This is a genomic window from Pseudoponticoccus marisrubri (genome assembly GCF_001482405.1).
Taxonomy (GTDB): Bacteria; Pseudomonadota; Alphaproteobacteria; order Rhodobacterales; family Rhodobacteraceae; genus Pseudoponticoccus; species Pseudoponticoccus marisrubri.
On the sequence record NZ_LPXO01000002.1, the window covers coordinates 332,327 to 441,978 of the forward strand.

The window sequence follows — 109,652 nt, forward strand, 5'->3', positions numbered from 1 at the left end:
ATCGTGGAATCCGGAGCCGAGGAACGCGTGGCGCGCGAGTTCGATGCCGAAGACATCTCCGACCGGCCCTTTGGCTGGAACTTGCCCAACTGGCTGATGAAGCGCGAACTGGCCGCGCGGCTGGACGGGCTGGCCGATGTCACCTTCCTGCAGGGTGTCGGCGTCGCACGTGTGCTGACCCGCGAGACCGAGGCCCGGGTGGGTCTCAGCGACGGTCGCTCCGTGCGCTGCCGCCTGGTGGTGGCCGCCGACGGGCGCGACTCGCCCGTGCGGCAGGCCGCCGGGATCGAGGTCAGCACCACGCGGTTCGGGCAGAAGGCGCTGGCCTTCGCGGTCACCCACCCGATCCCGCACGAGAATGTCTCGACCGAGATCCACCGCTCGGGCGGGCCCTTCACACTGGTGCCGCTGCCCGATCGCGACGGGCGTCCCTGCTCTGCGATCGTCTGGATGGAGCATGGCCCGGAGGCCGAGCGGCTGGCCGCGCTGCCGGTCGAGGCCTTCGAGGCCGAGATGACCGAGCGGTCGGGCGCGCTGTTCGGGCCGCTCAAGCTGGTCTCGCGCCGCAGCGTCTGGCCGATCATTGCCCAGCAAGCGCGCCGCCTGTCGGGCACGCGCGTGGCGCTGGTGGCCGAGGCCGCGCATGTGGTGCCGCCGATCGGTGCACAGGGCCTGAACATGAGCCTGCGCGACATCGCCACCCTGCGGGATCTGGCCATCGCCCGTCCCGAGGGGCTGGGCGACCGCGCCATGCTGGACGCCTATCACCGGGCGCGCATCACCGACATCCGGGTGCGCGTGGCGGGCATCACCGCGCTCAACCGCATCTCTCAGGTCTCGGCCGCGCCGCTGCGCGAGATCCGGGCCCGCGGGCTCGATTCGCTCTACAGCCTAAAGCCCGTGCGCACCGGGCTGATGAAGCTGGGCCTCGGCGCCGGCGGGTAAGGCGTCGCGCCGCCCGTCCCCCGGGGCGGCGCGTGTTTTCTCAGAGTGCGGCGTCCAGCGCGCGGCCCAGCCGCGCCAGCGTGCCGTCCACGTCATAGAGCTTGTCCAGCCCGAACAGCCCCAGACGGAAGGTCGAGAACCCCTCGGGCTCGTCACATTGCAGCGGCACGCCAGCGGCGATCTGCGTGCCCCCGGCGGCAAAGGCGCGGCCCGACTGGATCTCGGGATCGTCGGTATAGCTGACCACCACGCCGGGCGCGCCGAACCCCTCGGCCGCGACCGAGCGCACGCCCTTCTCGGCCAGCATCGCGCGCACGCCATTGCCCAGCTGCCACTGGGCCTCCTTCAGCCGGTCGAACCCGTAATCGCGCGTCTCGGCCATGGTGTCGCGGAAGGCGCGCAGCCCGTCCGTGGGCATGGTCGCGTGATAGGCATGCCCGCCCCCTTCATAGGCCGCCATGATCTGGCGCCATTTCTTCAGATCCACGGCAAAACTGTCCGAGCTGGTCTGCTCCAGCCGCTGCTCGGCACGTTCCGACAGCATGACCAGCCCGGCGCAGGGCGTCGAGGACCAGCCCTTCTGCGGGGCCGAGATCAGCACGTCGACCCCGGTGGCTTCCATATCGACCCAGGCACAGCCCGAGGCGATGCAGTCCAGCACCATCAGGGCGCCCACCTCATGCGCCGCGGCGGCCAGCCGCGTGACATAATCATCGGGCAGGATCACCCCGGCCGATGTCTCCACATGCGGGGCAAAGACCACGTCGGGTCGGGTCTCGGCGATCTTCGCCTCGACCTCCTCGATCGGGGCCGGGGCGAAGGGCGCCTGCGCCGCATTGCCCTGCCGGCGCGCCTTCATCACCGTCGCGCTCTCGGCAAAGCCGCCCGCCTCGATGATCTGGCTCCAGCGATACGAGAACCAGCCGTTGCGCACCACCAGCACATCGGCGCCGCGCGCGAACTGGCGTGCCACCGCCTCCATGGCGAAGGTGCCGCCGCCGGGCACCACCGCCACGGCATGGGCCTTGTAGACCTCGCGCAGCATGCCCGAGATGTCGCGCATCACCTCCTGGAACGCGGCGGACATGTGGTTGAGCGAGCGGTCGGTGAAGACCACCGAGAATTCGTCGAGCCCGTTCGGGTCGACCGTGTCGAGCAGCGCCATGTGAAACCCTCCAATCTGATGCGCCGTCGATAGCGCGCGCCGCCCGGCTTGGCAAAACCCCATTTTGCCGCCGCGCATTGCGTAAATCCGAAGTCTTGCGATTCCGTTGACGGCCGAAAGCGTGTATACAGGGGAAAACGGCTTACGCGGGCGCCAGATCCGCGGGCGAGGCAGGCATGGCAGACACTAGTTTCCTGATCAACGGGTTCAGCGTGCTCGGTGGCGCGAAGATCCGCGTGCGGCCCAAGGGCGGCAACGAGAACGAGGGCGGCCTTCAGGTGCGTGGCGGCGACCTGCAATGGGATGCCGACGACATCGTGCGGTTCGAGGTCAGCGGCGCCACGCCCGATGGCGGCGTCACGCAGGGCGCGACCATCACCGGGATCACCGTCTACGACACCAGTGTCGATTACCTGAACGACGTCCCGAAATTCACCTATTCGGGCGCCGGCTCGATCCGCAGCGGCAATGCCGGGGTGGGCGACAATTACCTGCGCCTGAACCTCGGCAACATGTCCTCCTCCGATCCCGGGGCGCCGTCGCTGAACCAGCTTTTCCTTGCCGCCGGCAGCGACCTGACCGACGTGGCCGGGGGCGAGACGGTCTTCTTCGACCAGTTCAAGGACAATGACTACAACCAGAACGACACGATCGACGGGATCGACAACGAGCCCGCCGACGGCGTCTTTCACGGCGGCACGCTGGGCAATGACATCTACCTCGTGCTGTGCTTCGCGCGCGGCACGCTGATCGAATGCCCCGACGGGCCGCGCTATATCGAGACGTTGCGCGCGGGCGACGCGGTGACCACGCTGGATCACGGGCCACAGCCCATCCGCTGGATCGGCGGCACGCGGCTGGAGGCCACGGGGCCCAACGCCCCGGTCGAGATCGGGGCGGGCGAGCTGGGCAACCTGCGCGCCCTGAGGGTCTCGCAGAACCATCGCCTGCTGGTGCGCGGCGCCCGGGCCGAGCTGCTCTTCGGCGAGCCCGAGGTGCTGGTCGCCGCCAAGCACCTGGTCGATGGCAAGGGCATCCGGCTGGTCGAGGGCGGCACGGTGGATTACTACCACTTCCTCTTCGACCGGCACGAGATCGTCTTCGCCGAATGCTGCCCGGCGGAATCGCTCTTCCTCGGCGCGCAGACGCTGGACAGCGTCGAACAGGGCGCGCGCGACGAGATCATCGCCCTCTTCCCCGAGCTGCAGGGCCACGGCGATACCCTCCAAACCGCGCGGCCCGCGCTGCGCGCCTTCGAGGCGCAGGCCCTGCGGCAGAGCGCCTGAGCGGCGCTCAGATCGGGCCCGGGCGGCGCTCCTCGCTCAAGAGCACATTGGCATCGAGGTTGCCCACCCCCGGCAGCGTCATCAGGCGCCGGCGCAGCACGCGCTCGAAATCGCTGATGTCGCGGGCCACCACGCGCAGCCGGTAATCATAGGCGCCCAGCACGTGCTCCACCGTCTGCACCTCGGGGATGGCGGCCACCGCGCGCTCGAAATCCTCGAGGCTGACGCGCCCCTTGGTGGCCAGCTTGACGCCCAGGAAGACCGTCACCCCGAACCCCAGCGCCTGCGCGTCGAGATCCAGCCGCGCCCCGCGGAACAGCCCGGCGTCGCGCAGCCGCCGGATCCGCCGCCAGCAGGCCGGCTGCGACAGCCCCGTTTCGCGCCCCAGCGCCCCGGCCGAGGCATGGATATCCTCGGCCAGCGCGCGGATCAGCGCGCGATCGGTCTCGTCCAGCGCGATCACAGCGGCAGGGTCTCCTGTCCCTTGACCTCGGCCACATGCATCAGCGCCTCGATATCGGCGATATGCGGCAGGGTCAGCAGCGCGCCGCGGTAAAGCTCCTGGTAATGCGCCATGTCGCGCGCGATCACCTTCAGCCGCACATCCACCTGGCCCAGGAAGGTCTGGATCTCCAGCACCTCCGGCACCTCGCGCGCCGCGGCCAGGAACTCGTCGAAGGCGCGCGGCTGCGTCTTGTCCAGCGTCACCCGCAGCGACACTGCCACCTCGTAGCCCAGGCTCGGCCAGTGGATCACGCCGCGCACCCCGCGCAGGATGCCCGCCGCGCGCAGCCGCGCCAGCCGCCGCGCCAGCGTCGAGCCCGTCACCCCGGCACGCCCGGCCAGGTCGGACGCCGCCATCTCGGGATCGGTCTGGTACTGGCGCAGGATGCGCCGATCCGTGTCATCAAGCATGATTTTCCCGCATTATCGCAAACGAGCGAATGATTGTCTTTCATCTTTCCTCAAATACTCAAAAAACGCAAACACTCGGCGCGCCGCCGGGCCTAGTGTGCGGCCACAGAACACATAAGACGGAAGGAGCCGGACATGCGTGTCTATTATGATCGCGACTGCGACGTGAACCTGATCAAGGACAAGAAGGTCGCCATCCTGGGCTATGGCAGCCAGGGCCATGCCCATGCGCTGAACCTGCGCGATTCGGGCGCCAAGAACATCGCCGTGGCACTGCGCGAGGGCTCGGCCAGCCGCGCCAAGGCCGAGGGCGAAGGCCTGCAGGTCATGGGGCTGGAAGAAGCCGCCGCATGGTGCGACGTGCTGATGTTCACCATGCCCGACGAGCTGCAGGCCGACACCTGGAACCGCCATATCAAGGACCATATCCGCGAGGGCGCGGCGATCGCCTTTGCCCATGGCCTGAACATCCATTTCGGCCTGATCGAGGCGCCCAAGGGTGTCGACGTCATCATGATGGCGCCCAAGGGCCCGGGCCACACGGTGCGCGGCGAATATGTCAAGGGCGGCGGCGTGCCCTGCCTCGTGGCGGTGCACAATGACGCCACCGGCAAGGCGCTGGAAATCGGCCTGTCCTACTGCTCGGCCATCGGCGGCGGCCGCTCGGGCATCATCGAGACCGATTTCAAGGAAGAATGCGAAACCGACCTGTTCGGCGAGCAGGCCGTGCTCTGCGGCGGCCTGGTCGAGCTGATCCGCATGGGCTTCGAGACGCTGGTCGAGGCCGGCTACGAGCCCGAGATGGCCTATTTCGAGTGCCTGCACGAGGTGAAGCTGATCGTGGACCTGATCTACGAGGGCGGCATCGCCAACATGAATTACTCGATCTCGAACACGGCCGAGTTCGGGGAATATGTCTCGGGCCCGCGCATCCTGCCCTATGACGAGACCAAGAAGCGCATGAAGGAAGTGCTCGACGACATCCAGCAGGGCCGTTTCGTGCGCGACTGGATGGCAGAATGCGCCGTGGGCCAGCCCTCGTTCAAGGCGATCCGCCGTAACAACGACGCCCACCAGATCGAGGAAGTGGGCGCCAAGCTGCGGGCCATGATGCCCTGGATCTCGGCCGGCAAGATGGTCGACAAGGAAAAGAACTGAGGACCAAATTCCTTGAGAAGGAATTTGCAAATCTTTTCCTGAAAAGATTTGGCGGCGCGGGATGGAGGTCTCGCGCCGTCATGCGTCACGGGCGCCCGGCCGCGGTGCGGGCGCGGACCAAGCCTGTGCGCTTCTCGCGGATTGTTATGATGTAACAATTTGCCATCTGCAGGCCATGACCACGAACATCATCCAACGGCAGGGCCTGCCGACCGAGATGCAGGCCCTGCTGCGGGCGCACCCACGCGATGGCTGGGCGCGGCACCCGCATTTCGCCCGCGCAATCCAACACTGGATGGGCGCCCATGACATGTTTCGCCGGCTGGCCTTCCAGATGCGCGAGGATGGCGAAGCGTTCCTGGACGGCCGGATGGTCGACCCGACCTATGCCGACCGCCTGGGGCATCTCGGCCACCGGCTGGTGACCAGCCTGCACGGCCATCACAGATGGGAGGACCGACGCTTCTTCCCCGAGCTCGAAGCGGCCGATCCGCGCTTTGCCCGCGGGCTCGAGATGCTGGAGCAGGACCACGCCGTTCTCGATGCCACGCTGGAGCGCGTGACCCGGCACGGCAATCGCGCCGTGCAACTGGCCGTGCTCGACCCGGCCGCCATGGGAGCGGAAGTGCGCCCGCTGCGCGACGCGGTGGAGGCGCTGCAAGGCTTTCTCGACCGGCACCTGAGGGATGAGGAAGACCTCGCCGTGCCGATCCTGCTGCATCACGGGCTGCGCGCCTAGCCACGGGCCCGGACACAAAAGCGCCCCGTCCGGCGGGACGGGGCGCGATGCGGGCTCAGGTATCGACCGGTGTGCCCTTGCTGTCCTTGTCGGCGGCCAGGGTCGATTTCGGGACCGAGCCGTCCTGCTTGCGCTGTTCGATGCGGCGCTTGCCGATGATGGCAAAGACCAGCACGGCCCCGATAGTGACGAAGGCCAGAATGGCGACGATGGTTTCGGCAGTCATTGCGGAACTCCTCTTGTGAGCGTTGGGGGCACAACTTGCCCCCGCGGCAGGGGTTCCGCCGGGGCGGACCGGATCGGGTCACGATCCGGTCACGCCCGCTTGATCACCAGCAGCTGACCAGCACGGTCGTGTCGGCCGCCAGCGCGGTCAGGTCCTCGGGCGCCATGGGCCCGGCCCCGCCGCGCGCCACGGCCTGGATGCCGTTGCGGCGCAGGAAGGAGAGGATCATCTCGGCCTTGGCGGCAAAGCTGACCTGGTCGGGCAGCCGCCGGCCGCCCTCCTGCTCGCGCGGCAGCAGCATGCCGACCACGGTGCCGCCCGCGTCGAAGACCGGACCGCCCACATCGCCCGGCAGGGCCGCCACGGCCAGCCGCTTCATCCGGTCCTCGCCCGCCAGACCGGTCAGGTCCTCCAGCGTGCCGAAGGTCAGCGTCGGCGCGCTCAGCACGCCGCCGAACGGGTAGCCGGCCACGGCGATCTCGCTCTGCAGGCGCGGATCGTCCGAGCGGAACTGCGCCACGCGGCGCGGCGCCAGCCGCTCCTCGGGGCGCAGCACGGCCACGCCCAGCTCGGCATCGCGGGCCACGACCTGGGCATTGTGCACCCCGTCCAGCGTCACCCGCTCGCAGGCGGCGACCGACTCGGCGCTGGTCAGCACGATGCCCGATCCGTTGATGAAGAAGCCCGAGGCGTTGAGCTTGGGCGTGCGCACCTTCAGCCCCGAGACGAGGTCGACCGCCTGGCCGTCATCGCTCACGGCAGCGGGATCCAGCGTGCCCTCGATCCGCTCGAAGCTGGCCTGCATCAGGCCCAGCACGCGGCTGCGGCGCTCCTCGTCGCCCGCCGGCCAGATCAGGGTGAAGCCCTTGATCTGCCCGCCACGCAGCGTCACCTCGGTATGGCTGACGATCTCGTCATTGGCGCCGGTCAGCAGGAAGCCGTTGCTGTCGCGCTCGCGCTCGCCCTCCAGCGGCACGATCTCGAGCGTCTGCATGATCTCGTAGAGCCCGTTCATGGTCTGCCGCGAACCGGCTTGGCTGATCAGCAGCACGCGCACGCCCAGGTCACCCGTCGGGCGGAACAGCGCGAAGGGCGCCTCGTAGCGGTCGAAGGCCACCACGTCCAGCGGCAGCTCCATGCGGATGCCGGCATTGGGATCGGTATAGACCGCCATGCCCAGCCCTTCGAGCACGGCATAATACTGGCCCAGCAGCTGCGCGCGCTGGCGGGTGGTCAGCACGCCGGTGGGCTCGTGGCCGTATTCGCGCTGCCATTGGGTCATGGCACGGCGCGTGCCGCGGCCGAAGGCGGCGTCGATGCCGGCATTGTAGAAGCCCGCCCATTTCAGCGCGATCTGCAGCTCTTCACGCTCGGCACGGTTCAGCTGACGTTCCGAGGCGCGCGCCTCGCGCAGCGTCTCTTCAGGCTCGGGCTCGGGGTCGGGCTGGGCCACGCGGGCGGGGTTCTCAACCACCGGCTCCTGCAGGGGCTGCGGCTCGGGATCGGCCTGCGTGGTCTGGCGCGGCTCCAGCGTGCCCGCGTCGCGCGCAGCCTGCGCGCCCACCGGCCAGAACTGCTGCCCGTAGGAGGTCTCGCGCTCGAGATAGCTGTCCACCGGGATCAGCCCCTGGCGGCGCAGCTCTTCCATCCGGATCTCGGCATCGGCGCGGGTATAGGGCCCCAGCGCCACACCGTACCAGCCGCCGCCCAGCGCAAAGCCGTTCACGTCATTGACGCTCTCGGCAAAGCGGCGGACGCTGGCCTGCGCGCCGTTCAGGCTGGTCCGGGCCTCGACCTGGATATAGACGATCTCGTCGGGCGACTGGGCGGCGACCGGCGCCACCCAGAGCGCCACCGCCAGAAGAAGCGCCATACATTTGTCAAACATACCTGTTCTCGGCCTCTGGACTGCGATTTACCGTGTTTTCATCGGATCAGTCTTAGCAGACGCAGCCGGTCTTGCACGCGCAAATTGGCGTGACACCGCCCCGGCGCGCGGCACACGTTGCATCCCTGCCCGCCCCGCGTCGCGACCCCGGCGACAGTGTCGCGTGCCGCGGCGTGATTGTCTGCCAGCGGCAGTCCGGCGATGATGGGCCGGCCCGCGCCCGCCCGTGATGCGCCCCTTGCGCTTCGGTGCCGAAATCCCGATACAAGCCGCGACCGGCCGCAGGCATGACAGAAGGACCCCGCCCATGCTGGACAGCACCACCGCCAAGCCGCGCAGCTTCCAGGAGATCATCCTGAGGCTGCAGACCTACTGGGCGGCCAAGGGATGCGCCATCCTGCAGCCCTATGACATGGAGGTCGGCGCGGGCACCTTCCACCCGGCCACCACGCTGCGGGCCCTGGGCAGCAATGCCTGGGCGGCGGCCTATGTCCAGCCGTCGCGCCGCCCCACCGACGGGCGCTACGGCGAGAACCCCAACCGGCTGCAGCACTACTACCAGTACCAGGTGATCATCAAACCCTCGCCGCCGGACCTGCAGGATCTCTATCTGGGCTCGCTCCAGGCAATCGGGATCGACATGGATCTGCATGACATCCGCTTTGTCGAGGATGACTGGGAAAGCCCGACGCTGGGCGCCTGGGGCCTGGGCTGGGAGGTCTGGTGCGACGGCATGGAGGTCAGCCAGTTCACCTATTTCCAGCAGGTCGGCGGGCATGACTGCGCGCCGGTCTCGGGCGAGCTGACCTACGGTCTCGAGCGGCTGGCCATGTATGTTCTGGGCATCGACCACGTGATGGACATGCCCTTCAACGCGCCCGACGCGCCGATCCCGCTCAGCTATGGCGACGTGTTCCGCCAGACCGAGGAGGAATATTCGCGCTGGAATTTCGACGTGGCCGATACCGAGGTGCTCTTGCGGCATTTCGAGGAGGCCGAGGCCGAATGCGCCGCAATCCTCGCCCGCCCCGAAGAGGATCCCAAGACCGGCCGGCGCATCGTCATGGCGCATCCCGCCTATGACCAGTGCATCAAGGCCAGCCACATCTTCAACCTGCTCGACGCGCGGGGCGTGATCTCGGTCACCGAGCGGCAGGCCTATATCGGGCGCGTGCGCGCGCTGGCCAAGATGTGCGCCGATGCCTTCGTGACCACGCGCGCCGGGGGCCACGCGGCGTGAAGCCGGCGCCCTGCCCCTGCGTCACGGGGCCGCGACGCCCCTTGCCCAGGGGACGGGCGCAGCGCATCTGGTGCGACGCAACGCTGACAAGGGATCGGGCAAAGGATCGGGCATGACGGGAAAACTGATGGCGGGGGCGATCGTGCTGTGCGGGCTGCTGGCCGGGATCGGCGTCTATTACTTCCAGGTCTACCATTTCTACGAAGAGGTGGAGGCGCAGGGCACGAATGACGTGGAGCTGACCGTGATGGCCAGCGGCACGCCCGAGCCGATCCTCTATGACAGTTTCGAAGCGATCGACGCGGACAGCTCGCCCATCCGCTACCGGGCCTGTTTCACCACGACCATGTCCTTCCCGATGCTGACCGAGACCTACGAGCCCTACGAGGGCGCCGAGCCGCGCACCGCGCCGGGCTGGTTCGACTGTTTCGATGCCGAGGCGATCGGCGCCGAGATCGACGCCGGCACCGCGCTGGTTTTCACCGGCGAGCGCAACATCGAGTTCGGCATCGACCGCGTGGTGGCGATCACCGATGACGGGCGCGGCTATGTCTGGCACGAGATCAACGAATGCGGCGACAAGGCCTATGACGGCACGCCGCTGGGCGAGGATTGCCCGGAACGGCCGCAGCCCGACTGACGCCTGACGGCCCCGGCCCGCTCACGCGTTCGGGAACCACATCGCGGCCCGCGCGCTTCCCCCTGCAACAGCAGGAGGAACACCACATGTCCGACACAGCCCCCGCCTGGGTCACCCCCGTCATGCGCACCGGCTATGCCGCCCGCGCCGCCGTCTACACCATCGTGGGCGGGCTCGCCCTTGTCGCCGCCTGGCGTGGCGGCTCTGCCGAAGGCACGCAGGACGCGCTGGCCCAGCTGCGCGGCGCGCCCTGGGGCCAGGTGGCGCTCTGGATCATCGCGCTGGGTCTTGTCGCCTACATGGTCTGGCGCCTGATCGACGCGATGTACGACCTCGACAATTACGGCGAGGACATGAAGGGCTGGGCCGCCCGGATCGGCCTTGTCGTCACCGGCATCATCCACGGCGCGATCGGCGTCTCGGTGGCCAGCCTCGCGCTTGGCGGCGGCTCGGGCGGCCAGGGCGGCACGCAGAGCGCCACGGCCGAGCTCATGTCCCTGCCCTACGGGCCCTACCTTGTCGGCGCGGTCGGCGTCGCCACGATCGGCGCGGGGATCTACTACATGCGCAAGGGCATCGCCGAGAAATACAAGAAATTCATCCGCGTGACCGCCACCACCCAGCGGCTGGACCCGCTGATGAAACTGGGCTGCGTGGCCGAGGGCGTGGTGGTCGCCATCATCGGCGGCTCGATCCTTTATGCCGCGATCACCACCGACCCGGCGCAGGCCGGCGGCATCGGCCAGGCGCTCGACCAGGTCCGCTCGGCCGCCTATGGCCGCGTGCTGCTGGGCATCGTCGCGCTGGGTCTGATCGGCTTCGCGGTCGAGAACGCGGTCGAGGCGATCTACCGCATCGTGCCGCGCCGTGCCGGCTCGGACGTGATGACGCTGGCCCGCCGCGCCAAGCTGAAGGCCGAGGGCAAGCTGCGCGCCGCCACCGCCTGACACCCCAAGCGGCCCCGCCGGTCACGGCCGGGGCCGCTTATGCGCTTGCCGCGCCCTGCCTTGGCCGGTAAGCAGCCCCCCGAATGTCATCCCCCGCGCCCCGGGCGCGGGCGCGCCACTCTGGGGGACCGATGCCCGACCTCTTGATCGAACTCTTTTCCGAAGAAATCCCCGCGCGGATGCAGGCCAAGGCCGCCGAGGACCTGAAGAAAAAGGTCACCGACGGGCTGGTCGAGGCTGGCCTGACCTATGCCGGCGCCGCCGGCTTTGCCACGCCGCGCCGGCTGGCCCTGGCGGTCGAGGGCCTCACCGCCCAGTCGCCAACTCTGCGCGAAGAGCGCCGCGGCCCCAAGGTGGGCGCGCCCGACAAGGCGGTCGAGGGCTTTCTGCGCGGCGCCGGCGTCACCCGCGACCAGCTGGAAGAGCGCGACGACAAGAAGGGCCGCTTCTACTATGCCAGCGTCGTCACGCCCGGCCGCCCGGCGGCCGAGATCGTGACCGAGGTGCTCGAGGCGACAGTGCGCGGCTTTCCCTGGCCAAAATCCATGCGCTGGGGGTCGGGCAGCCTGCGCTGGGTGCGCCCGCTGCACCGCATCCTCTGCGTGCTGAGCGACGAGAGTGGCGACCACGTGGTGGATCTGGAGATCGACGGCATCCGTGCCGGGCAGACCACCGAGGGGCATCGCTTCATGGGCGACGGCGCCTTCGACGTGACCTCGTTCCACGACTACGAGACCCGGCTGAAACGCGCCAAGGTGATCCTGTCGGCCGAGGAACGCGCCGACACGATCTGGCACGACGCCACCAACATGGCTTTTGCCCAAGGGCTGGAAGTGGTCGAGGACAAGGGGTTGCTGCGCGAAGTCGCCGGGCTGGTGGAATGGCCCGTCGTGCTGATGGGCGAGATCGGGGCCGATTTCCTCGATCTGCCGCCCGAGGTGCTGCAGACCTCGATGAAGGAGCACCAGAAATTCTTCTCGGTCCGCAACCCCGCCACGGGCCGGATCGAGAAATTCGTGACCGTCGCCAATATCGAGACCGCCGATCACGGCGCCACGATCCTCGCCGGCAACCAGAAGGTGCTGGCTGCGCGGCTGTCCGACGCCAAGTTCTTCTGGGAAAACGACCTGCGCGTGGCGCAGGACGACGGCCTGACCGCCTGGACGGCGCGGCTGGACAACGTGACCTTCCACAACAAGCTGGGCAGCCAGAAGGACCGGATCGAGCGCATCGCACGGCTGGCACGCGAGATCGCCCCAAAGGTCGGCGCCGAGCCCGACCAGGCCTATCTGGCCGCGCTGGTGGCCAAGGCGGATCTGAGCTCCGAGATGGTCTACGAGTTCCCCGAGCTGCAGGGTCTGATGGGCCGCTACTATGCCGAGGCCGCCGGCCTGCCCGCCGACGTGGCCGCCGCCTGCCAGGAGCATTACGCCCCGCTCGGCCCCTCGGACGCGGTGCCCACCGCGCCGGTCTCGGTCGCCGTGGCGATGGCCGACAAGATCGACACGCTGACCGGCTTCTGGGCCATCGACGAGAAGCCCACCGGCTCCAAGGACCCGTTCGCGCTGCGCCGCGCCGCGCTTGGCGTGATCCGGCTGGTGCTGGTCAACGGGCTGCGGATGCATCTCGACCGCTTCATCGACGCGCAGCTGGTGCGGCACGAGAAACATGCCCATCGCGATGCCGATGATGCCGAGCTGCAGGTGCTGGACGCGCTGCTGGACGAGATCGCCGAACATGGCGTCTTTGGCGGGGCGCTGCGCAGCGTGCGCGACCGGCTGTCGGGTCAGGACACGGCTGAGGCCGCTCAGGGCACGTTGCTGCGCAGCGTGGGCGACCAGGTGCCCGACCTGTCCACCGACCTGCTGGCCTTCTTCCATGACCGGCTCAAGGTGCATCTGCGCGAGGAAGGCATCCGTCACGACGTGATCGACGCCTGCCTGGAGATGGAGGGCGGCGACGACATCGCGCTGCTGGTCAGCCGCTCGCAGGCGCTGCAGGCCTTCATGTCCACCGATGACGGCGAGAACCTCGTGCAGGGTTTCAAGCGCGCCAACAACATCCTGGCCCAGGCCGAGGAGAAGGACGGCGTCGAGTACAGCTTCGGCCCCGACCCGAAATTCGCCGAGCAGGAGGCCGAAAAGGCGCTCTTTGCCGCGCTGGACGCCGCCGAGGCCCGCATCGCCCCTGCCATGAAGGCCGAGGATTACGCCGCCGCCATGGCCGCTATGGCCGGGCTGCGCGCGCCGATCGACGCCTTCTTCGAGGCGGTGCAGGTCAATGCCGAGAACCAGGTGGTGCGCCGCAACCGGCTGAACCTGCTGGCCCGGATCCGGCAGACCTGCCTGCAGGTGGCCGATCTGACCCAACTCGAGGGCTGAGCCCCGCCCGCGCCGCACGCCCTCTCTTGCCAGCGGGGGCGAGCGGCGTATTCTGCATCCCGACCCGTAAGGTGCCGCAGTGCAGAAACCCGATCCTCAGAACCCGGACGTGACGCTGATCACGCCGACCTCGCCGGTGACCACCCCCACCCATGGCGGCCGTGCCAAGTGCCTGCAGCGGCTGGTGCGGCTGGAGTTGCCGGTGCCGCGCACCGTGGCGCTGTCCTTCGACGCGGTGCACCGCATCGCCGCCGGCGAAATGCCCGACATCGCCGCGCTGCTGGACGGGTTCGGCGAGACCGCGATCCTCTGCGTCCGGCCCTCCTCGGGCGATCCCGACTGGGGCGGGCCCAGCGCGATCCTGAATATCGGCATGAACGATGCGCGCCGCGACGCGCTGGCCGCGCGGATCGGCGCCGAGGCGGCGACCGCGCTCTACCTGCGCTTCGTGCAGGCCTACGCGGTGCACGTGGCGCGGCTCGACCCCGACAGTTTCGACGAGATCGACGATGCCGGCCCCGCCGGTCTGGCCGAGGCGTTGCGCGCCTACGAGGACGAGGCCGAGGAACCCTTTCCGCAGGATCCGGTGGTGCAGCTCTCCGAGGTGCTGCGCTCGATGGCGCGCGCCTGGGAGGGCACGACCGCGCGGCTCCTGCGGCAGGCGCGCGGCGCGCCGGCCGATGCCGGGCTGGGCCTTGTCGTGCAGGAAATGGCGCTGGGGGTGGGCCCGGGCGAATGCGGCTCGGGCGTGCTGCAGCTGGTCAATTCCGAGACCGGCCAGCGCCAGATCACCGGCCGCTATCTCAGCCAGAGCCAGGGCCGCGAGGCACTGCAGCCCGGCACCGGCGCGCTCTACCTGACGCGCGACCCGCGCGGGCCGTCGCTGGAAGAGGCCGAGCCCGAGGCCTTTGCCCAGATCAGGACCTATGCCGAGCTGATGCGCCGCAAGCTGCGCGCCGAGATGCAGATCGAGTTCACACTGGAAGACGGGCGGGTCTACATCCTCGACGGGATGCGGGTGGCGCGCTCGTCCCGCGCGGCGCTGCGCATCGCGGTGCGGCTGGCCGAAGAGGGCATCATCACCCGGCAAGAGGCCGTGATGCGGATCGAGCCGCGCGCCATCACCGAGCTGCTGCACCGGCAGATCGCGCCCGGGGCGGCGCGCGACGTGATCGGCCGGGGCATCGCCGCCTCGCCCGGGGCGGCCACCGGGCGCATCGTCTTCACCGCTGCCGAGGCGCAGGCCAGCGCCGCGCGGGGCGAACCCTGCATCCTTGTCCGGCGCGAGACCTCGCCCGAGGACATCCGCGGCATGCATGCGGCCGTGGGCGTGCTGACCGAGCGTGGCGGGATGACCAGCCACGCCGCGGTGATCGGGCGTGGCCTGGGCCTGCCCTGCGTGGTGGGCGCCGCGCGGATGCGCTTCCACCACAAGCGCCAGCAGATCACCACGCCCGACCGCCGCACCTTCCGCGCCGGCGACACGATCACCATCGACGGCACCAGCGGCGAGGTGCTGCTCGGCGCGCCCGAGACGATCGAGGCGGCGCTGGACGAGTCCTTCCAGACCATGATGGCCTGGGCCGACGAGATCCGCGACATCGGCATCCGCGCCAATGCCGACACCCCCGCCGACGCCGCCACCGCGCGCAATTTCGCGGCGCAGGGGATCGGGCTGTGCCGGACCGAGCACATGTTCTTCGAAGCCGACCGCATCACGCCCATGCGCGAGATGATCTTTGCCGATACGGCCGAGGACCGGCAGGCCGCGCTGGCGCTGCTGCTGCCCATGCAGCGCGCCGATTTCACCGAGCTGTTCCGCATCATGGAGGGGCTGCCGGTCTGCATCCGCCTGTTCGATCCGCCGCTGCACGAATTCCTGCCCACCGACCGCGCCGGGCTGCGCGACCTGGCCGAGGCGCTGGACCTGCCGGTCTCGGACGTGACCCGCCGGGTCGAGGCGATGGGCGAGTACAACCCCATGCTGGGGCTGCGCGGGGTGCGGCTGGGCATTACCCTGCCCGAGATCTACGACATGCAGGCCCGCGCCATCTTCGAGGCGACGCTGGATGCCTCGCGCGAAGGCGCGCCCGTGGTGCCCGAGATCATGCTGCCGCTGGTCTCGGCCCGGCGCGAGGTCGAGATGGTGCGCAACCGCATCGACGCGGTGGCCGCCGCCGTGCGCAACGAGCGCAAGCAGGGCTTCACCTACCGGCTGGGCGTCATGGTCGAGACGCCGCGTGCCTGCCTGCGCGCCGACGAGATCGCCCCCTACACCCAGTTCCTCAGCTTCGGCACCAACGACCTGACCCAGATGACCTACGGTCTTTCGCGCGACGATGCGGGGCGTTTCATGTCCGATTACGTGCAGCAGGGCGTCTTCTCCGAGGATCCGTTCCACGTGCTGGACACTGACGGCGTGGGCGAGCTGGTGGCGCTGGGGGTGGAGCGCGGACGCCACAGCCATCCCGGCGTGACCCTGTCGATCTGCGGGGAACATGGCGGCAATCCCGAATCGATTGCCTTCTGTCGCGCGGTCGGCATGGATTACGTCAGCTGCTCGCCCTTCCGGGTGCCGGTTGCACGGCTGGCGGCCGCACAACTGGCGCTAGAGCGCCCCCGCCCCGTGCGCGACAATCCGCCGGTGGCCGAGTCCTAAGGATTCCAAGGGCTTTCGCGGCGTCACCCCGTGATCGGGGGCGCGGCCGACGCGAAAGCGGCGCGGCGCAGACGGGGGCGGCTGCGTCAAGCGGGCGCAGTCGGGTTTACCGGAATTGCAATTTTTCGTAACACGCTGCTCGTCCAACGCGGGCCAAGCGCCGCGGGACGCTGCTTTCCGGCGATGCCGAAACGAGACGAGGGATAGCGATGATCCGTGCCATCAGCCTTGCACTGGCCTTAGTATGTCTGGGCCACGGTGCCAATGCCGAAACGAACGTGACCGCCAAAAGCCTGCTCGGATTCGAGAAACGCGTGCTCAGCCGCGCCGGCACCGGCCATCTCAAGCGCCTCGTGACACCCCAGCCAGTCGCGGCCACGGCCGAGGAAGTGGCCAGCTTCTCGCGCAACACGGGCGCCGCCCAGGTCGGCGGGGCCGAGTGGCGCTGCCTTGCCGAGGCGCTTTACTTCGAGGCGCGCGGCGAGTCGCTCAAGGGCCAGATGGCGGTTGCCGAGGTCATCATGAATCGCGTCGACAGCCCGCGCTACCCGAACTCGGTCTGCGGCGTGATCAACCAGGGCACCGGCCGGAAATACGCCTGCCAGTTCACCTATACCTGCGATGGCCACCCCGAGCATATCGCCGAGCCCGGCGCGTGGGAGCGTGTCGGCCAGGTCGCGCGCAAGATGCTCTCGGGCGCGCCGCGCACCCTGACCAAGGGCGCCACCCATTACCACACCACCGCGGTGAACCCGAAATGGGCCCGCGTCTTCCCGCGCACCGCCGCGATCGGCGTGCATCGCTTCTACCGCGAGAACTGAGGCCGGGCCCGGCGTCGCAGCTGCGGCAATCGCCATGGCCATCGCCGCCCGCACTGTGTAGAGGCGGGACACGACGCCGACGGGAGCCCTGCCATGGCCGACGAAATCCGACTTGCCTTTGCCCACCCGGCCGAGCGCGCACTGGCCACGGCCGGCGAGGATCCACGCGACCGCATCAGCCTGCGCGACCATATCGTCGAGGTCGAGATCGGCGCCTTCCAGGCCGAGCGCGGCACCAAGCAGCGCATCCGCTTCAACGTGGTGGTCGAGGTCGTGCCCTTCACCGGGCCGCGCGACGACGACGTGGACCGCATCCTGTCCTATGACCGCGTGACCGAGGCCATCGCGCATGAGCTGGGCGCCGAGCGGCTCAACCTTCTGGAAACACTGGCCGAGCGTGTCGCCGAACGCATCCTGCTGGAGCCGCAGGCGCTGCGCGCCTTCGTCCGGATCGAGAAGCTGGACCGCGGGCCCGGCGCGCTGGGGGTCGAGATCGTGCGCACGCGGCGCGATTTCGGCGACCACCTGAACGCGCTGGCCGGCGAGGTCGCGCAGGAGCGCCCGCATCCGCGTGTCGTCTACCTGTCGAACGCCGCCATCGCCGATCCCGCCCTGACCGGCTGGATCGACGCGCTGGTGGGTGCCGGCGCGCCGGTCATCCTCTGCGTCGGCGCGCCCGACCTGCCCGCGCCGCAGACCGGGCACCGCATGACCCAGCGCCGCATCGACCTGCTGGCCATCGAGCAGAACGGCTGGATGCTGGCCGCGCGCGACCTGCGCTGCAAGGTCGTGGCCACCCGGACCGAGCTGGACTGGGCGATGAAGAACGGCCAGATCTGCGTCTGGGCGCCCTCCAAGATCGTGCTGGACGCCACGCAGGGCCCCAGCGCGCAGCCGCGCGATTCCGTTGCGCTGGCCGCGTGGTTCGCCGGCGAGATGGAGGCCTGCGAGTTGCTGGTCATCGGCGAGAACTTGCCGGACACCCCGCAAGGCACCGCCGAGGTGTCGCAGCGGCGCGTCACCCCGGGCGACGCGCTGTTCTAGCCCGCTTGTCACGGCGCCGCGGCGCGGTATGACGGGCCCATGCGAGAATATTTCCGTCCCCTGGTCCGTCATGGCCTGCCCCGCCCCCCCGAGGCGCTGCCGGTGGCCGGCGGTCCCGGCTGGTTCACCGAGGCGCTGCGCCACCGCCGCGACGCCGCCCCCGAACCGGTGCCCGCCGCCGCGATCCCGCAGGAGGCGCTGGACCGCCTCACCGCCCCGCGCCCCGCGCTGGCCGGGCTGGTCTTCGACCGGCCGCGGCTGATGGGCATCCTGAACGTCACGCCCGACAGTTTCTCGGATGGCGGCCAGCATGTCACCGCCGCCCGCGCGCTGGCCCATGCGCGCCAGATGGTGCAGGAGGGGGCCGACCTCGTGGATGTGGGCGGCGAGAGCACCCGCCCCGGCGCCGAGACCGTGCCCGCCGAGGCCGAGATCGCCCGGGTGGAGCCGGTGATCCGCGCGCTGGCCCACGAGCTGCCGGTGCCGATCTCGATCGACACGCGCAAGAGCTGTGTCGCAGACCGTGCCGTGGCGGCGGGCGCCGGTCTGATCAACGATGTCTCGGGCTTCACGTATGACCGGATGCTGGCCCCCTTCTGCGCCCGCTCCGAGCTGCCGATCTGCATCATGCATGCCCAGGGCGACCCCGAGACCATGCAGGAGGATCCGCGCTATGACGATCCCTTGCTGGATGTCTACGACTTCCTCGAGGGGCAGGTCGTCATGCTCGAGGGGCTGGGCATCCCGCGCGCGCGGATGATCGTGGATCCGGGCATCGGCTTCGGCAAGCGGGTGCCGCACAATCTTGCGCTGCTGAACGGGCTGTCGATCTTCCACGGGCTGGGCTGTGCGATCCTTCTGGGCGCCTCGCGCAAGGGCTTCATCCGGTCGCTGACCGGGGCCGAGCCCGCCTCGGCGCGCATGCCCGGCTCGGTCGCGGCGGCGCTGGCCGGCGTGGCGCAGGGGGTGCAGATCCTGCGGGTGCATGACGTGGGCGAGACGGCGCAGGCCCTGACCGTCTGGCGCGCGATACAACAAGGAGAGCAGGTCCAATGAACCGCAAGCTGTTTGGCACGGACGGGGTGCGCGGCACCGCCAACACCTTCCCGATGAGCGCCGAGATGGCGCTGATGCTGGGCGCGGCCGTAGGCCGCTATTTCCGCAACGAACATCACGGCGTGCACCGCGTGGTGATCGGCAAGGACACGCGCCTGTCGGGCTACATGTTCGAGAACGCGCTGACCGCCGGCCTGACCTCGACGGGCATGAACGTGCTTCTGCTGGGCCCGGTGCCGACACCGGCCGTCGGGCTGCTGACGCCCTCCATGCGCGCCGATCTGGGCATCATGATCTCGGCGAGCCACAACCCCGCCCATGACAACGGTATCAAGTTTTTCGGCCCCGACGGGTTCAAGCTGTCCGATGCGGTCGAGGCCGAGATCGAGAAGCTGGTCGAGGACGGTGTCCGCCCGGCCCTGCCCGAGAATATCGGCCGCGCGCGGCGTGTCGATGACGGCCGCTTCCGCTACCAGGAACGGGTCAAGTCCACCCTGCCGCAGGGTCTGCGGCTGGACGGGATCCGCGTCGTGGTGGATTGCGCCAACGGCGCCGCCTATCGCACCGCGCCGGAAGTGCTGTGGGAGCTGGGCGCCGACGTGATCGAGGTGGGCACCGAGCCGAACGGGCTGAACATCAATGCCGATTGCGGCTCCACCCGGCCTGAACGCGCCGCGGCCACCGTCGTCGAACAGGGCGCGCATGTGGGGCTGTGTCTTGACGGCGATGCCGACCGGATCGTGCTGATCGACGAGACCGGGCGCGTGGCCGATGGCGACCAGATCATGGCGCTGATGGCGGCCCGCTGGGCGGCCGAGGAGCGGCTGCGCGGCGGTGCGCTGGTGGCCACGGTGATGTCCAATCTCGGGCTGGAGCGGTTCATGCAGTCGCACGGGCTGCGGCTGGAACGGACAAAGGTGGGCGACCGCTACGTGGTCGAGGCGATGCGCCGCGGCGGCTGGAACCTTGGCGGCGAGCAGTCGGGCCATATCGTGATGACCGATTACGCCACCACCGGTGACGGCCTGATGGCCGGGCTGCAATTCCTGTGCGAGATGGTGCGCACCGGCCAGCCCGCCTCGGAGCTGACGCGCAGCTTCGAGCCGGTGCCGCAGATGCTCAAGAACGTGCGCTACGCGCGCGGCGAGGCGCCGCTGGAGGCGGCCTCGGTCAAATCCGCCATCGCCGCGGCCGAGGCCGAGCTGACCGGGCGCGGCCGGCTGCTGATCCGCAAATCGGGCACCGAGCCGCTGATCCGGGTGATGGCGGAATGCGAGGATGAGGGCCTGCTGAGCAGCGTCGTCGACGGGATCGTGGCCGAGGTCAACGCCGTCTCGCGCAGCGTCTCGGCCTGAGCCCGGCGCCGGTGCTCAGCCCGGAACGCGGCGGTTCTTGACGCCGCGCTTGCGGGTGACGGTCTGCTTGGCCATTTGCAACCCGCCACGCAGGAAGGCAAAGACCCCCGCCAGCACCGCCCAGCCGGCGAAAAAGCCGGTGCCGGCAAAGACCGCCCCTTCGAAGGTCAGGGGCAGCGCGGGCTTGTAGGCCTCCAGCGCGCGTTCGGCAATGTCGCGGTCGCCCATATGAGTGGCCAGCCGCGCGCGCATGAAGGGCCCCGCCCCCTCCAGCGCCGCCAGCGCCGCCTGCAGCCGCTCATGTCGGCGGATGTCGGACCACATGTTGGCCGATTGCTGCCGCGCCAGCGGGCCCTCCTCGGCCAGCGCGTCCAGCATCGCGGGCATCTCCATGCCCAGTTCTTCCGCCTGGCGCTCATAGCGCGTGACCTGGCGCGACAGTTCATCCACCGCGCCGCCCAGCCGCTGCATGTATTGCTGCGAGAATTCGGGAAATTGTGACAACCCCGCCGCGCCGGTCACCGCGCCTGCCAGGGTCAGGGCCCGCAAGATCATCGCGCCTCCCTATTGCGACAGCAGCGCGCCGGCCAGCGTCCGGTCCAGCGCGTTCATGGCATCGCCCGGGATGCAGGCCCGGTAGACGGCAAAGACATTGTAGCGCCAGCCCCAGCTGACCGTGAAGCTGCCGCCCTCGTCCACGCCATCCGAAAAGCACAGCGAGCCGAAATGCCAGTGATTGGCCGAGCCATCCGCGTTGCGCCGCCCCAGCATGCCCAGCCCGTAGACCGCGCCGCCGCCCAGCTGCGCCTGCGGCCCGGAGGCCGGATCGAAGCCGACGAAATAGGCGTCGTGGAAGCGGGCGTAGTCGCGCGCCGACATCTGCCAGCCGCCCCAAGGCCCGTAGGCGCCGGTGCGCGGCGACAGGCGCGCGGTGGTCAGCCCGGCCTGTCCCAGCACCCGGTCGGCGCAGGCCACGTCATAAGGCAAGCCCGTGGCCTGTTCGATCACCACACCCAGCAAAGCGTAATTCTCGTTGTTGTAGAAATAGCTGCCGCGCGTGCCGGTCTGCTGCGCACGGTTGAGCGCGCGGCTGCTGACCTCGTACCAGCGCGGGGTCGGATCACCGCGCCAGGCCGCCATGGCGCCCTGCGTCTCGTCCGGTTTCAGGCCGCTGGTATGGGTCAGCAGCTCGGCCACCGTCAGCGGCATCGCACCGGGGATGTAGCGGTCGATCGTGGTGTCATAGGTCAGCCAGCCCTCGTCCACCAGCGCCTTGACGCACATGCCGGTGATCGCCTTCGAGGTGCTTTGCAGGTCGACCGGCGCGTCGACCGAGAGGCCGCGCTCGATGGCGGCGACCTCGCGGCCGCCCGACATCACGACGACGGCGGCCGGGGGCGTGTTCAGCCCGGCCAGCCATTGGTCAAGCGCCGCGCCCACGCGGGCGGGCGCGTCCTGGGCAAGCGCGGGAATGGCCTGCCCCGTCAGGGCCAGGATCAGCGAACAGGCGGCGAGGGCGTGGCGGATCGGCATGGCGGGGCTCCGGGCAGGGGTGACCCCTCTACCCTGCCCCGCCGGACCCGCCGCGGCAAGCCTGCAGCGCGGGCGCGCGATCAGGCGACGCCGTAGATCGCGGCGACCCGGGCCACCGCGGCCTCGGGCGACATCTCCTCGCTCTCGCCGGTGCGGCGCGAGGTCAGCTCGACCACCCCGTTCTTGAGCCCGCGCGGCCCCACGGTGATCCGCCACGGCAGGCCGATCAGGTCCATCGTGGCGAACTTGGCGCCGGCGCGGTCGTCGGTATCGTCATAGAGCGGGTCGAGCCCGTGCTTCCGCAGCGCGGCATAAAGCTGCTCGCAGGCCGCGTCGGCCTGCGCATCGCCGGTCTTGAGGTTGACGATGCCGCAATGGAAGGGCGTGACGCCCTCGGGCCAGATGATGCCGCGCTCGTCATGGCTGGCCTCGATGATCGCGCCCAGCAGGCGCGACACGCCGATGCCATGGCTGCCCATGTGCACCGGGACCGAGGCGCCATCGGCATCCTGCACCACCGCACCCATGGGCTCGGAATACTTGGTGCCGAAATAGAAGATCTGGCCCACCTCGATGCCGCGCGCGGTGCGGCGGCGCGCCTCGGGGACCTCGTTGAACAGCGCCTCGTCATGGGTCTCGTCGGTGCGGGCATAGCGCGAGGTGAATTCCTCGAGCACGGCGCGGCACTGCGCGTGGCTGTCATAGTCGATCTCGCGGTCACCGAATTTCAGGTCGGTGATCTCGCTGTCATAGAAGACCTCGGACTCGCCCGTCTCGGCCAGCACGAGGAATTCATGCGTGTCGTCGCCGCCGATCGGCCCGCTGTCGGCGCGCATCGGGATCGCCTGCAGGCCCATGCGCTCGTAGGTGCGCAGGTAGCTGACCAGGTGACGGTTATAGGCGTGCAGCGCATCCTCTTTCGTCAGGTCGAAATTGTAGCCGTCCTTCATCAGGAACTCGCGCCCGCGCATGACGCCGAAGCGCGGCCGCACCTCGTCGCGGAACTTCCACTGGATGTGATACAGCGTCAGCGGCAGATCCTTGTAGGAACTCACATGGCTGCGGAAGATGTCGGTGATCATCTCCTCGTTCGTGGGACCGTAGAGCATGTCGCGGTCATGCCGGTCGCGGATGCGCAGCATCTCGGGGCCATAGGCGTCGTAGCGCCCCGATTCCTGCCACAGGTCGGCCGGCTGCAGCGTCGGCATCAGCAGCGGGATATGCCCGGCGCGGGCCTGCTCCTCGTGCACGATGGTCTCGATCTTGCGCAGCACCCTGTAGCCCAGCGGCAGCCAGGAATAGATCCCGGCCGAGGCCTGCTTGATCATGCCGGCGCGCAGCATGAGGCGGTGACTGACGATCTGCGCCTCCGAGGGGGTTTCCTTGAGGACGGGCAGGAAGTAGCGGCTGAGGCGCATGTAAGCTCTCTCCAGGTCGGATCCGGGCCTCGTTTTGCGTCAAGCGCCGAATGGTGACAACCCCCCTGCGGGTCCGCGCGCGCCACGGCGCCCCCGCCCGGGCGCGCGCCTCACCGGAACGCGGGCTTGAATTTGCACGGGGCGCAGGTGATTAAGGGCCAGGGCAGCGCGAGGACGGCATGGCACTTCCGGTCAGGGAACAGCTGAAATACTGGGGTATCGCGCTGGCGGTCTTCTCGGTCATCCTGTGGTTCCTGGGCGACGTGCTGCTGCCCTTCGTGCTGGGCGGCGCCATCGCCTACTGCCTCGACCCGGTGGCCGACCGGCTGGAACGCTGGGGGCTGAGCCGCGCCGCCGCCACGGGCGTCATCGCGGTCGGCTGCGTCCTGATCTTCCTCGTCATCCTGCTGCCCGTCAGCCGGCTGCTGATCGACCAGCTGACCCAGCTGATCGAGACCGCGCCGCGGCTGTTCAACGATCTGCAGGCCTTCCTGAACGAACGCTTCCCGGCGCTCCTGGCCGATGGCGGGCCGCTGCAGGGCGCGCTGAGCTCGCTCGGGGACACGATCCGCCAGAAGGGCGGCGCGCTGGTCGAGACGGCGCTGACCTCGGTCGGCTCGCTGCTGAACGTGCTGATGCTGTTCCTGATCGTGCCCGTGGTGGCCGTCTACATGCTGCTCGACTGGGACCGGATGGTGGCGCGGGTCGACGAGCTGGTGCCGCTGGACCACAAGACCGTGGTGCGCAAGCTGGCCTCGGATATCGACGACGTGCTGGCGGGGTTCATCCGCGGCATGGGCTCGGTCATGCTGATCCTCGGCACCTATTACGCGGTGCTGCTGTGGCTGGTGGGGCTGCAATTCGGCCTTGTCGTCGGCGTGATCGCGGGGCTTCTGACCTTCATCCCTTATGTCGGCGCCATCGTGGGCGGCGGGCTGGCGATCGGCCTGGCGATCTTCCAGTTCTGGGGCGAATGGTGGTGGATCGTGGCGGTCTGGGCGATCTTCCAGTCCGGCCAGTTCATCGAGGGCAACATCATCACGCCGCGGCTGGTGGGCGATTCGGTCGGGCTGCACCCGGTCTGGCTGCTGCTGGCGCTGTCGGTCTTCGGCTCGCTCTTCGGCTTCGTGGGGCTGCTGGTCGCGGTGCCGCTGGCCGCGGCGCTTGGCGTGCTGGCGCGCTTTGCCACCGAGCAGTACAAGACCAGCCTGCTCTATCGCGGGCTTGTCGGACGCGACCAGCCATGAGCGACGCGCGCCAGCTGCCCCTGCCCCTGCCGACGCGCCCCGCGCTGGGGCGCGAGGATTTCTACGTCACGCCGGCGAACCGGCTGGCCGTGGCGCAGATCGAGGGCTGGCAGACCTGGCCCGCCCGCAAGATGGTGCTGACCGGGCCCGAGGGGGCCGGCAAGACCCATCTCGCCCATGTCTGGGCGCGGCTGGCACAGGCGCGCATCGTCGCGGCCGAGCACCTGACCGCGGCCGACATCCCCGCGCTGGCCGGCCGGCCGGTCTGCGTCGAGGATGCCGACCGCATCGCCGGCGCGCGCGCCGCCGAAGAGGCGCTGTTCCACCTGCACAACCTCGTGCTGGCCGAGGGGCACGCGCTGCTGGTGACCGCGCGGCTGGTGCCCGAGGCCTGGCCGCTCCTGGTGCCCGACCTGCGCAGCCGGATCCTGGGCGCGCAGGCCGCGCAGCTGGACGATCCCGATGACGACCTGCTGGCGGCGCTGCTGGTCAAGCTCTTTGCCGACCGCCAGATCGTGCCGGCGCCGGATGTGATCCCCTACCTCGCGCGGCGGATGCCGCGCCGCTACCGTTTCGCGCAGGACCTGGTGGCCGCGCTGGACCGCGCCGCGCTGGGGCGGCCCAAGGGCGTCAGCCGGCCGCTCGCCGCCGAGGTGCTGGCCCGGCTCGACCCGCCCGAGGCGCCACCCGTGGACAACACCGGCTGATCCGTCATCAAAGTTTTGCAAGACAGACCGCATAAGGCCGCCATGACCCAAGCTGATTTCCTCAAATCCCCGCTTCCCGCCGCGACCGAGCTGCCCGACCTGGATCTCGACGGGCCCGGCCGTTTCTTCAATCGCGAGCTCAGCTGGCTGGGCTTCAACTGGCGCGTGCTGGAAGAGGCCGAGAACCCGCGCGTGCCGCTGCTGGAGCGGCTGCGCTTCCTGTCGATCTCGGCCGGCAATCTCGACGAGTTCTACACCGTGCGCGTCGCGGGCCTGCGAGAGCTGGCCCATGCCGGCAACACCACGCCCGCGGCCGACGGGCTGACCCCGGCCGAGCAGCTGGTGCTGATCGACGAGGATGCGCGCCGGCTGATGGCCGAGCAGCAGAACGTGCTGGGCGAGCTGCGCGGCCAGATGGAGCGCGAGGGGATCTGGATCGTCGCCCGCCCCGAGCTGACCGAGGCCGACAAGACCTACCTTGCGCGCGCCTTTCTCGAACAGGTCTTCCCGGTGCTCTCGCCGCTGGCCATCGACCCCGCGCACCCCTTCCCCTTCATCGCCAACATGGGCTTCTGCCTGGCGCTGCAGCTGGAGCGGACCCGCGACAAGAAGCCGTTGCAGGCGGTGCTGCCGATCCCGGCGCAGGTCGACCGGTTCGTGCGCCTGCCCTCGGGCGATGGCGAGCACCGTTTCATCCTGCTCGAAGAGCTGCTGCTGCTGCATATCGACAGCCTGTTCCCGGGCTACCGCGCCAAGGACCATTTCGGCTTCCGCGTGCTGCGCGACAGCGACCTGGAAGTCGAGGAAGAGGCCGAGGACCTGGTGCGCGAGTTCGAGGTCGCGCTCAAGCGCCGCCGGCGTGGCGAGGTGGTCCGCCTGACCGTCACCGCCGGTGCGCCCCGCGCGCTGCGCGAGATCGTCATGCGCGAGCTGCACGTGCGCCCCGGCGAGGTGATCGAGCTGGACGGCATGATCGGCGTGGCCGACACCAAGGAGCTGGTGCTGGACGCACGGCCCGACCTGCTCTGGCCCTCCTTCACGCCGCGCGTGCCCGAACGGGTGCAGGACCATGACGGCAACATGTTCCGTGCCATCGCGCAGAAGGACATGCTGCTGCACCACCCCTACGAGACTTTCGACATGGTGGTGCGCTTCCTCAACCAGGCGGCGCAGGATCCCGACGTGGTGGCGATCAAGCAGACGCTCTACCGCACCTCCAAGAACTCGCCCATCGTCGAGGCGCTCTGCGAGGCGGCCGAGGACGGCAAGTCGGTCACCGCGCTGGTCGAGCTCAAGGCGCGGTTCGACGAGGCCGCCAATATCCGCCAGTCGCGGCGGCTGGAACGCTCGGGCGCGCATGTGGTCTACGGCTTTCTCGACTGGAAGACCCATGCCAAGATCAGCAGCGTGGTGCGCCGCGAGGGCGACAAGCTGGTCACCTATACGCATTGGGGCACCGGCAACTACCACCCGATCACGGCAAAGATCTATACCGATCTCAGCTTCTTCACCTGCAACCAGGCGCTGGGGCGCGATGCGGCGCGGATCTTCAACTACCTGTCGGGCTATGCCCAGCCCGAGGGGCTGGAGAACCTGATCATCTCGCCGCACACGCTGAAACCCGGCATGCTGCAGATGATCGAGGACGAGATGGAGCATGCCCGGCAGGGCCGGCCGGCGCAGATCTGGCTCAAGATGAACTCGCTGATCGAACCCGACATGATCGACGCGCTCTACCGCGCCAGCCAGGCCGGGGTGCAGATCGACTGCGTGATCCGCGGCATCTGCGGGCTGAGGCCGGGGGTGAAGGGGCTGTCGGACAATATCCGGGTAAAATCCATCGTCGGCCGCTTCCTCGAACATTCGCGCATCGTCTGTTTCGGCAACGGGCACGGGCTGCCGCATGGCAAGGCGCGGGTCTTCATCTCGTCGGCCGACTGGATGGGGCGCAATCTGAACCGGCGGATCGAGACCGGGATCGAGATCCACAACCCCACGGTCAAGGCGCAGATCGTCAGCCAGGTGATGGCCGCCAACCTCGCCGACACGGCGCAGAGCTGGGTGATGGAGCCCTCGGGCCAGTTCACCCGCCATGCGGTGCCCGAAGGCGCGTTCTCCTTCAACTGCCACCGCTTCTTCATGGAGAACCCGTCGCTGTCGGGGCGCGGCTCGGCCGGGGCGGCGGACGTCCCCCACCTGACGCACAGCGATTGAACGGTGCGCGGGGAAGGCCCTTCGAAGGGCCTTCCTGACGCGATTTCGAAATCGCGTGGCCAAGCGGCTTGCAAGCCGCTTGAAGAAAGCCGCTTCGAAGCGGCTTCCCGGCGCGCCCCCGTTGCAGGGGCCGCCACAATATCGCCTGGAAATGACCCGGGCGGCGCCGCAAAGCCTTAAACTCCGGTTGAGCAATCAAGCCCATCCTGACAGCTGCACCGCACCCGGTGGCGCGGGCGGCCGGGACCGGTCACCGCAGCGACAAAAGACGCGCCTCACCGCCGACACCCATCGGCCCACCGGCGCAGAAGCGCCTTGTACCCGTAAAGGCGAGACCCATGTCGAGTATCCTTACCAATCCCGGGGCCGAAGCGGCCCTGGCCACGCTCCGCACCATCAATGCCGGGCTGGCCGAAACCCGGAACCAGATCTCCACCGGCAAACGCGTCGCCAGCGCCGAGGACAATGCCGCGGTCTGGGCGATCTCCAAGACGATGGAGGCCGATGTGCGCGGCTTCCAGCGCGTCTCGGACAGCCTCAGGCTGGGGCATGCGACCATCGCCGTGGCCCGCGAGGGCGCCGAGACGATTGCCGAGCTTCTGACCGAGGTGAAGGGCAAGATCGTCGCCGCGCAGGAGGAAAATGTCGATCGCGCCAAGATCCAGGGCGATATCGACGCGCTGCGCGACCAGGTCGCCTCGGTCGTGGGCACGGCGCAGTTCAACGGCCAGTACATGCTGACCAATACCGAGCAGACCGCCGGGTCGGGCGCGATCAACATCCTCGCCTCGATCGACCGCAAGGGCGACACGGCCACGCCCTCGGACATCACCGTGGCCAAGCGCGACTTGGGCACCGGGGCGGCCTCGATCGGCACCGGGCTGGCCGCGCTGGCCGCGGGGGCCAATGACGTGGCGGGCTTCGGCGATGCGGCGGCCGCGGCGCTGACCGGCGCGGCCTCCGCCCCCTCGGGCACCACGACCTTCGGCACCGCCGCCAGCGAGTCCGTGGCCGCCGGCACCGGCTTCTCGATCGAGATCTCGGCCACCGCGGGCAACGGCCCCGCGAACACCACGGGGCGCAACGACATTGCCTACGTGGCCCGCGACGGTGACACCATGGCCGAGGTGACCGCGGGGCTGGCGCGGGCCTTCAACAGCTACGTCAAGGCCGATCTCGGCGCCGACAATGTGGGCACGATCCACGCCACGGCCAGCGGCAACCAACTGAGCTTCACCGGCATCGACAATGTGGGGGACAATTTCAGCGTCACGGTGCAGCAATACGCGGCAGATGCCTCGACCACGATCGGCGGCGGGCTGGAGGCGCTGGCCGGGATCGACGTGACCAGCCAGGCCGGCGCAGACAGCGCGCTGGACGAGATCGAGGGGCTGATCCAGACCGCCATCGACGCGTCGGCCGCCTTCGGCTCGAACCAGATGCGGCTCGACACCCAGCGCGACTTCATCTCGGGGCTGAGCGATGCGCTGAAATCCGGGATCGGCAGCTTGGTGGATGCCGACATGGAGGAAGCCTCGGCCCGCCTGCAGGCGCTTCAGGTGCAGCAACAGCTGGCCGTGCAGGCCATGGGGATCGCGAACCGCGCGCCGCAGGTGCTGCTGGGGCTGTTCCGCTAGGGCTTTGCGCCCTGACCCCCGGGCGCCGTGCCACGGCCGTTGGCGCCGGCCATGGCGCCCGGGGGCGGAAAAATCGACAGTCTGTCGCAGGTCGCAGGAAACCTTTTGCCGGGCATCGGGGTTGACAGGGCAGAACGCACCCCACGCGCAACGCACCCAAGGAGGTTTCCATGCTTGGCTGGGCTCTTGCCTTTCTCGTGATCGCCCTGATCGCCGGTGTCCTCGGTTTCGGCGGCGTCGCCGCCGCCTCGGCCGGGATCGCGAAGATCCTGTTCTTCGTCTTCCTCATCCTCTTCGTCGTCGCCATGGTGGCCCGCGCCGTTCGCGGCCGTTCGCCCATGTGACGACAGCGCCATGATGTCCGCCGGTGTCCCTGACCGGCGCGACGTCCCGGCCCGCGGCATCTCCTCCCTCGACGCGGGCCAGACAAGAGGCCGGACATATCGTCCGGCCTCTTTGCCGTTCAACCTGTTGAAGCGATTGACCCCGCACCGCTCGGCGGGCCATAACGGCCCAAACCGAGGGGGCGCGCATGGACGGCGACGACGACAGCCACGGAACCTGGGACCCGTTCGGTCGCCCGCTTTTCGACGACCCCGAGGCCCGCGCCCTGTCCCGGGTGGGCGTGGTGGATATCGGCTCCAACTCGGTCAGGATGGTGGTGTTCGACGGCGCCGCCCGCAGCCCGGCCTATTTCTTAAACGAAAAGATCCTTTGCGGGCTGGGCGCCGGCATGAACGAGACCGGCCGTCTGAACCCCGAGGGCAAGCATCGTGCGCTGGCCGCGCTGCAGCGCTTCAAGCTGCTGGCCGAGGGCATGGACATGCCCGACCTGACCGTCGTGGCCACCGCCGCCATGCGCGACGCCGCCGACGGGCCCATGTTCCGCGCCCAGATCGAGGCCGCCACCGGGCTCAAGGTCTGGGTGATCGACGGCGCCGAAGAGGCGCGGCTGTCGGCGCAGGGCGTGCTGCTGGGCTGGCCCGGCGCCTATGGGCTGGTCTGCGATATCGGCGGCTCGTCGATGGAACTGGCCGAGATCAAGGGCGGCGCGGTCGGGCGCTGCATCACCTCGCCGCTGGGGCCGCTCAAGCTGCAGGATCTCGAGGGCGGGCGCAAGGCGCGCGACAAGCAGATCCGCAAGGAAATGAAGGCCTTGGCCGAGTACATGGGCACCCAGCGTGACCGGCTGTTCCTCGTCGGCGGCAGCTGGCGCGCCATCGCCAAGATCGACATGGAGCGGCGCGGCTACCCGCTGCACGTGCTGCATGAATACCGCATGGATGCCGGTTCGGTCGCCGAGACCATCGCCTATCTGGAGGGCAACGACCCCGAGAAGCTGCGCAAGACCTGCGGCATCTCGGCCACCCGCATGGCGCTGGTGCCCTTCGCCGCCGAGGTACTATCACGGCTGGTCGAGACCTTCGGCCCCAAGGACATCGCCGTGTCGAGCTATGGCATCCGCGAGGGGCTGCTGTATGAGCAGATGCCGCAGAAACTGCGCGACCGCGATCCGCTGATCGAGGCCTGCCGCGTGGCCGAGGCCAAGGATGCCCGCCTGCCCGGCTTCGGCCGCTCGCTCGCCGCCTTCGTGCGGCCGCTCTTCCCCGAGGCCGCACCGGCAAGGCTGCGCCTGATCGAGGCCGCCTGCCTGCTGCATGATGTCAGCTGGCGCGCGCATCCCGATTACCGCGCCGAGGTCTGTTTCGACAACGCGACCCGCGCCAATCTTGGCGGGCTCAAGCACTGGGAACGGATCTACCTAGGCCTCGCCCTGCTGCACCGCTACCGCAACAAGCGCGAGGGCACGCGGTTCGACTATCTCTACGGTCTGCTGGACGATGCCCACCAGCGCGAGGCCGAGATCCTCGGCAAGGCGATGCGGTTCGGCGCCATGCTCTGGACGCTGGACCAAGGCAGCGAACGCGCGCGGCTCGACTGGTCGCCCGAAGACAAGCGCCTGCTGCTGCATCTCACGCCGCGCAATGCCCCGCTGTTCGGCGAGGTGGGCGAGGCGCGCTTCCGCTCGCTGGCCGAATCGCTCGGGGCCGAGGACGCGCGCGCCGTGATCGAGGACTGACCCCGCTCAGAGATCCGTGGTGCCGTCGGGATTGGCCTCGGGCGTGTCCTCGCCGCCCTCCTCCACCTTGCGCCGCAGGATGATGTCGCCATTGGGCAGCATCTCGGGCGGGTGATAGGCCGACCAGTCCTCGACCTTGTCGGCAAGGTCGCGCAGGGCCGGACCCATCTCTTGCGCGAACTCGTTCAGGAACGGCTCGATCTCGCGGGCCATGTCCTGCAGACCGCCGATCGCCTCGTCGGTCTCGTCCATCAATCCCCGCAGGAAAAGGCGCGCGCCTTCCTCCATCAGGGTCAGCCCGTTGCCCTCTTCCTGCGCCTGGACGGGCGCGGCCAGAAGGGACAGGGCCAGAAAAGGTGCTGCAATCTGTCTCATGCGCTCGATATGGGCGGTCCCCCGCCGCTTTCAATGGCGCGCGACCGGCTTTGCGCGGCGCTAGAGGTCGATATCCAGCGTCACCGGAAAATGGTCCGACGCGGTCAGCAGCGCCGCGCGCAGCTCCGGCACCTGCCAGCAGCGCGGGTTGTCGAACGGGTGCCAGATCCGCCAGCGCGGCGACAGCGCCCGCAGATCGGCCGAGACCATGATGTAATCCAGCAGCGCCTGCAGGTAGCGATCCTCGTCACCCAGGTAGAAGCGCGCGGTGCTGGGTTGCGGCCCGATCCGCCGCTCCAGCGCCTCGGCCGCATGCGGGTCATAAAGCGGCGGGCCGCCATCGCCCAGCACGATCTCGACCGAGCTGCGCCCGAACAGGTTCTCGTATTCGTCCAGCCCGGGACCGTCATTGAGGTCGCCCATCACGATCACGCTCTCGCCTTCGGCCAGATGCGCCTCGACCCGGCGGCGCAGCCAGACCGCCTGCGCCAGCTGCTTGCGCCGGTTGGCGATGGCCAGGCGCATGATCTCGTCGCGCGACCGCGCCCCGTGCGGTGCCTTGGATTTCAGATGCGCCCCGATCAGGCGCAGCGCCTGCCCGCCCGCGGTGACCGCCGCCAGCTCCAGCGGCGGCTTGGAAAAGACGACGCTGTCCTCGGTCGCGTCGATATCCAGGTCGATCCGGAAGATGCCGTCGAAACGCGGCGCCCGTCCCTCGTCATCGCCGCGCGGATCATGGCGCACGCGCAGCACCGCCGGGTCATAGACCAGCGCGATCTCCTGCTGCGTGTCATTGGCAAAGCCGGTGATGACCTCGCGTGTGCGCAGGTCGAACGCCTCGGCAAAGCGCGTCAGCGCGCGGGTCGTGCTGCGCCGCGAATTCGTGTCGGGCGCCTCGATCACCATCACCGCATCTGCATCCATGGCGGTGAAGACGATCCCCAGCGCCTCGGCCTGCGCGGCGCGGGTCACGTCATGGCGCGCCGACCAGCCGTCATCGGCCAGTAACCGGCCCTTGTCGTCGAAGAGCGCATCGAACCATTCGACGTTATAGGTGGCCAGGCGCATGCGCCCCGCGCCCCCGATCAGGCGGTTTCACGCGCCGAGATCTCCTTCCAGGCGCGGTTGATGTCCTGCAGCCGCTTCTCGGACATCTTGATCGCCTCCTGCGGCACGCCGCGCGCGATCATCACGTCGGGATGGCTCTCGCGCACCAGCCGCCGCCAGACGCTCTTGATCTCGGGCAAGGGCGTGTCGGGCGACACGCCCAGCACCGCGTAGGGGTCGCGCGGCGCATCCTGCACGAAGCGGGCGCGCAGGCTGCGAAACGCCGCCTCGTCCAGACCGAAGATCGCCGAGACCCGCGACAGGAAGGCATCCTCGGCCGGGTGGTAGGATCCGTCGGCCAGCGCGATGTGGAACAGCCCCTCCATCAGGTCGCTGAGCGTGCCCGAACCCGCGCCGAACATCGCCGCGATGCGCCGCGCATAATCCTCGAACCCCGCCACGTCCTGCCGGGCGAGGTTGAAGACCCGCGCCGCCCCGGGCTCATCCTCGGGCGCGATATGGAACACCTCGCGAAAGGCCGTCACCTCGTCCCGCGTCACCAGCCCGTCGGCCTTGGCCATCTTGGCCGACAGGGCGATCACCGCGATAGTAAAGGCCACGGTCCGCTCGGGCGGCGTGCGCAGCTTCTCGAAGACGGCACCCAGCCCCTCGCCCTTGGCAAGGCTCTGCAGCGCGGTCGTGATGCGGGACCAGATCGACATGGCTTCACTCTACCCCCGCCGCGCGCCCGTGTCAGGCCGCGGAATGGCCCGGCACGCCGCGCGCGCGCGAAATTGCGCGCACGTGACGCAGGCGTGAGCAGCTCAGCCCAGCCGCACCACGCCCTGCCCCGTCGCGATCTCGGCGACAAGCCCCGCCGGCCCCGTCTCGAACGCCACCAGGGGCGCCGACAGGTGGGGGCAAAGCCGCGCGGCAAGCGCCTCCGCCCGCGGGTGCGAGACGACCAGCCGGCGCAACGCACGCCCCTCCGCCGCCAGCCGCCGGCCCGGCGGCACGGGGCTCTTCCAGCAGATCAGCGCCGGGAACAGCCCGTCAAAGGGCAGCTGCCCGTCTTCGGGCACCGCCATCTCCCAGTGCAGGTCACCGCGCGACAGCGCCACCTTGCGCCCGGCCTCGGGGAAGGCGTCGAGCGCGGCGTCCATGTCCGGCACGCGCGCGATCCACTTGTCAAGCCGCGGCGCCCCGCGGAACCGGTCCAGCCCGAACCAGCGCGCATCGCCGGGCGGCGAGGCCGCGGGATCCACCGCGATGGCTTCCAGGTACAGCTCCGGCGCCAACCCGATCAGCCGGTTATGCGTGCCGAACCGCGCATGCGCCCCGCCCGGCCCCATGGCGCAGCCCAGCACGCCTTCCACGTGCCCCACGGCGGCCTGCAGCGTCTCGCCCAGCACCGCCACGTGATCCAGCTCCAGCATCGCCCCCTCCAGACCCGGCCGCACCGGCCCTTTCATCTTTCCACAAATACTCGAAAACGCGCGCCCGCAGGGCGCGCGCCGGTCGGATCGCGCAAGCGATCCGAAACCTCAGGCCGCCGCGTCGCGGGTGTCGCGGATCAGCCGCAGAATGTCCTGCGCGGCCTCGGGGATGTTGGTGCCCGGCCCGAAGATCGCCTTGACCCCGGCCTTGCGCAGGAACTCGTAATCCTGCTGCGGGATCACCCCGCCGCAGATCACCAGGATATCGCCCGCGCCCGCCGCCTTCAGCGCCTCGATCAGCTGCGGCGCCAGCGTCTTGTGGCCCGCCGCCTGGCTCGAGATGCCGATCACGTGCACGTCGTTGTCGATCGCGTCCTGCGCCGCCTCTTCCGGGGTCTGGAAGAGCGGGCCCACATCGACATCGAAGCCGATATCGGCAAAGGCGGTGGCGATCACCTTGGCGCCGCGGTCATGGCCGTCCTGCCCCATCTTGACCACCAGCATGCGCGGGCGGCGCCCCTCGTCCTCGGCGAACTGCTCGACCGCCTTCTGGATGGCGGCAAAGCCCTCGTCGCCCTCATAGGCCGCGCCGTAGACCCCGGCCAGCGTCTTCACCTCGGCGCGGTGGCGCCCGAACACCTTTTCCATGGCCATGCTGATCTCTCCAACGCTTGCCCTTGCCCGTGCGGCCTCGACTGCCGCCTCGAGCAGATTGCCGCCCTCGCGCGCGCGGCGCTCAAGCTCTGCCAGCGCCGCGTCGCAGGCGCCCTGGTCGCGGTTGGCGCGGATCCGCTCCAGCGCCGCCACCTGCCCCTCGCGCACCTTGGCATTGTCGATATCGAGGATGTCGAGATCGTCCTCCTTCTCGCGCCGGTACTTGTTCACGCCCACGATCACGTCGTCGCCGCGGTCGATATCGGCCTGGCGGCGGGCGGCGGTCTCCTCGATGCGCAGCTTGGGCATGCCGGATTCCACCGCCCGGGTCATGCCGCCCATCTCGTCGACCTCCTCGATCAGCTGCCAGGCCGCCTCGGCCAGGTCATGGGTCAGCTTCTCCACGTAGTAGGAGCCGGCCAGCGGATCGACGACCTTGGTCACGCCGGTCTCTTCCTGTAGCACCAGCTGGGTGTTGCGTGCGATCCTTGCGCTGAACTCGGTCGGCAGGGCGATGGCCTCGTCCAGCGCGTTGGTGTGCAGGCTTTGCGTGCCGCCCAGCACCGCCGACATGGCCTCGTAGGCGGTGCGGATCACGTTGTTGTAGGGATCCTGCTCGGCCAGGCTGACACCCGAAGTCTGGCAATGGGTGCGCAGCATCTTGGAGCGCGGGTTCTTCGCACCCAGCTCGGTCATGATCCGGTGCCAGAGCATGCGTGCCGCACGCAGCTTGGCCACCTCCATGAAGAAGTTCTTGCCGATGGCGAAGAAGAAGCTCAGCCGGCCGGCGAACTTGTCCACGTCCATCCCCGCCTCCATGGCGGTCTTCACGTATTCCTTGCCGTCGGCCAGGGTGAAGGCCAGCTCCTGCACGAGGTTCGCGCCGGCCTCCTGCATGTGGTAGCCCGAGATCGAGATCGAGTTGAAGCGCGGCATCTCGTTCGAGGTGTACTCGATGATGTCCGAGATGATCCGCATCGAGGGCGCCGGCGGGTAGATATAGGTGTTGCGGACCATGAACTCCTTGAGGATGTCGTTCTGGATGGTCCCCGACAGGATGGCGCGGTCATGGCCCTGTTCCTCGCCCGTGACGATGAAGCTGGCCAGCACGGGGATCACCGCGCCGTTCATGGTCATCGAGACGCTGACCTGGTCCAGCGGGATGCCGTCGAAGAGGATCTTCATGTCCTCGACCGAATCGATCGCGACGCCCGCCTTGCCGACGTCGCCCACCACGCGCGGGTGGTCGCTGTCATAGCCGCGATGGGTGGCCAGATCGAAGGCGACCGACACGCCCTGCTGCCCCGCCGCCAGCGCCTTGCGATAGAAGGCGTTCGATTCCTCCGCCGTGGAGAAGCCGGCATATTGCCGGATGGTCCAGGGCCGGCCGGCATACATGGTGGCCTTGACCCCGCGGGTGAAGGGTTCGGACCCCGGCAGGCTGCCCAGATGCGGCAGCCCCTCGAGATCGGCCTCGGTATAGAGCGGCTTGACCTCGATGCCCTCGAGGGTCTTCCAGGTCAAATCCTCCAGCGGGCGGCCGCGCAGTTCCTTCTCAGCCGTTTGGCGCCAGTCGTCGGGCAGATCGCTCATATGCGTGTCCTCTCTCTTGCAGAGCCGCCGCCAGCCTGAAGGCCGGTCTCTCGGGCTCGGGATCCTCGGTCAGTATGGCAAGACCATCCGCCCCGGCGCGCAGCCAGAACAAGTCGTCGGCATAGGCCTCGCGCAGGCGGGCAGACTGGCCCGCATCGAAGGGCTGCCAGCGGCCCGCCCCGTCAGGCAGCGCCTCGGTCGGGCTGCCCCGCTCGGCCAGGCAGGCGCGCAGCGCGGCCAAGTCGGGACGGCGATTTGCCCAGAAGGCGCCCGGCGCGCAATCGGGGGCCTGCAGCGTCTCGCCCATGGCGCGCAGCAGCCGGTGCGGATGGTCGGCAAAGCGTTCGAACGGGGTGATGCGCAGCTCGGCCCCCGGGCAGGCGCAGGCCAGATCCGCGATCACGTGGCGCCAGCTGCGCGGGCTTCCGGCGATCCGGTCCAGCACCTGCGCCGGGGGCACCGCCTCGCCGCGGGCCACGAGGAAGGACAGCGCCGAGGCCCACCATGTCTCGGGCGAGCGGATCTGCAAGACGATGCGGGTGACCGGGGCAAAGGCCGCGTGCAGCCGGGCCATGCGTTCGCCGATATCGGGATAGAGCGTGCGGGCCCGCAGGTTGCCCCGGGTCGAGCCGATCAGGTTCTCGTCGCTGACGATCAGCGTGCCCACCCCCTGCCGGCGCGCGGCGGCCAGGTTCAGCTGCACCCGGCCGCGCGCGCGGCGCGCCTGTGCCGCTGTCGCGGGCGGCCCGGACAGCCCGTGCAGCAGCCCGGTCCTTGTGCGCCGCGGGCCCCAGAACCCCGCGCCCTGCCCGTCGATCACCGCGCGATGCGCGCGCAGATAGGCCTGGAAACTGGTGGAGCCCGTGCGATGCGCCCCGAGGTGAAGAATGATGTCCATATGCGGCCCCGCCCGTCCGGGCCCGGGTGCGCGCGGCGCCCGGGAAGTGTCAGATGGGCCGCAGCATGCGCGAGACGGGGTGAGCGTGACGTTAAGGGCGAAATATTTCCCGCCCGCGACCGGCTGACACTGTGCAGGCCTGCGCGCGGGACTTATATCTTGTCCCATGAGCATGATTTTTCGACTACTGGGCGCCGCAGGACTGGTCGCGATGGCCAGCGTGGGCGCCGCGCAGGGCGCCGAGACGGCGGACCCGACCGAGCTGATCCGCCCCGCCGAAGAGGTCGATCTGGACGAGTTCCTCTGGCTGAAGCGGCCCGTCGTGGTCTTCGCCGACAGCCCGGCCGATCCGAGATATGTCGAGCAGATCAACCTGATCACTGACCGGCCCGATGCGCTGACCGATCGCGACGTGGTGGTGATCACCGACACCGATCCCTCGGCACGCAGCTCGGTCCGGCGCGCGCTTCGGCCGCGCGGCTTCATGCTGGCCGTGCTCGCCAAGGACGGCACGGTCGTGATCCGCAAGCCCGCACCCTGGGACGTGCGCGAGATCTCGCGCTCGATCGACAAGCTGCCGCTGCGCCAGCAGGAGATCCGCGACCGGCGCGAGGCGCTGCGCCAGTGACCTAGACGTTGCCGCGCAGGAACAGCGCCAGACGGCGCGTCGGGTCGACGAGGATCAGCGCATTGTTGGGCGGATCGTAGATCGTCACCGCCTGCGGCGAGGTCAGCACCGCGTGAAACCCGGCCCGTATCGCATCCTGCTCCATGCAGGCCAGCGACGGGCCCACCCCGCTGGACAGAAGGCCCAGCCCGGCGGCCAGGTCGCGCGCCATCAACCCCGAGCTGATCTCGCTGGGGCTGCGCCCCGGCATGTCGAAGAGCACCGCCCGCCCCTGCCCGATCAGCAGCCGCGCCTCGGTGAAGTTGCGCACCCGCCGCGGCCCGCCCGCCATCTTCACGCTGGCCGAGACCAGCGCGAACACCGCCGCCGTACAGCTGGGTTTCGAGGTGAAATGCCGCGTCTCGGCCAAGAGCAGCCAGCGGCGCAGCTCCTCGCGCACCGCATCCTCGCGATCCAGCGCGCAGCCCGCCAGCAGCAGGATCAATCCGACTATCGCGCTGCGCCGTGCCATGCCCTGCCTCTGCCGCGGTACCGGCACTCAAGCTAGGCGCAAATCCTGAACAGGAGGTTTCAGGGAGTCGCTGCATCACCCCGCCTCCTTCGCGTGCCGGCTCCAGGCCAGGCCGCCGAGGACAAAGAGCAGCGCCAGTGCGGCCAGCGCGCCGGGTCCGGGCGCGATCAGCCCCGCCACGGCGGCCCAGAACCACAGGACCACGACCAGCACCGACAGGCCGAGGCAGACCAACCAGCCGCGCAGCCCCGGGCGCAGGCCGAGGGCGCGCGAGATCACGGCAAAATAGCCCAAGAACCCCGCCACGCCGGCGAGAAAGACGGCCGCCACCGCCCAGCCGACCCCCTCGGGCCAGGCCAGGTCATCGGGGATCAGCACGCGCATCAGCAGCACCGCCGCCCCGGCGACACCCAGCCCGGCAAGCGTCGCCAGGCTGTGCATCCCCCATATGCGGGCGGCGGTGGCCATCATTCGAATTCCATGATCACGTCATCCACGGCCAGGCTGTCGCCCGCCCCGGCATTGATCCGCGCCACGGTGCCCTTGCGCTCGGCGCGCAGGATGTTCTCCATCTTCATCGCCTCGACGGTGCAGAGCGCTTGGCCCTCCTGCACCTCGTCGCCCTCGGCCACGTCGATCTTCACAATCAGCCCGGGCATCGGGCAGAGCAGCATCTTGGACGTGTCGGGCGGCTGTTTCTCGGGCATGCGCCGCGCCAGCTCGGCCTGCCGGGGGGTGCGCACATGCACGCGCAAATCGGCGCCGCGGCTGCGGATGCGGAAACCGTGGGTGATCTTGTCGACCTTCAGCACCAGCGGCGCGCCATCCACCGTCATCCGCGCGAGGCTGTCGCCGGGCGTCCAGTCGCCCTCGACCCTATGCGTGGCGCCATCGGCGAAGCGGATGGTCGACCCGTCGTGATCGGCCGCGATGCCCATCTCGAAATCCTGCCCCTGCAGCGACACGCACCACTCATCGCCGACGTGACGCTCGTGGTTGTTGAGCGTGCCCGAGATACGCGCCCGCCGGATCTCGGCCACCCGGTTCATCGCGGCGGCGGCGGCGGCGATGCGCTTCAGCTCGGGCTCGGCCAGGGTCACGCCCTCGAACCCCTCGGGATATTCCTCGGCGATGAAGGCGGTGGTCATGTCGCCCGAGACGAATTTCGGATGATCCATCACCGCGGCGACGAAGGGCAGGTTATGCCCGATCCCCTCGACCTCGAAACTGTCCAGCGCATTGCGCATGGTCTCGATCGCGGCCGCGCGCGTCTCGCCCCAGGTGCAGAGCTTGGCGATCATCGGGTCGTAATACATGCTGATCTCGCCGCCCTCGTAGACGCCGGTATCATTGCGCACCGTGCCCGCGCCCAGCGTGCCCTCGGCCGGCGGGCGATAGCGGGTCAGCCGCCCGATCGAGGGCAGGAAGCCGCGATAGGGATCCTCGGCGTAAAGCCGGTTCTCGATCGCCCAGCCATTGATCGTCAGATCCTCCTGCCGCAGCGTCAGCGCCTCGCCATTGGCGACGCGGATCATCTGCTCGACAAGATCCACGCCGGTGATCAGCTCGGTCACCGGGTGCTCCACCTGCAGGCGGGTGTTCATCTCGAGAAAGTAGAAGTTCTTGTCGCCATCGACGATGAACTCCACCGTGCCGGCGCTGGCATAGCCGACCGCCTTGGCCAGCGCGACGGCCTGCTCGCCCATGGCGCGGCGCGTCTCGGGGTCGAGGAAGGGCGACGGCGCCTCTTCGACCACCTTCTGGTTGCGCCGCTGGATCGAGCATTCCCGCTCGTGCAGGTAGATGCCGTTGCCATGCGTGTCGCAGAGCACCTGGATCTCGATATGGCGCGGCTGGGTGACGAACTTCTCGATGAAGATCCGGTCATCCCCGAAGGAGCTGGCCGCCTCGTTCTTGGACGACTGGAAGCCCTCGCGCGCCTCGGCATCACTCCACGCGATGCGCATGCCCTTGCCGCCGCCCCCGGCCGAGGCCTTGATCATCACCGGGTAGCCGATCTCGGTCGAGATGCGCACCGCCTCCTCGGCATCCTCGATCAGCCCCATGTAGCCCGGCACGGTCGAGACACCGGCCTCCTGCGCGATCTTCTTCGAGGTGATCTTGTCGCCCATCGCCTCGATCGCGCCCTTGGGCGGGCCGATGAAGGCGACGCCGGCGGCCTCGAGCGCCTCGGCGAATTTGGGGTTCTCCGACAGGAAACCATAGCCCGGATGCACCGCCTGCGCGCCCGAGGCGCGGATCGCCTCCATGACCTTGTCGATCACGATATAGGACTGGTTGGCCGGCGGCGGGCCGATATGCAGCGCCTCGTCGGCCATCTCGACGTGCAGCGCATGGCGGTCGGCATCCGAGTAGATCGCGACCGTCTGGATGCCCATGCGCCGGGCGGTCTTGATGACCCGGCAGGCGATCTCGCCCCGGTTGGCGATCAGGATCTTGTCGAACATGTCTGTCCCTTTCTTGGTGTCCCGGTCCGGCGCCCGGCGCGGCCTGCGCCGGTGCGGCAAAAGAAAAGACCGCCCGGGCCGGCGGCCCGAACGGTCTGCACTGCGATGTGACGTGGTGCGGCGCGGCGCTCAGCAGCGCGCGGGCCAGCGCCGGCAATAGGCGATGTTGGCCGCGGCCCCAACCGCGGCGCCGGTGACGACATCGCGGTCGACGGTTTCCGCCGCGACGCCGCCCGCCGCGGCGCCGAAGACGGCCTGCTCGGCCAGATTGTCGCCACAGGATGCCAGCGCCAGGCAAGCAACCGCCCCCGCAACCATGCGGTGTGTGGGCATGTTGGTCCCTCCTCAATGACTGTGACTGCCGTGGGACCACATGACCATATTTCCCCCTGACCGCGCCAGCCTTTTTGCGGATGCGGCACGGGTCCGGCAAACCCTTGGCAGACAAGGCGATTTCGGGATGACGGAAAAAGGTGGGGCGGTCGGCCCGGGGACTGGCCGCACCGCCCCGACAGGGGTGGGTTGCGTCGGGAACGCGGCGCACCAGAGCGGCGCCATAGGGAACCCGCCTCGACACTGACCGAGTCGCGCGCCAGCGCAAAGCCTATGGTTGCATCCGGCGCGCCATCGGCAGGGCCTTGCGCAAATCCGGTCCCGGGCGGCAGGATCATGCCCAATCCTCCCCCTCGACAAAGGCCTCGGGGAAGGCCGCACGGGCGGCGGCCTCGTCGATCACCAGGAGGGCCTCGTAGCTTTCGGGATCGAACGGGTCGTCATAGGGCAGCACCTCGCGGCCCAGCAGCCAGCCCAGCCGGCCGGCATCCAGATTGCCGCGCTCGAAGGGCTGGTCGCCGAAATGCTGCCAGAGCGCCGCCAGGAAGGCGGTGTCGGCGCGCTTGTCGGCCGGGCGCCGGTCACGGTAGCGCTCGCGCCGCGTCAACGGCGTGACGCCGCGCGGGTTGGCCCTGCGAATGGTGAACTGGTAATCCGTGCCGGGCAGACGTCCGGGAAAGCCGCGATGTTTCAGCATGGCCGTGCCTCCGGCCCTTGCGCTACATGCGCCGCCCCGCGCTGCCAAATTCCGTCGACGGAATTTGCAAAAGTCTTGCAAGACTTTTGCGCCCCGCCCGCAGGCAGGGAAGTCGGGACGGGCGCGAACGCCCGTCCCGAAAGTGATTTACTTGTACTTGCCGGTGTAGACGGGCTCGACGCTGATCGGCTCGGGATCAACCACGACGAACTCTTCTTCTTCCTGCTGCGCACAAGCGGCAACACCGGCCACGACGGCCAGCATGGCAAGCAGCTTGATGTTCTTGGACATCTGTCACTCCTGTCAGGTTCAACGAAACCGACAAGGCATTCATGCCCTGCCTGTCCCCGTTTCGAGGTAAAGATTGCTTGGGTGCAATCGTTGGCCAAAATAACCGAGGGCTGGGGAAAAAGATATGTGCCTTCGGCACTCTGTCCAGCCTGTGATCCGAAAGCCTCAGATATTTGTCCACATGAGAGTCGGTCCGCAAGATATTGTGCAACCATCAAAAAGCCTCCCAGATACAGCGGCCCTCCCGGACCTCGTAGCTTTCGAAGAACTGTGTCACCCCCGGCGACATTACGCCGAAATCCACCGGTTCCTGCATCAGGGTGATCACCACGCGTTCGGCATCGTGGCCTTGCCGGGCGAGGTAGGGCAGCGCCTGCGTCGTGCAGAGCGCCTCCATGTCGCCGGCCACGGCGAGGAAATCGACCCCCTCCTCGGCGATCGCGGGGGCGATGTAGCGGAACCGGTAGGTCGTGCCCTCTTCGAGCACGTCGTGCAGCTCGGCAGACAGGCCCGAGGGCAGCGGCTCGGCCCCGCCCGCTTCGGGCGCGGCGGCCAGCAGACCCAGGATGCACAGAATTGAAGCGCAGCCCCGACCCCGTTTCCGGGCTCCTCCCGCCGGGGCCGCGCATGTAGCCCTGAGCGCACCCAGGGTGGAACTCGTCGGACGCCGCATCACGTCCGCTCCCGCGCCCAGCCGATCCACCGGGCGCGATGCGCGGGATCGTCCAGAAGCGCCTTGATCCGGTCGGCCGTCCCGGCGGGCACCGCGCCGTCGACGCGCCCCCCGGCCTGCAGCCGGACACCGCCTTCCGCGGCGGCAATCTCTATCACGGGGGAAAACCCGCGCAAGCCCTTCAGAAGCCTCCAGAGATCCTGTCGCACCTGCCGGGCCAGCCGACCGCGCCGAACCGGCGGAAAGGCGCTCATGGCGGCCAGGTCGAAGCGTGGCGGCCAGTGGCGCGCCAGCACCAGGCGCTCGGCATCGGCGCTGACATGCCAGCCATTGCGCCGGACCGGCGGCCGGGACTCGGAAGGCAGGGTCGGTAGACTCATCGCGGGCAGGCTCGCGTCTTTGGATCGGAACAGGGCGTGTCGCGGGGCGACGGGGCGGCGTCGGGCCGCCCCCGGCCGCTCACAGCGGGATGTTGTCGTGCTTCTTCCACGGCATGCTGCGTCGCTTGTTGCGCAGCATGGCGAAGGCGCGCGCCACGCGACGGCGCGTCGAGCGGGGCTGGATCACCTCGTCGATGAAGCCACGCTCGGCCGCGATGAACGGGTTGGCGAAACGGTCCTCGTATTCCGCGGCATGGGCGGCGATCTTGTCGGGATCGCCCAGGTCGGCACGGTGGATGATCTCGGCCGCGCCCTTGGCGCCCATCACCGCGATCTGCGCCGTGGGCCAGGCATAGTTCACATCGGCCCGAAGATGTTTCGAGGCCATCACGTCATAGGCCCCGCCATAGGCCTTGCGGGTGATGACCGTCACCTTGGGCACGGTCGCCTCGCCATAGGCGAAGAGCAGCTTGGCGCCGTGCTTGATGACGCCGTTATATTCCTGCGAGGTGCCGGGCAGGAAGCCGGGCACGTCCACCAGCGTCAGAAGCGGGATCTCGAAGCAGTCGCAGAAGCGCACGAAGCGCGCCGCCTTGCGGCTGCTGTCGATGTCCAGAACCCCGGCCAGCACCATCGGCTGGTTCGCCACCACGCCCACGGTCTGCCCTTCCAGCCGGATGAAACCGGTGATGATGTTGCCGGCGAAATCCTCCTGGATCTCGTAGAAATCACCCTCATCCGCGACCTTGGTGATCAGCTCCTTCATGTCGTAGGGCATGTTGGGATTGTCGGGGATCAGCGTGTCGAGGCTGGCCTCGAGCCGGTCGACATCATCGAAGAAGGGCCGCACCGGCGGCTTCTCGCGGTTGTTGAGCGGCAGAAAATCGACCAGCCGGCGCACCTCGGCCAGCGCCTCGACATCGTTCTCGAAGGCGCCGTCGGCGACCGAGCTCTTGCGGGTATGGGTGACCGCCCCGCCCAGTTCTTCGGCGGTGACCTGTTCATTGGTCACCGTCTTCACCACGTCGGGGCCGGTGACGAACATGTACGAGCTGTCCTTCACCATGAAGATGAAATCGGTCATCGCCGGCGAGTAGACCGCGCCGCCCGCGCAGGGACCCATGATGACGCTGATCTGCGGGATCACGCCCGAGGCCTCGATATTGCGCTGGAAGACCTCGCCATAACCGGCAAGGCTGTCTACCCCCTCCTGGATGCGCGCGCCGCCCGAATCGTTCAGCCCGATCACCGGGGCGCCGTTCTGCACCGCCATATCCATGATCTTGCAGATCTTCTGGGCATGGGTGGCCGAGACCGACCCGCCCAGCACGGTGAAGTCCTGGCTGAACACGTAGACCATGCGGCCGTTGATCGTGCCCCAGCCGGTCACCACCCCGTCGCCATAGGGACGGTTCCGGGCCATGCCGAAATCGGTGCAGCGATGCGCGACGAAAGTGTCGTATTCCTCGAAACTGCCCTCGTCGAGCAGCAGCTCGATCCGCTCGCGCGCCGTCAGCTTGCCCTTGGCGTGCTGGCCGTCGATGCGTTTCTGTCCGCCCCCCAGGCGGGCGTTCTCGCGGCGGTCATGCAGTTCCTGAAGGATGTCTTTCATCACGCGGGCCCTCTTCCGTTTCGCCGGGAAAATACAAGAGATGGCCCATGTCTCAAGGATTTCCTCGCAAATTTGCAAACTTTGAAAAACACGCGCCGAGAAAATCGCAAATCTGAAAAGATCGTTGAAGCTGCCACGGGTATTGGACAATCCCGCGCCGCGGGCCTAGGCATTGACCATGGATTCGCCGCAACACGCGCGGTTTCTCGACCGCACCACCCCGCCACATATTGTCACACTCATTCTTCTCGCCGGCCTCTCCGCGCTGGCGATGAACATCTTCCTGCCCAGCCTGCCGAAGATGACCGAGTTCTTCGACACCGAGTACCGGCTGATGCAGCTGTCGGTGGCGATCTACCTCGCCGTCAACGCGGTGCTGCAGATCTTCATCGGCCCGATCTCGGACAAGCTGGGCAGGCGCCCGGTGATCCTGGGCGGGGTCGGGTTGTTCTGCGTGGCCACGCTGGGCTGCATCCTCGCACCCGATGTCTGGACCTTCCTGTTCTTCCGCATGAGCCAGGCGGTGGTCGTCACCGGCATGGTGCTCAGCCGCGCGGTGGTGCGGGACATGTTCTCGCAGGACAAGGCGGCCTCGATGATCGGCTACGTGACCATGGGCATGGCGGTGGTGCCGATGATCGGCCCGGCGATCGGCGGTGTGCTGGACGAGATCCTGGGCTGGCAGGCCAATTTCTGGGCGCTGCTCGCCTGCGGGGTGGGCATTTTCTGGCTCTGCTGGCGCGACCTGGGCGAGACGGCGCAGAAAAGCGGGCTGAGCCTGCAGCAGCAGTTCAGCGAATATCCCGAGCTGTTCACCAGCCCGCGCTTCTGGGGCTACGCGCTGGCCTGCGCCTTCTCTTCGGGCGCCTTCTTTTCCTATCTCGGCGGGGCGCCCTTCGTGGGCTCCGAGGTGTTCGGCCTCGACCCGTCCGAGCTGGGATTCTACTTCGGCGCCCCGGCCGTGGGCTATTTCCTCGGCAACTACCTGTCCGGGCGCTACTCGGCACGCTACGGGGTCAACCGCATGGTGCTCTGGGGCGGCGTGATCGTGACCGCCGGCGTGGGCACCTCGGTCGTGGTCTTTCTGGCGGGCCACGGCACGGTGATCAGCTTCTTCGGCTTCATGTGCTTCGTGGGGCTGGGCAACGGCATGACCATCCCCAACGCCACCGCCGGCATGCTGTCGGTGCGTCCGCACCTGGCCGGCACGGCCAGCGGGCTGGGCGGTGCGATCATGATCGGGGGCGGCGCGGGGCTCTCGGCGCTGGCCGGCGCGCTGCTGCATCCCGGCACGGGCGCCTACCCGCTGCTCTGGCTGATGTTCGCCACCTCTGTCGCCTCGGTCCTGGCGATCCTGCTGGTGATCTGGCGCGAGAAACACCTGCGCGGTCTGGACGTCGCCTGACGGCTCTGCAAATCTGCGCATCACTACTGGCAAAGATGCAAAGAGGCAGAGCATGGCCACGCAGAAACTCTATGCCGGCGCCAAGCTGCGCGACATCCGCACGCGGCTGGGCCTGACACAGAAGGATTTCGCCGCCAAGCTGGGCATCTCGCTGCCCTATCTCAACCAGATGGAGAACAACAACCGCCCGGTCTCGACCACGGTGGTGCTGGCCTTGGCGCAGGAATTCGGCTTCGACGTGACCGAGCTGGGCCAGGGCGATGCCGAGCGGCTGGTCAGCGACATGCGCGAGGCGCTGGCCGACCCGATCTTCCGCGAGGCCGCGCCGCAGCTGGCCGACCTGCGGCTGACCGCCTCCAACGCCCCGGCGCTGGCGCGCGCTTTCCTGACCCTGCACCGCGCCTATCGCCAGACGCATGAGCGGTTGGCCTCGCTGGACGAGGCGCTGGGGCGCGAAGGCTCGCAGCTGCGCCCCTCCCCCTGGGAAGAGGTGCGCGATTTCTTCCATTACTGCGACAATTACATCGACGCGGTGGATCGCGCGGCCGAGCATTACGCGCAGCTTCTGGGGGGCGAGGGCGACATCCGCGCCGCCGCCATCGCGCGGCTGTCGCAGAAAGGCATCGCCGTGCGCTTCACCCAGGCCACGCCCATGCGCAGCTTCGACGAGGCGCGGCAGGAGCTGACGCTCTCCTCGCTGCTGCCGGTCGAGACCCAGACCTTCCAGCTGCTGGTGCAGGTGGCGCTTCTGCGCCAGAACCAGCTCCTGGACGCCACGCTGGACCTCGCCCGCTTCCAGTCCGACGAGGCGCGCGCCATCGCCAAGCTGGGGCTGGCCAATTATTTCGCCGGCGCGGCCATGATGCCCTACAAGGCCTTCCTCGCCGCCGCACAGGACACGCGCCACGACCTGGAATTGCTGGCCGCACGGTTCGGCGCCTCGATCGAGCAGGTGGCGCACCGTCTCTCGACCCTGCAACGCCCCGGGGCCAAGGGCGTGCCCTTCTTCTTCGTCCGCGTCGACCAGGCCGGCACGATCACCAAGCGCCATTCCGCGACGCGGCTGCAATTCGCCAGGTTCGGCGGCGCCTGCCCCTTGTGGAACGTGCACCGCGCCTTCGAAACGCCGGGCCGCTTCCTGCGCCAGCTGGCCGAGACGCCGGACGGGGTGCGCTATATCAGCCTCGCGCGCGACGTCTCGAAGACCGGCGGGCATTTCGGCGCCCCGGTGCGGCGCTACGCGATCTCGATCGGCTGCGAGGTGCGCCACGCCGCGGCGCTGGTATATGCCGACGATCTCGATTTCACGCGCTCCGCCGCCTTCGAGCCTATCGGCATTTCCTGCCGGATCTGCGAGCGCACCAGCTGCCACCAGCGCTCGGTCCCGCCGCTGGAAAAGCGCCTCTCGATCAGCCCGGGGCGCCGGGACACCCTGCCCTACCGGCTGGATTGAGCGTCACCGCGCCACGGGCGGCGGAAAGAGCGCGCGGAAGCGCCCATTTTGACAGCGGCCCGCTCAGGCCCGCCGGGCCGGGTAGCGGGCGGCGAGATCGGCCATGATGGCGCGGTCGGTGTCGTCCAGCCGGCCGGTGGCCCAGGGGCGAAAGCGCAGGCGGACCGCGTGCAGCAGGTCCTCCTCCCCGCCCTCCGCGCAATCATACCCGAAACGCCCGCAATCCTGCAGGAACTGCCCCGGCGCGGCCGGTTCGGGCCAGACCGACAGGCCCTGCCGCGCCAGCCGGCGCCAGTCGAAGCGCGGGCCCGGATCGATCTTGCGGCCAAGGGCGGTGTCAGAATGCGCCACCACCGCCTCGGGCCGGATCGCCCAGCGCGCCATCAGGTCACGCAGCAGCGCCTCCAGCGCCGCCATCTGCGGCGCGGCAAAAGGCGTGGCGCCGGTATTGGACAACTCGATGCCGATGGAGCGGGAATTGACGTCGCGCGCCCCGGCCCAGCTGCCGGCCCCGGCATGCCAGGCCCGGTCGGCCTCGCGCACCATCTGCCAGAGATGGCCATCCGCTCCGATCAGGTAATGGGCCGAGACCTCGCGCGCGGGATCACAGAGCAGCGTCAGCGCGTCCGGCGCGCTGCGCATGGCGGTGTAATGCAGCACGATCATGTCCGGCGCATCCGTGTCACGCCGGGGCCCGAAATTGGGGGACGGGTGCCACGCCGCCGCGCGGGACATGGCTCAGCCGTTGCGGGCGGCGCGGAAGGGGGCCGGGCTCCAGGTGCAGGCAAAGCCGTCGCCATCGGGATCCATGCCCAGACGGTCGCGCTCGGGGCCGCCCCGGGCCAGGAACTCTTCCTGCGCAAGGTCGGCCGAGGCGAAGCTGGCGCAGGCGCGCTGGTACTTGGCCTCGGTATTGAAGCCCGAGCGCCGGTAGAGCGGCGAGCCCACCGGGTTGTTCGTGCGCAGCGCGTATTCCACGATGTTCGGCCGATCCGTGCCGGGACGATCCGGCAGGTCGGTGGGCTGGATCACCTGGTATTGCGCACGGTTGCGCGCGATCAGCGCCGCATCGTCCTGGATGTCGCGCTGTGCCGAGACGGCGCTGAAATCATTCTCGCCCGAGATGCCGGCGGCATTGCTGACGATCTGCGGCGCGGGGTTCGAGGGCGACGCCTCGACCGGCGCGTCGCCGGAGTTCATCTGCGCGGCGCGCGCGGCCGCATCCGCCTCGGCGCTGGTTTGCGCCGCTTGCGTGTCGTTCGAGTCCAGCGGGGTGGTCAGCACGTCGACCGGGCCGCGCACGGTGGTGGCCGTGGTGCCGGAGCCGCGCAGCTGCGCCTCGCGCTGCGCCCGGTATTCGTCGTAATCGCCGAAGCCCACGCCGCGCCCGGTATCGGGCACACCCGCCGCGCTGTCGGGAACCGTCGGCTCGCAGGCCGCAAGGGCCAGCGCGGCCACACCGCAAATCAGATACCGCATCACGCCAGATCCTGCCTTGTCATTCCCGCGCCCTTACCACCATTTCGACGGCTTGGCCACGAAGCCGGCCGAGCGCTCCAGCGCATAGGCGGTATTCAGCAGGTCGCCCTCGTCCCAGGGCCGGCCGATCAGCTGCAGGCCCAGCGGCAGCCCCTGCTTGTCCAGCCCCGCGGGCACCGAGATCCCGGGCAGCCCGGCCAGGTTCACCGTCACGGTGAACACGTCGTTGAGATACATCGCCACCGGGTCGGCCTCGGTCATCTCGCCCAACCCGAAAGCGGCCGAGGGGGTCGCCGGGGTCAGGATCGCGTCGATTCCCGCATCGAACGCGTCCTCGAAGTCCTTCTTGATCAGGGTCCGGACCTTGCGCGCACGATTGTAATAGGCGTCGTAGAACCCCGCCGACAGCACGTAGGTGCCCACCATCACGCGGCGCTTGACCTCTTCGCCGAAACCCTCGGCGCGGGTCTTCTCGTACATCTCGACGATGCCGTCGCCCTGGCTGAGCTTGGCGCGGTGGCCGTAGCGCACCCCGTCATAGCGCGCGAGGTTGGACGACGCCTCGGCCGGGGCGATCACGTAATAGGCGGGCAGTGCGTATTTCGTGTGCGGCAGGCTGATATCGACGATCTTCGCGCCGGCATCCTGCAGCATCTCGCGGCCGCGGGTCCAGAGCGCGTCGATCTCGTCGGGCATCCCGTCCATGCGGTATTCGCGCGGGATGCCGATGGTCTTGCCCTTGATGTCGCCGGTCAGCATGGCCTCGAAATCCGGCACGGCGAGGTCGGCCGAGGTGCTGTCCATCGGGTCGTGCCCGCACATGGCGCGCAGCAGGATGGCGGCATCGCGCACGTCCTTGGCCATGGGCCCGGCCTGGTCCAGCGACGAGGCGAAGGCCACGATCCCCCAGCGCGAGCAGCGCCCGTAGGTCGGCTTGATCCCGGTGATGCCGGTGAAGGCTGCAGGCTGGCGGATCGAGCCGCCGGTATCGGTGCCCGTCGCGCCAAGGCACAGGTCCGCCGCCACGGCCGCCGCCGAGCCCCCCGAGGAGCCGCCCGGCGTCAACTGCCGGTCATCCACCTTCCACGGGTTGACCGCGTTGCCATAGGTGCTGGTCTCGTTCGACGAGCCCATGGCGAACTCGTCCATGTTCAGCTTGCCCAGCATCACCGCGCCGGCATCGAAGAGCTGGCGGGTCACGGTGGATTCGTATTCGGGCCGGAAGCCTTCGAGGATGCGCGAGGCCGCCTGGCTGGCCACCCCCTTGGTGCAGAACAAGTCCTTGATGCCCAGCGGGATGCCACAGAGGTCGGGCGCGCCGCCCGCTTTCAGACGGTCATCGGCCGCGGCGGCCTGTTCCTGCGCGATCTGGGGCGTTTTGTGCACGAAGGCGTTCAGCGCACCGGCGCCCTCGATGGCGTTCAGGCAGGCCTCGGTCAGCTCGGCCGAGGTCAGCTCGCCCTTGCGCAGCGCGTCGCGCGCCTCGGCGATCTTCAGCTTGGGAAGCTCGGTCATCATTCCACCACCTTGGGCACGGCGAAAAAGCCCTCGCGCGCGTCGGGCGCGTTGGACAGGATGCGGTCGGCCATGTTGCCGTCGGTCACCCCATCGGCGCGGCGCTTGAGCCGCATCGGCGTGACCGAAACCATGGGCTCGACGCCCTCGACATCGACCTCGTTCAGCTGCTCGATGAAGCCGAGGATGTCGTTGAACGCGTGCGCCAGCTGCGGCAGGTCGTCCTCGTCCACCCGGATGCGCGCCAGCTTGGCCACGCGGGCGGCGGTCTCGATGTCGATCGACATGGGGGCCTCGTCTCGTTCCTGGATCGGCCCCGGCTTTAGCGCCCCGCCGCGCGGGCTGCAAGCACGTGGCGGGTCCAGACCTCGATCATCCAGCCCAGCATCACCCCGTTGAGCAGATGCCACAGGAAATGCGTGCCCAAGGGCAGCACGGTGCACAGCGGCTCGTCCAATGTGCGCGCGGTCATCGACAGCAGCAGGATCCCCACCCCGATGGCCAGCCCCTTGGCAGTCTCGGGGGCCCGGTTGCGCAGCAGGACGGCATAGATCGCGATCAGAAGCGGGATCGGCCCGTAGCTGGCCGTGCCGCCCAGCCCCGGCACCATCTGGAACAGCGGCACGGTCAGCGCGGCATAGGGAAAGAACATCGCCGTCAGGCCCAGCGACGGCCAGACACCGAGGCCCCAGAAGTCGCGGTTCGCGGCATAGATGAAGACCAGCGTGTAGAGCAGGATCGGCAGCACGTCGGCCAGCGCCGCCCAGGGCTGGGCGAAGGTGTGGAACAGGAAAGAGCCCACCCCGATCGCCGCCAAGAGGACGCAAAGCACCCGGCCCAGCCCGAAGGTGCGCCGCCACATGAAGGCGGCCGCGATGATGAAGGCGGCATTGGTCACCGCGTTGACCGGTTCGGCCCAGAAACTGGGGTCGATGCGTTCGCAATACCCGTCCATCGCGCGCGTCCAGCGGCCGTGATCGTGGTTTCCAGCCATGGGGATCCTCTTTTTCCCTGCCTGTCCGGGATCTAGCGTCTCGGTCAGATCCTGCTAGGGTTCACCCCGACAAACAGGGAGGCACCGACATGAACATCATCTGGCTGGGACATGGCAGCTTTCGTTTCGAGATCGGCGACGAGGTGCTGCTGGTCGACCCCTGGATCAACGGCAACCCGATGATGGAGGGCCAGGATGCCGAGGCCGCCCTCAAGGGCGCCACGCAGATCCTCGTCACCCATGGCCATTTCGACCACACCGCCGACATCGTCGAGGTGTCGGAGCGCACCGGCGCGCCGGTCTCGGGCATGGTCGAGCTGGCCAATTACCTCTATTCCAAGGGCGCCAAGGAGGGCCACGCCTTCAACAAGGGCGGCACGGTCACGTTCGGCGCGGCCTCGGTCACCATGGTGCCGGCCTCGCATTCCTCGTCGATGATGGCGGGCGACACGCCGGTCTACACGGGGATGGAGACGGGCTTTGTCATCCGCGCCGAGGGCCGGACGATCTACATGTCGGGCGATACCGGCATCACGTCCGAGATGGACTGGATCGGGGCCTTTTTCCAACCCGATATCGGCATCCTCTCCGCGGGCGGCTATTACACGATGGACATGGCGCAGGCGGCCTGGGCGGCGAAGCGCTATTTCGACTTCAAGACCGTGATCCCCTGCCATTACCGCACTTTCCCGGCGCTGGAGCAATCGGCCGAGCTGCTGACAAAAGAGTTGCCCGGTGTCGAGGTGATCGAGCCGCAGGTGCTGCAGCCGATCACGCTCTAGGCCGGGCTACGGGATCAGGGCGCCCTGCCGGTCGAAGGTGGCGCGGTCGCGGGTCAGATCGTCATAGATCAGCTCGACCGTCAGCGTCTGAACCGAGCCGGGCGGAAAGGCGCGGTAGGGCAGCCCGTCGCCATCGAGGATCAGGTTCGGCGTGGCCCGGTCCTCGTGACAATCGGGCAGCGGCCAGGGCTCGGGATCGGCACCGTTCAGCCCGACGCGGATCTCGAACAGCCCGCAGCGCCAGGACCACAGATGCGTGACATAGACGAGGTCCTGCCCATTGAATTCCCGCACCGCGATCCAGCTGGTGCGCGTGGCATCGAGGGTCGGGCGCACCTCCAGCGCGGTGGTGAAGCGGCCCGTGGGCACCTGCTGCTCGGCCTCGTAGGGCAGCACCTCTTCGGCCGGCGCCGCGTCGGGCACGTGGCCGGGCGGCGGATCCTCGCCCTGCGCGCCGGCCGCGCCCGCCACCACTGCCATCAGCGCCCCGATCGCGGGGCCGCGGTGCCATCCTGTCATGCGCTCTGCCTTTCCTGATCTTGGGTGCCGCGCGATCGGCGCTTTCTGCCCGGCCGCTTCCTGCCTATAGTGCCGGAAAAAGACCGGGACGGGCAGCACGATCATGGCACAGGGGCGAAACAGGGCTCAAACTGTCAATATTCTGGTGATCGGCCAGTCGGGGCGGCTGCAATACGAGGCGCTGCTCTTTGCGTTGTCACTGCGCCAGACCGTCACCGGCAAACGCTTCCGGCTGTTCGTGGCCGAGCCGCAGCCCGGGCCGCTCTGGCCCAATGATCCCCGCATCCGCGATGCGGCCTGCCGCGAGCTGCTGGAGGAATTCGACGCCACGCTCCTGCCCTTCGAGAGCGTGCATTTCGGGGCCGACTACCCTTATGGCAACAAGATCGAGGCGCTGCTGGCCCTGCCCGAGGGTGAACCCTTCGTCTTTTTCGACACCGACACGCTGCTGCTGGACGACCTGTCCAAGGTGCCCTTCGATTTCGACCGGCCCACCGCCTCGATGCAGCGCGAAGGCACCTGGCCGCAGATCGAGCTGTACGGGCCGGGCTATACGGAGACGTGGAAAGCGCTCTACGACCGGTTCGGGCTGGATTTCGACAGCAGCCTCGACACGGGCTGGCCCGACGAGTACTGGCAGCGCTATCTCTATTTCAACGCAGGGTTTTTCTTCTTCCGCTGCCCGCGGGAGTTCGGCCGGCGTTTCCTGGACTACGCGCTGGAGATCCGCGACGACCCGCCCGAGGAGCTGGTCTGCCAGTCGCTGGATCCGTGGCTGGACCAGGTGGCGCTGCCGCTGGTGATCCATTCCTTCGGCGGCGGGCGCGACACGCTGCCTGCGGGGCTGCTGGACGGTTCGGTCAGTTGTCATTACCGCACCCTGCCCCTGCTCTATGCGCGCGAGCCCGACAGCACGGTGGCGGCGCTGGAGCGGATGACCGCGCCCAACCGGGTCAAGAAGGTGCTCAAGCAGTACGACCCGTTCAAGCGGATGATCTACCAGGGGCGCGGCCACAAGGTGCGCGCGCTGTTCGACCGCGACGACCTGCCCCGGCGCGAGCAGGCGATCCGCAACACGATCAAGCGCGAAGGCTACTGGATGCGCTGAGCCTGCCCGTTTCGTACGAAACGGGCGCTGTTTTCGCCGAAACGGGCAGTCTGGCGGCATAAAGAATGTGCCATCCCTCCCCCCGACCCGTGCTATCCTGTGCCCGGCGGCATGGGAGGACGGGTCATGGCCGGGACGGTGACGGTGCTGGTGGGCACCACGAAAGGGTTGTTCGTGCTGCGCTCGGACGCGGCGCGGCAGGAGTGGGCGATCAGCGGGCCGCATTGCGAGGGCTGGCCGATCAACCATGCCACGGGCGATGCGGCCAGCGGCACGCTCTGGGCGGGCGGCGGCGGCGAGTGGACCGGCGCCGGGGTCTGGCGCTCGACGGATGGCGGTGACAGCTGGACCCTGTCCAAGCTGTCGGACGGCATGATCGACGAGTGGATCCGCAACGACCCCGAGACGGCGGCCTTCATGAACCGGACCCCGGCAGACCCCGCGCCCTTCTCGGGCCGGGTCGAGGCGATCTGGTCGGTGGTGCGCGCCGGTGACCGCCTGCTGGCCGGGGGCAAGCCGGCGAGCCTGTTTGTCAGCGAGGATGGCGGCGACAGCTGGCAGGCGGTGGACAGCCTGACCGACCACCCCTCGGCCGACAGCTGGAACCCCGGCGCGGCGGGGCTGACGCTGCACACGATCGTGGCCGATCCCGGCCGGCCCGAACGGCTGTGGCTGGGCATCTCGGCGGCGGGGGTCTTTGCCTCGGAGGATGGCGGGGCCAGCTGGGACCGGCGCAACCGGCTGTCCAATGCCGAGGCCTGTGGCCAGCATGACCACCCGGCCGCGCCCTCGGGCGGCGAGACCGGGCATTGCGTGCACAACATGGTGCGGGCCGAGGGCGAGACCGATCTGCTCTACCAGCAGAACCATCACGGCGTCTTCCGGTCCCGCGACGGCGGGCGCAGCTGGGAGGACATCACCGCGGGCCTGCCCTCGACCTTCGGCTTTCCGGTCGCAGTGCATCCGGGCGATCCGCAGACGCTCTGGACCCTGCCGCTGAACGGCGATTCCGCGGGGCGCTTCCCGCCCGGCGGGGCGGCGGCGGTCTGGCGCTCGCGCGATGGCGGCGACAGCTGGGAGGCCTGCCGCAACGGCCTGCCGCAGGCGCATTGCTATTTCACCGTGCTGCGGCAGGCCATGGCGGTGGACCGCGTCGCGGCGCCGGGGCTCTATTTCGGCACCAACAGTGGCTCGATCTTCGCCAGCGCCGACGAGGGCGACAGCTGGAGCGAGATCGCCCGCCACCTGCCCACGGTGCTGAGCGTCGAGACGGTGACGGCCGCGGCCTGAGCCCGTTGCGACCGCCCCCGGGGCTTGCCTATGCGCTACCGGGCGATGACCTCGAACCGGTCGATCTCGACCGTGGTCTGCGGCAGGCGGCCGTAATCGCGGCCCCATGTGCCGGCATGGATCACCGGATCGCCCGCGGCGCGCAGCACGGTCAGCGGCGCGGTGGCCAGCGGGTTGTCCTGCCCCGCGCGCGGGGTCCAGTCTTCGGTCTCGATCACGGCGGTATAGGCGCGGCCGCGGCGCTGCAGCACCAGCCTCCCGCCGCTCTCGCGCAGCTGTGCCAGCACCTGTTCGATGTCGTAATCGCGCGGGCAGCAGGCATCATCGGCAAAGGTCACGGTCTGGCGCGAGACATCGCCGCCCACGGCCGATTTCACCTGCAGCACCAGCCGGTCATTCGAGCTGCCATCCCCGAACAGCCCGGCGATCACGAAATTGCCGGGATCCTTGTAGAGCCCCAGCTCGATATTCGAGCGGCGCGTGGTGAATTGCGGCGCGGTGAAGGTGACGCTCATGTCCCAGTCGCCTTCGGGCAGCGGCTGGCCCTGCCAGAGAAAGCCGTTGGTCAGGTCCTCCTGCCCCACCGCGGTGGCGCCCGAGGTCAGCGTGATCAGCCTGCCGCCCTCCACCAGATAGGCATTGGGGTCGGGATTGATGACCTGCCAGCTGTCGCCCAGCGCGGTGCCGTCGAAGGTCTCGACGATCGCGGGCTCGGGCTGGCTGGCGGGCATGGTCTCGGGCGCGGTTGCATCGGCCATGGATTGCCCTGTCTCGGCCCGGGCCAGCGTGGTCAGCGCGCCGGCCAGCGACGCGGCCGTGCCCGCGCCGCGATAGGTGCCGCCGGTGGCGCGGGCGATGCAGGTCAGCTCGGCCGTGGCGGCCTCGTCCACGTCGAAGCCGATCACATGGGCGCGGATATCCACCCCCTGCCCGGCCAGGTCACGCACCGCGCTGCAGGCATCCTGCACGCAGGTCTCCCGGCCATCCGAGATCAGGATGACGCGGGCCGGGCCGCTGCTGTCGCCCAACTGGGCGGCGGCCGCGCGCAGCGCCGCGGCGATCGGGGTCTTGCCGCGCGGGGTGAGCGTGTCGAGCCGCACGGCAAGGCCTGCGCGGTCCAACGGACCGGCCGGGACCAGCACCTCGATATCGTTGCAATCGCCCTGCCGGCGGTGGCCATAGGCCATGAGCCCCACGGTGCTGTCCTGCGGCAACCCCGCCAGCAGGTCGCCGATGGCGCCGCGGGCGATGTCGATCTTGGCAGTGCCGTCGATCTGCCCCCACATGCTGCCCGAGGCATCGAGCACCAGCATGGTCCGGGCGCCCTCCTGCGCGGCGGCCGGGTGCGGGCCGACAGCCAGGGGCGCGGCGCCGAGCGCCAGCAGGGCACAGGTGGAAAGAACACGGGCAACCATTTGAACCTCCGTCAGTTTTCGTGACGGGGACAGGCTGGTGCAGGCAGGCGGGTTGCTTCAATGCCGGATTTCCCGACCCCGTCGCACAAGGGGCCGGCCGGCGGTCGGAGCACGGCGCCGGGCGTGGCGCCGCGCCCCTGAGGCGGTTACGCGTCCTTTGTCAACAGCGTGTAGGAGGAGATGATCTCGCCCGAGGTCTGCGCCCGCATCACCTTGCCCTGCGCGTTGCGCTTGCCCTTGGCGCCCACCGCCTTGCGGATCAGGCGGCCCAGCTGCTGGTTGAGCGGCTTCTGGGCGCGCGCGGCCTCCTTGCCCTCGCCGCCGATGGCGGTCTGGTAGAGATCGAGAAAGGCCTTCTCGGCCGAGGCGGCCTTCATCACGGTCAGGATGAAATCGGCATCGAACTTGCCCTTGCCGTCCAGCTCGCGCGCGAGGGTGACCACGTGGTCGATCACGGCGCGCTTGGCCGAGAGGCGCTCGGCCAGCTCGTCGCCCTCGGCGGCGCGGTCCAGCACGTGGGATTCGAGGACCTTCTGCACGTAATGGCCCAGCTCCAGCCCCTCGGCGGCGGCTAGCTCGTGCAGGCGGGCACGCACCTTGGGCTCGACGCTGAGATTGAGGGTCTGCGCCTCGGCCAGGCGGGCCGCGCGGCGGCCGGGTTTCGTGGACTGCTCGGTTTTAGTTTGCGTTGCCATGGTCATTGTTCTCCTTGTCTCATGACGCGGGCAGGATAGCGCTGGAGGCGCAGGGCGCGCAACATACTTGTCAAGTATGGTGGCGATGGGCGGCGCGGTGCGACCGGCCGGACACAGTGCCGCACCCCGGCCCGCCCCCTGGCGCTGCGCTGGCCCGTTTCCGGGAAAAGCGCGCCCCGCCGCAGCCAGCCGTTGCCGGGCGTGCGGGAATGGCCTACTGATCGGCGCGGAGACGACGAGAGAGGACATGATGAGCGACGCACCCAGCTACGGTTTCGACACGCTGCAGATCCATGCCGGCGCCCGCCCGGACCCGGCCACCGGCGCCCGGCAGGTGCCGATCTACCAGACCACGGCTTACGTGTTCCGGGACGCCGAGCACGCCGCGGCGCTCTTCAACCTTCAGGAAGTGGGCTATATCTACTCGCGCCTGACCAACCCGACCGTGGCCGCGCTGCAGGAGCGCATGGCCGTGCTGGAAGGCGGCGCCGGGGCGGTGTGCTGCTCCTCGGGCCACGCGGCGCAGATCATGGCGCTGTTTCCGCTGATGGGGCCGGGCTGCAACATCGTGGTCTCGACCCGGCTCTATGGCGGCTCGATCACCCAGTTCAGCCAGACCATCAAGCGCTTCGGCTGGTCGGCGCGCTTCGTCGATTTCGACGATCTGGACGCGATCGAGGCGGCGATCGACGATGACACCCGCGCGGTGTTCTGCGAGAGCATCGCCAACCCGGGCGGCTACATCACCGACCTGGACGCGGTCGCCAAGGTGGCCGACGCGGCGGGCCTGCCGCTGATCGTCGACAACACTTCGGCCACGCCGTACCTGTGCCGCCCGATCGAGCATGGCGCGACGCTGGTGGTGCATTCGATGACCAAGTTCCTGACCGGCAACGGCACGGTGACCGGCGGCTGCGTGGTCGATTCGGGCAAGTTCGACTGGGCTGCCTCGGGCAAATTCCCGTCGCTGTCCGAGCCCGAGCCCGCTTATCACGGGCTGAAATTCGCCGAGACCTTCGGCCCGCTGGCCTTCACCTTCCACGGCATCGCCGTCGGGCTGCGCGACCTTGGCATGACGCTGAACCCGCAGGCGGCGCATTACACGATGATGGGCATCGAGACGCTGAGCCTGCGCATGCAGCGCCATGTCGAGAACGCCATGCGCGTGGCCGGCTGGCTGGAGACGCATGACGCGGTCGAAGGCGTGACCTATGCGGGCCTGAGCTCGTCGCCCTACAATGACCGCGTGGCGCGGATCTGCCCCAAGGGCGCGGGCGGTCTGTTCACCGTGGCGCTGAAGGGCGGCTATGACGCCTGTGTCAAGTTCGTCGACAGCCTCGAGATCTTCAGCCACGTGGCGAACCTGGGCGACACGCGCAGCCTTGTGATCCACTCGGCCTCGACCACGCACCGCCAACTGACCGAAGAGCAGCAGGTGGCCGCCGGCGCGGCCCCGAACGTGGTGCGCATCTCGATCGGGATCGAGGATGCCGATGACCTGATCGCGGATCTCGACCAGGCGCTGACCAAGGCCTCGGCCTGATCCGGCGCGACCTGGTCCCCTGCCCCGCAGGCAGGGTCCGAAAGGCCCGGCGAGGGGAGGCGCCGGGCCTTTCCTTTTGCATCGGTCTGGCCGGGGGCAAGGTCCTTCGAAGGACCTTGGTCAAGGCATTTGCAAATGCCTTGGACAAGCGGTTTCGAAACCGCTTGACGGAAGCCGCTTCGAAGCGGCTTCCCGCCCGTGGCGGCCTAGTCGCCCAGCGCGTAGACCAGCGTGACCTCGGCGCGGGCCTCGATCTCGCCCGCGGCGATCGGCACGTCGGCCGGCGCGGCCTCGACCACCATGCGCTCGGAGCGCATCATCTGCGACGGCACCATCGGCTGCGCCGTGTCGCGGATCTCGATCAGCCGCCCCAGCGGCACGCCCGCCGCCTCGGCATAGAGCCCCGCCTTGTGGATCGCATCCGCCACCGCGCGGCGCCGCGCCTCGTCCTCCAGCGGACCGGGATCCTGCAGTCCGAAATTCAGCCCCGAGAGCGTGTTCGCCCCGTCGCCCAGCACCGCGCCCAGAACCGGGCCCAGACGGTCGAGATCGCGCACCCGCACGGTGAGCGTGTTGGAGGCCTCGAACCCCTCGTGGATGTCGATGCCGCTCTCGCGGTCATAGCGCACCCGTTCGCTGACCCGCAGCGCGGCGGTCTGCATGTCGCGCGGGGCGATGCCCTCGTCCGCCAGCCGGGCGATCACCGCGTCCAGCGCCTCGGAGGTCCGGTTCATCGCCTCGACGGCAGTATCGCCCGCAAAGCGCGCCCCCACCGAGACGGAGGCCATGTCCGGCACGGCGGTCACCCGCGCCTCGCCCGAGACGGTGATGCTGGGCAGGGGCTGGGCCAGCGCGGGCAGCGCGGCCAGCAGGAAGAGGATCGGTGTCAGGATACGCATCAAGGCCTCCGGGGCTTGGGACAATCCATCTGACTTTCGCCCCTGCGGTCCCGCCCGGCAAGTCCCGCGCAGCCGGTCTTTCTTTGCCTCGGCAAAGAGTTGCTGTATACTGTTGACGGACCGCATAAGGACTCCCCAGCACGTGGCAGGACTGGTAGATACCCGCTCCATGGTACCGAATTTCGCGCTCTCTCTCTCGTTCGAAGGCATCACGCTTCTGCGGCGCATGGGCGACCGCTGGGCCCGGATCGAGGAGGTCGCGCTGGACAGCGGCGATTTCGAGGCCGCGGTGATCGGGCTGCGCGACCGTGCCGAGGCGCTGGACCCGGACGGCGCGCAGGTGATGCTGGTCATCCCGAACGAGCAGATCCGCTATCTCGACATGCCCGATCTCGGCGGCGATGACAGCGCGCGCACCGAGGCGATCAAGGCGGCGCTGGATGGCGCCACGCCCTACGCGGTCGCCGATCTGCGCTTCGACCACACGGTGACCGGCGGGCGGCTGCACATCGCCGCCGTCGCGCAGGAGACGCTGGACGAGGCCGAGGCCTTCGGCACGCAGCACGGCTTCACCCCGGTCAGCTTCGTGGCGATCGCGCCCGAGGGCGGCTTCCCCGAGGCGGTGTTCTTCGGGCCCGCACAAGGTATGGACGGCACGGCCGCCCGCCCGCCGCAGCCGCTGCGGATCGTGGCCGCGGACGAAGCGGCGCTGACCCCGGTGGCCCCGGCCGAGACTGCTGCGGAGAAGACTGCACAGGAGACGGCGCGGGAGGCAAAGGCGCCAGATCCGCAGGAGGGGACTCCGGCGCCGAACACGCAAGTCGAGACGCCTCCGGCGGCAGGCGCGGCGCAGGCATCCGACAGTGCACAGGACGCGGCCAAGGGGCCCGCATCGACCGAGACCCCGGCCAAGCCCAAGCCCGCAGCGGCCGATACGCCCGCGCCGGGCGCCGCACAGGCAGGTGCCAAGGCGCAGGAGGGCACGGGCACGCCTGCAGCACAGGATGGCCCGACCGAAAAACCCAAGGGCCCGGGCAAGCGGCGCAAGGGCCCTCCGACGCAGGCGGGAGCTGCGCCGAAAGACGGCGGCCCGGCCAAGACACCGAAGGAGGACGGCCCGGCCAAGGGGCCGAAGGGACCACCTGCCGCGGGCCCGGCCGCGAAGGGCAAGCCCGGCACGCCGGGGTCGAAAGACGGCACGGTCGAGCCCCCCATGGCGCCGGCCGCGCGCAAGGGCAAGCCGGGCGAGATGCCGGCGCCGGTGGCCTTCTCGACCGTGCGTGCCTCGCGCGAGGCGGGGGATATCCCGCCGGCGCCACGGCCGCTGACCCTGACCGGCGGCGACGGAACGGCGCATACTCCGCGCTTCACCCCGGTGGCGGGCGCCAAACCGGCGGACAAGACCGACAAGTCGGAGGGCGGGCGCAAGGTCACCGATGCGGCGCTGGCCGCTGACACCAGCTCGGCGGACGAGGCCGGGCGTGGCGGCACGACTCGTGCAGCGATGAACCTGCTGGCCCGCGGCGGCGAGAAGGCGCGCCGGCGCCTGTCCGAGCGCAAGACCCCGCCGCCCCCCGCGATCGGCACCGAAAGTGACGAGGCGCCCAAGCCCGATCCGCGCCCGCGGCCCAATTTCGGCCCCGGCGCCGAGGACACTGCGCCGCCCCCCGCGGCCGCGCGCAGCGCCGGGCGCGCCGACAACCCGCTGTCGCGGCTGGCCGCCTATCGCGCCAATCCCGACCGGCCCGCAGGCGTGCCGGCCGGCGCGGCCCTCGCCGGCACCGGTGCCACGCTGGCCCCCGAGGAAGAGCGCGAGCGCATGACCGTCTTCGGCGCGCGGCGCGAGCAGCGCGTCGGCGGCAAGCCGCGTTTCCTGGGGCTGATGCTGACGGCGGCGCTGCTGATCTTCCTCGCCGGGGTGGCGGCCTGGGCCTCGGTCTTCCTCGATGACGGGCTGTCCAGCCTGTTCCGCAAATCCGAGCCGCGCGCCGTCGCCTCGCTGCCCGACGCGCAGCAGGCGGTGGACCAGCCACGGGCCGAGCCCTCGGACCCGGCCGAGACCCCCGAGACGACGGCTGCCCCCCTGCCCGAGGTCACGGTGACGCCCGAGGCAACCGGCCCTGAGGAGACCACCGAGGAGCCGCTGCAGATCGCGGCGCTGGAGACCGGGCCCGCCGCCAGCGACGCCACCGAGGGCGCGCTGGCCGATCCCGAACCGCCGCGTGCGCTGAGCGCCGAGGAGGCCGCCGCCACCTATGCCGCGACCGGCATCTGGCAGCGCACCCCGGTCGCGCCGCACCAGCCGCCGCAGGACGGGGTGGACGAGGTCTATCGCACCTCGATCGACCCGGACGTGCAGATCTTCGACGCGGTCGCCCTGCCCCGCGCCGATGATATCGGGCGCGATCCGGGGCTGGAGGATCCCGGCCTGCCGCCGCCTTCGGACCTGAGCTTCGATTTCGACGATCGCGGCCTGATCCGCGCCACGCCCGAAGGCGCGCTGACCCCCGAGGGGCTGCGCATCTATACCGGGCGCCCGCCGGTCGTGCCGCCCGCGCGCCCCGGCCTGACCGAGCTGCGCCCAGAACTGTCGGATGACCCGGAGGTGAACCCGCTGGGCGCGGTCCGCCCGCAGGCCCGGCCCGACGACCTGGTCGAGCAGCGCGAGCGGGCCACGCTGGGCGGGATCTCGGTCGAGGAGCTGGCAAGCATCCGCCCGGTGATGCGCCCCAGGACGGTGCAGGAAGAGGCGGCCGAGGCCGACCCCGAGGCCACCGCCACCGCGCAGGCCGTGCGGGAATCGCTGGTCCCCGTGGCCCGGCCGCGCAACATGGCCGCCATCGTGCGCCGCGCCGAGGAGCGGCAGGCGCGGCAGCCCGAACCGGTGCAGACCGCCTCGATCGCACCGCGCGCGGTGCGGCCCAGCGTGCCCTCCTCGGCCAGCGTGGCCAGCGCCGCCACGGTGCAGAACGCGATCAACCTGCGCCGGATCAACGTGATCGGCATCTATGGCACGCCCTCGAACCGCCGCGCTCTGGTGCGGCTGGCCAACGGGAATTACAAGAAGGTGCAGGTGGGCGACCGGCTGGATGGGGGGCGCGTGGCCTCGATCGGGGATGACGACTTGCGCTATGTCAAGAGCGGGCGCAGCATCACGCTGGAGATGCCGGACGGCTAGGACAGGCGCTTTGGTTTGGCGCCCTTGCCATGGGTCGGGAACGGCCGGACCGGTCGGATTTCGAGTATTTTCGGAAAGATGAAAGGGGCGCGCCGTGACGTGACGGCGCGCCCGATCGGTTACTCGGCGGCGTCGAGCTCGCCGGCTTCGATCTGCTCGCGCTCGATCGACTCGAAGAGCGCCTTGAAATTGCCTTCGCCGAAGCCGTCATCCCCCTTGCGCTGGATGAATTCGAAGAAGATCGGGCCGATCACGGTCTTGGAGAAGATCTGCAGCAGGATGCGGGTTTCGCCGCCATCGACCACGCCTTCGCCATCGATCAGGATGCCGTGTTTCTTCATGCGCTCGACGGGTTCGTCATGGCCCTTAACCCGGTCGAAAGACATGTCGTAATAGGTATCGGGGGGGCCGGGCATGAATTTGAGCCCGTTTTCGGCAATCTGGTCCGTCGCATCGTAGATGTCGCGCGCGCCCACGGCGATGTGCTGGATGCCTTCGCCGTTGTATTTCTTGAGATAGGCCACGATCTGGCCCTTCTCGCCACGATCCTCGTTGATCGGGATGCGGATACGCCCGCACGGGGAGGTCAGCGCGCGGGAATAGAGGCCGGTGAACTTGCCCTCGATGTCGAAGAAGCGGATTTCGCGGAAGTTGAACAGGTCGCCGTAGAACTTGAACCACGTGTCCATGTTGCCCTTGAACACGTTGTGGGTCAGGTGGTCGAGATAGTAGAAGCCCACGCCGCGCGGCTTGGATTGCGCGATCCAGTCGAACTCGGTGTTGTAGGGCGAGGTGTCGTAATACTGGTCGGTGAAATAGATCAGGCTGCCGCCGATGCCCTTGATCGCGGGCCAGTCCACGGTCTTGTCCGTGCCCTCATAGGGTTCGGCCCCGTGTTTCACCGCGTGGTCGAAGGCGTGCTGCGCATCCACGACGCGCCAGGCCATGGCCGGCGCGCAGGGGCCGTGTTCGGCGACGAAGCGGGCGGCAAAGCTGTCGGGCTCGGCGTTCAGCACATAGGTGATGTCGCCCTGCTGCCAGAGCTCGATCGCCTTGGTCTTGTGGTTGGCCACATGGGCATAGCCCATCCGGGTGAAGAGGTCGCGCAGCTCCTGCGGCTCGGGATGGGCGAATTCGACGAATTCGAACCCGTCGGTGCCGGCGGGGTTCTCGTCGGTGATGGTGGCCTGCGGGGCGTCATGCGGGAACGGGCCCATGGGGTACCTCCTGTCGCTGGTATGATTTGCGCAGAATGTAGCTTTACGCCCGCGCGGCATGTGCGCATTCTGCGGGTCATTCGCAGGCAAGGCGCGGGATATCCGCGCAAGGAGGCAATATGGCGAGTGATCCCCGCATCGAACTGGATGCAATCGATATCGCCCTGCTGCAGGCGCTGCAGCGCGACGGGCAGGCCACCGCGCAGGAGCTGGGCGCGACGCTGAACCTGTCGGCCAGCCAGGCGGGGCGCCGGCGGCAGCGGCTGGAGGAGCGCGGGGTGATCGCGGGCTACCGGGCGCGGCTGGATGCGGAGCGGCTGGGGCTGGACGTGCAGGCCTTTGTCCAGGTGCAGCTGGCGCGGCACGGGGCCGAGGAAGGCGCAGGCTTTACCCGTCTGTTGCGGACGCAGGCGGAGGTGGTCTCGGCCTGGACCATGACCGGCGAGGCGGATTACCTGCTGCGGGTCTACTGCCCCGACCTGCCGGCTCTGAACCGGCTGATCCACGAGGTGCTGCTGGCCCATCCCGTGGTCGCACGCGTGCACAGCCAGATCGTCATGGACCAGCCGAAGGCGGATGCGCCGCTGCCGGTCGGGTGAGGGCTGTCGACCAGGCGTGGCGCGGGCGGATGGTGCGGACGGGGGCGCTGCCCCCGGACCCCCGGAGTATTGTCGGAAAGATGAAAGGCGGGCCGTGGGTCCGGCGGCCCGCTTTGAGCGTGATGGGATCCTGGGGCCCGAAGACCGCGCGAGGCGGGCTTGCGCGGTCTAGAAGGGGACGTCGTCCGCGGCCACGATGAAGCGGGCGACGACCTTTTTGGGGCCGGCCTTCTCGAAATCGACCTCGAGCTTGTCACCCTCGATGGCGGTGATGGCGCCGTAGCCGAATTTCTGGTGGAAGACACGCTCGCCCACCATGTGCGAGGAGACCGCGTCGAGATCGATCACCTGGGTGCGGCTTTCGCGCGGCTGGCTGACCGGGCGCTGGGACTGGCGTTCCTGCAGGCGCTTCCAGCCGGGCGAGTTGTAGACATTGGCCTCGGCCGCGGCGCTTTCCAGCGTCGAGTTCAGCCCGCCCATGCCGGTCGCCGCGGCGCCGTAGCCGCCGCCATATAGCCCCGGCGGGGTCAGTACCTCGACATGGTCCTCGGGGAGTTCGTCGACGAAGCGCGAGGGCAGCTGGCTCTGCCATTGGCCGAAGACGCGGCGGTTGCCGGCGAAGGAGATGGTGCAGACCTCCTCGGCGCGGGTGATGCCGACATAGGCGAGGCGGCGCTCTTCCTCGAGCCCCTTGACCCCGCTTTCATCCATGGAGCGCTGCGAGGGAAAGAGCCCGTCTTCCCAGCCCGGCAGGAAGACGGCGGGAAACTCCAGGCCCTTGGCGGCGTGCAGCGTCATGATCGAGACCTTGGCGCCGGCCTCGTCGCTTTCATTGTCCATCACGAGGCTGACATGTTCGAGGAAGCCCTGCAGGTTCTCGAAGCCTTCCAGCGCCTTGACCAGCTCCTTGAGGTTCTCCAGCCGGCCCGGCGCCTCGGGCGTCTTGTCGTTCTGCCACATGGCGGTATAGCCGCTCTCGTCCAGCACGATCTCGGCCAGTTCCATGTGGGTGAGGTCCTTGTCGCCGGTCATCCGGCCCCAGCGCGCGAGGTCGACCACGAGCTGGGCCAGCGCCTTGGCGCCTTTGCCCTTGAGCGCGCCCTGCTCCACCGCCAGCGCGGCGCCGTCGAGCAGCGAGACGCCGTTTTCGCGCGCGATCTTCTGGATGATCTGCTGGGCCTTGTCGCCGAGCCCGCGCTTGGGCGTGTTCACGATCCGCTCGAAGGCGAGGTCGTCGCTGGGTGACACGACCAGCCGGAAATAGGCCATCGCGTCGCGGATCTCCATCCGCTCGTAGAAGCGCGGGCCGCCGATCACGCGGTAGGGCAGACCGATGGTCAGGAAGCGGTCCTCGAAGGCGCGCATCTGGTGGCTGGCGCGCACGAGGATCGCCATCTCGTCGAGGCTGAACGGGCGCATCCCGCGGGTGCCGCCCTGCATCGATTCGATCTCTTCGCCGACCCAGCGGGCCTCTTCCTCGCCGTCCCAATGGCCGATCAGCCGGACCTTCTCGCCCTCCTGCGCCTCGGTCCAGAGCTCCTTGCCCAGCCGCGAGGCATTGCCGCGGATCACGCCGCCTGCGGCGGCCAGGATATGCGGGGTGGAGCGGTAGTTCTGTTCCAGCCGGACGACATGGGCGCCTTCGAAATCCTTCTCGAATCGCAGGATGTTGCCCACCTCGGCGCCGCGCCAGCCATAGATCGACTGGTCGTCATCGCCGACGCAGCAGATGTTGCGATGCGCCGAAGCAAGCAGGCGCAGCCAGAGATACTGAGCGACATTGGTGTCCTGGTACTCGTCCACGAGGATGTAGCGGAACCAGCGCTGGTACTGCTCCAGCACGTCCGGGTGGGTCTGGAAGATCTGTACCACGTGCAGCAGCAGGTCGCCGAAATCGACGGCGTTCAGCTCCTTCAGACGGGCCTGGTAGAGCGCGTAGAGTTCCGGGCCGCGATGGTTGTAGGCGCCGGCATCGGCGGCCGGGATCCGGTCGGGCGTCAGCGCGCGGTTCTTCCAGTTGTCGATGATGCCGGCCAGCATCCGGGCGGGCCAGCGCTTGTCGTCGATATTGGCCGCCTGCACCAGCTGCTTGAGCAGGCGCAGCTGGTCGTCGCTGTCGAGAATGGTGAAATTGGACTTGAGCCCGACCAGCTCGGCATGCCGGCGCAGCAGCTTGACGCAGATCGAGTGGAAGGTGCCCAGCCAGGGCATCCCCTCGACCGTCTGGCCCAGCATGCCCGAGATGCGGCTCTTCATTTCGCGCGCGGCCTTGTTGGTGAAGGTCACGGCGAGGATCTCGTTCGGGCGGGCGCGGCCGGTGTTCAGCAGGTGCACCACGCGGGCGGTCAGCGCCTTGGTCTTGCCGGTGCCGGCGCCGGCCAGCATCAGGACCGGGCCGTCCAGCGTTTCGACCGCCTCGCGCTGCGCGGGGTTGAGCCCGTCGAGATAGGGCGAGGGGCGCGCCTGCATGGCACGGGCGGACAGGGACGCGCCTTCGAAGGCGTCGAGTTCGTCGAAGCTGCTCATGGGGGCAAGATAACGCCTGAGCGGCCCGAGGAAAAGGTGTGTTCGCCTTGTGTTCCCGAAACTTCGCCGAGATCCGCCGGCGTGTCAGGCGGCCTGCGCGCAGCGGCGGCTGTAGAAGACCGGGCGCGCGGTGATCTCGGGGCGTGGTGGCGCGACGGGGCGGGCCTCCTGCGCGGGGCAGACAGGGCCGCCGGTCAGCGAGGCGAGCCCCAGTTTGGCGGTGAGCGTCGGCGCCACGTCGCGGCCCAGCACGCAATGCACCGAGCGATGCGCGCGGGTCATCCGCTCGGTGTCGCGGGCGACATCGGATGACAGCAGGATGCTGACCAGCCGGCGGTTGCGCGTCTCGGCCAGGTCGATCAGCGCGCCGTCGGGATCGGCCTGCAGGTCCAGCACCAGCAGGTCGACCAGCGCGTGCGACAGGCAGGCCCGGGCCAGCAGCGGGCCGCCGCCGGTGACCTGCACCCCCAGCTCGACTAGGGCGATCTGGGCAGGGTCGAGGCGGCGGGGATCGGTATCGACGATCAGGGCATGCATGGGGCGGGCTCCTTTCCTGTGCTGTCCGGCTCTCTGCTTCCGGGTTGCAAAGGAGTTTGGGAAAAGACCCTTAAAATTCGCTGAAGATTCCCCGGTGGCTGGACAGCGGCCGGGTTCCGGCGTCACATGGCGGCATGGATCTTCACAGCCGCTACCTGACCGTCGACGACCTGCGCCGCCGCGCCCGCCGTCGCGTGCCGCCCTTCGCCTGGGCCTATCTGGACACCGCCACCGGCACCGGGGCCAGCGCGCGGCGCAACCGCACCGCGCTGGACGCGGTGCTGTTCTGGCCGCGCGTCCTGTTCGGCGAGATCACCCCCGATTTCGGCACCGAGCTGCTGGGCCGCCGCCACCCCCTGCCCTTCGGCGTGGCGCCGGTGGGCCAGTCGGGGCTGCTCTGGCCCGGGGCCGAGGCGATGCTGGCACGCGCGGCGACCGCGGCCGGGCTGCCCTATGCGCTGTCGAACGTGGCCAACATGACGCCGGAAGAGATCGGCCCGTTGACGGACGGGCATGGCTGGTTCCAGCTCTACCCGCCCCGGGAGGAGGCAGTGCGGCTGGACCTGCTGGCGCGGGTGCGCGATGCGGGCTTTTCCACGCTGGTCTTCACGGTGGACGTGCCGGTGGCGGCGCGGCGCGAGAAACAGGTGCAGGGCGGGCTGGTCCAGCCGCCGCGGCTGACGCCGCGCATCGTGGCGCAATGCATGACGCGGCCGGCCTGGTCGCTGGCGCGGGCCCGCGCCGGCATGCCGCGCATGAAGACGCTGGACAAATACGTGACCGATATCGGCTCGCGCGATCCCACGGCGCATGTGGGGTACCTGCTGCGCACCGCGCCGGACTGGTCCTATTTCGCCTGGCTGCGCGAGCACTGGGAGGGCAAGCTGGTGGTCAAGGGCATCCTGCGCCCCGAGGATGCCACCCGGCTGGAGGAGGAGGGCGCCGATGCGATCTGGGTGTCGAACCATGCCGGGCGCCAGTTCGACGCCGCCCCCGCGGCAATCGAGGCGCTGCCCGAAGTGCGCGCCGCCACCACGCTGCCGATCCTCTTCGACAGCGGCATCGAGGGCGGGCTGGACATGTTGCGCGCCATCGCGCTGGGGGCCGATTTCATCATGCTGGGCCGGGCCTGGCATTACGCGGTCTGCGCGCTGGGGGCGGACGGGCCCGACCACCTGATCGAGCTTCTGCGCCGCGACCTGGCGGCCTGCCTGGGCCAGCTGGGCGTGGCGCGGCCGGTCGATCTGCGCGGGCAGGCTCAGCTCGCCGAGACACGGTCGGCCAGCCCGCGGTGAGTGCGGAAGAAGGTGCGGATCACGTGGGCGGTGCGCCGGTCGAGCGCGGCCAGCCGCGGCAGGTCATCGATCACCGCGTCGAGCGCGCGCACCCTGTCGCCATTGCCGGTGCCCAGCATCTCGGGCCGGGCAAAGCCCATGCCCCAGTCCGGGAACAGCTTCTGGTCCACCGGGGCCGAGAACAGGCACATCACCTGCCCGTGGCGCGGATCGCGCCGGATCCGCGAAAAACAGGCGCGCACCTCGTCCTCCTCCCCCTCCAGCACCTGGAGGATGGAGCCGTCATGGTAAAGCAGCAGCCCGCCGATCCCGTTCTGCGCATTGTTGCCCCGCGCCTTGCCCAGCAGGGCGCGCAGATCTTCCTGCGAAAACAGGCGCCTGGCGGCGCTGACATAGATCAGTCGGTAAAGGCGGGCACTCACGGAAAACACTCGGTCACAGGGGGACGACACCAGACGGATGTTAGCGCCGAGACCTTTCCGGGCCCTTAACAGCCACCCGCCAGAATTTGCAAACCCCCGGCCCTGCGCGGGATAATTTGCAAATCCCCCTTGCGCTGCACCGCGGCACCGGCCTTAATCGCCCAAATTCCAGACCCGACCGGCGCGCAAGCGTCCCCAGAAGAGGTTCCCCATGCCCGATTTCCAGAAAATCCTCATCGCGAACCGCGGCGAAATCGCGATCCGCATCATGCGTGCGGCCAACGAGATGGGCAAGAAGACCGTCGCCGTCTATGCCGAGGAGGACAAGCTGGGGCTGCACCGGTTCAAGGCGGACGAGGCCTATCGCATCGGCGAGGGGCTGGGCCCCGTGCAGGCCTACCTGGCCATCGAGGAGATCATCCGCGTGGCCAAGCAGTCGGGCGCCGACGCGATCCACCCGGGCTATGGCCTGCTCTCCGAGAACCCCGATTTCGTCGATGCCTGCGTGCGCGAGGGCATCACCTTCATCGGCCCGCGCGCCGAGACCATGCGCGCGCTTGGCGACAAGGCCAGCGCGCGGCGCGTGGCGGTCGAGGCCGGCGTGCCGGTCATCCCCGCGACCGAGGTGCTGGGCGACGATTTCGAGGCCATCGCGACAGAGGCCGAGGAGATCGGCTATCCGCTGATGCTCAAGGCCAGCTGGGGCGGCGGCGGGCGCGGCATGCGCCCGATCGAGAACGGCAAGGAGCTGAAGGACAAGGTGCTGGAGGGCCGGCGCGAGGCCGAGGCCGCCTTCGGCAATGGCGAGGGCTATCTCGAAAAGATGATCCTGCGCGCCCGCCATGTCGAGGTGCAGATCCTCGGCGACAAGCAGGGCTCGATCTACCACCTGTACGAGCGCGACTGCTCGGTCCAGCGCCGCAACCAGAAGGTCGTCGAACGCGCCCCCGCCCCCTACCTGTCCGAGGCGCAGCGCGAGGAGCTCTGCGAGCTGGGCCGCCGGATCTGCGCACATGTGAACTATGAATGCGCCGGCACGGTCGAGTTCCTGATGGATATGGACAGCGGCAAGTTCTACTTCATCGAGGTCAACCCGCGCGTCCAGGTGGAACACACCGTGACCGAGGAGGTCACCGGCATCGACATCGTGCAGGCGCAGATCCTGATCGCCGAGGGCAAGAGCCTGGCCGAGGCCACCGGCAAGGCCAGCCAGTACGACATCCGCCTGAACGGCCACGCGCTGCAGACCCGGATCACCACCGAGGATCCCACCAACAACTTCATCCCCGACTACGGCCGCATCGCGGCCTTCCGCTCGGCCACGGGCATGGGGATCCGGCTGGATGGCGGCACCGCCTATGCCGGCGGGGTGATCACGCGCTACTACGATTCGCTGCTGGTCAAGGTCACCGCCTGGGCGCCCACCCCCGAGAAGGCGATCAAGCGCATGGACCGCGCCCTGCGCGAGTTCCGCATCCGCGGCGTGACCACGAATATCGAGTTCGTCATCAACCTGCTCAAGCACGAGACCTTCCTGACGAACCAGTACACGACCAAGTTCATCGACACGACGCCGGACCTGTTCGACTTCAAGAAGCGGCGCGACCGCGGCACCAAGGTGTTGACCTATATCGCCGACATCACGGTGAACGGCCATCCCGAGGTGCAGGGCCGCCCGCGCCCGCACCCCGAGCTGAAGCCGGCCCGCCCGCCGGAAGTGGCCTGGGATGCGACCCCGCCCTACGGCGTGCGCAACCTGCTGGAGGAGAAGGGCCCGCAGGCCGTGGCCGACTGGCTGACCGAGCAGCCGCAGCTGCTGATTACCGACACCACGATGCGCGACGGCCACCAGTCGCTGTTGGCCACGCGGATGCGCTCGCTCGACATGATCCGGGTGGCCCCGGCCTATGCCCACAGCCTGCCGCAGCTCTTCAGCGTGGAATGCTGGGGCGGCGCCACCTTCGACGTGGCCTATCGCTTCCTGCAGGAATGCCCCTGGCAGCGCCTGCGCGACCTGCGCGCGCGCATGCCCAACCTGATGACCCAGATGCTGCTGCGCGGCGCCAATGGCGTGGGCTATACCAACTATCCCGACAACGTGGTGCAGTTCTTCGTGAAACAGGCCGCCGAGACCGGTGTCGACGTGTTCCGCGTCTTCGACAGCCTGAACTGGGTCGAGAACATGCGCGTCGCCATGGATGCGGTGCTGGAAAGCGGCAAGGTGCTCGAGGGCACGGTCTGCTATACCGGCGACCTGCTCGATCCCGACCGCGCCAAGTACGACCTGAAATACTACGTCGCCATGGGCAAGGAGCTAAAGGCCGCCGGCGCGCATGTGCTGGGGCTGAAGGACATGGCCGGGCTGCTCAAGCCCAACGCCGCCGGCACGCTGGTCCGCACGCTCAAGGAAGAGGTCGGCCTGCCGGTGCATTTCCACACGCATGACACCTCGGGCGCGGCCATCGCCACGATCATGGAGGCCGCGCGCGCCGGTGTGGACGCCGTGGACGGCGCCATGGATGCGCTCTCGGGCAACACATCGCAGCCGACGCTGGGCTCGATCGTGGAGTCGCTGCGCTTCACCGAGCGTGACACCGGGCTGGATATCGGCGCGATCCGCGAGATCTCGAATTACTGGGAGGCGGTGCGCGGCCAGTACGCGGCCTTCGAAAGCGGCATGCAGGCCCCCGCCTCCGAGGTCTACCTGCACGAGATGCCGGGCGGCCAGTTCACCAATCTCAAGGGCCAGGCCCGCAGCCTCGGGCTCGAGGAGCGCTGGCACGAGGTGGCGCAGGCCTATGCCGACGTGAACCAGATGTTCGGCGACATCGTCAAGGTCACGCCGTCCTCCAAGGTGGTGGGCGACATGGCGCTGATGATGGTCAGCCAAGGGCTGACCCGGGCCGATGTCGAGGACCCGAAAAAGGACCTCTCCTTCCCCGACAGCGTGATCGACATGATGCGTGGCAATCTCGGCCAGCCCCCGGGCGGCTGGCCCGCCAAGATCCAGAAGAAGATCCTCAAGGACGAGACACCTTTCACCGAGCGCCCCGGCAAGCGCGCCGCGCCGATCGACATCGAGGAGAAGCGCGCCGAGCTGCAGGGTCTCTTCGAGGAGGTGGAGTTCGATGACGAGGACCTGAACGGCTACCTGATGTATCCCAAGGTCTTCACCGATTACGCCGCCCGTCACGAATCCTACGGCCCGGTCCGCACCCTGCCCACCCGCACCTTCTTCTACGGGATGGAGCCGGGCGAGGAGATCACCGCCGAGATCGACCCCGGCAAGACGCTGGAGATCCGGCTGCAAACCGTCGGCGAGACGCAGGATGACGGCGAGGTGCGCGTCTTCTTCGAGCTGAACGGCCAGCCGCGCACGGTGCGCGTGCCCGACCGCAAGGCACAAGGCGCGCAGGCCAAGCGCCCCAAGGCCGAGCTGGGCAACCCCGCCCATATGGGCGCCCCCATGCCGGGCGTGGTGGCGACCGTGGCGGTCAAGCCGGGCGACACGGTGAAGGAGGGCGACCTGCTGCTGACCATCGAGGCGATGAAGATGGAGACCGGCCTGCACGCCGAGCGCGACGGCACGGTCAAGGCCGTGCATGTCCAGCCCGGCGGCCAGATCGACGCCAAGGACCTGCTGGTCGAGTTCGAGGACTGACCGCGAGGCGGCGCCGTTCTCCACATGAGGCGGCGCCGCGAGCCCGCTGCGCCAACGCGAAAAATCGCCGGTGAAGAATATTCCGGCATCGGAAATCCGCGGATTCCGGTTCCCTTACCCGTCCCTTCCGGCCTACACTCGGGCCATCGTGTCCTTTGGGGGAAGGAACGCGCGATGCGCCCTTGGCCTGCCTTCGTTCCGGCCATCGTTCTGCTCTGCGCGGCGCTTGCCGCAGGGCCCGCCTTGGCGAACAACCCGTTCGGCGAGCGGCCCTTCACGCCGTTCAAGGTGATCAGCTCGAATCCCGACCTGACCGAGGCCTTCAGCGCGGCGCGCAAGACCCTGCCCTCGGCCATCGGCGCGATGCAGAAATCGGGCGGAAGGTTCAGCCCCTCGCTGGCCTTCCGCGTGGCGCTGGTCGTGCCCAATACCGAGCGCCCGGTCGAGCTCATCTGGGTGGACAGCATCCGCCGCCATGGCTCGCTCTTCAAGGCCCGGCTGGCCGGCTGGCCGCGCGGCTGGCCCGGCGAGGGCCCGGGCACCGAGGTCACCTTCGCCTACAGCCAGATCGCCGACTGGGCGGTACAGGCGGTCGACGGGCGCTTCTACGGCTATTACACCACCCGGGTCGAATTGCAGACCGCCCCGGCCGCGACACGGGCCCGCTACGGCCCGCTACTGATCGACAACCCGCTGCCGCCCGACTGGCGCTTCAACTGACGCGCCCCCCGGCCATGCAGGACAGGCAGCGCCCGTCGCACCCCTGCCCTTTCATCTTTCCGAAAATACTCGAAAATCCCGCCCCCTCGGCCGCGCGCCGCGGGGCACGAGGCGCGCCGCGGGCAGGAATACCTGACTGGTGCCGCGCGCGGGATCGGGCAGGATCGCGGGCATGACACAGAGGATCGCCCCCACACGGGCTGGCGCCGCGCTGCGCCTGCCGACGCTGCTGCAGGACAGCCTGCACCAGCTCGAAGACGCGCAGAGCCCCGAGGGCGTCTGGACCGCGTTTCTGGATCTCGCCCGGCCGCTGGGGCTCGACGTGGTCCATTACGTCTATGCCGCCGACCTGCGCGACCCCGCGGGCCGGCAGTTCCTGCGCAGCACGCTGGCGCGGCGCTGGCAGGACGCGCTGCGGCGCCATCCCGGGCTGGCCCCCGCGGCGCAGGACGCCCGCGCCCTGACGCCCCGGCTGATCGGCACCGCCCTGTCGGGCCCGGCCCCGGTCACCGATCGCCGGGTCGCGGCGGATGCGCTGTGCGCCGAGATGGGGCTCGAGGCCGGGCTGGTCCTGCCCCTGCCCGCACGCGATCCGGGCCAGGCGGCGCTGATCCTCTTTGGCGGCCGGCTCTCGCGCCCGGCCTTCGAATCGCTCCTGGCCAGCCATGGCTGGGCGCTGCACGCCGCGGCCCTGTCTGGCCATGCCCGCCATGGCGAGCTGCTGCGCCGCGCCTTCGAGACGCGCTGCGGCCTGACGCCCAAGCAGCGCGACCTCATCCGGCTGGTGGGCGAGGGGCTGATGGACAAGCAGATCGCCCACAGCCTCGACATCTCCTTCTCGGCCGTGCGCCAGCGGCTCGCCTGCGTGCAGCAGAAGACCGGCGCGCAGACCCGGTCCGAACTGGCGGCGCTGGCCATGCGGCTGGGGCTGGTCGGCGACCCGCTGCTGCGCGCCCAGGCCGCGCATCTGGCCGATCCCGAGACCCTCGGGGCGGGCGACAGCGCCGAAATGTGCCATCCCGAACCCCTGACCCGCACCGCCGCCGAGTAGCCCGGCAGTCATCCGCGCCCGCGCGACAGGAAATCCGGCGCGCGGTGCATTTTTCGCTTGCACGCCCCGGCCACGCGTCTTACATCCGCTCCACCATTTGGCACGCGGGCGTAGCTCAGGGGTAGAGCATTACCTTGCCAAGGTAAGGGTCGTGAGTTCGAATCTCATCGCCCGCTCCAGATGGTCAGCGGATCGGGGCACTGCCCGACAGGATCCGCACGCACATGATGGATATGCGGGCGTAGCTCAGGGGTAGAGCATTACCTTGCCAAGGTAAGGGTCGTGAGTTCGAATCTCATCGCCCGCTCCATCAGCCACTCTTTCCAGACCCACCAAAAAGATCGTCGTCGCCAGACGCGATGGATGCGGCCTGCCGGACCGCCGCATCAGGCGCAAATCACCGCGCCGCGGGGCTTTTCCCCCTGCCCGGCCCTGCCTATAAGGGCGCCACCGTCAGAGGAGAGTGCCCATGCGCCGTGCCGAGATCACCCGCGAGACCGCCGAGACCCGGATCTCGGTCCAGATCGACCTCGATGGCAGCGGGCGCTATGACAACCGCACAGGCGTCGGCTTCTTCGATCACATGCTGGACCAGCTGGCGCGCCACGCGCTGATCGACATGACCATCCGCGCCGAGGGCGACCTGCATATCGACGACCACCACACGGTCGAGGATACCGGCATCTGCCTGGGCCAGGCGCTGGCACAGGCGCTGGGAGACAAGCGCGGCATCCGCCGCTACGGCGCCTGCCTGCTGCCCATGGATGATGCGCTGGTGCGCGCCGCGCTGGACCTGTCCGCCCGGCCCTTCCTCGTCTGGAACGTGGAGTTGCCGACGGCGAAGATCGGCACATTCGACACCGAGCTGGTGCGCGAGTTCTTCCAGGCTTTCAGCACCCATGGCGGGATCACCCTGCATGTCGACCAGCTGCACGGGCTGAACAGCCACCATATCGCCGAGGCCGCCTTCAAGGCCGTGGCCCGCGCCCTGCGCGAGGCGGTGGAGCCCGATCCGCGCAAGGGCGACGCGATCCCCTCGACCAAGGGCGCGCTCTGACGCCCGCGCCCGCCCTCTTGACCGCGGCCCCGTTTCACGCTTTGCCGGCGCCGCAGATCCCGAAAGGCATGCCATGCTCACAGCCATCATAGATTACGAAAGCGGCAACCTGCATTCGGCAGAGAAGGCCTTTCAGAAGATGGCGGCCGAGACCGGGCAGGATGCCCGCGTCGTGGTGACCGACGATCCCGATATCGTGGCCAAGGCCGATCACATCGTGCTGCCCGGCGACGGCGCCTTCCCCGCCTGCGCGCGCGCCCTACGCGCCTCGGGCTGCTTCGAGGCGATGGTCGAGGCGGTGGCCCATCGCGGCCGCCCCTTCCTGGGCATCTGTGTCGGCATGCAGCTGATGGCCCGCAAGGGCCATGAATACGCCGAGACCGACGGTCTGGGCTGGATCGATGGCGAGGTGGTGCCCATCGCGCCCGGTGACGCTGCGCTGAAAGTGCCGCATATGGGGTGGAACGACCTGGTCATCGACCACGCCCACCCGGTGCTGGACGGGCTGGCCAGCGGCGAGCATGCCTATTTCGTGCATTCCTACCAGATGCAGGTGGCCACCACCGAACAGCGCATGGCCCATGTCGACTATGGCGGTCCGGTGACGGCCATCGTGGCCCGGGACAACGTGATCGGACTGCAATTCCACCCCGAAAAGAGCGCCGGGGCCGGGCTGCGCATGATCGCGAATTTCCTCGCCTGGCGGCCGTGAGGCACGCGCAGGGCGGCTCAACCCACGCGCAAGCACTTTTCACTGAATTCAACCTGATATCGTCTGCGGCGTAAGGTCGCCTCACTCGGGGTCATGTTTTTGGCTGCGGCGCGGCGAAAAACATGCCACACGCGCTGCGATTATGTCATGACGGGGCAGACCCCGGCGCCAACGGACTGGAAGGGCTGGCAAAATATGATCCTTTACCCGGCCATCGACCTCAAGGACGGCAAGGCCGTGCGCCTGCTGCGCGGCGACATGGACAAGGCGACCGTGTTCAACGACGACCCCGCGGCCCAGGCGCTGGAATTCGTCGCCAAGGGCTGCGAGTGGCTGCATCTCGTCGATCTCAACGGCGCCTTTGCCGGGCAGCCGGTCAATGCCGCGGCGGTCGAGGCGATCCTCAGCCAGGCGCAGACGCCCACCCAGCTGGGCGGCGGCATCCGTGACATGGCCACGATCGAGATGTGGATCTCCAAGGGGTTGACCCGCGTGATCCTCGGCACCGTGGCGGTCGAGAACCCCGACCTGGTGCGCGAGGCCGCGCGCGAATTTCCCGGCAAGGTCGCCGTGGGCATCGACGCGCGCGATGGTCGCGTGGCGACCAAGGGCTGGGCCGAGGTGACCGACGTGGACGCGGTGGACCTGGCCAAGTCCTACGAAGATGCCGGCGTGGCCGCGATCATCTATACCGACATCAACCGCGACGGCGCGATGATGGGCCCGAACATCCCCGCCACGGCGGCGCTGGCACGGGCCATGACGATCCCCGTCATCGCCTCGGGCGGCGTGTCCTCGCTGAAGGATCTCAAGGCGCTGCGCGATTGCGGCGCTTCGCTGAATGGCGTGATCTCGGGCCGGGCGCTCTATGACGGGGCGATCGACCTGAAGGATGCGCTGAAGCTGCTCAAGACCTGAGCCGTCACGGCGCCGCGGCGGCGCCGGTCAGCTTTTCCAGCGCGCCGGCCATTTTCGACAGGTAGTCCGCCTCGGCCTCGATGCCGTCCAGCGCCGTCAGCGTCTCGGCCGGTGCCTCGTAGGCCAGCCATGTTTGGCCTGCGTCATCCTCGTAGACCAGAACGCGCAGCGGCAGGTGCAGCCCGGCCTCGATCGCGTCCTGCATGGCGGGCGTGCCCAGCTGCGGGTTGCCGAAGATCAGCAGCTGCGCCGGGGACAGCTCCATCCCGACATCGGCCGCGCCACCGGCGTGGTCGACCCGGGCAAAGACCGTGGCGCCGGCCCCTTCCACCGCCGCCTGCAGCGCATCCATCGTGGCCGGCACGTCGCGCGCCGCTTCGACACGCTGGATCTCGGCCGAGGCCAGGCCGGGCAAAAGCGCGGCGACCAGGGACAGGGCGGGCAGGATACGGGGCATCGGGCTCTCCTTGCATCGGGGTTTCCGGGCCGCAGCCTCTGGCATGTCGGCCGGATTGCCCATAAACAACGGCGTGACCGACAGGTGAGTTCCGCCATGCTGAAGACCCGCATCATCCCCTGCCTCGACGTGGCCGACGGGCGCGTCGTCAAGGGTGTCAACTTCGTCGATCTGCGCGATGCCGGCGACCCCGTGGATGCCGCGCGCGCCTATGATGCCGCCGGCGCCGACGAGATCTGCTTTCTCGACATCCATGCCACGCATGAGAACCGCGGCACCATGTTCGACGTGGTGACCCGCACCGCCGAGCAATGCTTCATCCCGCTGACCGTGGGCGGCGGCGTGCGCAGTGTGGCCGATGTGCGCGCCCTGCTGCTGGCCGGGGCGGACAAGGTCAGCCTCAACTCCGCCGCCGTGGCGCGGCCCGAGGTGGTGGCCGAGGCGGCCGACCAGTTCGGCAGCCAGTGCATCGTCTGCGCCATCGACGCCAAGACCGTCTCCCCCGGCAAGTGGGAGATCTTCACCCATGGCGGGCGCAAGCCCACGGGGATCGACGCGGTGGCCTTCGCCCGGGATATCGCCGCGAAGGGCGCGGGCGAGATCCTGCTGACCTCGATGGACCGCGACGGCACCAAGGCCGGGTTCAACCTGCCCCTGACGCGCGCCATCGCCGATGCGGTGGACATCCCCGTGATCGCCTCGGGCGGGGTCGGCACGCTGGACCACCTGGTCGAGGGCGTGACCGAGGGCCATGCCAGCGCCGTGCTGGCGGCCTCGATCTTCCATTTCGGCACCTACACGATCCACGAGGCCAAGGCCCACATGGCCGCGGCCGGCATCCCGGTGAGGCTCACATGACGCTGGATGAGCTGGAACGCATCGTCGCGACCCGCGCCGCGGCCTCGCCCGAGGAGAGCTGGACCGCCAAGCTGCTGGCCAAGGGGCCCGAGAAGACGGCCGAGAAATTCGGCGAGGAGGCCATCGAGGCGGTGATCGAGGCGGTCAAGGGCGATCGACAGAGGCTGGCCTCGGAGGCGGCGGATGTGCTGTTCCACCTGCTGGTGATGCTGCGCGCCCGGGACGTGACGCTGGCCGAGGTGATGGCGGTGCTCGAGGCCCGACAGGACCGGTCGGGATTGCAGGAAAAGGCCGCCCGCAATCGCTGAGCGTCCCGTCGGGGTCGGGCGCGGAACGCCCTTCGAAGGGCGTTCGGACGCGATTTGCAAATCGCGTGACAAAGCGGCTTGCAAGCCGCTTGAATGAAGCCGCTTCGAAGCGGCTTCCGCCCCGCTCAGAGCTTGGACGAGATGACGCCGGTGTTGAACCCGCCCATGCGCAGCTCGCCGAACAGGCGCTGGTACTCGATCTTCGGGCAGCGATCCATGACCACTTCCACCCCCGCGGCCTCGGCCCGGGCAGCCGCCTCTTCGTTCACCACGCCGATCTGCATCCAGATCGTGCGCAGGCGCGGAAAGGCCTCCAGCGCCTCTTCGACGATGGGCGGCACATGCTCGGAGCGGCGGAAGATGTCGACCATGTCCACGCTGTCGGGGCAATCGGCCAGCGATCCGCGCACGGTCTGGCCGAACAGCGTCTTGCCGACATGGCCCGGGTTGACCGGGTAGACGGTGAAACCCTTCAGCGACAGGTAGCGCGCCACGTAGTAGCTGGGCCGCACCTGGTTGGGCGACACGCCGACCACGGCAATCTCGCGCGTGCGGGTCAGGATGCTTTTGAGATGGGCGTTGGAATAGCTCATGGCACGACCCTAGCCGGGATCGGGGCAAAGAAAAAGCGCCCGGTCAATACCGGGCGCCAGTTACGGAACGAGGGACAGTGAAGGTTTCGCGAAGGTTCCGTCTTCGCGACCTGACAGAAAGATGGGCTCGAAAGTCACAGTTTAAAGGGCAGTCGCAGTTTTGTGATCGTATTCTCTTGACTGCGTCTTTCCCGCCTCACCCGGGCACCCCGTCGGCCGGCAGCGGCGCGCGGCGCAGCACCGTATCGTGCAGACGCTCCGACGGATCGGTGCCGATGATGCGCGGCGCGCGCAGCAGGAAGAGCTTGCTCACCCCCGCCCATGTCCCGATCGAGGGCGCTTCGGGGTCGCAGGGAAAGCGGTCGCGCCAGCCCTCAGGCAGGCCCAGGTCGCAGGCCTCGAGCTTGTCCAGCATCCAGACCAGCGGGATATTGGCCAGCGGGCGCGCCGCGTCGAACCCGTCCAGCTGCCCACCCACATCGCCATGCGTGCCGCGGAACCAGACCTGCTCCACGTCACCGGCGCGCTCGGGCGGGGTCTGCCACAGCACCGGCGCATAGGCCTGCCGCGTCTCGTCATGGGCCAGCGCGTGAAAGCCGTGGCGCACCGAGGCGCCAAGCGCGTGGTTGTGAAAGGCGTGCTCGCCCTCGGTCAGGCGCCAGAAGAGCGGCAGGCGCAGGCCCAGCGATTTGACCGTGTCCCAGACGCCTACCATCTCGATCGGCGCCTGCGGGTGGCAATGCCGCGCGGCGAACTGTGCCGCGGCGGTCCCGTGCGGGTCATACTGGTAGAGGCGGTAGATCTGGCGGATATTACGCTCGGTCGCGGCCGAGGCGCGCAAGAGCCCCACCAAGTCGATCACGCCGGCCAGCGAGCGCGCCGCGTAGGCACCCCGCGAATAGCCCATCAGGAAGATCCGGTCGCCCTCGCGGTAGCGCGAGGCGAGATAGCCATAAGCGCGCCGGATCTGCCGGTTGATGCCGCGCCCCATGGCCACGTCAGCCGTGGTGGCCCAGTCCTTCCACTGCACCCCGGCCTCGTAGAAGACCGAGATCCGCCCGCTTTCGGACAGCAGGCGGAAGGTCAGACCGGCATTGGTCTCTTCCCCGGGTTTCAGCGACGACATGGTGCCGTCGAGGATGATCACGTGATCGACGCTGCCGCGATGGCGCGAATAGGCCGAGTGGCCGGTGGCGAAACGCCGCCGGAGCCACCCGAAAAGCCTGTCATTCAGCCGCGATCTGTTCATCCCGGTTCAGCATCGCCCAGACCCGGCCGGGCGTAAAGGGCATGTCCACCTGCCGCAGCCCGCGATCCCACAGCGCGTCCTGCACCGCGTTGGTCACAGCGGCCAGCGCGCCCACCGTGCCGGCCTCGCCGCAACCCTTCATCCCCATCGGGTTCGCCGTCGAGGGGACCGGCTCGGTCTCGAAACCGATCATCGGCATGTCATAGGCCCGCGGCATTGCGTAATCCATGAAGGTCGCGGTCAGAAGCTGGCCCTCCTCGTCATAGACGACCCGTTCGGTCAGCGCCTGGCCCAAGCCCTGGGCCACGCCGCCATGCACCTGCCCCTCGGCCAGCATCGGGTTGATGAGATTGCCGAAATCGTCGACCACCATGTAGCGATCGCAGACCGTCTCGCCGGTTTCGGGGTCGATCTCGACCTCGGCCACGTGGCAGCCATTGGGATAGGAGCGCCCGGGCAGCCGGGCCGAGGTCTGCCAGACCAGCAGGTCGCTGCGCCCCTTCTCGCGGGCCATCTGCGCCACTTCCAGCATGGTGGGCGCCTCGTTCGACCCCTCGATGCGGAACTGCTCGTCGTCGAAGCTGACATCGGCCGGATCGCCGCCCAGCTCGTCGGCGAGGAAGGCGCCAAACCCCTCGACCATCATCGCCACGGCCGAAAGCGTGGCATTGGCCTGCGTGGTGACCGAGCGCGAGCCGCCCGTGCCGCCACCCTTGGCGATCAGGTCGCTGTCGCCCTGGATCACCTCGATCCGCTCGGCCGGGATGCCGCTCTGGTCGGCGAGGAACTGGCGGAACACGGTCTCGTGCCCCTGCCCGTTCGACTGTGTGCCGACATAGATCAGCGCGCCGCCCTCCTCGGTGAACTCCACCTTCACGTCCTCGTCGGGCGAGCCCAGGATCGATTCGATGTAATAGCAGAGCCCCACGCCGCGCAGCTTGCCTGTCGCCTCCGAGGCTGCGCGCCGCGCGGCAAAGCCCGACAGGTCCGAAGCGCGCGCGGCATGGTCCAGCACGCGGGCGAAATCGCCCACGTCATAAGTCTCGCCCGAGGGGGTCTTGTAGGGGAACTGGTCGGGCTTGATGAAGTTGATGCGCCGCAGCTCCAGCGGGTCGATCTCCAGCTCGCGCGCGGCACGGTCCATGACGCGTTCCAGCACGTAGATCGCCTCGGGCCGGCCGGCCCCGCGATAGGCATCCACCTGCACCGTGTTGGTGAAGAAGCCCTGCCCGCGCTGCCAGACCACGGGGATGTCATAGACCCCGGTCAGCACGCGCGAGAACAGGAAGCTCTGGATCATCTGCCCGAAATTCGAGTTGTAGGCGCCCAGGTTGCTGCGCGTATGCGTGCGATAGGCGGTGATGCGGTTGTCGGCGTCGAAGGCCAGCTCGGCCAGCGTGACAAGGTCGCGCCCGCCATTGTCCGACAGCATCGCCTCGGTCCGGTCCGACATCCAGCGCACCGGGCGGCCCAGAGCGCGGGCCGCAAAGGGGATGAAGAAATACTCCGGATAGGGCATGCCCTTCATGCCGAAGCCGCCGCCCACATCGGGGTTGGTCACGCGCACCTGCTCGGCCGGCAGGTCGAAGGCGCGCACCAGCTCGGATTTCATGCCCCAGACGCCCTGCCCGTTCACCGACAGGTGCATCTTGCTGCCATCCCATTCGGCAAAGCAGCCGCGCGGCTCCATCGAGTTCACGATGATGCGGTTGTCCCCGATCTCGAGGCTGACGGTCCGGGCGGCGGCGTCAAAAGCCGCCTGCGTGGCATCCTCGTCGCCCAGCCCGTAATCATAGGCGCGGTTGTCCGGCGCCTCGTCGTGGATGGTGGGCCCGCCCGGCTCCAGCCCGAGGCTGACCGGCAGTTCGTCATAGTCGAACTCGATCAGCTCGGCCGCGTCGCGGGCCTGTTGCAGGGTCTCGGCCACCACGACCGCCACCGCCTCGCCCACGAAACGCACGCGCCCTTCGGCCAGCACGGGCCGCTTGGGCGCCGCCCCCTTGGTGCCGTCGATATTGGGCGCGGGCGTGGCGCTCATCCCGGTGTCGAGCCCGCCATCCAGCAGGTCCTGCGAGGTCAGCACCAGATGCACGCCCTCCGCGCCGCGCGCCTCGGAGACATCCAGCGAGGTGATCTCGGCATGTGCCACGGGCGAGCGGAAGACAAAGGCGTGCAATGCGTTTTCCGGTGCGATATCATCGACGTAGCGCCCGTGCCCGGTCAGGAACCGCTCGTCCTCCACGCGCTTGACCGACTGGCTCTTGCCGAACTTTTCCATGCTGTGTCTCCCGCGTTCCCGTTTGCGGCGGACTGTAGCGGCCATGCGCCCAGTGTCCAGTCCGCCCGCCCGATCACCGCAGAACTGTCACGATCCGCCTTGCGCCATAGCCGTTGAACGAGGTCGAAAGCGCCGCGGCATAGGCGCCGGAGGCCGCAAACAGCAGGTAATCCCCCTCGGCCAGCGAAGCCGGCAGCGCCACGCGGTCCGACAGCCGGTCGAGGCTGTCGCAGGTCGGCCCGAACACGGTCATCGGCTGGACGGGACCGCCCCGCGCCTGCCCGTCGGGTGCCAGCACCGTGATGCGCGAGGCGGGGCCCAGGTCGCGCCACTCGCTCAGCCCGCCATAGATGCCGTCATTGAGGAACACTGCCCCGTCGCCGGCCGCGCGAACCCGCAGCGCGAGGGTAAAGGCCTCGGCCACGAGGCCCCGGCCCGGCTCGCAGACCAGCGGCGGGACCGGGTCGAAAGCGGCGCGCGCCGCGGCGCGGATCGTGTCGAAGATGCGCGACAGGTCGGGCGCCGTGCCATGGCGATGCGCCGGGAAGCCGCCACCCACGTTCAGCGACACCAGCGTGACACCCGCCTGCCCGGCCAGCCCGGCGGCGGCCGCGATGTAGCTGGCCCAGGCGGCCGGATCCTCGCATTGCGTGCCGGGGTGGAAGGTGATCGCCGGAAACCCGCCCCGCGCTGCCACCGCGCGCAGCAGCGCCACGGTCAGCTCGGGCGGCGCCCCGAACTTGGAGCCGAAATCATAGACCGCGCCCTTGACCGGCAGGGCCAGGCGCACGGCGATCTCGCACCCTGTGATGTCACCCAGCTTGTCCAGCTCGCCCATGCGATCCACCGACCACGAGGCGACGCCACGCCGGCGCGCCTCGGCGATCTCGGCCGCGCTGCGCACCGGGTTGTGATAGTTCAGCCGGGCCCGCGGCGCGCGGCCCTGCACCAGCGCCATCTCGGCCGGCGAGGCGACGTCGAACCCGTCGAGCCCGGCCCCGATCAGCGTGTCCAGCACCAACGGGTCCGGGTTGGCCTTGACCGCATAGGTCACCTGCCCGGGAAAGCCCTGCAGGAACGCCTCGGCCGTGGCGCGCAGCCGCGCGGGCGAGAAGAAATAGACCGGCTCGTCCGGGCGCATCCGCGCCAGCCAGGCTACGGGATCGTCGGAGAAACTGCTGTCGAATGGCATGGGGTCTGTCCTCGCGCGTGTTTTCGCCGATCCTGCCGGCGCGTCCGGACGATTTCACTAGGCAGATCGCGCAGTGCGAGTCATGCTTTCCGTCACCTTGACGAGGATATCATGCAGATTGACGAGACCGACCGCGCGCTGATCGCGCTCCTGTCCGAGAATGCCCGCCTGCCGGTGACCGATCTGGCCCGGCGGCTGGGCATCGCGCGCACCACGGTGCAGGCGCGGATCGACCGGCTGGTCGACCGCGGCGTGATCGCCGGGTTCACGCTGCGCCGCGGCCCCGGGCTGCGCCCCGCGATGCGCGCCACGGTGCTGATCGCGGTGGAGCCACGGGCCACGCCCGGCGTGCTGGACCGGCTGAAAGCGCTGAGCGAGGTCGAGGCGGTGCACACCACGTCCGGCCGGTTCGACCTGATCGCCACGCTGGGCGCGGACACGACCGAACAGCTGGACCGCGCGCTCGACCAGATCGGCGCGGCCAAGGGGGTGCAGCGGTCGGAAAGCCTGATCCACTTGAGCACCCGGATCGACCGGGGCGCCTGACCGGCCGACCACGGGCATGACACCCGCACACGCGCCCCCGGGCGCCACGCGCGCCTTTCGGGGGCGGCGGGGGTGGGTGGGCGGGAGCTGCCCCCGAAAGGCGCGTCAGCCCTCCTCGTCCAGCGCGTAGCGCTTGAACAGTCCGCCCTGGAAGATGAAGAAGACGAAGATCGACGCGGTCAGCCCGAAAGTCTTGAAATAGACCCAGGCCTCGGTGCTCATCGTGCGCCAGATCACCTCGTTCAGCAGCGCCAGTCCGAAGAAGAACAGCATGATGCGCCGCGTCAGGATCATCCAGCCCTCGTCCTGCAGCGGCATCAGCCCTTCCATCACCGCCTGCAGCCAGCTTTCGCCGCGCAACAGCCCGATTCCCAGCGCCGTCCCGAACAGCAGGTAGATCAGCGTGGGCTTGAGCTTGAAGAACCGCTCGTCGTTCAGCCAGACGCTGAGACCCCCGAAGACCACGATCAGCACCGCGGTGACGATCTGCATCCGGCTAAGATGCCCGGTCAGCTTCCACAGCGCGGCCATGCAGACCAGGAAGACCGGGATGAACCCGGCGGTGACCACGATGAACCCGTCATAGGCCGTGCCGCCGAGGATGAAGACCTCGTCCTTCAGCCAGAGATAGGCCACGAAGAAGGCCAGGATCGGGCCGAATTCCAGCGCCGATTTCAGCATCGGGTTGATCTGCGGTCTGTCCACGTCGCGCGCTCCCTGTTGCGTGTTCCGTCCAGATAGGCGTTTCACCCGCCAAGCTCAACGATCACCGCACCCGCCGCGATCAGGCTCATCAGTGCGATGCGCCGCGGCCCCACCGTCTCGCGCAGGACCAGCCAGCCGATCAGCGCGGCGAAGACGGTCGAGGTCTCGCGCAGCACCGCCGCCTCGCCCACCTGGTCGAGCCGCGTGGCCAGCATGATCGCACCGAAGCTGAAAAAGGCCACCAGCCCGCCTGCAAAGCCGCGCAGCAGAAGCGGCCCCGGCGCCGGGCGCGCGGCCATGGCGCGCCAACGCAGCGCCGCAATGACCGGGAACAGCAGCCCGTCGACGAAGAAGAACCACGCGAGAAAGGTGAACGGATCGGCGGTCGCGCGGATGCCATAGGCGTCATAGGTCGTGTAGAACGCCACGAAGAGCCCGGTGGCCACGGCAAAGCCCAGCGCCGCCGGCAGCGTCTCGCGCGCGGTCTGCAGAAAGACCAGGTTGTAGAGTGCCAGCCCGAAGATGCCCGCCAGCAGCACGCCCACGCCCATCCATTGCACCGGCGTGAAGACCTCGCCAAAGACCAGCCCCGCGCCGATCACCGCGAAAAGCGGCCCGGTCCCGCGCACCACGGGGTAGACCACCGTGTAGGCGCCCCGCGTATAGGCATAGGCCTGCAACACCTTGTAGATGCTGTGGATGACGAAGGCCCCGGCAAAGATCGCCCACATGTGCGGCTCGGGCCAGGGCACCACGAACAGGGCAAAGGGCATGGCCATCAGCCCGTACATCCCGTCGATCGCGCCGCGCGACAGCCACGGATCGTGCCGCCCCTTCTGCAGCGCGCCGAAGACCGCGTGCAGCACCGCGGCCAGCAGCGCCAGCCACATGGCCAGCACATGGCCCGCCGGCGTGCCCTCCAGCCCGATCAGCCAGTCGCTCATGCTGCGGCGCCCCCGGAACAGGGGGCCGGCCGGGGCGTTGGACACGAAACCGTGACAGATCGCGCAGCCAGGAAAGGGACAGCCCCATGTGGACCACCATCGCCGACGAATTGACCGGCAGCTTCTCCGCCGTCCCGGCCAGCATCGCCTTTGCCCGCGTCGTGGCCGCCTCTGGCCTCGCGGCGGTGATCGGGTTGGAGCGCGAGCTTAAGCACAAGCCCGCCGGGCTGCGCACGCATATCCTGGTCGCCGTGGCGGCCTGTCTCTTCGTCATCATCGGACGGGAGCTCGCCGCAATGGATTTCGGCGAGAACGAACAGCGCAACGATCCCCTGCGCATGATCGAGGCGGTGACCGCCGGGGTGGCCTTCCTTGCGGCCGGGCTGATCTTCACCGCCGGGGGCGAGGTCAAGAACGTGACCACCGGCGCTTCGCTCTGGCTGGCGGGCGCCGTGGGGCTGGGCTGCGGGGCGGGCCAGATGCCGCTGGCGGCGCTGACCACGGCTGTGGTTGTCTCGGTCCTGCTGCTGTTGCGGCAGCTGGAACGCCTGATGGGCACCGATGACTAGGCCCGCGTGACGGGCCCCACTCACCCCTTGTCCAGCCCGGTCAGCGCGGCGGCGAAGTCCTCTGGATCGAAGGGCGCCAGGTCGTCGATCTGCTCGCCCACCCCGATGGCATGGATCGGCAGGCCGAACTTGTCGGCCAGCGCCACCAGCACGCCGCCCTTCGCCGTGCCGTCCAGCTTGGTCATCACAAGGCCCGAGACATCGGCCAGTTTGCGGAAGGTCTCGACCTGGTTGAGCGCGTTCTGCCCGGTCGTCGCGTCCAGCACCAGCAGCGTGTTGTGCGGCGCGTCGGGGTCCTTCTTGCGGATCACGCGGACGATCTTGGCCAGCTCCTCCATCAGGTCGGCGCGGTTCTGCAACCGCCCGGCCGTGTCGATCATCAGCAGGTCCGCGCCATCGGCCTGTGCCTTGGCCAGCGCGTCGAAGGCCAGGCTGGCGGGATCGCTGCCCTGCGCGGCCGTCAGCACCGGCACGCCGGCCCGGTCGCCCCAGACCTGCAGCTGTTCGACGGCGGCGGCGCGGAACGTGTCGCCCGCGGCGATCACAACCGATTTGCCGGCGGCGCGGAACTGGCTGGCCAGCTTGCCGATCGTCGTGGTCTTGCCCGAGCCGTTCACCCCCACGACCAGCACCACCTGCGGCTTTTTCGGGTAGAGCGGCAGCGGGCGCGCGACGGGCTCCATGATGCGGGCGATCTCCTGCGCGAGCAGCGCCTTGATCTCGTCCACCGAGAGCCGCTTGCCGAAGCGCCCCTCCGCGATATTGGCAGTGACGCGCAAGGCCGTGTCGACGCCCATGTCCGAGGCGATGAGCAGCTCTTCGAGGCTCTCCAGCATGTCGTCATCCAGCTCGCGCCGCATGACCGCCTGCCCGCCTCCGCGCCCCAAAAGACGCCCGAAGAGCCCGCCACGCGCGGCCGGTGCCGCCGGCGCCTCTTCCATCGCGGGCATGTCGAGCGGCTTTGGCCCTTCGGGCGCGGGATCGGGTTCGGGGGCCGGGTCGGTTTCCGGCTCGGGCTCTGCTTTCTGGGCTGGTTCAGGCTCCGCTTTCGGGTCCGGCTCGGCCTTCGGTGCCGGCTCCGGCTCTGTCTCGGGCGCCGGGGCAGACTCGGGCTTCGCCGCCGGCGCCGGCTCGGGCTGCGCCGCCCGGTCGGGCCGGGCGTCGGCAGCGGGCTCGACGGGCGCCTCGCCCGGCTCCTCGGTGCCGCCATCCTGCACGATCGCGTCCAGCCCCTCGTCCAGCTTGGAGGAGGACTTGAAGAGCCGGTTCTTGAGTTTGCCGAAAAAGGACATGAGGGCCGCCTGACAGTCAAAGTTTCCTTCACCTAATATGAGGCGCAACTTAATAAAAGTGTGAGTTGACCTGGCTGCCACTGCCCGCCTTAAGCTGAGACCATGAGATTGCGCCTGCTGATTGCCCTGTGCCTGTTTCCCTTGTCCGCCGCCGCGGGCCCCGAGGACGAGCCGGGCACCATGTGCTCGCCGGGCGCCTTCGGGCAGGTGCAATGCATTCGGCCCAGCCATTTCGTGCATGACACCTGCCAGGCGATCGAGGCCTTTGCCGGCACGCACGGGCTGGATCCGGGCTTCTTCGCGCGGCTGATCTGGCAGGAGAGCCGGTTCGACCCCAATGCGCTCAGCCATGCCAACGCGCAGGGAATCGCGCAGTTCATCCCCTCCACGGCAAAGCTGCGCGGGCTGATCGACCCCTACAACCCCGCCGAGGCGCTGGAATACTCGGCCGAGTACCTGGGCGAGCTGTCGCGGCGCTACGGCAATCACGGGCTGGCCGCGGTGGCCTATAATGGTGGCGAACGGCGCGCCGACGGGTTGGTCGCGCGGTCGCGCGGGCTGGCGCGGGAGACGATCAACTACGTCAAGATCATCACCGGGCTGCCCGCCGAGACATGGCGCGACGCCCCGCCCGAGGATCACGACTATCGCCTGCAGAAGGACAAGCCCTTCGCTCAGGCCTGTCACGAGCTGGCCCGCAACCGCCGCCTGACCGCCTACCCGCCGCCCGAACCGCCCGAGCCGGTGCTGAAGAAATGGGGCGTGCAGGTCGCCTTCGGCACCAGCCGCGACCGTGCCATGGCGCAGTATCGCGACCGCGTGCGCAGCTGTTCGCGGCTGACCAACAGCGAAGAGCCCGACATGATCTGGCAGAAGAGCCGCGCCAGCCCGCGCGGCGGGTATTTCATGGCCCGCATCGGACGCGATACGCGGGACGCGGCTTGGGATTTCTGCCGTCGGTTGAAATCCAGCGGCTGCATCTGCGCGGTCTACAAGAACTACTGACGCGGCCTGCCCCGGGATTGCCACGGTTTTGCCTGACAGGGTGCATGGCGACCGGCTATGGCAGAGCATTACCGGGATGAGGCCGCGGATGGCACGTTTCACGATCGCAACCCTGGCCATGGTGGCCCTGCTGGCGCTGGCGCTGGTCCATGGCGGCATCTGGGCTGTGGCGGCGCTGGTCTACATTACCGCCTTCACCTATTTCATGGATCGCATCGCCGCGCTGGCCCCGCCGGACGATCCCGGGCAGGAGTTTCCCGCCGGCGACACGCTGTCGCTGCTGCTGGGGGTCGCGCATTTCCCGCTGCTTTACGGCGGGGTCCGGGTGATCGGCTCATCCGATGCCTTCACGACGGCCGACAAGATCCTGATCTTCTTTGCCCTTTCGCTGTTTCTTGGGCAGGTGAGCAATTCCAACGCGCATGAGCTGATCCACCGCGCGCCGCGCGTGCTGCGACGGCTGGGCGTTGCGGTTTACGCCTCGATCCTGTTCGGCTTCCACGCCTCGGCGCATGTGCGGGTGCATCACGTCCATGCTGCCACGGTGCGCGATCCGAACTCGGCGCGGCTGGGTGAGAGCTTCTATGCCTTCGCCCCCCGCGCCTGGGCCGGGGCGCTTGTCGCGGGCTATCACGCCGAATCGCGGTTGCGGCGCGGCACGGGGCTGCACCCTTACGCGGTCTACGGGCTGGGCGCGGCGCTGTCGCTGGTGCTGGCCTATGTGCTTGCCGGCTGGGGCGGCATCGCGGCGCTGCTGGGCCTGTCGGCCTATGCGCAGGCGCAGCTGCTCCTGTCGGACTATGTCCAGCACTACGGGCTGACGCGGCGCGAGATTGCGCCCGGCCGCCCCGAGCCGGTCGGGCCGCAGCACAGCTGGAACGCGCCGCACGGCTTCTCCTCGGCGCTGATGCTGAACGCGCCGCGCCATTCGGACCATCACAGCCACCCGGCCAAGCCTTATCCGGGCCTGTCGCTGGATCGCGCGGCCATGCCGATCCTGCCCCATTCGCTGCCGGTCATGGCGGTGTTGGCGCTACTGCCGCCGGTCTGGCGGCGCGTCATGGATCGCCGCGTGGCGCGTGTCCGGGCACGGCAGGCGGATCTGCCCGACAGGCAGGCAACCGCCTCGAGACTGCCGCAAGAAGCTTAACCATTCATGAATACCTGACCTTCCGAAAGCCCCTGCGCTCTGGCACTGTCACCCCATGAAACAGATTCTCGCCCTCACCCTTGCCACCCTGCTCGCCGCGCCGGCCTGGGCGGCCGAGCCGATGACCGCCTCGGAATTCGAGCGCTATGTGACCGGCAAGACGCTCTATTTCGGCCTCTCGGGCGAAGCCTACGGCGTCGAGGAATACCTGCCCGATCGGCAGGTGCGCTGGTCCTTCCTGGACGGCAAGTGCAAGGACGGGTTCTGGTACGAGGATGCCGGGCAGATCTGTTTTGTCTATGAGGACAACCCCGAGCCGCAATGCTGGAGCTTTTTCAAGGAAGGCAGCGGGCTGCGCGCGGTATTCGAGAACGACCCCGGCAGCACCGTGCTCTACGAGGCCGAGCAGGATGACGAGCCCATGGTCTGCTACGGCCCGGATGTGGGCGTCTGAAATACAACAATCTCAAGGGATTGCGCACCACTCCTGAGGCATCACCTCAAAGCGTGGCAATCCCCTCGCGGATATAGTCGCACAGCGTATCGACCAGCGCGGTCTTGCCGTTGCCCTTGTAGAGGTTGATCTTCTGCGTACCGAGATCGGGCAGCAGCCCCGTCTCCAGCGTCTCGAGATAGGGCGCGCAATGCCCCTCCAGCCGCGCGGTCACTGCCATGTCGGCGCTGACGGTGGCGTCGACGGTGGTGTCACTGTCGGAATCGACGGCCAGTTCCCAGTCCACCCCCTCGGCATCGAGCCGCGCCAGCGTGTCGGCGCGGAAACCGCAGGTCCGGCAGAACGCCACCCGCAGCGGCCGCACGCGGTGCGCCTGCCCGCCCGGCGCGCCGATCCAGCGCAGCGGCACGTCCATCAGCGTCTCGCCACCGCTCTCGACGCCCGCCTCGGTGGTCAGGATGGCATCCATCTCGCCGCGAGCGAACTGCGCCTTGAGCGTGCGCGTGAAGGAGCTGACCAGCCGCACCTTCACCCGTGGATGCGTGCGCCCCATGCGCTGCAGCACCTTGGGAATCACCGGGTAGACGATGTCCACCGGCACGCCCAGCACGATCTCGCCCTCCCAGCTCTGATCGGTGAGCCGGGAATAGACCTCGTCATTCAGGTCGACGATCTTCTGCGCATAGGTCAGCAGCTGGGCGCCCGCAGGGGTCAGCGTGACACCGCGCCCCGAGCGGTCGAAGACCTGCAGGCCCAGCATTTCCTCCAGCCGCTTGAGCTGCATCGAGACGGCCGATTGCGTCAGGTTCAGGAACCCCGCCGCGCGGGTCACCCCGCCGGCCTGGGCCACGGTCACGAAGGACCGCAGCACCGTCACGTCCAGGTTGCGCATGGCCCCTCCCTGTCATTTGTCAACCCATCACCGTTCGTGATGCACCTGCTCACCAACATTCGTTTCCAGAATGCCACCAAGGCGCCTACCTATCAAGAGCGCAAATGACGCGCGCCCTGTCCATCACGCATCCTGAAGGAGGTGCCATGTCCTCGCTCACGCTCACCCCCCGCTTCGCCCCGGCCTGGCTGCGCCGCCTGACCCGCACCCTGCCCCAGCGTCACCCCGCTGGGCAGACCCGCGCCCGCGACGCCACCCGCGCCGCCCGCGACATGGCCTGGAACCCGCCGGATCACTGGCTGAAGTGAACCAAACCGTTCACGGAATGTGCCCGTTTGCACCTTGAATAATTGGTGTCCTTCGCCAATATCTTTCGCAGAACTCCGCGCGCGGGCGCGGAGGGTCTGTCACGCAAACGGAGGCTTTGATGGCTGAATACGAAACGATCCGGGCGGCTGGCGTATCCGGCGCACGCGCCGCCCAGATTGACGAGGGCCTGCGCGCCCACATGAACAAGGTCTACGGCACGATGTCCGTGGGCACGTTCATCACCTTCCTCGCCGCATGGGCGATTTCCGGCCTGGCGGTCACCAACGACCCGGCCGGCGCCACGGCCATGATCCGCGAGGGCCAGTACCTGACCGGCTTCGGGCAGGCGATCTACATGTCGCCGCTGAAATGGGTGATCATGTTTGCGCCGCTCGCCTTCATCTTCTTCGGCTTCGGCGCCGCCGTGAACCGCCTGTCGGCCGCAGGTGTCCAGCTTGTCTTCTACGGATTTGCCGTGCTGATGGGCCTGTCGCTCAGCTCGATCTTCCTGGTCTTCACCGGCATGTCGATCATCCAGGTCTTCCTGGTGACCTCGATCGCCTTCGCGGGCCTGTCGCTCTGGGGCTACACCACCAAGAAGGACATCTCGGGCTGGGGGTCGTTCCTGATCATGGGCGTGATCGGCCTGCTGGTCGCCTCGATCATCAACATCTTCGTGGGCTCGCCGGCCATCCAGTTCGCCGTGTCGATCCTCGGCGTGCTGATCTTCGCCGGCCTGACCGCCTATGACACGCAGAACATCAAGAACACCTACGTCCAGCATGCCGCCCATGGAGACAAGGAGTGGCTGGGCAAGGCGGCCATCATGGGCGCGCTGAGCCTCTACCTGGACTTCATCAACATGTTCATGTTCCTGCTGCAACTGCTTGGCAACCGGGAGTAATCCCGGGCCATGTCCCTACCGAAGGCACGCACTCGGCCGGTCCCCTGGACCGGCCTTTTTCATGTGCCCTCGAGCCGGGCCACCATCAGCACCGCGTCAAAGCCGATACCGCCCGGCAGCGGCACGGTGATGTCACCGCGCGGCGCGAACCCGGCCGCGCGATAGAAGGGCACCGCCGTGCGCGTGCTCTGGCAGTGCATCTCCTGCACGCCGACCGCCCGGGCCATCCGCTTGATATGCCCGATCAGCTGCCGGCCGACGCCGCGGCGCAGGCTGTCGGGATCGGTGGCCACGTGGCGCACATGGCCGATGCCCGGCCGCGCCGGACCACCGCCGGGCGCGGCCAGCGACCAGCCCCCGGCGCCCAGCAGGCGCCCGTCTTCTTCCACCACGTAGAACCGGCCCGAGCGGAGGAGCTCGGGCTGCGCCCGGGCCAGCTTCGGCACGACCGTCACCATGACCGAGGGCGGGTAATCGGCGACCAGCAACCGGGAATAGCTGCGCAGGAACAGCCGGTCGAGCGCGGCGATGTCGCCGGTCTCGGCCGGCCGCAGGGTCAGAGCATCGGACATGGGCGTGCTCCGGTCAGCTCCAGCCGGTCAGGAACGGAAACGGCCGCGCAGGGCATCCCTGCACGGCCGTGATCCGTCGCGTCGATAAGGGGAAGACCTTACTTGATCTTGCCTTCCTTATACTCGACATGCTTGCGCGCCACCGGGTCGAACTTCCGGATGGTCATCTTCTCGGTCATCGTCCGCGCGTTCTTCTTGGTCACGTAGAAATGCCCGGTGCCCGCGGTCGAGTTCAGGCGGATCTTGATGGTGGTCGGCTTCGCCATGGTTCGTCTCCTGCAACACGGGGACGCGCGCGCGCCTCTCGCGTGAAATCTGTCTGAAGCCCGCCTTTTACCCACCCGCGCCCGCGTGTCAAGCACCAGCGGGCCCCGGCGGGGCGGAATTTGATGCGCGGAAGGCCTGTAAGCCGGATTCTGTTATCGGACGGTTGCCCGCCCTCAGACGACCATTCCTCTGGACCGGCGGTTGCCCGCGCGGTTCAAGCTGCCAACCCGGACCCCTCGGGCCGAAGCCGCCCTGCCGCGCACGGCACGGGGTCCCTATTTGGCATTGCTCCCGGTGGGGCTTGCCATGCGGGCGCTGTTGCCAGCCCCCCGGTGGGCTCTTACCCCACCGTTTCACCCTGACCCGACGCCAGGGCGCCGGGCGGTCTGTTTTCTGTGGCGCTTTCCGTCAGGTTGCCCTGCCCGGGCGTTACCCGGCACCGGTGCTTCGGCGAGTCCGGACTTTCCTCTCCCGAAGGAGCGGCCGCCCGGCCTTCCGCGCAGCCCGCAGATAGGCGCGCGACCCCGGCAAGGTCAAGCGAAAGCGGCAGAGTTCAGGGAAGCAGCGTTTGCCACACGCCCTCGGGCCGGTCTGCGCGCGCCGAGCGCCACGCGCGGCCCGAGGAGGAGGGCGAAGCCCCGACGACGAGATATCGAGCGCGCGCCGCACGGCGCGCTCCGCGTGGCAGCGCTCCGCTCAGCGCAGGCGGAGCGGCATGGCCATCCAGTCGCGCAGGGCGGCCAACACCGCCTCGGGCTGCTCCAGCGGCGGCAGGTGGCCGGCCTCGTCGATCACGCGCAGCACCGCGCCGGGGATCAGTTCCGCCATGAAGGCATGGCGCTTGACCGGTGTCAGCGGGTCCTGCGCGCCGCAGATCACCATGGTGGGCACGATCAGCTTGCGCAGCGTGGTCTGCTGGTCGCGGCGGCGTTGCTGCGCGCGCGACTGGCGGGCAAAGATCTCGGGGCCCAGCGACAGGCCCATCTCCATGTAGAGCGCGTGGATCTCGGCGCGCTGCAGCCCCGGCGCAAGGTCGGCGGGCTTGAGCGCCTCGCGCAGCACCTCGTCCAGCTTGCCGGCGCGTGCGCGGATGATCAGCGGGTCGCGCTCGGCCGCCTGCTGCGGCGTCTCGGCCAGCGGGTTGGTCCCCATCAGCGCCAGCCGGCTCACTCGGTCGGACGCGCGCCGCACGATCTCGAGCGCGACGGCCCCGCCCAGCCCAAGCCCGACCAGCGCAAAGCGCTTGGGCAGCAGGTCGAGCAGCCCCGAGGCGATCTCCTCGACCCGTTCGCCCTGCGTCACCGGCGCCGCGGTCACCGCGTGATCGGGCGACAGCGCCGCGATCTGCTGGCCGAAAAGCCGCGCGTCGCACATCTGCTCGGGAAGAAACACAACCGCTTCACGCATCGCCACACCCTGCTCCGTCCTGCCGGCGCGGCGCGCCCCAAGGGGCCCCTTGCGCCGCGCCTCGGGGTGACCGATTTCGCCGCGCTTTGCAATGCCCGCCCCGGCGCGCGTGGCGAAAGCGCGCCGGGGCGCCGGTCACACCGGGTGGCGCAGGCCCTTGAAAGGCGGGAAATCGGCATGGCGCGCGGCACGCTCCCGCGCCGACAAGGCCGGGGCGGCGCCGGCGCGCAGCAACGTGCCGCGGGGGGCGACAAAGCTGTCGATGCGCCGCAGCGGCTCGGGCCGCCAGGACAGGTTGAAGGCGCAGAGCTTTGGAAAGAAACAGATCTCGGAATAGTCGAGATGGTCGTGCAGCCACCATGCCAGGTCCCGCCAGTCGCGCCCGTCCGCGTAGCGGCGCGCGAACCAGGGGATCACGATCGAAGCCCCGGCCACCGGGCGGTCGGGCAGGTCCCAGACATGGCATTCCAGCGGATGGTCATTGCGCGCGCAGTTCAACCCATGCGCATTGCCGAAGGCGTTCAGCCGCGCCGCGCGATAGCCTGAACGCACGAAGATCCGACCAAAGGTCTCTTCCAGCGGGTCGAGCAGCGTCTCGCAGAAGGCCCGCCCCCGGGCCAGCGCCAGGTCGGGATCGTCGGGGATGTTGGGGATGCCGTGGAAATCGCCGATCTCGGAATAAAGGAACTCGCGCATCCAGAAATGCCGCGACAGGCGCTCGCGTCCCAGCGTCTCGAGCGACCACATGGAGCGCGGGCGCCGCATCGCCTAGAGCCCCCGCGCCCAGCCCAGCACCGTCTCGCAGACGGGGCCGGTCAGCGCCGGGGACAGCGCCTGCCCCGCGATCACGTGCCGGCCGGGATCGCAGTCCTGTGGCGTGTCGATCCGGTGCAGCCGCGCGGGGCCACCCCAGCGCGCGGCAACCCGCTCGGTCGCGCGGTGATCGACGACCCTGTCGCCCGGATCGAAAAGGAAGAGCGCGGGCAGGTCCAGCTGCTCCAGCGGGGCCCGCCCTGCCGCCGCCACGGCGGCGCCCATGGGCAGCAGCGCCTGCGACGGGTAGCGCGAGGTCCAACCCGCCGCATGGGCGGCGTTGAAGGGCACGAAGCCGCGTGTTCCGCGCAAGAACGGCCCGGCCAGATGCGCGGCGCCCGGCCAGCCCAGGACCCGCCCCGCGAGGCGCCGCAGCCGGAAATTCGGCGACAGCATCACCGCTCCGGCGATCCCGTCGCGCGTGCCGCCACAGGCGCCCAGCGTGACCAGCGTGGCGCCGGTCGAACAGGCCAGCACCAGCACCCGCTCCCCTACGGCGCGCCCCAGCGCAAACCCCTCGGCCACGTCGCGCATCCAGTCCGCCAGCGTCGCCTCCGCCATGGCTGCCCCGCCGCGCCCATGCCCGGCGAGCCGCGTGAAGACGAGGTTGGCGCCCAGCCCGGCGGCCACGCGATCGGGCAAGGGGCGCAGTTCCTCCGAGGAGGCCGAGAACCCGTGCACATAGAGCACGGCCCAGCCCGTCCGCACCCCCGGCGCGCCCGCCCAGACCACGCGCTTGTGCTGGCCCGGCCGGATATCGTCGAACCGGGCCTCCTGCGCCGCAAGATAGGCATCGACCTCGCCGGGCTGCAACGCCAGCGCAGGCCCGGCACAGGCGCTCAACGCCGTGCCCCGTCCGACAGGCAGACGCTCACCGCAACACGTCCGCCAGCGCCTCTTCGATCATGGCAAGGTTCTGCGGCTCCGAGAAGCGGTGATCGGCGCCTTTGACCAGTGTCAGCTGCAGATCCGGGCTTTCGATCGCGTCCAGCAGGCGCAGCGCGGTCTCGCGCGACACGGCCTCGTCCTCGGTGCCCTGCAACAGGCGCACGGGCCAGCCCATGGGCAGCGGCGCGCGCAGGACAAGATGCGCGCGCCCGTCCTCGATCAGCTTGCGGGTGACCACGTAAGGGTCGTCATAGGCTGACGGCAGGTGCAGCGCGCCCGTCTCCATGACCTGCCGGCGCTGCTCCTCGCTGAAGCCGGCCCAGAACCCGTCCTCGGTGAAATCGGGCGCCGCGGCGATGCCGACGAAGCCTGCGACCTGCGGCAGGCGCTGCGCCAGCAGGCAGGCGATCCAGCCGCCCATGGACGAGCCCACCAGCACGACCGGCCCGTCGGTCGCGGCACGGATCACCGCCTCGGCATCATCGGCCCAGTCGCCGATGCAGCCCTCTTCGAACACCCCGCCCGAGCGGCCATGCCCGGCATAGTCCAGCCGCAGGAAGGGGCGCTTCTGCCGCTCGGCCCAGCCTTCCAGGTGCACCGCCTTGGTGCCGTCCATGTCCGAGCGATAGCCCGACAGGAAGACCACCATCGGCCCCTCGCCCTCGGTCAGCGCATAGGCCAGCCGGTCGCCCCGCGGCCCGTCGAGATAGGAAATCCGTGCCAAACCTGCCTCCGTGTGTCTTGCGCAGCCAGCATAGCCGGCCCCAGTACGTCTTGCGCGGCCAGCATAGCCGGCCGCGGCCCGAGGCCAAGCCCACCTGCCGCCGGATGCGTCGCGCCACGGGGCCACGCGCGGCGGGGCCGCGGCGGGGTGGGCGGGTGGGACGCCGCCGCCCCGCCGCGTTCAGGCGCTCTCCACCTCGTGCAGGCCATAGGCCAGCGCGGCGCCCGCAAGGCTCAGCGCGGCAAAGCCGGCCAGCGCCACCTGCGGGCCCAGCAGGGCCAGCCCGCCGCCCAGCGCGCCGACCACCAGCAGCAGCGTGCCGATCGCGGTATTGGCCAGGGCGGCATAGCGCGAACGGGCCTCCTCGGGCGCCATGTCGACAAGGTAGGTCGACCGTCCCTGCCGCACGCCGTGATAGGCCACCATCAGGCCGAACAGCGTCACCGGCACGACCCAGGCGCGCTCGGCCCAGCCGGCAAGATCCGCGGCCACGGCCAGCGCCATGAACAGCGCCGCGCAGAGCCCCGACAGCATCAGCACCGCGCGCGAGGACCGGTCGGCCAGCCGCCCCCAGACATAGGAGCTGACGAAGGAGGCCGCCGAGGAGGCCAGCAGCAGCGCGCCCAGCCCCTGCAGCGCCGATTGCCCCGCGCCCAGCAGCACGAAATAGGGCGGCGCCAGTGCGGTCACTGTCAGCGCGCCGCGCGTCGCGATGAAGCGGCGGAACTGCGCATCCTCGCGCAGCGGCGCAAGATCGATGGCCGGCGCCTCGCGGTCTTCCGAGGCCTGCTCCTCAAGCCGCGAGAACAGCGCCCCCGCCACCAGCCACAGGACGGACGCCACGCCGATCGCCACGATCACCGGGCCGGTCTCGCGCACCATGCCCGACATCAGCAGCGCGGCAAAGCCCAGCACCGCCAGCGCCGAGGCCGAGCCCGCCACGCCGGTCACCGCGCCCCGCCGGGTTTTGGCCACGGTCTTGCCGAGGATGTCCTTGTAGCTGACGGAGCAGAGCGCCCGGCTGACCGAGAAGACGACCAGCGCCGCGGCGATGGCCAGCCCCGCGGCCAGCCCCTCCATTGTCAATGCCACGAGGCAGATCAGCGCCGCCATGGACCCCTGCCCCAGCGTGCCCAGCACCCAGGCCCATTTGCGATGCGCCATGGCCTGCACCCGGCCCGCCATCAGGATCTGCGGCAGAAGCGCGCCGGCCTCGCGGATCGGCACGAAAAGCCCGGTCACCGCGGCCGGCACGCCCAGCGCGCCGCCCAGCCAGCTCAACACCAGCTTGGGGTCGATCAGCCCGTCGGCCACCTTGGTCATGGACAGTGACAGCATGTGGCGGGTGCCGTTGCGGCCCTCGCGCGCGGGCACGTCCTCCTCGGCGCCGGTCAGCTGGTCGTAGATCTCGGTCGTGGCGTCGTTCATGTCATCCTCTCGGCTGGCGTGTCACTGCTGGCTGCGGCTCACCCGGCGTAAAGCCGCGCCGCCCCGATCCGGTTCCCTCACGCTTGCTTGACAGCCCGCGCGGGCAGGGTCACAAGACGCGCACACATAACCCGCAACCGGGCGTTCCGTGGGCGCCAAACCGACGAGGAGCATGGCCGATGGCCCAAGTTTCCCTGACATTCCCAGATGGCTCGCAGCGTGACTTCGACAAGGGCGTGACGCCCGCCGAGGTCGCGGCCTCGATTTCCAAGTCCCTGTCCAAGAAGGCGATTTCCGCCAACGTGGACGGCGCGCACTGGGACCTGCAATGGCCGATCGAGCGTGACGCGCAGATCGCCATCAACACCATGGCCGACGATGCGCCCGCGCTCGAGCTGATCCGCCACGACCTTGCCCATATCATGGCGCGCGCCGTGCAGGAGATCTGGCCCGAGGTGAAGGTCACCATCGGCCCCGTCATCGACAATGGCTGGTATTACGATTTCGACCGGGCCGAGCCCTTCACGCCCGAGGATCTCGGCGCGATCGAGAAGAAGATGAAGGAGATCATCAACCGCCGCGACCCGGTCACCACCGAGCTGTGGGAGCGCGAGCGCGCGATCAAGTACTATGCCGCCAACAACGAGCCCTACAAGGTCGAGCTGGTCGAGGCGATCCCCGGCGACGAGCCGATCCGCATGTACTGGCACGGCCACTGGCAGGATCTCTGTCGCGGCCCGCACCTGCAGCATACCGGGCAGGTCCCGGGCGACGCGTTCAAGCTGATGAGCGTGGCCGGCGCCTACTGGCGCGGCGACAGCAGCCGCCAGATGCTGCAGCGCATCTACGGCGTGGCCTTCAGGAACCGCGACGACCTCAAGAAGCACCTGCACATGCTGGAAGAGGCCGCCAAGCGAGACCACCGCAAGCTGGGCCGCGAGATGGACCTGTTCCACATGCAGGAAGAGGCGCCGGGCCAGGTCTTCTGGCATCCCGACGGCTGGACCATCTACACCCAGCTGCAGGATTACATGCGCCGCAAGCAGCGCGCCGGCGGCTACCGCGAGATCAACACCCCGCAGGTGGTGGACCGCAAGCTATGGGAGGCCTCCGGCCACTGGGACAAGTACCAGCACCACATGTTCATCGTCGAGGTGGATGAATCGCGCGACGGCGAAAGCGACGATGCCGCGGTCAAGGACAAGGCCCAGACCCGGATCAACGCGCTGAAGCCGATGAACTGCCCCTGTCACGTGCAGGTCTTCAACCAGGGCCTCAAAAGCTATCGCGACCTGCCGCTGCGGCTGGCCGAGTTCGGCTCCTGCGCGCGGTTCGAGCCCTCGGGCGCGCTGCACGGGATCATGCGGGTACGCGGCTTCACGCAGGATGACGCGCATATCTTCTGCACCGAGGACCAGATCCAGGAGGAATGCGCGCGCTTCATCGACTTCCTCGCCGGGGTCTACCGCGAGCTCGGCTTCCCCGAGTTCGAGATCCGCTTTGCCACCCGCCCCGAGAAGCGCGTGGGCAGCGAGGAAAGCTGGGACCACGTGGAAGGCGCGCTTGAGAACGCGATCAAGGCGGTGGGCCGCGATTACGTGCTGGAGCCCGGCGATGGCGCCTTCTACGGGCCCAAGCTGGATTTCTACCTGACCGACGCGATCGGCCGGGTCTGGCAATGCGGTACCTTCCAGGTCGACCCGAACCTGCCCGAACGTCTGGGCGCCAGCTATATCGGCTCGGATGGCGACAAGCACCGGCCCTACATGCTGCACCGCGCCTGCCTGGGCTCGTTCGAGCGCTTCATCGGCATCCTGATCGAGGAACATGCCGGCAAGCTGCCCTTCTGGCTGGCGCCGCGGCAGGTCGTGGTCGCCTCGATCACCTCGGAGGCCGATGACTACGTGGCCGAGGTGGTGGCGGCGCTGACCCGCGCCGGCGTCCGGGCCGAGGCCGACACGCGCAACGAGAAGATCAACTTCAAGGTGCGCGAGCATTCGGTCGGCAAGGTGCCGGTGATCCTGGCCGTCGGGCATCGCGAGGTCGAGGAGCGCACCGTGACCCTGCGGCGCCTTGGCGAAAAGCAGACCCGCACCGTGGCGCTGGACGAGATCGTGCCCGACCTCGCGCGCGATGCCACCCCGCCGGACCTGCGCCCGGCACCGGCCGCCGCCGTGACCGAGACCGAGCCGGCCTGATCCGCGCCCCGAAATCCTGACAGCGAACGCGCCCCGGCTGACCGGGGCGCGTTTTTTTTTCGTCTTGAGGCGACGTTTCCGGCGCGCTCGCGCGTTCTTTCCCTGACAGCCCCGGACTGCGGGGCTTTGTGACAGGGTTGACAACCCGCGTGATCGGGCGGCCTGCGGGCCGCCCCAGCGCCGGATCGACTGTAACAAACCGCCCCGACGCCCGGGCGCGGCGCTGCGAACTGTTACCATCCGGCGCGCAACACCCCTGATTTCACGGCATTTCTGCACATGCAGCATGTCACGTGCGGCTGACGCGGCGTGACGCTCGCGTGATGCACGGCGGCGTGAATGGTACGCGGCACGAAGTCGCGGCACCTTTTGCGTACCGAAGGGCACGGGGCCCTCGGCCGAGTTTCGACCGACTGAACCCTCGAAAGGAAAGACCATGTCCAAGTCCATCAAGACCGCCGCGCTTGTCGGTGCCGTTGCCGCCAGCTTTGCCGCCACCGGCGTTGCCGCGCAGGAACAGGAGAAGTGCTACGGCATTTCGCTGGCCGGCGAGAATGACTGCGCCGCCGGCCCCGGCACCACCTGCGCCGGCACCTCGACCGTGGATTACCAGGGCAATGCCTGGACGCTGGTCGAGGCCGGCACCTGCACCGAGATCGACCTGCCCGAGATGGCCGATGGCAGCGAACGCATGGGCTCGCTCGAGCCGTTGGAGCGCGACCTGCCCGAGGCGTGAGCGCCCCCCAGAGACCGGGATGGGTGGCGACACCCATCCCGACCCCCGAGCCCGCGAGAAGGACCCGCCCGATGTTCGATGCGACCCATGCCCTGCCCGCCCTGCCCGGCGTCGGCTACAAGGCGCAGCATTTCGCGCCGATCATGGCCGATCCCGCGCCGGTGGGCTGGCTGGAGATCCACGCCGAGAACTACATGGGCGATGGCGGGCGCCCGCTGGCGCAGCTGCGCGCGCTGGCCGAACGCTTCCCCCTGTCCGTGCACGGTGTGGGCCTGTCTATCGGCGGGCCCGAGCCGCTCGACCGCGACCACCTCGCGCGGCTGAAGCACCTGCTGGGCTGGCTGAACCCGGCCAGCTTTTCCGAACACCTGGCCTGGTCGACCCATGAGGGCCATTTCCTGAACGACCTGCTGCCCCTGCCCTACACGACCGACACGCTGGCGCGGGTCTGCGCCCATGTGGACGAGGTGCAGACCGTGCTGGGCCGGCGCATGCTGCTGGAGAACCCCTCCTCCTACCTCGCCTTCGCCGAGAGCACCTGGTCCGAGACCGATTTCCTGCGCGAGATCGCGCGGCGCACCGGCTGCGGGCTGCTGCTGGACGTGAACAATGTCTTCGTCTCGGCCACGAACCTCGCCTACCCGCCGCGCGACTACATCGCCGATTTCGCGCTGGAGGAGGTGGGTGAGATCCATCTGGGCGGGCATGACACGGATGCCGATGATTTCGGCGCGCCGCTGCTGATCGACAGCCATGGCCGCACCGTGGCCGACCCGGTCTGGGCCCTGCTGGACGAGGTGCTGGACCGCGCCGGGCCGCGCCCCGTGCTGGTGGAATGGGACAATGACGTGCCCGACTGGCCTGTGCTGGCCGCCGAGGCGGCGCGCGCCGGCGCGACGCTGACCCGGGTCGCGGCATGAGCGCGGCGGCCCCCGGCCCCGGCGTCGGAGGGGGCGCTGCCCCCGCCCTGCGGGCCCCCCGGAGTATTTTTGGAAAGATGAAAGACTGCGAGACCGCCTTCCGCGCGGCCCTGCTGCAGGCCGAGGCGCCGGTGCCGCGGGGGCTGGTCGATGGGCTGGGCCGGCCGGCCGGGCGCCGCTATGCCGTCTATCGCAACAATGTCGCCGTGGCGCTGCGCGAGGCGCTGGAGACGGGGTTCCCGGCGGTGGCCAAGCTGATCGGGCCCGAGAATTTTGCCCATGTCGCGGCGCGGTTCCTGCGCAGTTCTCCGCCCGGGGATCCGCGCATGATGTTCTATGGCGCGGGGTTTCCCACCTTCCTGGCCGGGATCGCGCCGCTGGCCCGGCTGGGCTACCTGCCGGACGTGGCGCAGCTGGAACTGGCGCTGCGCCAGAGCTATCACGCCGCCGATGCGCCGCCGCTGGATCCTGCGCGGCTGCAGGGGCTGGACGAGGCCACGCTGATGGGCGCGCGGCTGGTGCCGGCGCCCGCGCTGCAGCTGATCCGGTCGGACTGGCCGGTCCTGTCGGTGCATCGTTTCACTCTTGTCGCCGGCGCGCCCAAGCCCGCGGCCGGGGCCGAGGACGTGCTGGTGACGCGCCCGGCGCTGGACCCGCAGATGCATCTGCTGGGCCCGGGCGCCGGTCGATTCGTCGCCGCGCTGCTGGCGGGCGCGCCCTTCGGCGACGCTTTGGAGGCCGCGGGCGATGGGTTCGACCTCTCCGCCACCCTGTCGCTGCTCTTGTCTGCCGGCGCCCTGACCGATCTTTTCCTGCCCCGTCCCTGAGGAGCCCCGCCATGGACCGTCTCGTCTCTCTGCATCACATGATCTTCGGCGCGGTCGCGCGCTATGGCGAGGGGCTGCTGCCGCTGCTGGCCCGGCTGGTCTTTGCCGCGACGCTGCTGGGCTATTTCTGGGCCTCGGCCCTGACCAAGGTGGTGGACCGCAAGGGCGAGGAAGGCATCCTCGACATCTTCACGCTGGAGCTGGGTGTCTATGCGCAAATGTTTCCAAAGGCTTTCGAGGCGGCCGGCTATGACGCCTCGAAGCTGGGGCCATTTTATGATTTGATCGCCTATGCCGGAACCTTCGCCGAGTTCCTGCTGCCGCTGCTGATCGTGGTCGGGCTGTTCACGCGGCTGGCGGCGCTGGGGATGATCGGGTTCGTCATCGTGCAAACACTGACCGACCTCTACGGCCATGGCAGCATTGGCGATCCGGCCGCGCTGGGGGCCTGGTTCGACCGCGTGCCGGATGCGCTGATCCTCGACCAGCGGGCCTTCTGGATGCTGCTGCTGGTGACGCTGGTGGTCAAAGGCGCGGGCGTGCTGTCGCTCGACCGAGTGCTGGTGGCGCAAGGCCCGGGCCGCGTCGCGCCGGCCTAGTCGCCCAGCAGCGCCGACCGGACGCCGGCGTCCCAGCCCAGGTGCAGCGTGGTGCCCTCTTCGATCAGGGGGCGCTTCATCAGGGTTGGATGGGCGCGCAGCAGCTCGCGCACGGGGCGGTCACGCTCGGCCGCGTCCAGCCCGCGCCAGGTGGTCGAGCGGCGGTTGACCAGCGTGTCGGGAAAGGCCGCGATGGCCCGATCCAGCAGCTCGTCCGACAGCGGCGTGTCGCGCAGATCGACGAAGGTGGCCTCGGGCAGCGCCTTGCGCGCCATGCGGCAGGTGTCGCATGTCTTCAACCCGTGGATCTTCATTGCACAGCCTCCGTTCGCGGCGTTCACATCCCCGCCGACAGCCTGTAATACGGCCGGGTTTTTCTTGCAATTTACATGTATGCGCTAAACTGCCTTTCGTGACCTTCGACGATCGGCCACCTATCCGTGCGATTCCCGCCGGGGCGTGTCCTGAAAGGCGAATGTGACAGGGTGGCCTCGCACCCTGTGGGGCCAGGAGACGGGACTAGACAAGGAGCACGGGACTATGCCGAACGGCACCGTGAAGTGGTTCAACACCACGAAAGGCTATGGTTTCATCGCGCCCGACGAAGGCGGCAAGGACGTTTTCGTCCATATCTCGGCGGTCGAACGATCGGGGCTGACCGGCCTGGCCGACAATCAGAAGGTCAGCTACGAGCTGCGCGAAGGGCGCGACGGGCGCACCATGGCGTCAGATCTGAAAACCCTCTGAACATTGCGAGAGGATGGCGCGGGCCGTCCCCGGTCGGCCCGTTGCTGCCCCGCTACTGCCGCCAGACGCGGACAGTTTGCAGCGAATTGCGCGCATTGCGTGCTGGGGTTTAGCCCGGCTCTGCCATAGGGTGTCTCCCGTCAACAGGCGGGGCAATCACGATGGCCAGCGAGCTTTCGATCGGGCTGTGGATCCTGGGCAGCGGGGCCGTGGCGCTGGCCGTGGTCAACACCTTGCCGCCCCTGACGCAGGGCGGCGGCGGGTTCGACCCGCTGGCCACGCCGGTCGACCGGATCCCGCATGAAAGCGAGCGCGCCTTTTGCGAGGCCGAACTGTCCGGCGTGGACTGCGCCTGCTTTGCCTACGTGGCGCAGAACGTGATGACGCGCGATCCCGACCGCGCGCCGGGCTGGCGCTATGCCGACAAATGGGCGCTGGCGCGGGCGCAGGCCGAGCAGAACTGCGCCCGCAGCGCCCCGTGAGCTATGCCTCCTGCAGGCGTCGCGCCTCTTGCCCGGCCGAGGCGATGAGCTCGCGCATGTAGGGCTTGGCAAGATCATCGCTGCGCGTCGCGGCATAAAGCCGGCGCGTCACGCCCTGCGCGGTCAGCGGCCGGGTCACGTAATCCGAGTTGTATTTCACCTCGCGCACCACCCAGTCGGGCAATACCGAGACACCGCGGTTGGAGGCGACCAGCAGCAGGATCACCGCCGTCAGTTCCACCTGCCGGATCGCCGCGGGTTCGACCTTGGCCGGGGTCAGAAGCTGACTGAACACGTCCAGCCGGGCACGCTCCACCGGGTAGGTGATCAGCGTCTGGCCCCGGAAATCGGCCGCCTCGACATAAGGTTTGGCGGCCAGCGGATGCGCGGCGGCGGCGACGAAGACCGGGCTGTAATCGAAGAGCGGCGAGAAGGTGATGCCCGGCAGATCCTCGGGGTCGGAGGAAATCACCACGTCCACCTCCTCCTTCATCAGCGCCGGCAACGCGTCGAAGGCCAGCCCCGGGCGGATGTCGACATCCACGTCCGGCCAGCTCTTGCGGAACCCTTCCAGCACCGGGAAGAGCCATTCGAAACAGGCATGACATTCGATGGCGATGTGCAGCCGGCCCGAGCGCCCCTCGCGCAGGCCGGCGAACTCGGCCTGCAGCGCCTCGACCTGCGGCAGCACCTGTTCGGCCAGCCGCAACAGCCGCATCCCGGCCGCCGACAGGCGCATCGGCTTGGAGCGGCGCACGAAGAGCTCGACCCCCGCCTGGTCCTCCAGCCCCTTGATCTGGTGAGAAAGGGCCGATTGCGTGATGTTCAGCTGGTCGGCCGCCCGCGCCACGCCGCCCGCCTCGTGGATCGCCTTGATCGTGCGCAGGTGCCGGAACTCGATATGCATGTCGGCCTCATGTTGATCTTGAGATTTATGAGTTTGTCTCAGGATAGATCACATGGCACAGAGGGCAGAGGTTTGCCAGAGGATGTGACGCGATGCGCCCCGAGATCAGTTTCGAATTCTTCCCGCCCCGGAACATCGAAGGCACGTTCCGGCTCTGGGACGCGGTTCAGGTGCTGGCCCCGCTTGCCCCGCGCTTCGTCTCGGTCACCTACGGGGCGGGGGGCACGACCCGTGACCTGACGCGCGAGGTGGTGGCGACGCTGCACAAGCATTCGGGCCTGCGCACCGCGGCGCACCTGACCTGCGTGAACGCCACGCGGGACGAGACGCTGGAAATCGCGCGCGGCTTTGCCGAGGCAGGTGTGGCTGATATCGTGGCGCTGCGCGGCGACCCGCCCAAGGGCAGCGCGCGGTTCGAGCCGCATCCCGAGGGCTTTGGCAACTCGGTCGAGCTGATCGAGGCGCTGGCCGCGACGGGCGATTTCACCATCCGCGTGGGCGCCTATCCCGACATCCACCCCGAGGCCGCCAGCGCGCAGGCCGATATCGATTGGCTCAAGCGCAAGCTCGACGCCGGCGCGACCGAGGCGCTGACCCAGTTCTTCTTCGAACCCGAGACCTTCTTCCGCTTCCGCGACGCCTGCGCCAAGGCGGGCATCGACCAGCATGTCGTCCCGGGCATCCTGCCGATCGAGAACTGGAAGGGCGCGCGGCGCTTCGCCGAAAGCTGCGGCACGCATATCCCCGGCTGGGTGATCGACGCCTTCGACAAGGCCACCCGCGACGGGCGCGAGGACCTGCTGGCCACCGCCATCTGCACCGAGCTCTGCTCGGAGCTGATCGAGGGTGGCGTGGACAAGCTGCATTTCTACACGCTGAACCGGCCCGAGCTGACCCGCGATGTCTGCCACGCGCTTGGCGTCACCCCCGAGGTCAAGCTGGAGAACGTGGCCTGAGGCAGAGGGGCCCGCGCGGTGCCGCGGGCCGGCCACCGCCCTGCCCCGCTTTCGCCGCAGCCGGCGCCTAGCGTGACCCGCGAGTGTTCTCGCGCGAGGTCCCGATGCGTCCCATCCTGCAATCCGTCCATGCCGTGATCCTGCGCCTTCAGGGCGGCTATGCGGCGCTGTTCACCATTCTCTTCTTCATTGCCCTGCCCGGCGCGCTGGCCGAGGGCCAGCACGTGGGCGTGCCGCTGGTGGGCCAGCTTGCGGGCTTTGCCGCGGCGATCACGCTGCTGACAGGCAAGCCCGGCTGGCTGGTCCGGCCCGGGCGGCCGATCCATTTCCTGCCCGCGGGCGTGCTGCTGGCCATCGCGCCCTTCCTCTTCGCCTTCATGTCGATGAGCGCGCTGATCCTGCTGGGCCTGCCCGAGCCGCTGGGCCGCAACCTGTCGGTGCTGGCCGGACTGGTCAGTTTCCTGCTCTGCGGGGTGGCGTGGTGGCTGGCGCTGGTGCTGAGCCTCTGGACCCCGGGGCCATCTTCCGGGCCCGACCTGCAGGCGGCCTGAGCCGCCCACAGGATCACGTGGTGCAGGACGGGCGATCCCGCCCGCCCCGCGCAAGTCATGACCCGTGGGTCAGGAGGCGGCGATGGCTTCCTGCCGCTGCTCGCCCAGGCCCTGGATGGTCAGTTCCATCACGTCGCCGGGCTTGAGGAAGCGCTGCGGCGACATGCCCATGCCCACGCCCGAGGGCGTGCCGGTGGCGATGATGTCGCCCGGGACCAGCTTCATGAACTGGCTCATGTAGCTGACGATCTCGGCCACGCCGAAGATCATGTCCGAGGTGTCGCTGTCCTGCACGGTTTCGCCGTTCAGCTTGAGCGACAGGCCCAGCGTCTGCGGGTCCGGCACCTCGTCGGCGGTCACCAGCCACGGGCCGGTGGGGCCGAAGGTGGGTGCGGACTTGCCCTTGACCCATTGGCCGCCGCGCTCGATCTGGAAGGCGCGCTCGGACATGTCGTTGATCACGCAGTAGCCCGCCACGTGGCTCAGCGCGTCGGCCTGCGACACGTAAGAGGCCTCACGGCCGATCACCACGCCCAGCTCGACCTCCCAGTCGGATTTCTCCGAGCCGCGCGGGATCACCACCGGGTCGAACGGGCCCGACAGCGCCGAGGTCGCCTTGTTGAAGATGATCGGCTCTTTCGGGGGCTCGGCCCCGGTCTCGGCCGCGTGCTTGGCGTAGTTCAGCCCGATGCAGTAGAAATTCGGCACCGAGGCAAGGCAGGAGCCGATCCGGCCGGGCTCGGCCACGACGGGCAGGCTGGCGATGTCGAGCGCGCGGATCCGGTCCAGCGCCTCGAACGAGACCGCGTCGCCGGCGAAATCCGGCACCGCGCCCGACAGGTCACGCACCTGTCCGTCGCTGTCCAGAAGGCCGGGCTTTTCCTGGCCCGCCGGGCCGAAACGCAACAATTTCATCTAGATATCTTCCTTTCCTGAGTTCATTCTGCCGCCTTGCCCATGTCCCGGCCCGGAGGCCGGGATGCGGCGGGCGACGGGTCTTCGTCTTCGGTCTCGAAGAATTCCCGCACATTGACCAGC

At 69.0% G+C, this 109,652-nt stretch carries 109 protein-coding genes, 2 tRNA genes and 1 other RNA gene (2 of these 112 running past the window's edge); 55 read left to right on the forward strand and 57 right to left on the reverse strand.

From position 1 onward, the window contains the following. Positions 1–945, forward strand: partial view of a UbiH/UbiF family hydroxylase gene (locus AVJ23_RS05350; RefSeq protein WP_205626828.1) — the 3' portion only. It extends 243 nt beyond the left edge of the window; only the last 945 of its 1,188 coding nucleotides appear in the window; its start codon lies beyond the left edge, outside the window; it ends in the stop codon at positions 943–945. A gap of 40 nt (positions 946–985) precedes the next feature. Here the strand turns inward: AVJ23_RS05350 and AVJ23_RS05355 are convergent, their stop codons facing one another. Beyond that, the gene (locus AVJ23_RS05355) at positions 986–2,110 is read right to left on the reverse strand and encodes an aminotransferase class V-fold PLP-dependent enzyme (protein WP_058861120.1); all 1,125 of its coding nucleotides are present in this window, start codon (positions 2,108–2,110) and stop codon (positions 986–988) included. Positions 2,111–2,286: 176 nt separating this feature from the next. On the opposite strand from AVJ23_RS05355, the gene AVJ23_RS05360 reads away from it, so the two are divergent. Beyond that, entirely contained in the window at positions 2,287–3,396 is a 1,110-nt protein-coding gene (locus AVJ23_RS05360; RefSeq protein WP_058861121.1) for a Hint domain-containing protein, read from the forward strand. A 7-nt stretch (positions 3,397–3,403) separates the two neighbouring features. Here the strand turns inward: AVJ23_RS05360 and AVJ23_RS05365 are convergent, their stop codons facing one another. Then, entirely contained in the window at positions 3,404–3,859 is a 456-nt protein-coding gene (locus AVJ23_RS05365) for an Lrp/AsnC family transcriptional regulator (RefSeq protein ID WP_058861122.1), read from the reverse strand. Then, positions 3,856–4,311 (reverse strand): Lrp/AsnC family transcriptional regulator, encoded by a 456-nt coding sequence (locus tag AVJ23_RS05370; RefSeq protein WP_058861123.1) that lies wholly within the window; start codon positions 4,309–4,311, stop codon positions 3,856–3,858. Before AVJ23_RS05370 ends, AVJ23_RS05365 begins: the two co-directional genes overlap by 4 nt. Positions 4,312–4,446: 135 nt before the next feature. Here AVJ23_RS05370 and ilvC point away from each other — a divergent pair, with 135 nt between their 5' ends. Further along, on the forward strand, positions 4,447–5,469 hold the full coding sequence (ilvC, locus tag AVJ23_RS05375) for a ketol-acid reductoisomerase (RefSeq protein ID WP_058861124.1): 1,023 nt from the start codon (positions 4,447–4,449) through the stop codon (positions 5,467–5,469). A 175-nt stretch (positions 5,470–5,644) separates the two neighbouring features. Then, the gene (locus AVJ23_RS05380) at positions 5,645–6,208 is read left to right on the forward strand and encodes a hemerythrin domain-containing protein (protein ID WP_058861125.1); all 564 of its coding nucleotides are present in this window, start codon (positions 5,645–5,647) and stop codon (positions 6,206–6,208) included. Between the two features lie 55 nt (positions 6,209–6,263). On the opposite strand, the gene AVJ23_RS22760 is transcribed toward AVJ23_RS05380, so the two are convergent. Next, complete coding sequence (locus tag AVJ23_RS22760) at positions 6,264–6,434, reverse strand: hypothetical protein (protein WP_157772618.1); 171 nt, start codon at positions 6,432–6,434, stop codon at positions 6,264–6,266. A gap of 103 nt (positions 6,435–6,537) precedes the next feature. Further along, on the reverse strand, positions 6,538–8,307 hold the full coding sequence (locus AVJ23_RS05385; RefSeq protein WP_058861270.1) for a serine protease: 1,770 nt from the start codon (positions 8,305–8,307) through the stop codon (positions 6,538–6,540). Between the two features lie 322 nt (positions 8,308–8,629). On the opposite strand from AVJ23_RS05385, the gene AVJ23_RS05390 reads away from it, so the two are divergent. The 9 genes from AVJ23_RS05390 (at position 8,630) to glmM (ending at position 20,465) form a co-directional block, all read left to right on the forward strand. Next, positions 8,630–9,562 (forward strand): glycine--tRNA ligase subunit alpha, encoded by a 933-nt coding sequence (locus tag AVJ23_RS05390; RefSeq protein ID WP_058861126.1) that lies wholly within the window; start codon positions 8,630–8,632, stop codon positions 9,560–9,562. A gap of 112 nt (positions 9,563–9,674) precedes the next feature. Then, positions 9,675–10,202 (forward strand): DUF6446 family protein, encoded by a 528-nt coding sequence (locus AVJ23_RS05395; protein ID WP_058861127.1) that lies wholly within the window; start codon positions 9,675–9,677, stop codon positions 10,200–10,202. A gap of 86 nt (positions 10,203–10,288) precedes the next feature. Further along, a complete protein-coding gene (locus AVJ23_RS05400) occupies positions 10,289–11,149 on the forward strand; it encodes a DUF1206 domain-containing protein (RefSeq protein WP_058861128.1) in 861 nt (286 codons plus the stop codon). Positions 11,150–11,280: 131 nt separating this feature from the next. Continuing rightward, complete coding sequence (glyS, locus tag AVJ23_RS05405; protein ID WP_058861129.1) at positions 11,281–13,530, forward strand: glycine--tRNA ligase subunit beta; 2,250 nt, start codon at positions 11,281–11,283, stop codon at positions 13,528–13,530. A 79-nt stretch (positions 13,531–13,609) separates the two neighbouring features. Further along, positions 13,610–16,189: a pyruvate, phosphate dikinase gene (gene ppdK / locus AVJ23_RS05410; protein ID WP_058861130.1), complete on the forward strand. Its 2,580-nt coding sequence runs from the start codon at positions 13,610–13,612 to the stop codon at positions 16,187–16,189. A 209-nt stretch (positions 16,190–16,398) separates the two neighbouring features. Continuing rightward, complete coding sequence (locus tag AVJ23_RS05415; RefSeq protein ID WP_058861131.1) at positions 16,399–17,010, forward strand: cell wall hydrolase; 612 nt, start codon at positions 16,399–16,401, stop codon at positions 17,008–17,010. Between the two features lie 93 nt (positions 17,011–17,103). Further along, positions 17,104–18,054, forward strand: coding sequence for a dihydroneopterin aldolase (locus AVJ23_RS05420; RefSeq protein ID WP_058861132.1), 951 nt, complete (start codon positions 17,104–17,106; stop codon positions 18,052–18,054). Positions 18,055–18,093: 39 nt separating this feature from the next. Beyond that, the gene (gene folP, locus AVJ23_RS05425) at positions 18,094–19,110 is read left to right on the forward strand and encodes a dihydropteroate synthase (RefSeq protein WP_058861133.1); all 1,017 of its coding nucleotides are present in this window, start codon (positions 18,094–18,096) and stop codon (positions 19,108–19,110) included. Next, the gene (gene glmM / locus AVJ23_RS05430; protein ID WP_058861134.1) at positions 19,107–20,465 is read left to right on the forward strand and encodes a phosphoglucosamine mutase; all 1,359 of its coding nucleotides are present in this window, start codon (positions 19,107–19,109) and stop codon (positions 20,463–20,465) included. The genes folP and glmM overlap by 4 nt, the downstream gene beginning before the upstream one ends. Before the next feature lie 15 nt (positions 20,466–20,480). Here the strand turns inward: glmM and AVJ23_RS05435 are convergent, their stop codons facing one another. The 3 genes from AVJ23_RS05435 to proS all read right to left on the reverse strand — a co-directional run bounded on the left by AVJ23_RS05435 (position 20,481) and on the right by proS (position 23,416). Next, positions 20,481–21,020, reverse strand: a complete 540-nt coding sequence (locus AVJ23_RS05435; RefSeq protein WP_058861135.1) for a DUF2937 family protein — start codon at positions 21,018–21,020, stop codon at positions 20,481–20,483. Positions 21,021–21,029: 9 nt separating this feature from the next. Then, positions 21,030–21,998 carry a serine hydrolase domain-containing protein gene (locus AVJ23_RS05440; protein ID WP_058861136.1) on the reverse strand — a complete coding sequence of 323 codons (969 nt, stop codon included), beginning with the start codon at positions 21,996–21,998 and terminating at the stop codon, positions 21,030–21,032. An 80-nt stretch (positions 21,999–22,078) separates the two neighbouring features. After that, positions 22,079–23,416 (reverse strand): proline--tRNA ligase, encoded by a 1,338-nt coding sequence (gene proS / locus AVJ23_RS05445; RefSeq protein ID WP_058861137.1) that lies wholly within the window; start codon positions 23,414–23,416, stop codon positions 22,079–22,081. 179 nt (positions 23,417–23,595) lie between these two features. Here proS and AVJ23_RS05450 point away from each other — a divergent pair, with 179 nt between their 5' ends. The 6 genes from AVJ23_RS05450 to AVJ23_RS05470 all read left to right on the forward strand — a co-directional run bounded on the left by AVJ23_RS05450 (position 23,596) and on the right by AVJ23_RS05470 (position 31,301). Continuing rightward, on the forward strand, positions 23,596–24,663 hold the full coding sequence (locus AVJ23_RS05450; RefSeq protein WP_058861138.1) for an AI-2E family transporter: 1,068 nt from the start codon (positions 23,596–23,598) through the stop codon (positions 24,661–24,663). Continuing rightward, a complete protein-coding gene (locus AVJ23_RS05455; protein WP_058861139.1) occupies positions 24,660–25,370 on the forward strand; it encodes a P-loop NTPase family protein in 711 nt (236 codons plus the stop codon). The genes AVJ23_RS05450 and AVJ23_RS05455 overlap by 4 nt, the downstream gene beginning before the upstream one ends. A 42-nt stretch (positions 25,371–25,412) precedes the next feature. Beyond that, positions 25,413–27,584 (forward strand): RNA degradosome polyphosphate kinase, encoded by a 2,172-nt coding sequence (locus AVJ23_RS05460; protein ID WP_058861140.1) that lies wholly within the window; start codon positions 25,413–25,415, stop codon positions 27,582–27,584. A gap of 338 nt (positions 27,585–27,922) precedes the next feature. After that, the gene (locus AVJ23_RS05465) at positions 27,923–29,221 is read left to right on the forward strand and encodes a flagellin N-terminal helical domain-containing protein (protein ID WP_058861141.1); all 1,299 of its coding nucleotides are present in this window, start codon (positions 27,923–27,925) and stop codon (positions 29,219–29,221) included. Between the two features lie 170 nt (positions 29,222–29,391). Continuing rightward, complete coding sequence (locus AVJ23_RS22175; RefSeq protein WP_084794312.1) at positions 29,392–29,565, forward strand: DUF1328 domain-containing protein; 174 nt, start codon at positions 29,392–29,394, stop codon at positions 29,563–29,565. A 188-nt stretch (positions 29,566–29,753) separates the two neighbouring features. After that, positions 29,754–31,301: a Ppx/GppA family phosphatase gene (locus AVJ23_RS05470; protein ID WP_058861142.1), complete on the forward strand. Its 1,548-nt coding sequence runs from the start codon at positions 29,754–29,756 to the stop codon at positions 31,299–31,301. A gap of 6 nt (positions 31,302–31,307) precedes the next feature. Here the strand turns inward: AVJ23_RS05470 and AVJ23_RS05475 are convergent, their stop codons facing one another. From AVJ23_RS05475 to AVJ23_RS05500, 6 genes are all read right to left on the reverse strand, one after another. Beyond that, positions 31,308–31,676: a hypothetical protein gene (locus AVJ23_RS05475; protein ID WP_058861143.1), complete on the reverse strand. Its 369-nt coding sequence runs from the start codon at positions 31,674–31,676 to the stop codon at positions 31,308–31,310. 60 nt (positions 31,677–31,736) lie between these two features. After that, a complete protein-coding gene (locus AVJ23_RS05480) occupies positions 31,737–32,744 on the reverse strand; it encodes an endonuclease/exonuclease/phosphatase family protein (RefSeq protein WP_058861144.1) in 1,008 nt (335 codons plus the stop codon). A 17-nt stretch (positions 32,745–32,761) separates the two neighbouring features. Then, complete coding sequence (locus AVJ23_RS05485; protein ID WP_058861145.1) at positions 32,762–33,445, reverse strand: molecular chaperone DjiA; 684 nt, start codon at positions 33,443–33,445, stop codon at positions 32,762–32,764. A 102-nt stretch (positions 33,446–33,547) separates the two neighbouring features. After that, on the reverse strand, positions 33,548–34,195 hold the full coding sequence (locus AVJ23_RS05490; protein WP_240484532.1) for a VOC family protein: 648 nt from the start codon (positions 34,193–34,195) through the stop codon (positions 33,548–33,550). A gap of 72 nt (positions 34,196–34,267) precedes the next feature. Beyond that, positions 34,268–36,406 (reverse strand): methylmalonyl-CoA mutase, encoded by a 2,139-nt coding sequence (gene scpA / locus AVJ23_RS05495; protein WP_058861147.1) that lies wholly within the window; start codon positions 36,404–36,406, stop codon positions 34,268–34,270. Next, positions 36,369–37,304, reverse strand: a complete 936-nt coding sequence (locus AVJ23_RS05500) for a hypothetical protein (RefSeq protein WP_058861148.1) — start codon at positions 37,302–37,304, stop codon at positions 36,369–36,371. The genes scpA and AVJ23_RS05500 overlap by 38 nt, the downstream gene beginning before the upstream one ends. A gap of 166 nt (positions 37,305–37,470) precedes the next feature. On the opposite strand from AVJ23_RS05500, the gene AVJ23_RS05505 reads away from it, so the two are divergent. After that, positions 37,471–37,932, forward strand: coding sequence for a DUF4174 domain-containing protein (locus AVJ23_RS05505; protein ID WP_058861149.1), 462 nt, complete (start codon positions 37,471–37,473; stop codon positions 37,930–37,932). Position 37,933: 1 nt separating this feature from the next. On the opposite strand, the gene AVJ23_RS05510 is transcribed toward AVJ23_RS05505, so the two are convergent. The 9 genes from AVJ23_RS05510 to AVJ23_RS05545 form a co-directional block, all read right to left on the reverse strand. After that, positions 37,934–38,443 carry a hypothetical protein gene (locus tag AVJ23_RS05510; RefSeq protein WP_157772619.1) on the reverse strand — a complete coding sequence of 170 codons (510 nt, stop codon included), beginning with the start codon at positions 38,441–38,443 and terminating at the stop codon, positions 37,934–37,936. Between the two features lie 75 nt (positions 38,444–38,518). Next, the gene (locus AVJ23_RS05515) at positions 38,519–38,884 is read right to left on the reverse strand and encodes a hypothetical protein (protein WP_058861151.1); all 366 of its coding nucleotides are present in this window, start codon (positions 38,882–38,884) and stop codon (positions 38,519–38,521) included. Between the two features lie 26 nt (positions 38,885–38,910). Then, positions 38,911–40,911 carry an acetyl-CoA carboxylase biotin carboxylase subunit gene (locus tag AVJ23_RS05520; RefSeq protein WP_058861152.1) on the reverse strand — a complete coding sequence of 667 codons (2,001 nt, stop codon included), beginning with the start codon at positions 40,909–40,911 and terminating at the stop codon, positions 38,911–38,913. Between the two features lie 129 nt (positions 40,912–41,040). Further along, on the reverse strand, positions 41,041–41,244 hold the full coding sequence (locus AVJ23_RS05525; RefSeq protein ID WP_058861153.1) for a hypothetical protein: 204 nt from the start codon (positions 41,242–41,244) through the stop codon (positions 41,041–41,043). Positions 41,245–41,578: 334 nt separating this feature from the next. Continuing rightward, on the reverse strand, positions 41,579–41,941 hold the full coding sequence (locus tag AVJ23_RS05530) for a hypothetical protein (protein WP_058861154.1): 363 nt from the start codon (positions 41,939–41,941) through the stop codon (positions 41,579–41,581). 147 nt (positions 41,942–42,088) lie between these two features. Beyond that, on the reverse strand, positions 42,089–42,232 hold the full coding sequence (locus AVJ23_RS23070; protein WP_169795926.1) for a hypothetical protein: 144 nt from the start codon (positions 42,230–42,232) through the stop codon (positions 42,089–42,091). Between the two features lie 214 nt (positions 42,233–42,446). After that, positions 42,447–42,905 carry a DUF6497 family protein gene (locus AVJ23_RS05535; protein WP_240484534.1) on the reverse strand — a complete coding sequence of 153 codons (459 nt, stop codon included), beginning with the start codon at positions 42,903–42,905 and terminating at the stop codon, positions 42,447–42,449. Continuing rightward, positions 42,905–43,285, reverse strand: coding sequence for a hypothetical protein (locus AVJ23_RS05540; protein ID WP_058861156.1), 381 nt, complete (start codon positions 43,283–43,285; stop codon positions 42,905–42,907). The genes AVJ23_RS05535 and AVJ23_RS05540 overlap by 1 nt, the downstream gene beginning before the upstream one ends. A 79-nt stretch (positions 43,286–43,364) precedes the next feature. Then, entirely contained in the window at positions 43,365–44,897 is a 1,533-nt protein-coding gene (locus AVJ23_RS05545; RefSeq protein WP_058861157.1) for an acyl-CoA carboxylase subunit beta, read from the reverse strand. A gap of 178 nt (positions 44,898–45,075) precedes the next feature. On the opposite strand from AVJ23_RS05545, the gene AVJ23_RS05550 reads away from it, so the two are divergent. Next, positions 45,076–46,302, forward strand: coding sequence for a multidrug effflux MFS transporter (locus tag AVJ23_RS05550; protein WP_058861158.1), 1,227 nt, complete (start codon positions 45,076–45,078; stop codon positions 46,300–46,302). Between the two features lie 52 nt (positions 46,303–46,354). Then, complete coding sequence (locus AVJ23_RS05555; RefSeq protein WP_058861159.1) at positions 46,355–47,755, forward strand: helix-turn-helix domain-containing protein; 1,401 nt, start codon at positions 46,355–46,357, stop codon at positions 47,753–47,755. A gap of 63 nt (positions 47,756–47,818) precedes the next feature. Here the strand turns inward: AVJ23_RS05555 and AVJ23_RS05560 are convergent, their stop codons facing one another. The 5 genes from AVJ23_RS05560 to AVJ23_RS05580 are packed head-to-tail and all read right to left on the reverse strand — an operon-like array spanning position 47,819 to position 51,743. Further along, on the reverse strand, positions 47,819–48,490 hold the full coding sequence (locus tag AVJ23_RS05560) for an N-acetylmuramoyl-L-alanine amidase (RefSeq protein WP_058861160.1): 672 nt from the start codon (positions 48,488–48,490) through the stop codon (positions 47,819–47,821). 3 nt (positions 48,491–48,493) lie between these two features. After that, positions 48,494–49,234: a hypothetical protein gene (locus tag AVJ23_RS05565; protein ID WP_058861161.1), complete on the reverse strand. Its 741-nt coding sequence runs from the start codon at positions 49,232–49,234 to the stop codon at positions 48,494–48,496. A gap of 33 nt (positions 49,235–49,267) precedes the next feature. After that, a complete protein-coding gene (gatA, locus tag AVJ23_RS05570; protein WP_058861271.1) occupies positions 49,268–50,749 on the reverse strand; it encodes an Asp-tRNA(Asn)/Glu-tRNA(Gln) amidotransferase subunit GatA in 1,482 nt (493 codons plus the stop codon). After that, complete coding sequence (gene gatC / locus AVJ23_RS05575) at positions 50,749–51,036, reverse strand: Asp-tRNA(Asn)/Glu-tRNA(Gln) amidotransferase subunit GatC (protein WP_058861162.1); 288 nt, start codon at positions 51,034–51,036, stop codon at positions 50,749–50,751. Before gatC ends, gatA begins: the two co-directional genes overlap by 1 nt. A gap of 35 nt (positions 51,037–51,071) precedes the next feature. Continuing rightward, a complete protein-coding gene (locus tag AVJ23_RS05580) occupies positions 51,072–51,743 on the reverse strand; it encodes a ceramidase domain-containing protein (protein ID WP_058861163.1) in 672 nt (223 codons plus the stop codon). Positions 51,744–51,832: 89 nt separating this feature from the next. Between AVJ23_RS05580 and AVJ23_RS05585 the strand changes: the two genes are divergently transcribed. Next, complete coding sequence (locus tag AVJ23_RS05585; RefSeq protein ID WP_058861164.1) at positions 51,833–52,525, forward strand: metal-dependent hydrolase; 693 nt, start codon at positions 51,833–51,835, stop codon at positions 52,523–52,525. Between the two features lie 6 nt (positions 52,526–52,531). Here AVJ23_RS05585 and AVJ23_RS05590 read toward each other — a convergent pair whose 3' ends face one another. Then, positions 52,532–53,044: a hypothetical protein gene (locus tag AVJ23_RS05590; RefSeq protein WP_058861165.1), complete on the reverse strand. Its 513-nt coding sequence runs from the start codon at positions 53,042–53,044 to the stop codon at positions 52,532–52,534. A 103-nt stretch (positions 53,045–53,147) separates the two neighbouring features. Between AVJ23_RS05590 and AVJ23_RS05595 the strand changes: the two genes are divergently transcribed. Together AVJ23_RS05595 and AVJ23_RS05600 are read left to right on the forward strand one after the other, a co-directional pair. After that, on the forward strand, positions 53,148–54,152 hold the full coding sequence (locus AVJ23_RS05595) for a GT-B fold glycosyltransferase domain-containing protein (RefSeq protein ID WP_058861166.1): 1,005 nt from the start codon (positions 53,148–53,150) through the stop codon (positions 54,150–54,152). A gap of 126 nt (positions 54,153–54,278) precedes the next feature. Beyond that, a complete protein-coding gene (locus AVJ23_RS05600; protein ID WP_058861167.1) occupies positions 54,279–55,442 on the forward strand; it encodes a beta propeller repeat protein in 1,164 nt (387 codons plus the stop codon). 35 nt (positions 55,443–55,477) lie between these two features. Here the strand turns inward: AVJ23_RS05600 and AVJ23_RS05605 are convergent, their stop codons facing one another. Continuing rightward, on the reverse strand, positions 55,478–56,857 hold the full coding sequence (locus tag AVJ23_RS05605) for a vWA domain-containing protein (RefSeq protein ID WP_058861168.1): 1,380 nt from the start codon (positions 56,855–56,857) through the stop codon (positions 55,478–55,480). 146 nt (positions 56,858–57,003) lie between these two features. Continuing rightward, positions 57,004–57,558, reverse strand: a complete 555-nt coding sequence (locus AVJ23_RS05610) for a hypothetical protein (protein ID WP_058861169.1) — start codon at positions 57,556–57,558, stop codon at positions 57,004–57,006. 244 nt (positions 57,559–57,802) lie between these two features. Between AVJ23_RS05610 and AVJ23_RS05615 the strand changes: the two genes are divergently transcribed. Continuing rightward, a complete protein-coding gene (locus AVJ23_RS05615) occupies positions 57,803–59,095 on the forward strand; it encodes an O-acetylhomoserine aminocarboxypropyltransferase/cysteine synthase family protein (protein WP_058861272.1) in 1,293 nt (430 codons plus the stop codon). 206 nt (positions 59,096–59,301) lie between these two features. Here the strand turns inward: AVJ23_RS05615 and AVJ23_RS05620 are convergent, their stop codons facing one another. Then, on the reverse strand, positions 59,302–59,994 hold the full coding sequence (locus tag AVJ23_RS05620; RefSeq protein WP_058861170.1) for an SIMPL domain-containing protein: 693 nt from the start codon (positions 59,992–59,994) through the stop codon (positions 59,302–59,304). 142 nt (positions 59,995–60,136) lie between these two features. On the opposite strand from AVJ23_RS05620, the gene AVJ23_RS05625 reads away from it, so the two are divergent. Beyond that, positions 60,137–63,172, forward strand: coding sequence for a hypothetical protein (locus AVJ23_RS05625; protein ID WP_157772621.1), 3,036 nt, complete (start codon positions 60,137–60,139; stop codon positions 63,170–63,172). Positions 63,173–63,291: 119 nt separating this feature from the next. On the opposite strand, the gene hppD is transcribed toward AVJ23_RS05625, so the two are convergent. Then, entirely contained in the window at positions 63,292–64,389 is a 1,098-nt protein-coding gene (hppD, locus tag AVJ23_RS05630; protein ID WP_058861172.1) for a 4-hydroxyphenylpyruvate dioxygenase, read from the reverse strand. 119 nt (positions 64,390–64,508) lie between these two features. Here hppD and AVJ23_RS05635 point away from each other — a divergent pair, with 119 nt between their 5' ends. Then, positions 64,509–64,988 carry an Lrp/AsnC family transcriptional regulator gene (locus AVJ23_RS05635; RefSeq protein ID WP_058861173.1) on the forward strand — a complete coding sequence of 160 codons (480 nt, stop codon included), beginning with the start codon at positions 64,509–64,511 and terminating at the stop codon, positions 64,986–64,988. Between the two features lie 168 nt (positions 64,989–65,156). Here the strand turns inward: AVJ23_RS05635 and AVJ23_RS05640 are convergent, their stop codons facing one another. Beyond that, positions 65,157–67,514 carry an ATP-dependent helicase gene (locus tag AVJ23_RS05640; protein WP_058861174.1) on the reverse strand — a complete coding sequence of 786 codons (2,358 nt, stop codon included), beginning with the start codon at positions 67,512–67,514 and terminating at the stop codon, positions 65,157–65,159. A gap of 84 nt (positions 67,515–67,598) precedes the next feature. Beyond that, positions 67,599–68,051, reverse strand: a complete 453-nt coding sequence (locus AVJ23_RS05645) for a hypothetical protein (RefSeq protein WP_058861175.1) — start codon at positions 68,049–68,051, stop codon at positions 67,599–67,601. A gap of 134 nt (positions 68,052–68,185) precedes the next feature. Between AVJ23_RS05645 and AVJ23_RS05650 the strand changes: the two genes are divergently transcribed. Beyond that, positions 68,186–69,346, forward strand: a complete 1,161-nt coding sequence (locus AVJ23_RS05650) for an alpha-hydroxy acid oxidase (RefSeq protein ID WP_058861176.1) — start codon at positions 68,186–68,188, stop codon at positions 69,344–69,346. On the opposite strand, the gene AVJ23_RS05655 is transcribed toward AVJ23_RS05650, so the two are convergent. After that, positions 69,310–69,768 (reverse strand): BLUF domain-containing protein, encoded by a 459-nt coding sequence (locus tag AVJ23_RS05655; protein ID WP_058861177.1) that lies wholly within the window; start codon positions 69,766–69,768, stop codon positions 69,310–69,312. The genes AVJ23_RS05650 and AVJ23_RS05655 overlap by 37 nt on opposite strands. Before the next feature lie 211 nt (positions 69,769–69,979). On the opposite strand from AVJ23_RS05655, the gene AVJ23_RS05660 reads away from it, so the two are divergent. From AVJ23_RS05660 to hisA, 8 genes are all read left to right on the forward strand, one after another. Then, positions 69,980–73,429 carry a pyruvate carboxylase gene (locus tag AVJ23_RS05660; RefSeq protein ID WP_058861178.1) on the forward strand — a complete coding sequence of 1,150 codons (3,450 nt, stop codon included), beginning with the start codon at positions 69,980–69,982 and terminating at the stop codon, positions 73,427–73,429. Positions 73,430–73,603: 174 nt separating this feature from the next. Beyond that, positions 73,604–74,149 (forward strand): DUF2314 domain-containing protein, encoded by a 546-nt coding sequence (locus AVJ23_RS05665; RefSeq protein WP_058861179.1) that lies wholly within the window; start codon positions 73,604–73,606, stop codon positions 74,147–74,149. 172 nt (positions 74,150–74,321) lie between these two features. After that, complete coding sequence (locus AVJ23_RS05670) at positions 74,322–75,200, forward strand: helix-turn-helix transcriptional regulator (protein ID WP_058861180.1); 879 nt, start codon at positions 74,322–74,324, stop codon at positions 75,198–75,200. 104 nt (positions 75,201–75,304) lie between these two features. Next, positions 75,305–75,379 (forward strand) — tRNA-Gly (locus AVJ23_RS05675). 56 nt (positions 75,380–75,435) lie between these two features. Continuing rightward, positions 75,436–75,510 (forward strand) — tRNA-Gly (locus tag AVJ23_RS05680). A 159-nt stretch (positions 75,511–75,669) separates the two neighbouring features. Continuing rightward, positions 75,670–76,257 (forward strand): imidazoleglycerol-phosphate dehydratase HisB, encoded by a 588-nt coding sequence (hisB, locus tag AVJ23_RS05685; protein WP_058861181.1) that lies wholly within the window; start codon positions 75,670–75,672, stop codon positions 76,255–76,257. 73 nt (positions 76,258–76,330) lie between these two features. Beyond that, positions 76,331–76,969 carry an imidazole glycerol phosphate synthase subunit HisH gene (hisH, locus tag AVJ23_RS05690; protein WP_058861182.1) on the forward strand — a complete coding sequence of 213 codons (639 nt, stop codon included), beginning with the start codon at positions 76,331–76,333 and terminating at the stop codon, positions 76,967–76,969. Between the two features lie 195 nt (positions 76,970–77,164). Next, the gene (hisA, locus tag AVJ23_RS05695) at positions 77,165–77,887 is read left to right on the forward strand and encodes a 1-(5-phosphoribosyl)-5-[(5-phosphoribosylamino)methylideneamino]imidazole-4-carboxamide isomerase (RefSeq protein WP_058861183.1); all 723 of its coding nucleotides are present in this window, start codon (positions 77,165–77,167) and stop codon (positions 77,885–77,887) included. 4 nt (positions 77,888–77,891) lie between these two features. Here the strand turns inward: hisA and AVJ23_RS05700 are convergent, their stop codons facing one another. Then, a complete protein-coding gene (locus AVJ23_RS05700; RefSeq protein ID WP_058861184.1) occupies positions 77,892–78,344 on the reverse strand; it encodes a DUF302 domain-containing protein in 453 nt (150 codons plus the stop codon). A gap of 96 nt (positions 78,345–78,440) precedes the next feature. Here AVJ23_RS05700 and hisF point away from each other — a divergent pair, with 96 nt between their 5' ends. Together hisF and AVJ23_RS05710 are read left to right on the forward strand one after the other, a co-directional pair. Next, positions 78,441–79,202: an imidazole glycerol phosphate synthase subunit HisF gene (gene hisF / locus AVJ23_RS05705; RefSeq protein WP_058861185.1), complete on the forward strand. Its 762-nt coding sequence runs from the start codon at positions 78,441–78,443 to the stop codon at positions 79,200–79,202. Then, positions 79,199–79,510, forward strand: a complete 312-nt coding sequence (locus AVJ23_RS05710; protein ID WP_058861186.1) for a phosphoribosyl-ATP diphosphatase — start codon at positions 79,199–79,201, stop codon at positions 79,508–79,510. The genes hisF and AVJ23_RS05710 overlap by 4 nt, the downstream gene beginning before the upstream one ends. A gap of 125 nt (positions 79,511–79,635) precedes the next feature. Here AVJ23_RS05710 and AVJ23_RS05715 read toward each other — a convergent pair whose 3' ends face one another. The 4 genes from AVJ23_RS05715 to AVJ23_RS05730 all read right to left on the reverse strand — a co-directional run bounded on the left by AVJ23_RS05715 (position 79,636) and on the right by AVJ23_RS05730 (position 84,822). Further along, on the reverse strand, positions 79,636–80,103 hold the full coding sequence (locus AVJ23_RS05715; RefSeq protein ID WP_058861187.1) for a CoA-binding protein: 468 nt from the start codon (positions 80,101–80,103) through the stop codon (positions 79,636–79,638). Positions 80,104–80,299: 196 nt separating this feature from the next. After that, on the reverse strand, positions 80,300–81,352 hold the full coding sequence (locus AVJ23_RS05720; protein WP_058861188.1) for a T6SS phospholipase effector Tle1-like catalytic domain-containing protein: 1,053 nt from the start codon (positions 81,350–81,352) through the stop codon (positions 80,300–80,302). Next, positions 81,330–83,630, reverse strand: coding sequence for a xanthine dehydrogenase family protein molybdopterin-binding subunit (locus tag AVJ23_RS05725; protein ID WP_058861189.1), 2,301 nt, complete (start codon positions 83,628–83,630; stop codon positions 81,330–81,332). Before AVJ23_RS05725 ends, AVJ23_RS05720 begins: the two co-directional genes overlap by 23 nt. 73 nt (positions 83,631–83,703) lie before the next feature. Next, on the reverse strand, positions 83,704–84,822 hold the full coding sequence (locus AVJ23_RS05730) for a type III PLP-dependent enzyme domain-containing protein (protein WP_058861190.1): 1,119 nt from the start codon (positions 84,820–84,822) through the stop codon (positions 83,704–83,706). Between the two features lie 111 nt (positions 84,823–84,933). Between AVJ23_RS05730 and AVJ23_RS05735 the strand changes: the two genes are divergently transcribed. Then, on the forward strand, positions 84,934–85,368 hold the full coding sequence (locus tag AVJ23_RS05735; RefSeq protein ID WP_058861191.1) for an Lrp/AsnC family transcriptional regulator: 435 nt from the start codon (positions 84,934–84,936) through the stop codon (positions 85,366–85,368). 105 nt (positions 85,369–85,473) lie between these two features. Here AVJ23_RS05735 and AVJ23_RS05740 read toward each other — a convergent pair whose 3' ends face one another. Both AVJ23_RS05740 and AVJ23_RS05745 read right to left on the reverse strand, forming a co-directional pair. Then, positions 85,474–86,073: an inner membrane-spanning protein YciB gene (locus AVJ23_RS05740; RefSeq protein ID WP_099045469.1), complete on the reverse strand. Its 600-nt coding sequence runs from the start codon at positions 86,071–86,073 to the stop codon at positions 85,474–85,476. Positions 86,074–86,114: 41 nt separating this feature from the next. Next, the gene (locus AVJ23_RS05745; protein WP_058861192.1) at positions 86,115–87,017 is read right to left on the reverse strand and encodes an EamA family transporter; all 903 of its coding nucleotides are present in this window, start codon (positions 87,015–87,017) and stop codon (positions 86,115–86,117) included. An 86-nt stretch (positions 87,018–87,103) separates the two neighbouring features. Between AVJ23_RS05745 and AVJ23_RS05750 the strand changes: the two genes are divergently transcribed. Then, entirely contained in the window at positions 87,104–87,586 is a 483-nt protein-coding gene (locus AVJ23_RS05750; RefSeq protein WP_058861193.1) for an MgtC/SapB family protein, read from the forward strand. A gap of 20 nt (positions 87,587–87,606) precedes the next feature. Here AVJ23_RS05750 and ftsY read toward each other — a convergent pair whose 3' ends face one another. Further along, a complete protein-coding gene (ftsY, locus tag AVJ23_RS05755) occupies positions 87,607–88,878 on the reverse strand; it encodes a signal recognition particle-docking protein FtsY (protein ID WP_058861194.1) in 1,272 nt (423 codons plus the stop codon). Positions 88,879–88,980: 102 nt separating this feature from the next. Between ftsY and AVJ23_RS05760 the strand changes: the two genes are divergently transcribed. From AVJ23_RS05760 to AVJ23_RS05770, 3 genes are all read left to right on the forward strand, one after another. Next, positions 88,981–89,883, forward strand: a complete 903-nt coding sequence (locus AVJ23_RS05760; protein ID WP_058861195.1) for a lytic transglycosylase domain-containing protein — start codon at positions 88,981–88,983, stop codon at positions 89,881–89,883. 88 nt (positions 89,884–89,971) lie between these two features. Next, positions 89,972–91,033, forward strand: coding sequence for an alkane 1-monooxygenase (locus AVJ23_RS05765; protein ID WP_058861196.1), 1,062 nt, complete (start codon positions 89,972–89,974; stop codon positions 91,031–91,033). Positions 91,034–91,088: 55 nt separating this feature from the next. Further along, entirely contained in the window at positions 91,089–91,487 is a 399-nt protein-coding gene (locus AVJ23_RS05770) for a hypothetical protein (protein WP_058861197.1), read from the forward strand. A 46-nt stretch (positions 91,488–91,533) separates the two neighbouring features. On the opposite strand, the gene AVJ23_RS05775 is transcribed toward AVJ23_RS05770, so the two are convergent. Then, a complete protein-coding gene (locus AVJ23_RS05775; RefSeq protein ID WP_058861198.1) occupies positions 91,534–92,379 on the reverse strand; it encodes a LysR family transcriptional regulator in 846 nt (281 codons plus the stop codon). Positions 92,380–92,525: 146 nt separating this feature from the next. On the opposite strand from AVJ23_RS05775, the gene AVJ23_RS22765 reads away from it, so the two are divergent. Then, positions 92,526–92,687: a hypothetical protein gene (locus tag AVJ23_RS22765; RefSeq protein WP_157772622.1), complete on the forward strand. Its 162-nt coding sequence runs from the start codon at positions 92,526–92,528 to the stop codon at positions 92,685–92,687. 119 nt (positions 92,688–92,806) lie between these two features. Further along, on the forward strand, positions 92,807–93,592 hold the full coding sequence (locus tag AVJ23_RS05780; protein ID WP_058861199.1) for a Bax inhibitor-1/YccA family protein: 786 nt from the start codon (positions 92,807–92,809) through the stop codon (positions 93,590–93,592). A gap of 59 nt (positions 93,593–93,651) precedes the next feature. Here the strand turns inward: AVJ23_RS05780 and AVJ23_RS05785 are convergent, their stop codons facing one another. From AVJ23_RS05785 to AVJ23_RS05815, 8 genes are all read right to left on the reverse strand, one after another. Further along, on the reverse strand, positions 93,652–94,164 hold the full coding sequence (locus AVJ23_RS05785; protein ID WP_058861200.1) for a GNAT family N-acetyltransferase: 513 nt from the start codon (positions 94,162–94,164) through the stop codon (positions 93,652–93,654). A gap of 98 nt (positions 94,165–94,262) precedes the next feature. Beyond that, on the reverse strand, positions 94,263–94,430 hold the full coding sequence (rpmG, locus tag AVJ23_RS05790; RefSeq protein ID WP_005856346.1) for a 50S ribosomal protein L33: 168 nt from the start codon (positions 94,428–94,430) through the stop codon (positions 94,263–94,265). Positions 94,431–94,553: 123 nt separating this feature from the next. Then, positions 94,554–94,930, reverse strand: an RNA gene (gene rnpB, locus AVJ23_RS06050) — RNase P RNA component class A. 197 nt (positions 94,931–95,127) lie between these two features. Further along, positions 95,128–95,838 carry an alpha/beta fold hydrolase gene (locus AVJ23_RS05795; protein ID WP_058861201.1) on the reverse strand — a complete coding sequence of 237 codons (711 nt, stop codon included), beginning with the start codon at positions 95,836–95,838 and terminating at the stop codon, positions 95,128–95,130. Between the two features lie 135 nt (positions 95,839–95,973). Next, the gene (locus AVJ23_RS05800) at positions 95,974–96,585 is read right to left on the reverse strand and encodes a hypothetical protein (protein WP_058861202.1); all 612 of its coding nucleotides are present in this window, start codon (positions 96,583–96,585) and stop codon (positions 95,974–95,976) included. Positions 96,586–96,606: 21 nt separating this feature from the next. After that, positions 96,607–97,494 carry an alpha/beta hydrolase gene (locus AVJ23_RS05805; RefSeq protein ID WP_058861203.1) on the reverse strand — a complete coding sequence of 296 codons (888 nt, stop codon included), beginning with the start codon at positions 97,492–97,494 and terminating at the stop codon, positions 96,607–96,609. Between the two features lie 28 nt (positions 97,495–97,522). After that, on the reverse strand, positions 97,523–98,263 hold the full coding sequence (locus AVJ23_RS05810) for an alpha/beta hydrolase (RefSeq protein ID WP_058861204.1): 741 nt from the start codon (positions 98,261–98,263) through the stop codon (positions 97,523–97,525). A 180-nt stretch (positions 98,264–98,443) separates the two neighbouring features. After that, positions 98,444–99,691: an MFS transporter gene (locus AVJ23_RS05815; protein WP_058861205.1), complete on the reverse strand. Its 1,248-nt coding sequence runs from the start codon at positions 99,689–99,691 to the stop codon at positions 98,444–98,446. A 179-nt stretch (positions 99,692–99,870) separates the two neighbouring features. Between AVJ23_RS05815 and thrS the strand changes: the two genes are divergently transcribed. From thrS to AVJ23_RS05840, 5 genes are all read left to right on the forward strand, one after another. Further along, positions 99,871–101,889 (forward strand): threonine--tRNA ligase, encoded by a 2,019-nt coding sequence (gene thrS, locus AVJ23_RS05820; protein WP_058861206.1) that lies wholly within the window; start codon positions 99,871–99,873, stop codon positions 101,887–101,889. 436 nt (positions 101,890–102,325) lie between these two features. Next, entirely contained in the window at positions 102,326–102,625 is a 300-nt protein-coding gene (locus tag AVJ23_RS05825; RefSeq protein WP_058861207.1) for a BufA1 family periplasmic bufferin-type metallophore, read from the forward strand. Between the two features lie 71 nt (positions 102,626–102,696). After that, positions 102,697–103,545 carry an MNIO family bufferin maturase gene (bufB, locus tag AVJ23_RS05830; protein ID WP_058861208.1) on the forward strand — a complete coding sequence of 283 codons (849 nt, stop codon included), beginning with the start codon at positions 102,697–102,699 and terminating at the stop codon, positions 103,543–103,545. 77 nt (positions 103,546–103,622) lie between these two features. Then, positions 103,623–104,372: an HvfC/BufC N-terminal domain-containing protein gene (locus AVJ23_RS05835; RefSeq protein WP_058861209.1), complete on the forward strand. Its 750-nt coding sequence runs from the start codon at positions 103,623–103,625 to the stop codon at positions 104,370–104,372. Between the two features lie 11 nt (positions 104,373–104,383). After that, the gene (locus AVJ23_RS05840) at positions 104,384–104,971 is read left to right on the forward strand and encodes a DoxX family protein (RefSeq protein ID WP_058861210.1); all 588 of its coding nucleotides are present in this window, start codon (positions 104,384–104,386) and stop codon (positions 104,969–104,971) included. Here AVJ23_RS05840 and AVJ23_RS05845 read toward each other — a convergent pair. After that, entirely contained in the window at positions 104,968–105,285 is a 318-nt protein-coding gene (locus tag AVJ23_RS05845) for an ArsC/Spx/MgsR family protein (RefSeq protein WP_058861211.1), read from the reverse strand. The genes AVJ23_RS05840 and AVJ23_RS05845 overlap by 4 nt on opposite strands. Positions 105,286–105,511: 226 nt before the next feature. On the opposite strand from AVJ23_RS05845, the gene AVJ23_RS05850 reads away from it, so the two are divergent. Next, complete coding sequence (locus AVJ23_RS05850) at positions 105,512–105,718, forward strand: cold-shock protein (RefSeq protein ID WP_058861212.1); 207 nt, start codon at positions 105,512–105,514, stop codon at positions 105,716–105,718. A 161-nt stretch (positions 105,719–105,879) separates the two neighbouring features. Continuing rightward, a complete protein-coding gene (locus AVJ23_RS05855; RefSeq protein WP_058861213.1) occupies positions 105,880–106,200 on the forward strand; it encodes a hypothetical protein in 321 nt (106 codons plus the stop codon). A gap of 1 nt (position 106,201) precedes the next feature. On the opposite strand, the gene AVJ23_RS05860 is transcribed toward AVJ23_RS05855, so the two are convergent. Continuing rightward, entirely contained in the window at positions 106,202–107,107 is a 906-nt protein-coding gene (locus AVJ23_RS05860; protein ID WP_058861214.1) for a LysR family transcriptional regulator, read from the reverse strand. Positions 107,108–107,199: 92 nt separating this feature from the next. On the opposite strand from AVJ23_RS05860, the gene metF reads away from it, so the two are divergent. Both metF and AVJ23_RS05870 read left to right on the forward strand, forming a co-directional pair. After that, positions 107,200–108,063, forward strand: a complete 864-nt coding sequence (metF, locus tag AVJ23_RS05865; RefSeq protein WP_058861215.1) for a methylenetetrahydrofolate reductase [NAD(P)H] — start codon at positions 107,200–107,202, stop codon at positions 108,061–108,063. Positions 108,064–108,167: 104 nt separating this feature from the next. Next, the gene (locus AVJ23_RS05870; RefSeq protein WP_157772623.1) at positions 108,168–108,614 is read left to right on the forward strand and encodes a hypothetical protein; all 447 of its coding nucleotides are present in this window, start codon (positions 108,168–108,170) and stop codon (positions 108,612–108,614) included. A 69-nt stretch (positions 108,615–108,683) separates the two neighbouring features. On the opposite strand, the gene AVJ23_RS05875 is transcribed toward AVJ23_RS05870, so the two are convergent. Together AVJ23_RS05875 and AVJ23_RS05880 are read right to left on the reverse strand one after the other, a co-directional pair. Further along, the gene (locus AVJ23_RS05875; RefSeq protein ID WP_058861217.1) at positions 108,684–109,529 is read right to left on the reverse strand and encodes a fumarylacetoacetate hydrolase family protein; all 846 of its coding nucleotides are present in this window, start codon (positions 109,527–109,529) and stop codon (positions 108,684–108,686) included. Between the two features lie 23 nt (positions 109,530–109,552). Continuing rightward, on the reverse strand, positions 109,553–109,652 hold the end of the coding sequence (locus AVJ23_RS05880) for a GntR family transcriptional regulator (protein WP_058861218.1). It continues 608 nt past the right edge of the window; the window shows 100 of its 708 coding nt (coding positions 609–708); its start codon lies off the right edge, out of view; it ends in the stop codon at positions 109,553–109,555.

What these genes read in the sequence shown, in the direction of transcription:
- AVJ23_RS05540 (WP_058861156.1), bottom strand. Translation starts at nt 43,285, where the DNA reads ATGAGTCTACCGACCCTGCCTTCCGAGTCCCGGCCGCCGGTCCGGCGC.
- AVJ23_RS05785 (WP_058861200.1), bottom strand. Translation starts at nt 94,164, where the DNA reads ATGTCCGATGCTCTGACCCTGCGGCCGGCCGAGACCGGCGACATCGCC.
- AVJ23_RS05435 (WP_058861135.1), bottom strand. Translation starts at nt 21,020, where the DNA reads ATGATCTTGCGGGCCCTGACCCTGGCAGGCGCGGTGACCGGCGCGGCG.
- AVJ23_RS05665 (WP_058861179.1), top strand. Translation starts at nt 73,604, where the DNA reads ATGCGCCCTTGGCCTGCCTTCGTTCCGGCCATCGTTCTGCTCTGCGCG.
- AVJ23_RS05370 (WP_058861123.1), bottom strand. Translation starts at nt 4,311, where the DNA reads ATGCTTGATGACACGGATCGGCGCATCCTGCGCCAGTACCAGACCGAT.
- AVJ23_RS05640 (WP_058861174.1), bottom strand. Translation starts at nt 67,514, where the DNA reads ATGAGCAGCTTCGACGAACTCGACGCCTTCGAAGGCGCGTCCCTGTCC.
- AVJ23_RS05360 (WP_058861121.1), top strand. Translation starts at nt 2,287, where the DNA reads ATGGCAGACACTAGTTTCCTGATCAACGGGTTCAGCGTGCTCGGTGGC.
- AVJ23_RS05515 (WP_058861151.1), bottom strand. Translation starts at nt 38,884, where the DNA reads ATGCACAGCCTGGCGACGCTTGCCGGGCTGGGTGTCGCCGGGGCGGCG.
- bufB (WP_058861208.1), top strand. Translation starts at nt 102,697, where the DNA reads ATGTTCGATGCGACCCATGCCCTGCCCGCCCTGCCCGGCGTCGGCTAC.
- AVJ23_RS05635 (WP_058861173.1), top strand. Translation starts at nt 64,509, where the DNA reads ATGGCGAGTGATCCCCGCATCGAACTGGATGCAATCGATATCGCCCTG.
- AVJ23_RS05440 (WP_058861136.1), bottom strand. Translation starts at nt 21,998, where the DNA reads ATGCCGATCCGCCACGCCCTCGCCGCCTGTTCGCTGATCCTGGCCCTG.
- thrS (WP_058861206.1), top strand. Translation starts at nt 99,871, where the DNA reads ATGGCCCAAGTTTCCCTGACATTCCCAGATGGCTCGCAGCGTGACTTC.
- AVJ23_RS05480 (WP_058861144.1), bottom strand. Translation starts at nt 32,744, where the DNA reads ATGCGCCTGGCCACCTATAACGTCGAATGGTTCGATGCGCTCTTCGAC.
- AVJ23_RS05555 (WP_058861159.1), top strand. Translation starts at nt 46,355, where the DNA reads ATGGCCACGCAGAAACTCTATGCCGGCGCCAAGCTGCGCGACATCCGC.
- AVJ23_RS05390 (WP_058861126.1), top strand. Translation starts at nt 8,630, where the DNA reads ATGCTGGACAGCACCACCGCCAAGCCGCGCAGCTTCCAGGAGATCATC.
- AVJ23_RS05700 (WP_058861184.1), bottom strand. Translation starts at nt 78,344, where the DNA reads ATGCCCCGTATCCTGCCCGCCCTGTCCCTGGTCGCCGCGCTTTTGCCC.
- AVJ23_RS05490 (WP_240484532.1), bottom strand. Translation starts at nt 34,195, where the DNA reads ATGAAAGGGCCGGTGCGGCCGGGTCTGGAGGGGGCGATGCTGGAGCTG.
- folP (WP_058861133.1), top strand. Translation starts at nt 18,094, where the DNA reads ATGCGAGAATATTTCCGTCCCCTGGTCCGTCATGGCCTGCCCCGCCCC.
- AVJ23_RS05420 (WP_058861132.1), top strand. Translation starts at nt 17,104, where the DNA reads ATGGCCGACGAAATCCGACTTGCCTTTGCCCACCCGGCCGAGCGCGCA.
- AVJ23_RS05870 (WP_157772623.1), top strand. Translation starts at nt 108,168, where the DNA reads ATGCGTCCCATCCTGCAATCCGTCCATGCCGTGATCCTGCGCCTTCAG.
- AVJ23_RS05735 (WP_058861191.1), top strand. Translation starts at nt 84,934, where the DNA reads ATGCAGATTGACGAGACCGACCGCGCGCTGATCGCGCTCCTGTCCGAG.
- AVJ23_RS05660 (WP_058861178.1), top strand. Translation starts at nt 69,980, where the DNA reads ATGCCCGATTTCCAGAAAATCCTCATCGCGAACCGCGGCGAAATCGCG.
- AVJ23_RS05760 (WP_058861195.1), top strand. Translation starts at nt 88,981, where the DNA reads ATGAGATTGCGCCTGCTGATTGCCCTGTGCCTGTTTCCCTTGTCCGCC.
- AVJ23_RS05585 (WP_058861164.1), top strand. Translation starts at nt 51,833, where the DNA reads ATGAACATCATCTGGCTGGGACATGGCAGCTTTCGTTTCGAGATCGGC.
- AVJ23_RS05560 (WP_058861160.1), bottom strand. Translation starts at nt 48,490, where the DNA reads ATGTCCCGCGCGGCGGCGTGGCACCCGTCCCCCAATTTCGGGCCCCGG.
- AVJ23_RS05715 (WP_058861187.1), bottom strand. Translation starts at nt 80,103, where the DNA reads ATGAGCTATTCCAACGCCCATCTCAAAAGCATCCTGACCCGCACGCGC.
- hisB (WP_058861181.1), top strand. Translation starts at nt 75,670, where the DNA reads ATGCGCCGTGCCGAGATCACCCGCGAGACCGCCGAGACCCGGATCTCG.
- gatA (WP_058861271.1), bottom strand. Translation starts at nt 50,749, where the DNA reads ATGACCGAGCTTCCCAAGCTGAAGATCGCCGAGGCGCGCGACGCGCTG.
- AVJ23_RS05455 (WP_058861139.1), top strand. Translation starts at nt 24,660, where the DNA reads ATGAGCGACGCGCGCCAGCTGCCCCTGCCCCTGCCGACGCGCCCCGCG.
- AVJ23_RS05475 (WP_058861143.1), bottom strand. Translation starts at nt 31,676, where the DNA reads ATGAGACAGATTGCAGCACCTTTTCTGGCCCTGTCCCTTCTGGCCGCG.
- AVJ23_RS05415 (WP_058861131.1), top strand. Translation starts at nt 16,399, where the DNA reads ATGATCCGTGCCATCAGCCTTGCACTGGCCTTAGTATGTCTGGGCCAC.
- AVJ23_RS05825 (WP_058861207.1), top strand. Translation starts at nt 102,326, where the DNA reads ATGTCCAAGTCCATCAAGACCGCCGCGCTTGTCGGTGCCGTTGCCGCC.
- AVJ23_RS22760 (WP_157772618.1), bottom strand. Translation starts at nt 6,434, where the DNA reads ATGACTGCCGAAACCATCGTCGCCATTCTGGCCTTCGTCACTATCGGG.
- AVJ23_RS05815 (WP_058861205.1), bottom strand. Translation starts at nt 99,691, where the DNA reads ATGAACGACGCCACGACCGAGATCTACGACCAGCTGACCGGCGCCGAG.
- AVJ23_RS05745 (WP_058861192.1), bottom strand. Translation starts at nt 87,017, where the DNA reads ATGAGCGACTGGCTGATCGGGCTGGAGGGCACGCCGGCGGGCCATGTG.
- AVJ23_RS05510 (WP_157772619.1), bottom strand. Translation starts at nt 38,443, where the DNA reads ATGGCACGGCGCAGCGCGATAGTCGGATTGATCCTGCTGCTGGCGGGC.
- AVJ23_RS05465 (WP_058861141.1), top strand. Translation starts at nt 27,923, where the DNA reads ATGTCGAGTATCCTTACCAATCCCGGGGCCGAAGCGGCCCTGGCCACG.
- AVJ23_RS05710 (WP_058861186.1), top strand. Translation starts at nt 79,199, where the DNA reads ATGACGCTGGATGAGCTGGAACGCATCGTCGCGACCCGCGCCGCGGCC.
- ilvC (WP_058861124.1), top strand. Translation starts at nt 4,447, where the DNA reads ATGCGTGTCTATTATGATCGCGACTGCGACGTGAACCTGATCAAGGAC.
- AVJ23_RS05525 (WP_058861153.1), bottom strand. Translation starts at nt 41,244, where the DNA reads ATGCCCACACACCGCATGGTTGCGGGGGCGGTTGCTTGCCTGGCGCTG.
- AVJ23_RS05400 (WP_058861128.1), top strand. Translation starts at nt 10,289, where the DNA reads ATGTCCGACACAGCCCCCGCCTGGGTCACCCCCGTCATGCGCACCGGC.
- AVJ23_RS05485 (WP_058861145.1), bottom strand. Translation starts at nt 33,445, where the DNA reads ATGTCGATCTGGTCCCGCATCACGACCGCGCTGCAGAGCCTTGCCAAG.
- metF (WP_058861215.1), top strand. Translation starts at nt 107,200, where the DNA reads ATGCGCCCCGAGATCAGTTTCGAATTCTTCCCGCCCCGGAACATCGAA.
- AVJ23_RS05780 (WP_058861199.1), top strand. Translation starts at nt 92,807, where the DNA reads ATGGCTGAATACGAAACGATCCGGGCGGCTGGCGTATCCGGCGCACGC.
- AVJ23_RS05765 (WP_058861196.1), top strand. Translation starts at nt 89,972, where the DNA reads ATGGCACGTTTCACGATCGCAACCCTGGCCATGGTGGCCCTGCTGGCG.
- AVJ23_RS05840 (WP_058861210.1), top strand. Translation starts at nt 104,384, where the DNA reads ATGGACCGTCTCGTCTCTCTGCATCACATGATCTTCGGCGCGGTCGCG.
- AVJ23_RS05850 (WP_058861212.1), top strand. Translation starts at nt 105,512, where the DNA reads ATGCCGAACGGCACCGTGAAGTGGTTCAACACCACGAAAGGCTATGGT.
- glmM (WP_058861134.1), top strand. Translation starts at nt 19,107, where the DNA reads ATGAACCGCAAGCTGTTTGGCACGGACGGGGTGCGCGGCACCGCCAAC.
- AVJ23_RS05600 (WP_058861167.1), top strand. Translation starts at nt 54,279, where the DNA reads ATGGCCGGGACGGTGACGGTGCTGGTGGGCACCACGAAAGGGTTGTTC.
- AVJ23_RS05720 (WP_058861188.1), bottom strand. Translation starts at nt 81,352, where the DNA reads ATGAACAGATCGCGGCTGAATGACAGGCTTTTCGGGTGGCTCCGGCGG.
- AVJ23_RS05800 (WP_058861202.1), bottom strand. Translation starts at nt 96,585, where the DNA reads ATGTGGTCGCTCGAGACGCTGGGACGCGAGCGCCTGTCGCGGCATTTC.
- rpmG (WP_005856346.1), bottom strand. Translation starts at nt 94,430, where the DNA reads ATGGCGAAGCCGACCACCATCAAGATCCGCCTGAACTCGACCGCGGGC.
- gatC (WP_058861162.1), bottom strand. Translation starts at nt 51,036, where the DNA reads ATGTCGATCGACATCGAGACCGCCGCCCGCGTGGCCAAGCTGGCGCGC.
- ftsY (WP_058861194.1), bottom strand. Translation starts at nt 88,878, where the DNA reads ATGTCCTTTTTCGGCAAACTCAAGAACCGGCTCTTCAAGTCCTCCTCC.
- AVJ23_RS05545 (WP_058861157.1), bottom strand. Translation starts at nt 44,897, where the DNA reads ATGAAAGACATCCTTCAGGAACTGCATGACCGCCGCGAGAACGCCCGC.
- AVJ23_RS05460 (WP_058861140.1), top strand. Translation starts at nt 25,413, where the DNA reads ATGACCCAAGCTGATTTCCTCAAATCCCCGCTTCCCGCCGCGACCGAG.
- AVJ23_RS05645 (WP_058861175.1), bottom strand. Translation starts at nt 68,051, where the DNA reads ATGCATGCCCTGATCGTCGATACCGATCCCCGCCGCCTCGACCCTGCC.
- AVJ23_RS05595 (WP_058861166.1), top strand. Translation starts at nt 53,148, where the DNA reads ATGGCACAGGGGCGAAACAGGGCTCAAACTGTCAATATTCTGGTGATC.
- proS (WP_058861137.1), bottom strand. Translation starts at nt 23,416, where the DNA reads ATGCGCCTCAGCCGCTACTTCCTGCCCGTCCTCAAGGAAACCCCCTCG.
- AVJ23_RS05835 (WP_058861209.1), top strand. Translation starts at nt 103,623, where the DNA reads ATGAAAGACTGCGAGACCGCCTTCCGCGCGGCCCTGCTGCAGGCCGAG.
- AVJ23_RS23070 (WP_169795926.1), bottom strand. Translation starts at nt 42,232, where the DNA reads ATGTCCAAGAACATCAAGCTGCTTGCCATGCTGGCCGTCGTGGCCGGT.
- AVJ23_RS05605 (WP_058861168.1), bottom strand. Translation starts at nt 56,857, where the DNA reads ATGGTTGCCCGTGTTCTTTCCACCTGTGCCCTGCTGGCGCTCGGCGCC.
- AVJ23_RS05520 (WP_058861152.1), bottom strand. Translation starts at nt 40,911, where the DNA reads ATGTTCGACAAGATCCTGATCGCCAACCGGGGCGAGATCGCCTGCCGG.
- AVJ23_RS05530 (WP_058861154.1), bottom strand. Translation starts at nt 41,941, where the DNA reads ATGCTGAAACATCGCGGCTTTCCCGGACGTCTGCCCGGCACGGATTAC.
- AVJ23_RS05505 (WP_058861149.1), top strand. Translation starts at nt 37,471, where the DNA reads ATGAGCATGATTTTTCGACTACTGGGCGCCGCAGGACTGGTCGCGATG.
- scpA (WP_058861147.1), bottom strand. Translation starts at nt 36,406, where the DNA reads ATGAGCGATCTGCCCGACGACTGGCGCCAAACGGCTGAGAAGGAACTG.
- hisF (WP_058861185.1), top strand. Translation starts at nt 78,441, where the DNA reads ATGCTGAAGACCCGCATCATCCCCTGCCTCGACGTGGCCGACGGGCGC.
- hisH (WP_058861182.1), top strand. Translation starts at nt 76,331, where the DNA reads ATGCTCACAGCCATCATAGATTACGAAAGCGGCAACCTGCATTCGGCA.
- AVJ23_RS05580 (WP_058861163.1), bottom strand. Translation starts at nt 51,743, where the DNA reads ATGGCTGGAAACCACGATCACGGCCGCTGGACGCGCGCGATGGACGGG.
- AVJ23_RS05725 (WP_058861189.1), bottom strand. Translation starts at nt 83,630, where the DNA reads ATGGAAAAGTTCGGCAAGAGCCAGTCGGTCAAGCGCGTGGAGGACGAG.
- AVJ23_RS05500 (WP_058861148.1), bottom strand. Translation starts at nt 37,304, where the DNA reads ATGGACATCATTCTTCACCTCGGGGCGCATCGCACGGGCTCCACCAGT.
- AVJ23_RS05855 (WP_058861213.1), top strand. Translation starts at nt 105,880, where the DNA reads ATGGCCAGCGAGCTTTCGATCGGGCTGTGGATCCTGGGCAGCGGGGCC.
- AVJ23_RS22765 (WP_157772622.1), top strand. Translation starts at nt 92,526, where the DNA reads ATGTCCTCGCTCACGCTCACCCCCCGCTTCGCCCCGGCCTGGCTGCGC.
- AVJ23_RS05730 (WP_058861190.1), bottom strand. Translation starts at nt 84,822, where the DNA reads ATGCCATTCGACAGCAGTTTCTCCGACGATCCCGTAGCCTGGCTGGCG.
- AVJ23_RS05450 (WP_058861138.1), top strand. Translation starts at nt 23,596, where the DNA reads ATGGCACTTCCGGTCAGGGAACAGCTGAAATACTGGGGTATCGCGCTG.
- AVJ23_RS05615 (WP_058861272.1), top strand. Translation starts at nt 57,803, where the DNA reads ATGAGCGACGCACCCAGCTACGGTTTCGACACGCTGCAGATCCATGCC.
- AVJ23_RS05470 (WP_058861142.1), top strand. Translation starts at nt 29,754, where the DNA reads ATGGACGGCGACGACGACAGCCACGGAACCTGGGACCCGTTCGGTCGC.
- AVJ23_RS05860 (WP_058861214.1), bottom strand. Translation starts at nt 107,107, where the DNA reads ATGCATATCGAGTTCCGGCACCTGCGCACGATCAAGGCGATCCACGAG.
- AVJ23_RS05845 (WP_058861211.1), bottom strand. Translation starts at nt 105,285, where the DNA reads ATGAAGATCCACGGGTTGAAGACATGCGACACCTGCCGCATGGCGCGC.
- hppD (WP_058861172.1), bottom strand. Translation starts at nt 64,389, where the DNA reads ATGGGCCCGTTCCCGCATGACGCCCCGCAGGCCACCATCACCGACGAG.
- AVJ23_RS05565 (WP_058861161.1), bottom strand. Translation starts at nt 49,234, where the DNA reads ATGCGGTATCTGATTTGCGGTGTGGCCGCGCTGGCCCTTGCGGCCTGC.
- AVJ23_RS05590 (WP_058861165.1), bottom strand. Translation starts at nt 53,044, where the DNA reads ATGACAGGATGGCACCGCGGCCCCGCGATCGGGGCGCTGATGGCAGTG.
- AVJ23_RS05770 (WP_058861197.1), top strand. Translation starts at nt 91,089, where the DNA reads ATGAAACAGATTCTCGCCCTCACCCTTGCCACCCTGCTCGCCGCGCCG.
- AVJ23_RS05750 (WP_058861193.1), top strand. Translation starts at nt 87,104, where the DNA reads ATGTGGACCACCATCGCCGACGAATTGACCGGCAGCTTCTCCGCCGTC.
- AVJ23_RS22175 (WP_084794312.1), top strand. Translation starts at nt 29,392, where the DNA reads ATGCTTGGCTGGGCTCTTGCCTTTCTCGTGATCGCCCTGATCGCCGGT.
- AVJ23_RS05380 (WP_058861125.1), top strand. Translation starts at nt 5,645, where the DNA reads ATGACCACGAACATCATCCAACGGCAGGGCCTGCCGACCGAGATGCAG.
- AVJ23_RS05395 (WP_058861127.1), top strand. Translation starts at nt 9,675, where the DNA reads ATGACGGGAAAACTGATGGCGGGGGCGATCGTGCTGTGCGGGCTGCTG.
- AVJ23_RS05775 (WP_058861198.1), bottom strand. Translation starts at nt 92,379, where the DNA reads ATGCGCAACCTGGACGTGACGGTGCTGCGGTCCTTCGTGACCGTGGCC.
- AVJ23_RS05670 (WP_058861180.1), top strand. Translation starts at nt 74,322, where the DNA reads ATGACACAGAGGATCGCCCCCACACGGGCTGGCGCCGCGCTGCGCCTG.
- AVJ23_RS05355 (WP_058861120.1), bottom strand. Translation starts at nt 2,110, where the DNA reads ATGGCGCTGCTCGACACGGTCGACCCGAACGGGCTCGACGAATTCTCG.
- AVJ23_RS05535 (WP_240484534.1), bottom strand. Translation starts at nt 42,905, where the DNA reads ATGCGGCGTCCGACGAGTTCCACCCTGGGTGCGCTCAGGGCTACATGC.
- AVJ23_RS05875 (WP_058861217.1), bottom strand. Translation starts at nt 109,529, where the DNA reads ATGAAATTGTTGCGTTTCGGCCCGGCGGGCCAGGAAAAGCCCGGCCTT.
- AVJ23_RS05795 (WP_058861201.1), bottom strand. Translation starts at nt 95,838, where the DNA reads ATGCGTGAAGCGGTTGTGTTTCTTCCCGAGCAGATGTGCGACGCGCGG.
- AVJ23_RS05610 (WP_058861169.1), bottom strand. Translation starts at nt 57,558, where the DNA reads ATGACCATGGCAACGCAAACTAAAACCGAGCAGTCCACGAAACCCGGC.
- AVJ23_RS05620 (WP_058861170.1), bottom strand. Translation starts at nt 59,994, where the DNA reads ATGCGTATCCTGACACCGATCCTCTTCCTGCTGGCCGCGCTGCCCGCG.
- AVJ23_RS05385 (WP_058861270.1), bottom strand. Translation starts at nt 8,307, where the DNA reads ATGGCGCTTCTTCTGGCGGTGGCGCTCTGGGTGGCGCCGGTCGCCGCC.
- AVJ23_RS05650 (WP_058861176.1), top strand. Translation starts at nt 68,186, where the DNA reads ATGGATCTTCACAGCCGCTACCTGACCGTCGACGACCTGCGCCGCCGC.
- AVJ23_RS05550 (WP_058861158.1), top strand. Translation starts at nt 45,076, where the DNA reads ATGGATTCGCCGCAACACGCGCGGTTTCTCGACCGCACCACCCCGCCA.
- glyS (WP_058861129.1), top strand. Translation starts at nt 11,281, where the DNA reads ATGCCCGACCTCTTGATCGAACTCTTTTCCGAAGAAATCCCCGCGCGG.
- hisA (WP_058861183.1), top strand. Translation starts at nt 77,165, where the DNA reads ATGATCCTTTACCCGGCCATCGACCTCAAGGACGGCAAGGCCGTGCGC.